The organism is Streptomyces lucensis JCM 4490 (genome assembly GCF_014650035.1).
Classification (GTDB): Bacteria; Actinomycetota; Actinomycetes; order Streptomycetales; family Streptomycetaceae; genus Streptomyces; species Streptomyces lucensis.
Genome location: NZ_BMUE01000007.1, coordinates 227077 through 338927 on the forward strand (window position 1 = coordinate 227077; position 111851 = coordinate 338927).

102 protein-coding genes and 27 pseudogenes (1 of these 129 running past the window's edge) are annotated in these 111851 nt (G+C 68.1%); 60 read left to right on the forward strand and 69 right to left on the reverse strand.

What is annotated here, in order from left to right; translation table 11 throughout:
- Window positions 1-171: 171 nt before the first annotated feature.
- The 3 genes and pseudogenes from IE177_RS18230 (at window position 172) to coaD (ending at window position 1875) form a co-directional block, all read left to right on the forward strand.
- Window positions 172-1005: a hypothetical protein gene (locus IE177_RS18230; protein ID WP_308431570.1), complete on the forward strand. Its 834-nt coding sequence runs from the start codon at window positions 172-174 to the stop codon at window positions 1003-1005.
- Window positions 1006-1192: 187 nt separating this feature from the next.
- Window positions 1193-1393, forward strand: a pseudogene (locus IE177_RS34910) (hypothetical protein); the annotation flags it as partial.
- Window positions 1394-1455: 62 nt separating this feature from the next.
- Window positions 1456-1875, forward strand: coding sequence for a pantetheine-phosphate adenylyltransferase (gene coaD / locus IE177_RS18235; RefSeq protein ID WP_190016414.1), 420 nt, complete (start codon window positions 1456-1458; stop codon window positions 1873-1875).
- A gap of 551 nt (window positions 1876-2426) precedes the next feature.
- On the opposite strand, the pseudogene IE177_RS18240 reads toward coaD, so the two are convergent.
- Both IE177_RS18240 and IE177_RS18245 read right to left on the reverse strand, forming a co-directional pair.
- Window positions 2427-2670: pseudogene (locus IE177_RS18240) on the reverse strand (hypothetical protein).
- Window positions 2671-2813: 143 nt separating this feature from the next.
- On the reverse strand, window positions 2814-3584 hold the full coding sequence (locus IE177_RS18245; RefSeq protein WP_190016415.1) for a transposase: 771 nt from the start codon (window positions 3582-3584) through the stop codon (window positions 2814-2816).
- A 134-nt stretch (window positions 3585-3718) separates the two neighbouring features.
- On the opposite strand from IE177_RS18245, the gene IE177_RS18250 reads away from it, so the two are divergent.
- Both IE177_RS18250 and IE177_RS34915 read left to right on the forward strand, forming a co-directional pair.
- Complete coding sequence (locus IE177_RS18250) at window positions 3719-4258, forward strand: hypothetical protein (protein WP_190016559.1); 540 nt, start codon at window positions 3719-3721, stop codon at window positions 4256-4258.
- A gap of 96 nt (window positions 4259-4354) precedes the next feature.
- Window positions 4355-4531 (forward strand): annotated as a pseudogene (locus IE177_RS34915) (XRE family transcriptional regulator); the annotation flags it as partial.
- A 556-nt stretch (window positions 4532-5087) separates the two neighbouring features.
- Here IE177_RS34915 and IE177_RS18255 read toward each other — a convergent pair.
- Window positions 5088-5660: a hypothetical protein gene (locus IE177_RS18255; RefSeq protein WP_190016416.1), complete on the reverse strand. Its 573-nt coding sequence runs from the start codon at window positions 5658-5660 to the stop codon at window positions 5088-5090.
- A 162-nt stretch (window positions 5661-5822) separates the two neighbouring features.
- On the opposite strand from IE177_RS18255, the pseudogene IE177_RS18260 reads away from it, so the two are divergent.
- Window positions 5823-6116, forward strand: a pseudogene (locus IE177_RS18260) (transposase); the annotation flags it as partial.
- Window positions 6117-6125: 9 nt separating this feature from the next.
- Here the strand turns inward: IE177_RS18260 and IE177_RS18265 are convergent.
- Entirely contained in the window at window positions 6126-6593 is a 468-nt protein-coding gene (locus tag IE177_RS18265) for a hypothetical protein (protein WP_190016417.1), read from the reverse strand.
- 493 nt (window positions 6594-7086) lie between these two features.
- Between IE177_RS18265 and IE177_RS18270 the strand changes: the two are divergent.
- The 3 genes and pseudogenes from IE177_RS18270 to IE177_RS18275 all read left to right on the forward strand — a co-directional run.
- Window positions 7087-7546 (forward strand): annotated as a pseudogene (locus tag IE177_RS18270) (amino acid permease); the annotation flags it as partial.
- A 65-nt stretch (window positions 7547-7611) separates the two neighbouring features.
- Window positions 7612-7749 carry a hypothetical protein gene (locus tag IE177_RS35730; protein WP_373305118.1) on the forward strand — a complete coding sequence of 46 codons (138 nt, stop codon included), beginning with the start codon at window positions 7612-7614 and terminating at the stop codon, window positions 7747-7749.
- Window positions 7750-7832: 83 nt separating this feature from the next.
- Window positions 7833-10745: an AfsR/SARP family transcriptional regulator gene (locus IE177_RS18275; protein ID WP_190016418.1), complete on the forward strand. Its 2913-nt coding sequence runs from the start codon at window positions 7833-7835 to the stop codon at window positions 10743-10745.
- Here the strand turns inward: IE177_RS18275 and IE177_RS18280 are convergent.
- From IE177_RS18280 to IE177_RS18295, 4 genes and pseudogenes are all read right to left on the reverse strand, one after another.
- On the reverse strand, window positions 10655-12094 hold the full coding sequence (locus tag IE177_RS18280) for a hypothetical protein (RefSeq protein ID WP_190016419.1): 1440 nt from the start codon (window positions 12092-12094) through the stop codon (window positions 10655-10657). The genes IE177_RS18275 and IE177_RS18280 overlap by 91 nt on opposite strands.
- Window positions 12076-12453 carry a hypothetical protein gene (locus IE177_RS18285; protein ID WP_229816106.1) on the reverse strand — a complete coding sequence of 126 codons (378 nt, stop codon included), beginning with the start codon at window positions 12451-12453 and terminating at the stop codon, window positions 12076-12078. Before IE177_RS18285 ends, IE177_RS18280 begins: the two co-directional genes overlap by 19 nt.
- 108 nt (window positions 12454-12561) lie before the next feature.
- Entirely contained in the window at window positions 12562-12831 is a 270-nt protein-coding gene (locus IE177_RS18290) for a hypothetical protein (RefSeq protein ID WP_190016421.1), read from the reverse strand.
- Window positions 12832-12947: 116 nt separating this feature from the next.
- A pseudogene (locus IE177_RS18295) lies at window positions 12948-13187 on the reverse strand (transposase); the annotation flags it as partial.
- A gap of 292 nt (window positions 13188-13479) precedes the next feature.
- On the opposite strand from IE177_RS18295, the gene IE177_RS18300 reads away from it, so the two are divergent.
- On the forward strand, window positions 13480-14601 hold the full coding sequence (locus IE177_RS18300; RefSeq protein WP_229816108.1) for a class I SAM-dependent methyltransferase: 1122 nt from the start codon (window positions 13480-13482) through the stop codon (window positions 14599-14601).
- Here the strand turns inward: IE177_RS18300 and IE177_RS18305 are convergent.
- Both IE177_RS18305 and IE177_RS18310 read right to left on the reverse strand, forming a co-directional pair.
- Window positions 14550-14804, reverse strand: a pseudogene (locus IE177_RS18305) (transposase); the annotation flags it as partial. The gene IE177_RS18300 and the pseudogene IE177_RS18305 sit on opposite strands and share 52 nt — an antisense overlap.
- Window positions 14805-14844: 40 nt before the next feature.
- Window positions 14845-17619 (reverse strand): helix-turn-helix transcriptional regulator, encoded by a 2775-nt coding sequence (locus IE177_RS18310; protein ID WP_190016422.1) that lies wholly within the window; start codon window positions 17617-17619, stop codon window positions 14845-14847.
- Window positions 17620-18009: 390 nt separating this feature from the next.
- On the opposite strand from IE177_RS18310, the pseudogene IE177_RS35915 reads away from it, so the two are divergent.
- A pseudogene (locus tag IE177_RS35915) lies at window positions 18010-18308 on the forward strand (tyrosine-type recombinase/integrase); the annotation flags it as partial.
- Between the two features lie 416 nt (window positions 18309-18724).
- Here the strand turns inward: IE177_RS35915 and IE177_RS18315 are convergent.
- The 3 genes from IE177_RS18315 to IE177_RS18325 form a co-directional block, all read right to left on the reverse strand.
- Window positions 18725-19825 carry an LCP family protein gene (locus IE177_RS18315; RefSeq protein WP_190016423.1) on the reverse strand — a complete coding sequence of 367 codons (1101 nt, stop codon included), beginning with the start codon at window positions 19823-19825 and terminating at the stop codon, window positions 18725-18727.
- A gap of 89 nt (window positions 19826-19914) precedes the next feature.
- A complete protein-coding gene (locus tag IE177_RS18320; protein WP_190016424.1) occupies window positions 19915-21600 on the reverse strand; it encodes a glycosyltransferase family 2 protein in 1686 nt (561 codons plus the stop codon).
- A complete protein-coding gene (locus IE177_RS18325; protein ID WP_190016425.1) occupies window positions 21597-22874 on the reverse strand; it encodes a nucleotide sugar dehydrogenase in 1278 nt (425 codons plus the stop codon). The genes IE177_RS18320 and IE177_RS18325 overlap by 4 nt, the downstream gene beginning before the upstream one ends.
- Before the next feature lie 1321 nt (window positions 22875-24195).
- Here IE177_RS18325 and IE177_RS18330 point away from each other — a divergent pair.
- The 3 genes from IE177_RS18330 (at window position 24196) to IE177_RS18340 (ending at window position 25639) form a co-directional block, all read left to right on the forward strand.
- A complete protein-coding gene (locus IE177_RS18330) occupies window positions 24196-24609 on the forward strand; it encodes a DUF6069 family protein (protein WP_190016426.1) in 414 nt (137 codons plus the stop codon).
- Between the two features lie 140 nt (window positions 24610-24749).
- Window positions 24750-25010 (forward strand): hypothetical protein, encoded by a 261-nt coding sequence (locus IE177_RS18335; protein WP_190016569.1) that lies wholly within the window; start codon window positions 24750-24752, stop codon window positions 25008-25010.
- A 176-nt stretch (window positions 25011-25186) separates the two neighbouring features.
- Window positions 25187-25639 carry a DUF6069 family protein gene (locus IE177_RS18340; RefSeq protein WP_190016570.1) on the forward strand — a complete coding sequence of 151 codons (453 nt, stop codon included), beginning with the start codon at window positions 25187-25189 and terminating at the stop codon, window positions 25637-25639.
- A 311-nt stretch (window positions 25640-25950) separates the two neighbouring features.
- On the opposite strand, the pseudogene IE177_RS18345 reads toward IE177_RS18340, so the two are convergent.
- The 10 genes and pseudogenes from IE177_RS18345 to IE177_RS18390 all read right to left on the reverse strand — a co-directional run.
- A pseudogene (locus IE177_RS18345) lies at window positions 25951-26450 on the reverse strand (transposase); the annotation flags it as partial.
- 128 nt (window positions 26451-26578) lie between these two features.
- Window positions 26579-27527: pseudogene (locus tag IE177_RS35735) on the reverse strand (phosphotransferase family protein).
- Between the two features lie 76 nt (window positions 27528-27603).
- Window positions 27604-28386 (reverse strand): SDR family oxidoreductase, encoded by a 783-nt coding sequence (locus IE177_RS18355; RefSeq protein ID WP_190016427.1) that lies wholly within the window; start codon window positions 28384-28386, stop codon window positions 27604-27606.
- A 1-nt stretch (window position 28387) separates the two neighbouring features.
- Entirely contained in the window at window positions 28388-29617 is a 1230-nt protein-coding gene (locus IE177_RS18360) for an acyl-CoA dehydrogenase family protein (protein ID WP_190016428.1), read from the reverse strand.
- Entirely contained in the window at window positions 29604-30368 is a 765-nt protein-coding gene (locus tag IE177_RS18365; protein WP_229816110.1) for an enoyl-CoA hydratase-related protein, read from the reverse strand. Before IE177_RS18365 ends, IE177_RS18360 begins: the two co-directional genes overlap by 14 nt.
- A gap of 44 nt (window positions 30369-30412) precedes the next feature.
- Window positions 30413-31231: an SDR family oxidoreductase gene (locus IE177_RS18370; RefSeq protein WP_190016430.1), complete on the reverse strand. Its 819-nt coding sequence runs from the start codon at window positions 31229-31231 to the stop codon at window positions 30413-30415.
- Between the two features lie 141 nt (window positions 31232-31372).
- Window positions 31373-32065, reverse strand: a complete 693-nt coding sequence (locus IE177_RS18375; protein WP_190016431.1) for a TetR/AcrR family transcriptional regulator — start codon at window positions 32063-32065, stop codon at window positions 31373-31375.
- Between the two features lie 83 nt (window positions 32066-32148).
- The gene (locus IE177_RS18380; protein ID WP_190016432.1) at window positions 32149-33672 is read right to left on the reverse strand and encodes an AMP-binding protein; all 1524 of its coding nucleotides are present in this window, start codon (window positions 33670-33672) and stop codon (window positions 32149-32151) included.
- Between the two features lie 143 nt (window positions 33673-33815).
- Window positions 33816-34445 (reverse strand): HAD family hydrolase, encoded by a 630-nt coding sequence (locus tag IE177_RS18385; RefSeq protein ID WP_229816111.1) that lies wholly within the window; start codon window positions 34443-34445, stop codon window positions 33816-33818.
- Between the two features lie 10 nt (window positions 34446-34455).
- Window positions 34456-35655 (reverse strand): acetyl-CoA C-acyltransferase, encoded by a 1200-nt coding sequence (locus tag IE177_RS18390; RefSeq protein ID WP_190016434.1) that lies wholly within the window; start codon window positions 35653-35655, stop codon window positions 34456-34458.
- Window positions 35656-35891: 236 nt separating this feature from the next.
- On the opposite strand from IE177_RS18390, the gene IE177_RS18395 reads away from it, so the two are divergent.
- Genes IE177_RS18395 through IE177_RS18400 form a run of 3 tightly spaced genes read left to right on the forward strand, consistent with a single transcriptional unit; the run spans window position 35892 to window position 37585 of the window.
- A complete protein-coding gene (locus IE177_RS18395; RefSeq protein ID WP_308431571.1) occupies window positions 35892-36500 on the forward strand; it encodes an alpha/beta fold hydrolase in 609 nt (202 codons plus the stop codon).
- A gap of 22 nt (window positions 36501-36522) precedes the next feature.
- Window positions 36523-36717 (forward strand): alpha/beta fold hydrolase, encoded by a 195-nt coding sequence (locus IE177_RS35590; protein WP_308431572.1) that lies wholly within the window; start codon window positions 36523-36525, stop codon window positions 36715-36717.
- 46 nt (window positions 36718-36763) lie between these two features.
- Window positions 36764-37585 (forward strand): SCO6745 family protein, encoded by an 822-nt coding sequence (locus IE177_RS18400; protein ID WP_190016435.1) that lies wholly within the window; start codon window positions 36764-36766, stop codon window positions 37583-37585.
- A 61-nt stretch (window positions 37586-37646) separates the two neighbouring features.
- On the opposite strand, the gene IE177_RS34935 is transcribed toward IE177_RS18400, so the two are convergent.
- The 5 genes from IE177_RS34935 to IE177_RS18425 all read right to left on the reverse strand — a co-directional run bounded on the left by IE177_RS34935 (window position 37647) and on the right by IE177_RS18425 (window position 41656).
- On the reverse strand, window positions 37647-37880 hold the full coding sequence (locus tag IE177_RS34935; RefSeq protein ID WP_229816135.1) for an SCP2 sterol-binding domain-containing protein: 234 nt from the start codon (window positions 37878-37880) through the stop codon (window positions 37647-37649).
- A 755-nt stretch (window positions 37881-38635) separates the two neighbouring features.
- Window positions 38636-39430: an SDR family oxidoreductase gene (locus IE177_RS18410; RefSeq protein WP_190016436.1), complete on the reverse strand. Its 795-nt coding sequence runs from the start codon at window positions 39428-39430 to the stop codon at window positions 38636-38638.
- The gene (locus IE177_RS18415; RefSeq protein WP_229816112.1) at window positions 39427-39744 is read right to left on the reverse strand and encodes an MDR/zinc-dependent alcohol dehydrogenase-like family protein; all 318 of its coding nucleotides are present in this window, start codon (window positions 39742-39744) and stop codon (window positions 39427-39429) included. Before IE177_RS18415 ends, IE177_RS18410 begins: the two co-directional genes overlap by 4 nt.
- Window positions 39745-39951: 207 nt before the next feature.
- Entirely contained in the window at window positions 39952-40500 is a 549-nt protein-coding gene (locus IE177_RS18420) for a histidine phosphatase family protein (protein WP_229816113.1), read from the reverse strand.
- A gap of 70 nt (window positions 40501-40570) precedes the next feature.
- A complete protein-coding gene (locus IE177_RS18425; RefSeq protein WP_190016437.1) occupies window positions 40571-41656 on the reverse strand; it encodes a DUF2855 family protein in 1086 nt (361 codons plus the stop codon).
- Between the two features lie 55 nt (window positions 41657-41711).
- On the opposite strand from IE177_RS18425, the gene IE177_RS18430 reads away from it, so the two are divergent.
- Entirely contained in the window at window positions 41712-42374 is a 663-nt protein-coding gene (locus tag IE177_RS18430) for a TetR/AcrR family transcriptional regulator (protein ID WP_190016438.1), read from the forward strand.
- Window positions 42375-42708: 334 nt separating this feature from the next.
- Here the strand turns inward: IE177_RS18430 and IE177_RS18435 are convergent, their stop codons facing one another.
- Together IE177_RS18435 and IE177_RS35595 are read right to left on the reverse strand one after the other, a co-directional pair.
- Window positions 42709-43146 carry a cytidine/deoxycytidylate deaminase family protein gene (locus IE177_RS18435; protein WP_190016439.1) on the reverse strand — a complete coding sequence of 146 codons (438 nt, stop codon included), beginning with the start codon at window positions 43144-43146 and terminating at the stop codon, window positions 42709-42711.
- Window positions 43147-43167: 21 nt separating this feature from the next.
- Window positions 43168-43269, reverse strand: a pseudogene (locus IE177_RS35595) (transposase); the annotation flags it as partial.
- A 389-nt stretch (window positions 43270-43658) separates the two neighbouring features.
- On the opposite strand from IE177_RS35595, the gene IE177_RS18440 reads away from it, so the two are divergent.
- Window positions 43659-43835 carry a hypothetical protein gene (locus IE177_RS18440; protein WP_190016440.1) on the forward strand — a complete coding sequence of 59 codons (177 nt, stop codon included), beginning with the start codon at window positions 43659-43661 and terminating at the stop codon, window positions 43833-43835.
- A gap of 333 nt (window positions 43836-44168) precedes the next feature.
- Here IE177_RS18440 and IE177_RS35430 read toward each other — a convergent pair whose 3' ends face one another.
- Window positions 44169-44291, reverse strand: a complete 123-nt coding sequence (locus IE177_RS35430; protein ID WP_268253168.1) for a hypothetical protein — start codon at window positions 44289-44291, stop codon at window positions 44169-44171.
- Between the two features lie 720 nt (window positions 44292-45011).
- Here IE177_RS35430 and IE177_RS18445 point away from each other — a divergent pair.
- The 3 genes from IE177_RS18445 (at window position 45012) to IE177_RS18455 (ending at window position 47087) form a co-directional block, all read left to right on the forward strand.
- Window positions 45012-45269, forward strand: a complete 258-nt coding sequence (locus IE177_RS18445) for a hypothetical protein (RefSeq protein ID WP_190016441.1) — start codon at window positions 45012-45014, stop codon at window positions 45267-45269.
- 392 nt (window positions 45270-45661) lie between these two features.
- Entirely contained in the window at window positions 45662-46057 is a 396-nt protein-coding gene (locus IE177_RS18450) for a MerR family transcriptional regulator (RefSeq protein ID WP_190016442.1), read from the forward strand.
- A 106-nt stretch (window positions 46058-46163) separates the two neighbouring features.
- Window positions 46164-47087, forward strand: a complete 924-nt coding sequence (locus IE177_RS18455; RefSeq protein WP_190016443.1) for an NADP-dependent oxidoreductase — start codon at window positions 46164-46166, stop codon at window positions 47085-47087.
- 846 nt (window positions 47088-47933) lie between these two features.
- On the opposite strand, the gene IE177_RS18460 is transcribed toward IE177_RS18455, so the two are convergent.
- Entirely contained in the window at window positions 47934-48635 is a 702-nt protein-coding gene (locus IE177_RS18460; protein ID WP_190016444.1) for an SDR family NAD(P)-dependent oxidoreductase, read from the reverse strand.
- 114 nt (window positions 48636-48749) lie between these two features.
- Here IE177_RS18460 and IE177_RS18465 point away from each other — a divergent pair, with 114 nt between their 5' ends.
- Both IE177_RS18465 and IE177_RS18470 read left to right on the forward strand, forming a co-directional pair.
- Complete coding sequence (locus tag IE177_RS18465; RefSeq protein WP_190016445.1) at window positions 48750-49616, forward strand: helix-turn-helix domain-containing protein; 867 nt, start codon at window positions 48750-48752, stop codon at window positions 49614-49616.
- 760 nt (window positions 49617-50376) lie between these two features.
- A pseudogene (locus tag IE177_RS18470) lies at window positions 50377-50838 on the forward strand (transposase); the annotation flags it as partial.
- Between the two features lie 273 nt (window positions 50839-51111).
- Here IE177_RS18470 and IE177_RS18475 read toward each other — a convergent pair.
- On the reverse strand, window positions 51112-51444 hold the full coding sequence (locus IE177_RS18475) for an STAS domain-containing protein (RefSeq protein ID WP_190016446.1): 333 nt from the start codon (window positions 51442-51444) through the stop codon (window positions 51112-51114).
- Between the two features lie 1144 nt (window positions 51445-52588).
- On the opposite strand from IE177_RS18475, the pseudogene IE177_RS34940 reads away from it, so the two are divergent.
- A pseudogene (locus IE177_RS34940) lies at window positions 52589-53036 on the forward strand (antitermination regulator); the annotation flags it as partial.
- A gap of 132 nt (window positions 53037-53168) precedes the next feature.
- Entirely contained in the window at window positions 53169-55223 is a 2055-nt protein-coding gene (locus IE177_RS18480; protein WP_229816114.1) for a SpoIIE family protein phosphatase, read from the forward strand.
- A 118-nt stretch (window positions 55224-55341) separates the two neighbouring features.
- Here IE177_RS18480 and IE177_RS35740 read toward each other — a convergent pair whose 3' ends face one another.
- Window positions 55342-56016: a SpoIIE family protein phosphatase gene (locus IE177_RS35740; protein WP_373305112.1), complete on the reverse strand. Its 675-nt coding sequence runs from the start codon at window positions 56014-56016 to the stop codon at window positions 55342-55344.
- The gene (locus IE177_RS18490; protein WP_190016448.1) at window positions 55926-56282 is read right to left on the reverse strand and encodes a PP2C family protein-serine/threonine phosphatase; all 357 of its coding nucleotides are present in this window, start codon (window positions 56280-56282) and stop codon (window positions 55926-55928) included. The genes IE177_RS35740 and IE177_RS18490 overlap by 91 nt, the downstream gene beginning before the upstream one ends.
- Before the next feature lie 567 nt (window positions 56283-56849).
- On the opposite strand from IE177_RS18490, the pseudogene IE177_RS18495 reads away from it, so the two are divergent.
- Window positions 56850-57212 (forward strand): annotated as a pseudogene (locus IE177_RS18495) (Ku protein); the annotation flags it as partial.
- Between the two features lie 465 nt (window positions 57213-57677).
- Entirely contained in the window at window positions 57678-57995 is a 318-nt protein-coding gene (locus IE177_RS18505; protein ID WP_190016449.1) for a hypothetical protein, read from the forward strand.
- A gap of 34 nt (window positions 57996-58029) precedes the next feature.
- On the opposite strand, the pseudogene IE177_RS18510 reads toward IE177_RS18505, so the two are convergent.
- Window positions 58030-58188 (reverse strand): annotated as a pseudogene (locus tag IE177_RS18510) (transposase); the annotation flags it as partial.
- A 202-nt stretch (window positions 58189-58390) separates the two neighbouring features.
- Window positions 58391-58813: pseudogene (locus tag IE177_RS18515) on the reverse strand (IS110 family transposase); the annotation flags it as partial.
- Window positions 58814-59513: 700 nt separating this feature from the next.
- Between IE177_RS18515 and IE177_RS18520 the strand changes: the two are divergent.
- Together IE177_RS18520 and IE177_RS18525 are read left to right on the forward strand one after the other, a co-directional pair.
- The gene (locus tag IE177_RS18520; protein WP_190016450.1) at window positions 59514-59669 is read left to right on the forward strand and encodes a hypothetical protein; all 156 of its coding nucleotides are present in this window, start codon (window positions 59514-59516) and stop codon (window positions 59667-59669) included.
- A gap of 552 nt (window positions 59670-60221) precedes the next feature.
- Window positions 60222-60691, forward strand: a pseudogene (locus tag IE177_RS18525) (transposase); the annotation flags it as partial.
- Here IE177_RS18525 and IE177_RS18530 read toward each other — a convergent pair.
- The gene (locus tag IE177_RS18530; protein ID WP_190016451.1) at window positions 60621-61586 is read right to left on the reverse strand and encodes an alpha/beta hydrolase family protein; all 966 of its coding nucleotides are present in this window, start codon (window positions 61584-61586) and stop codon (window positions 60621-60623) included. The pseudogene IE177_RS18525 and the gene IE177_RS18530 sit on opposite strands and share 71 nt — an antisense overlap.
- Before the next feature lie 167 nt (window positions 61587-61753).
- Between IE177_RS18530 and IE177_RS18535 the strand changes: the two genes are divergently transcribed.
- The 3 genes and pseudogenes from IE177_RS18535 to IE177_RS18545 all read left to right on the forward strand — a co-directional run bounded on the left by IE177_RS18535 (window position 61754) and on the right by IE177_RS18545 (window position 62829).
- Complete coding sequence (locus tag IE177_RS18535; protein ID WP_190016452.1) at window positions 61754-62350, forward strand: TetR/AcrR family transcriptional regulator; 597 nt, start codon at window positions 61754-61756, stop codon at window positions 62348-62350.
- 9 nt (window positions 62351-62359) lie between these two features.
- Window positions 62360-62557, forward strand: a pseudogene (locus tag IE177_RS18540) (SpoIIE family protein phosphatase); the annotation flags it as partial.
- A gap of 68 nt (window positions 62558-62625) precedes the next feature.
- On the forward strand, window positions 62626-62829 hold the full coding sequence (locus tag IE177_RS18545; RefSeq protein ID WP_190016571.1) for a hypothetical protein: 204 nt from the start codon (window positions 62626-62628) through the stop codon (window positions 62827-62829).
- A 24-nt stretch (window positions 62830-62853) separates the two neighbouring features.
- Here IE177_RS18545 and IE177_RS18550 read toward each other — a convergent pair.
- The 5 genes and pseudogenes from IE177_RS18550 to IE177_RS18570 form a co-directional block, all read right to left on the reverse strand.
- Window positions 62854-63696: pseudogene (locus IE177_RS18550) on the reverse strand (alpha/beta hydrolase); the annotation flags it as partial.
- Window positions 63697-63882: 186 nt separating this feature from the next.
- Window positions 63883-64479 (reverse strand): NADPH-dependent F420 reductase, encoded by a 597-nt coding sequence (locus IE177_RS18555; protein WP_190016453.1) that lies wholly within the window; start codon window positions 64477-64479, stop codon window positions 63883-63885.
- 185 nt (window positions 64480-64664) lie between these two features.
- Complete coding sequence (locus IE177_RS18560; RefSeq protein ID WP_229816115.1) at window positions 64665-65096, reverse strand: alpha/beta fold hydrolase; 432 nt, start codon at window positions 65094-65096, stop codon at window positions 64665-64667.
- 38 nt (window positions 65097-65134) lie between these two features.
- Window positions 65135-65404, reverse strand: coding sequence for an alpha/beta fold hydrolase (locus IE177_RS18565; RefSeq protein ID WP_190016455.1), 270 nt, complete (start codon window positions 65402-65404; stop codon window positions 65135-65137).
- Window positions 65405-65443: 39 nt separating this feature from the next.
- Entirely contained in the window at window positions 65444-66262 is an 819-nt protein-coding gene (locus IE177_RS18570; protein WP_190016456.1) for an inositol monophosphatase family protein, read from the reverse strand.
- Window positions 66263-66399: 137 nt separating this feature from the next.
- Here IE177_RS18570 and IE177_RS18575 point away from each other — a divergent pair, with 137 nt between their 5' ends.
- Window positions 66400-67308 (forward strand): LysR family transcriptional regulator, encoded by a 909-nt coding sequence (locus IE177_RS18575; RefSeq protein WP_190016457.1) that lies wholly within the window; start codon window positions 66400-66402, stop codon window positions 67306-67308.
- Window positions 67309-67564: 256 nt separating this feature from the next.
- Complete coding sequence (locus IE177_RS18580) at window positions 67565-67807, forward strand: hypothetical protein (RefSeq protein ID WP_190016458.1); 243 nt, start codon at window positions 67565-67567, stop codon at window positions 67805-67807.
- Between the two features lie 35 nt (window positions 67808-67842).
- Here IE177_RS18580 and IE177_RS35435 read toward each other — a convergent pair whose 3' ends face one another.
- The 7 genes and pseudogenes from IE177_RS35435 to IE177_RS18605 form a co-directional block, all read right to left on the reverse strand.
- On the reverse strand, window positions 67843-68139 hold the full coding sequence (locus IE177_RS35435; RefSeq protein WP_268253169.1) for a hypothetical protein: 297 nt from the start codon (window positions 68137-68139) through the stop codon (window positions 67843-67845).
- A complete protein-coding gene (locus tag IE177_RS34945) occupies window positions 68045-68521 on the reverse strand; it encodes a D-alanine--D-alanine ligase family protein (protein WP_308431573.1) in 477 nt (158 codons plus the stop codon). The genes IE177_RS35435 and IE177_RS34945 overlap by 95 nt, the downstream gene beginning before the upstream one ends.
- Window positions 68407-68925, reverse strand: a complete 519-nt coding sequence (locus IE177_RS34950) for a hypothetical protein (protein WP_229816116.1) — start codon at window positions 68923-68925, stop codon at window positions 68407-68409. The genes IE177_RS34945 and IE177_RS34950 overlap by 115 nt, the downstream gene beginning before the upstream one ends.
- A 44-nt stretch (window positions 68926-68969) precedes the next feature.
- On the reverse strand, window positions 68970-69401 hold the full coding sequence (locus IE177_RS18590) for a GNAT family N-acetyltransferase (RefSeq protein ID WP_190016459.1): 432 nt from the start codon (window positions 69399-69401) through the stop codon (window positions 68970-68972).
- Between the two features lie 552 nt (window positions 69402-69953).
- Window positions 69954-70079: pseudogene (locus tag IE177_RS18595) on the reverse strand (protein phosphatase); the annotation flags it as partial.
- A gap of 150 nt (window positions 70080-70229) precedes the next feature.
- Window positions 70230-70577 (reverse strand): hypothetical protein, encoded by a 348-nt coding sequence (locus IE177_RS18600; protein WP_190016460.1) that lies wholly within the window; start codon window positions 70575-70577, stop codon window positions 70230-70232.
- A 383-nt stretch (window positions 70578-70960) separates the two neighbouring features.
- Complete coding sequence (locus tag IE177_RS18605; protein ID WP_190016461.1) at window positions 70961-71290, reverse strand: hypothetical protein; 330 nt, start codon at window positions 71288-71290, stop codon at window positions 70961-70963.
- Between the two features lie 101 nt (window positions 71291-71391).
- Between IE177_RS18605 and IE177_RS18610 the strand changes: the two are divergent.
- Window positions 71392-72066: pseudogene (locus IE177_RS18610) on the forward strand (helix-turn-helix domain-containing protein); the annotation flags it as partial.
- A gap of 294 nt (window positions 72067-72360) precedes the next feature.
- On the opposite strand, the gene IE177_RS18615 reads toward IE177_RS18610, so the two are convergent.
- Complete coding sequence (locus IE177_RS18615) at window positions 72361-73230, reverse strand: LysR family transcriptional regulator (protein ID WP_229816136.1); 870 nt, start codon at window positions 73228-73230, stop codon at window positions 72361-72363.
- Window positions 73231-73310: 80 nt separating this feature from the next.
- Between IE177_RS18615 and IE177_RS18620 the strand changes: the two genes are divergently transcribed.
- Together IE177_RS18620 and IE177_RS18625 are read left to right on the forward strand one after the other, a co-directional pair.
- Window positions 73311-73535, forward strand: coding sequence for an SDR family NAD(P)-dependent oxidoreductase (locus IE177_RS18620; RefSeq protein WP_190016463.1), 225 nt, complete (start codon window positions 73311-73313; stop codon window positions 73533-73535).
- A gap of 123 nt (window positions 73536-73658) precedes the next feature.
- The gene (locus IE177_RS18625; protein ID WP_229816117.1) at window positions 73659-74045 is read left to right on the forward strand and encodes an RICIN domain-containing protein; all 387 of its coding nucleotides are present in this window, start codon (window positions 73659-73661) and stop codon (window positions 74043-74045) included.
- Between the two features lie 844 nt (window positions 74046-74889).
- Here IE177_RS18625 and IE177_RS18630 read toward each other — a convergent pair.
- Window positions 74890-75606 (reverse strand): hypothetical protein, encoded by a 717-nt coding sequence (locus tag IE177_RS18630; RefSeq protein ID WP_190016465.1) that lies wholly within the window; start codon window positions 75604-75606, stop codon window positions 74890-74892.
- A gap of 806 nt (window positions 75607-76412) precedes the next feature.
- Window positions 76413-76730 (reverse strand): hypothetical protein, encoded by a 318-nt coding sequence (locus IE177_RS18640; protein ID WP_308431574.1) that lies wholly within the window; start codon window positions 76728-76730, stop codon window positions 76413-76415.
- A 230-nt stretch (window positions 76731-76960) separates the two neighbouring features.
- Here IE177_RS18640 and IE177_RS18645 point away from each other — a divergent pair.
- Together IE177_RS18645 and IE177_RS18650 are read left to right on the forward strand one after the other, a co-directional pair.
- Window positions 76961-77309, forward strand: a pseudogene (locus IE177_RS18645) (helix-turn-helix domain-containing protein); the annotation flags it as partial.
- 979 nt (window positions 77310-78288) lie between these two features.
- Window positions 78289-78756 (forward strand): hypothetical protein, encoded by a 468-nt coding sequence (locus tag IE177_RS18650; protein WP_190016467.1) that lies wholly within the window; start codon window positions 78289-78291, stop codon window positions 78754-78756.
- 1673 nt (window positions 78757-80429) lie between these two features.
- Here the strand turns inward: IE177_RS18650 and IE177_RS18655 are convergent.
- Together IE177_RS18655 and IE177_RS18660 are read right to left on the reverse strand one after the other, a co-directional pair.
- On the reverse strand, window positions 80430-80798 hold the full coding sequence (locus IE177_RS18655; protein WP_190016468.1) for a nuclear transport factor 2 family protein: 369 nt from the start codon (window positions 80796-80798) through the stop codon (window positions 80430-80432).
- A gap of 777 nt (window positions 80799-81575) precedes the next feature.
- Window positions 81576-82211, reverse strand: a complete 636-nt coding sequence (locus tag IE177_RS18660) for a PASTA domain-containing protein (protein ID WP_190016469.1) — start codon at window positions 82209-82211, stop codon at window positions 81576-81578.
- Between the two features lie 1945 nt (window positions 82212-84156).
- Between IE177_RS18660 and IE177_RS18665 the strand changes: the two are divergent.
- A pseudogene (locus tag IE177_RS18665) lies at window positions 84157-84360 on the forward strand (IS5/IS1182 family transposase); the annotation flags it as partial.
- Window positions 84361-84377: 17 nt separating this feature from the next.
- Here the strand turns inward: IE177_RS18665 and IE177_RS18670 are convergent.
- Together IE177_RS18670 and IE177_RS18675 are read right to left on the reverse strand one after the other, a co-directional pair.
- Window positions 84378-85223: an LLM class flavin-dependent oxidoreductase gene (locus IE177_RS18670; protein ID WP_190016470.1), complete on the reverse strand. Its 846-nt coding sequence runs from the start codon at window positions 85221-85223 to the stop codon at window positions 84378-84380.
- 253 nt (window positions 85224-85476) lie between these two features.
- Complete coding sequence (locus tag IE177_RS18675) at window positions 85477-85917, reverse strand: MarR family winged helix-turn-helix transcriptional regulator (protein ID WP_190016471.1); 441 nt, start codon at window positions 85915-85917, stop codon at window positions 85477-85479.
- A gap of 152 nt (window positions 85918-86069) precedes the next feature.
- On the opposite strand from IE177_RS18675, the gene IE177_RS18680 reads away from it, so the two are divergent.
- From IE177_RS18680 to IE177_RS18690, 3 genes are all read left to right on the forward strand, one after another.
- Window positions 86070-86360: a hypothetical protein gene (locus tag IE177_RS18680; RefSeq protein WP_190016472.1), complete on the forward strand. Its 291-nt coding sequence runs from the start codon at window positions 86070-86072 to the stop codon at window positions 86358-86360.
- Window positions 86361-86468: 108 nt separating this feature from the next.
- Window positions 86469-86909, forward strand: coding sequence for an RICIN domain-containing protein (locus tag IE177_RS18685; protein WP_190016473.1), 441 nt, complete (start codon window positions 86469-86471; stop codon window positions 86907-86909).
- Between the two features lie 570 nt (window positions 86910-87479).
- Window positions 87480-88295, forward strand: a complete 816-nt coding sequence (locus IE177_RS18690) for an IS5 family transposase (RefSeq protein WP_190016474.1) — start codon at window positions 87480-87482, stop codon at window positions 88293-88295.
- Here the strand turns inward: IE177_RS18690 and IE177_RS18695 are convergent.
- The 3 genes and pseudogenes from IE177_RS18695 to IE177_RS34960 all read right to left on the reverse strand — a co-directional run.
- Window positions 88228-88641, reverse strand: a pseudogene (locus tag IE177_RS18695) (hypothetical protein); the annotation flags it as partial. The gene IE177_RS18690 and the pseudogene IE177_RS18695 sit on opposite strands and share 68 nt — an antisense overlap.
- Window positions 88642-89267: 626 nt before the next feature.
- Window positions 89268-90563 carry a hypothetical protein gene (locus IE177_RS18700; protein ID WP_190016476.1) on the reverse strand — a complete coding sequence of 432 codons (1296 nt, stop codon included), beginning with the start codon at window positions 90561-90563 and terminating at the stop codon, window positions 89268-89270.
- A gap of 363 nt (window positions 90564-90926) precedes the next feature.
- Complete coding sequence (locus IE177_RS34960) at window positions 90927-91103, reverse strand: helix-turn-helix domain-containing protein (RefSeq protein WP_229816118.1); 177 nt, start codon at window positions 91101-91103, stop codon at window positions 90927-90929.
- Between the two features lie 294 nt (window positions 91104-91397).
- Here IE177_RS34960 and IE177_RS18710 point away from each other — a divergent pair, with 294 nt between their 5' ends.
- Window positions 91398-91715 (forward strand): hypothetical protein, encoded by a 318-nt coding sequence (locus tag IE177_RS18710; protein WP_190016477.1) that lies wholly within the window; start codon window positions 91398-91400, stop codon window positions 91713-91715.
- 75 nt (window positions 91716-91790) lie between these two features.
- Here the strand turns inward: IE177_RS18710 and IE177_RS18715 are convergent, their stop codons facing one another.
- The gene (locus tag IE177_RS18715; protein ID WP_190016478.1) at window positions 91791-92108 is read right to left on the reverse strand and encodes a hypothetical protein; all 318 of its coding nucleotides are present in this window, start codon (window positions 92106-92108) and stop codon (window positions 91791-91793) included.
- A gap of 345 nt (window positions 92109-92453) precedes the next feature.
- Here IE177_RS18715 and IE177_RS35440 point away from each other — a divergent pair, with 345 nt between their 5' ends.
- Both IE177_RS35440 and IE177_RS18720 read left to right on the forward strand, forming a co-directional pair.
- Complete coding sequence (locus IE177_RS35440; protein ID WP_268253170.1) at window positions 92454-92588, forward strand: hypothetical protein; 135 nt, start codon at window positions 92454-92456, stop codon at window positions 92586-92588.
- A 76-nt stretch (window positions 92589-92664) separates the two neighbouring features.
- Window positions 92665-93291, forward strand: a complete 627-nt coding sequence (locus IE177_RS18720) for a hypothetical protein (protein WP_190016479.1) — start codon at window positions 92665-92667, stop codon at window positions 93289-93291.
- A gap of 117 nt (window positions 93292-93408) precedes the next feature.
- Here the strand turns inward: IE177_RS18720 and rpmE are convergent.
- Window positions 93409-93603: pseudogene (rpmE, locus tag IE177_RS18725) on the reverse strand (50S ribosomal protein L31); the annotation flags it as partial.
- A 246-nt stretch (window positions 93604-93849) separates the two neighbouring features.
- Window positions 93850-94200, reverse strand: a complete 351-nt coding sequence (locus IE177_RS18730) for a SpoIIE family protein phosphatase (RefSeq protein WP_308431575.1) — start codon at window positions 94198-94200, stop codon at window positions 93850-93852.
- Here IE177_RS18730 and IE177_RS18735 point away from each other — a divergent pair.
- From IE177_RS18735 to IE177_RS34970, 8 genes and pseudogenes are all read left to right on the forward strand, one after another.
- Window positions 94123-94296, forward strand: coding sequence for a hypothetical protein (locus tag IE177_RS18735; protein WP_190016572.1), 174 nt, complete (start codon window positions 94123-94125; stop codon window positions 94294-94296). The two genes, IE177_RS18730 and IE177_RS18735, sit on opposite strands and share 78 nt — an antisense overlap.
- 1675 nt (window positions 94297-95971) lie before the next feature.
- Entirely contained in the window at window positions 95972-97480 is a 1509-nt protein-coding gene (locus tag IE177_RS18740) for a sensor histidine kinase (RefSeq protein ID WP_229816119.1), read from the forward strand.
- Window positions 97481-97554: 74 nt separating this feature from the next.
- On the forward strand, window positions 97555-97947 hold the full coding sequence (locus tag IE177_RS18745; protein ID WP_106960650.1) for a roadblock/LC7 domain-containing protein: 393 nt from the start codon (window positions 97555-97557) through the stop codon (window positions 97945-97947).
- Between the two features lie 3 nt (window positions 97948-97950).
- The gene (locus tag IE177_RS18750) at window positions 97951-98337 is read left to right on the forward strand and encodes a DUF742 domain-containing protein (RefSeq protein WP_190016482.1); all 387 of its coding nucleotides are present in this window, start codon (window positions 97951-97953) and stop codon (window positions 98335-98337) included.
- Entirely contained in the window at window positions 98315-98938 is a 624-nt protein-coding gene (locus IE177_RS18755; RefSeq protein ID WP_190016483.1) for a GTP-binding protein, read from the forward strand. Before IE177_RS18750 ends, IE177_RS18755 begins: the two co-directional genes overlap by 23 nt.
- Complete coding sequence (locus tag IE177_RS18760; RefSeq protein WP_190016484.1) at window positions 98901-99515, forward strand: GAF domain-containing protein; 615 nt, start codon at window positions 98901-98903, stop codon at window positions 99513-99515. Before IE177_RS18755 ends, IE177_RS18760 begins: the two co-directional genes overlap by 38 nt.
- Before the next feature lie 289 nt (window positions 99516-99804).
- On the forward strand, window positions 99805-101313 hold the full coding sequence (locus IE177_RS18770; protein ID WP_373305113.1) for an FG-GAP-like repeat-containing protein: 1509 nt from the start codon (window positions 99805-99807) through the stop codon (window positions 101311-101313).
- A 125-nt stretch (window positions 101314-101438) separates the two neighbouring features.
- A pseudogene (locus IE177_RS34970) lies at window positions 101439-101573 on the forward strand (dTDP-4-dehydrorhamnose reductase); the annotation flags it as partial.
- 396 nt (window positions 101574-101969) lie between these two features.
- Here IE177_RS34970 and IE177_RS18775 read toward each other — a convergent pair.
- From IE177_RS18775 to IE177_RS35745, 3 genes and pseudogenes are all read right to left on the reverse strand, one after another.
- On the reverse strand, window positions 101970-102650 hold the full coding sequence (locus IE177_RS18775; RefSeq protein WP_190016485.1) for a hypothetical protein: 681 nt from the start codon (window positions 102648-102650) through the stop codon (window positions 101970-101972).
- A gap of 343 nt (window positions 102651-102993) precedes the next feature.
- Window positions 102994-103296 carry an SUKH-4 family immunity protein gene (locus IE177_RS18780; RefSeq protein ID WP_190016486.1) on the reverse strand — a complete coding sequence of 101 codons (303 nt, stop codon included), beginning with the start codon at window positions 103294-103296 and terminating at the stop codon, window positions 102994-102996.
- Between the two features lie 106 nt (window positions 103297-103402).
- Window positions 103403-104225: pseudogene (locus tag IE177_RS35745) on the reverse strand (IS5 family transposase).
- Between the two features lie 69 nt (window positions 104226-104294).
- On the opposite strand from IE177_RS35745, the gene IE177_RS18790 reads away from it, so the two are divergent.
- Window positions 104295-104873 (forward strand): hypothetical protein, encoded by a 579-nt coding sequence (locus tag IE177_RS18790; protein ID WP_190016487.1) that lies wholly within the window; start codon window positions 104295-104297, stop codon window positions 104871-104873.
- Here the strand turns inward: IE177_RS18790 and IE177_RS18795 are convergent.
- Both IE177_RS18795 and IE177_RS18800 read right to left on the reverse strand, forming a co-directional pair.
- Window positions 104870-105337 carry an MBL fold metallo-hydrolase gene (locus IE177_RS18795; RefSeq protein WP_190016488.1) on the reverse strand — a complete coding sequence of 156 codons (468 nt, stop codon included), beginning with the start codon at window positions 105335-105337 and terminating at the stop codon, window positions 104870-104872. The two genes, IE177_RS18790 and IE177_RS18795, sit on opposite strands and share 4 nt — an antisense overlap.
- A 376-nt stretch (window positions 105338-105713) precedes the next feature.
- Window positions 105714-106478, reverse strand: coding sequence for an AraC family transcriptional regulator (locus IE177_RS18800; RefSeq protein ID WP_190016489.1), 765 nt, complete (start codon window positions 106476-106478; stop codon window positions 105714-105716).
- 54 nt (window positions 106479-106532) lie between these two features.
- Between IE177_RS18800 and IE177_RS18805 the strand changes: the two genes are divergently transcribed.
- Window positions 106533-107720 carry an MFS transporter gene (locus IE177_RS18805; RefSeq protein WP_190016490.1) on the forward strand — a complete coding sequence of 396 codons (1188 nt, stop codon included), beginning with the start codon at window positions 106533-106535 and terminating at the stop codon, window positions 107718-107720.
- Window positions 107721-108943: 1223 nt separating this feature from the next.
- Entirely contained in the window at window positions 108944-109054 is a 111-nt protein-coding gene (locus IE177_RS35750) for a glycine cleavage system protein H (RefSeq protein ID WP_373305119.1), read from the forward strand.
- Here IE177_RS35750 and IE177_RS18815 read toward each other — a convergent pair.
- Window positions 109037-109180, reverse strand: a complete 144-nt coding sequence (locus IE177_RS18815; protein ID WP_190016492.1) for a hypothetical protein — start codon at window positions 109178-109180, stop codon at window positions 109037-109039. The genes IE177_RS35750 and IE177_RS18815 overlap by 18 nt on opposite strands.
- 1256 nt (window positions 109181-110436) lie before the next feature.
- Between IE177_RS18815 and IE177_RS18820 the strand changes: the two genes are divergently transcribed.
- Window positions 110437-111252, forward strand: coding sequence for an SAM-dependent methyltransferase (locus tag IE177_RS18820; protein WP_190016493.1), 816 nt, complete (start codon window positions 110437-110439; stop codon window positions 111250-111252).
- A 462-nt stretch (window positions 111253-111714) separates the two neighbouring features.
- Window positions 111715-111851, forward strand: partial view of a PIN domain-containing protein gene (locus IE177_RS18825; RefSeq protein ID WP_190016494.1) — the 5' end (the start) only. The gene runs 253 nt beyond the window's last position; only the first 137 of its 390 coding nucleotides appear in the window; the start codon lies at window positions 111715-111717; its stop codon lies beyond the right edge, outside the window.

Consider the following 111851-nt stretch of genomic DNA (forward strand, 5'->3'; position numbering starts at 1 on the left):
CCGCCACGTCCGATCGACGTTGCCGCGGTCTTTCCACAACTGGCTCCGTTGGCCCGTACGGCGACCCGCCTGCACCCCCGCCCTGGAGCGCCGACAAGGCATGACAGCTCGATCGGCGGGCCGCTGCTGTGGCCTGCCGAGGAGCCGTGGCCGCAGTGCGAGGAACCGCATGTGGTGGATGGCATCAACCCAGCTCAGTCCCCGGCAGATCTGCGGCTGGAACGACGGATCTTCGCCGCCTCGCACGGCCGGGACCTGACTCCGGAGGAACGCGAGACTCTCGAACGGATCCGTCCCCCTCGGACGTATCCGGTGAGGCTCGCGGTCCAGTCGTACGACGGCCCCATAGCGATGCTGCCCGTCGCGCAGCTGTACGTACGGGATGTGCCCGATCTGAGCCCGCCGGAGGGCAAGGACCTGCTGCAGGTTCTGTGGTGCCCCTTCGATCATCCGATCATGCCCAGGACCCTGCTCTTCTGGCGCTCGGCAGCCGCCGTCACCGACATCCTCGACACGCCCCCCGAGCCGCCCGCAGTGCAGTTCGACGGCTATCTGCCGGCACCGTGCGTGCTCGAACCGGAGCAGATCACCGAGTACCCCGACCATCTGGAGCTGAGCGAAGAACTGCGGGAGCAGCTCAGGCAGTGGAGTGTGCCGCAGGCAGCGCAAGAGGACATGAACACGGAGACGTACTACGACTGTGTGCTGTCCAACGCACCCGGCTGGAAGGTCGGCGGCTGGCCCGCTTGGGACGCCGCCGACCCCAGTCCACGGCACTGCTCCGAGTGCGGCACCGGCATGGAGGTCCTGATGACCATCGCCACGTTCGAGGAGGGGGACGATGGTGGGAACAGCTGGTCTCCACACCCCCACCCAGGTGCTGGGCCGTACCCCGGCCACCGCGGCTACAACGCGACCGGGGTCCAGATAGGCAGCGGCTACCGGCAGCACCTGTTCGTCTGCCCCGCGGATCCCGAGCATCCGCACATCGAGTTGATGACGTAGCCCGTCGCAGTGTGCAGCCAGGGCGTCACGGTGCGGGCATGCCGTGACGCCGGGTGGCCGCGAGGCTCAGGGTGCCCTACCTGCGGCCCGACATCTGAGAAGGAAGCAGGCCATCCCTGACACGACCACGACGCCTCGCCCCAGGTTGAGTGCGTCCCGGTGAGCTCGCCGGTCGGTGAAGCTATGCGGCCGTCCTTTCGCCTGGGTGGACGACGAGCAGAGCGAGCTGGACCAGACGTACGTGACCGCCCACCACGAAGGGACCGAACTCCTGCACCACGTCAACCTACGGATCGGCCTACGAGAGAACGACTTTGAACCGCTCCGCACCCAGAGCCAAGATCTTTGCGGGACAGCCCTTAGACGTTCTTCTTCCTGTCACGCTTGATCTTGGTGATTCGGCTGCCCTGGCACCTCACTACCGGGGGCGGCCGGTTACTCTTTCCGATCATGCGAGCCCTCTTCCCAGGATCCTTTGACCCGGTCACTCAAGGGCACCAGGACATACTCCGGCGGGCTGCCCTCCTGTTCGACGAGGTCGTCGTGTGCGCAATGTTCAATTCGAACAAAATCGGACGCTTCCCCGTCACGGAACGGCTGGCCCGACTCCGAGCGGCAGCAGCTGACCTGAGCAACGTCACGGTCGACTCCCACACCGGCGGCCTGCTGGTCGACTACTGCAGCCGAGTCGGAATCGATCTCGTCATCCGCGGAGTCCGCGGCGTTGCTGACCTGGACTACGAGATGACGATGGCCCGCATGAACCACGAACTGGCCGGAGTCGAAACGTTCTTCATGGCCGCAGACCCCGCCATGGCCCACATCTCCTCCACTCTCGTCGCTACGGTGCGTCAACAGGACCTTTTCTGAACTTCGGGGGGAAGCGGCCTGGGACTACCCACATCCGTGACGCCCTGAAGACCGCGAGCCTCCCTTGCTCTGACAGAACTTGCAGGGAGGCTCGCAAGCGCGTGGAGGCGAAGGAGCCGCTGTTGAAGGTGCTGCCGCCCGCGTGACGGCCGTCATAGCGGGAGGGGTGAGAGACAGGGCCCCTCCTTCTTGACCGTGTCGGGCCGGATACAGGAGGTACCGGCGGTGTACTTGCCGCCGCGATCGAAGACCTGGACAACGGACGGTGCGTCGATCTGCCACCAAGCAGCGAACGCCTCGGCGATGTACTGAGACTCCTCCGCTGTGCTCTGGCACTTACGCCCGCATCGGTCACCGAGGCATGGCCCAGGACAACCGAGTGGGGTGGAAGGCCAACCCCGAACGGGGAAGGGGGAGCCAAGGAAGGTGGCACCCCGTTCGGGGCCAGCCGGTCTACCGGCGGATACCAAGGGCCATGCCGATCACCAAGCCACACGAGCTGCTGATCACGATGATGAACAGAGGCCCCGCGTATCGGCCGATGGCGCGCGTCACAGCCTGCCCCGGCGGTTGCCGTCCTTGATGGCAAGGCGGCCGCTCAGTTCCTCCCGCGCTGTCGGCGCCACCACGTTGTCCGGCCAGGCGTCCCACTCGACGCCGCCACCGATGGGCCGTATCTGCACCCGGGCGCCGATCTCACCCATGACGACGCCGATTCGATCCGCTGGCAGTGTCCTTCGCCAGTTCACCGATGCCTGGCCTGGTCTGCTGGTTGCTCGAAATGTGCACGAGCATCCTGGCGCCCATGAGGACGTCGGAACCTCCGACAAACACCACTTCAGGACGTCCCGCGTCGGATAGAACGTCCCTAAAGGCTGTCCCGCAATGATCAATTGAGTCGAGACGGTCAGCATCGGGGACGGGCGCCTCGGGCCGGTCTATCCGGCGAGCGCGAGGTTGTGCAGGCGGGCTATGCCAAGCATGGCGTGATGAACGCCGTCTCCCTTCAAGCGGCAGTCGCGGAGGATCTTCCAGCTCTTCATGCGGGCGAAGGCGTGCTCGACGCGGGCACGGACCTTGCGGTGTGAGCGGTTGTGCTCCTCTTTCGAGGCCGGGAGTTCGGCCTGGCCGGGTTCGCGGCGGTGCGGGATCACCAGGCCAGTGCCGCGGTAACCCCCGTCGGCGATCACCGTGGCGTTGCCGACGGCGGCCTTCGCCCCGGACAACTCCCATGCCCTGCAGTCGTTGCGGTTGCCGGGCACGGGCTGGCCAATCGCGACGACCAGCCGTGTATCAGCGTCGATGACGACCTGGTGGTTGGTGGAGTACCGGTAGTTTTTCGACTGCTCGGCCACTGCATGGTCGCGCGTGGGCACCAAGGTGCCGTCCACGATGAGCACGGTGCCTTTGCGGAACCGGAGGCGCGGCCGCAGCGCGAGCAGCGGGGCAAGACGGTTGATGATGCGGTCGGCCGCAGACTTCGAGATTCCGAACAGCGGCGCGAGCTGGCGCAGCGTCAAGTTCGTGCGCCAGTACGCCGCGACCAGCAGGACACGGTCTTCCAGGGGAAGGCTCCACGGCCGGCCTCGACGGGCCGCGTCCGCTCCCTCACGGCGCAGAGCGGTCACCAGTTTGCCGAAGCAGCGCGGGCTCAGCCCGGTGAACGGGCCTATCCAGGACGGCTGTGACGCCGTGATCACTGTTGCCACGTCTAGATCGTCCCATTACCCCAGAGCCCAGCGTTACGAAGATCAGTACTCCTCGAATTCTGTTGGGCGGTCTCGTCACCGGCCGGTACGGTGCGGTGCGACGCAGGACCAAGGGGGATGAGCTCGTGCGCCCAGTGCTGTTGGTGGATGTGGACGGACCGCTGAACCCGTATGCCGCGAAGCCTCACCGTCGGCCCGAGGGCTATCAGACGCACCGCTTGGTGACGCCTCGGTGGGAGGCCGCCGAGCGGCGCCGGCTGACTGAGTGGGGGCTGCCTAACAAGCCCGTGAAGCCGCTGCGGGTGTGGCTCAACCCGGATCACGGCCCGGCGCTGGAGGCGCTTCCCTTCGACCTGGTGTGGGCGACAACGTGGGAGGAAGAAGCCAACGCCTTCGTCGCACCAGTCCTGGGGTTACCCGAACTGCCCTACATTCCCTGGCCCTCGCCGAGACCCGAGCCCGGGGGCGGTGTCTTCTGGAAGACGCCTGAGATCGTCGCATGGGCGAAGGGCCGTGCGTTCGCCTGGGTCGACGACGAGATCACAGAGGCGGATCGTACCTGGGTGAAGCAACACCACGACGGCCCCGCCCTCCTGCAACGGATCGACCCGCGACGCGGCCTTGCCATCGACGACTTCGCCACGCTGACGGCATGGGCAACCGGCCTCAATTGACTCCGCAGCCGGTCGACACCCGGCTGCGGCGCCGTGCTCCGTGATCATTTGCGGGACAAGTCTTAGTGCCGTCCCCGAGTGTTGGGAGAGATTGGGATGCCGAACGAGGGGCGACATGCTGCCATGGCGGCCGGCAGCTGGACGTACACCGCCCTCGCAGACCGGGTCGAAGTCGATCCCAAGTCCGTCGAACGATGGGTCAATTTGGGTCGTACGCCGCGCCGTGCCACGGCCGTGTTGGCAGCGGAAACGCTAGGAGAAGATGTGCACGCTCGAAGAACTGGCGTGCCCTGGCGCACCATTTGGGCCGCCGCGAGAACATGAGCGACATCGTCCAAGCGGTCGCCGGCCTGCTGTCCCACCAGCAGACCGCGGACCTGACGTCGGCACCGCAAAGGTGACCACCGAGCCCCGCCGCCATCCTCGACGCCTCACTGCCTATCGTGCACGAGCTCGTAAGCCGAGAGGTCGCATCATGGCCCGCCGACTCACCGGCGAGAACACCATCTCCTGGCGTGACCCGACATCACCAGACCAAGCTCTTACCACCGGAGCCTCAACCTCGACCCTGCCTCGGCGTGCGGTGCTCATGAGCGCTGATCGTACGGACAACCGGCGAGCGCGGGCGAGTTGAACAGAAACGGGCCCTCAGTCGAGGGCCCGTTTCTATAAGAGCGCCAGTAACGGCGCAGGTCAGCGCCGATTATCCGGCCAGCTACTCGGCGGCCTGGTCCAGCGCCGTGGCGTCGTCGAGCGTGGCGTTGTAGCGCACTTTCGCCACCTACACGATGGAGTCACTTTTCATGTGCCATGATTACTGGTGGGCTAACTATTTCACCCACTGATTGAAGCACACACCACTGGGCTTATACACGTCGATCGAACCGAACACTTTGTAGTGATGGAAGAGAGTATACGCCTCGACGGTCCCGAACTTGCGGCTGGGGACCTCGTAACGGGTCTCATTCGTCACTTTGTAGGTTTTTGTAACGTCAAATCCTACAGCCGAAGAGATCAAGCCCTTACTGAAGCCACCCTGCCCGCTTAGTTTGACTGATCGCTCCTTACTGACCGACAGCACCAGGGTGGTCTTTCCCTGGCCGCTCGTCTTCTGAATCACCTCGGTGCCGCACGACTCGCCCATGTCAACTCGGGCGGGCGGCGGTGGCCAAGAGGCAGAAGGCGACAGTTCAGAGTCGGCATTCCCCTTGATCGTCAACTCTGCGCCGGACTTGAAGAGGTTGTCAGTCTTCGCCCCAGGCTCGAAGAATTCACTGGCAGGACCTGAAGCAGAGGCCTCTGTCCCGCTCTGGGCCAAGGCCGGAGTTGCTGAAGTAATCCCTAATCCCACGCCCATGGCGACAGTGCCGATGAGCGTGCCGATCCTTGCTGTGCGAATCACAACTCCTCCTAGGATTCGTGGTCTGAGTTTCTTGCGCACCCCGGTCATGAGTGCGTATTTGCGTCAAGCCGAACTGAGGGTCCCGCACTTGCGAACAAAGAAGAACCTAGTGGCTAGTAGATCGCCTCTCAACTAGCCGAGCTGTCCCATCTCCACATGGGACACGAATCCCACGCGGGCGACTCCAAACCCGTGCCCCTTCATGCCGACAAGGCGTACGACATCCCTCGATGGCTATGGGGCAAACGCATCGGAGTGCGCATCGCCCGCAAGGGCATCGACTCTAGCGAGCGGCTCGGCCGACGCAGGTGCGTCATTGAACGCACCATGTCCTGGCTGACCGGCTACCGCCGCCTCAACCACCGTTACGAGCACAAACCAGGCAACTACCTGGCCTGTCTCGGAATGGCATCCGCTCTCTGCTGCTACAAGCGGTTCCTCAAACTGACCATGTAGGACACGGCCTTAAGGGAGTTTCAGGAAGGGGCTGCGGGGAGTACCCGGCCAATGGGCGGGCGCATCGTTCGTGGCCATGAGCGTCACGTAGGTGGCGTAGGAACCGCTGTTGGCGTGCACATCGGTGCCGACTAGGTGCAGCCCCTGCACATCGTGGCTCGGGCACGGAAACACCTTGGAGGAGATCTTCCTGCCGCCCTGGCCCGCCTGGAGGACGGAGACACCGATACGGCAGTTCTTCAGTCCGTCGAAATAGCCGAAGACCGAGGTGATGTAGGCGTCTGGACGAGCGACCCCACGGCCCGGCGAGCTGATGCAGGGTCGGACCTTCACAGTGCTGTTGGATTCCGGCGGGCTGACATAGGTGAGACAGCCTCCTCCGCTCGCTGCCTGGGCGCTGCCACCCAGCGGCGTGATGGCCGCCGCAGCGACAACCAGAGGTGCGGCGCCGCGCAATATCTTCGACAATATGTTCATGATGACTCCAATGTGTGTATGCCAGGCCCAGTCCATCTTGGGTTGCGGGCTGGCGGCTTCTTCGGGGACGCGTGGCGAGGTTGCCGCTGCGACCGTCACATGCGACAACACATGAGCAGTGAATGCCTTCCGGTTCTCCGGTTTGGTTCGATCACGACCCTCGCAGAACCTTCTGTAGGATCACTGCATCCCGCGAGGTGATCAGCGCAGTGCTTGTACAGGTGGGTTGAGGAACTGCTGTCGCATACTGGGAGCCCGCGCCTCGATCTGCGCGATCGGTGCAGGAGACCGGCAGAGGTGGAACAAGGGGGATAATGGTGGCCACTGGCCGACAGCATGCGACCCTCAATAACCGGGGAACGTGATTCGGTGGCGGCTTCTGGCACGGGACGTAGTGGCACGTTTCGAAACCACGCAGCATCGACGAATGTGCAGCAGTGACGAACGTGCTGATGGCCCTCGACCTACAGCAACCGACGGTCGGGACCTTCCCGGGGTTTTCGCCTCCCCGGCCCCGGCCGCCCGCGCGGCAGGCTCCGGTCTGCCGCTCGGTCTCGCCCTCGCCGCCGTCGTCGCCTGCTGCAATGCCGCCTCCTCCGCCCGGCTTGCCGCCCGCTACCCGGCCTCCGGCAGCGCCTACGTCTACGGGCAGGAGTGCCTCAGCGAGAGCCGGGGCTACCTGGCCGGCTGGGCGTTCGTCGTCGGTAAGACCGCTTCCTGCGCGGCCGTGGCTCTGACCGTCGGCCTCCTACATTTGGCCCGGCCAAGCCCACGTGGTCGCCGTCGCCGCCGTGGGGGCCCTGACCGCGGTGCACTACCCAGGCGTTCAGAAGTCCGCGCTGCTCACCCGCGCCATCGTGGCCCTCGTCCTCGGGGTGCTCACCGCCGTCGTGATCGCCTCCCCTCACGTGCAGCTCGTGGACACGACCCATCCGGACATCGGCACGGACGCGGCTGCACCCTTGCCCGAGTCGATGCAGACTTGACTGCCGGCCGGGTTCCCGCCGCGCGCCAGCGCTTGCGCGGTCTCATCTGGTCCTTCCCGCACAACCTGACGCTTCGCGGTCGTCTGGCCGAGGTACAAAGCGTCGCAGGTCTGTTCCACGGTGCCCACGTCCGCTTGCTTTACGGCCAAGGCGATGCCTTCGTGTCATGAGACGCTCGTCCGGCGGTCCGGCCCCGCACTTCAGTCGCCGGGACGGACGGGCCATGGGCTTGGCGGCTGGCAGAATTCGGCGCATGGATTTCGGAGTCCTCGGGCCGTTGGAGATACGGCTCGGAGAACGCACAGTGCGGCTGGGTGCCGCGAAAGACCGCGCCCTCCTTGCTGAACTACTCGTGCACGCAGGCGAGATGGTGAGTACGGATCACCTGGCTGACAGACTCTGGGGCACCAGCCAGCGGGCGGATCCGATCAATGCCGTTCAGGTGCGGGTGTCACGGCTGCGAAGACAGCTGCGATCCGTCGCCGGTCCGGCCGGTGCAGCTCTGGTGCAGACACGACCCGGCGGGTACGAGCTGACGGTGACGCATGCCCGCACGGACGCGGCTGCATACGAAGCCGCACTAGAATCGGCCGCCGAGGCCGGGACTTCGGAGGCTTACGACAGAGCCGAAGCGCTCTGGCGCGGCGAACCCTTCGCCGGCGTGCCGATGACCGTATGCCTGGCTGCCGAGTTCGCCCGCCTGGAAGAGCTCAGGGCAGGAGCTGCGGAGGCCCGCGCCTCAGCCGCCTTGGCGGCAGGTAGGCCCGCCGAGGTCGTTGCCACCATCACCGCCTTTTTGGAGAGACACCCGTTGCGTGAGCGCTCGCACGAGCTGCTCATCACCGCACTCCGTGATTTGGGACGTACGCCAGAGGCCCTGGCAGCGTACGGCCGCTTGCAGGCGATTCTCGCCGATGAACTGGGAACTGGCCCGTCCGGAGCCTTGCGAGCCCTGCACCTCGAACTACTGCGAGCGGAGGAGGAGGACGAGGCAACATCGGGGCTGCCGACCCCGTCACCACCATGTCCGGCTCAGCTGCCACCCGCTCCGACGCTTTTGCTGGGCCGCGCGCTGGAAGTGGCAGAGATAGGGGAAAAGCTCGAGGCGAACGCGTTTGCGAGCGCCTCACCAGTCGTGGTGATCAGTGGCATGGGCGGGGTTGGCAAGACCGCTCTGGCCGTGAGTGCCGCACACCGGTGGGCTCCCCGCTACCCGGACGGCCAGCTCTTCCTGCGGCTGCACGGATCTACATCCGGGTTGGATCCCCAGGACCCGATGGAGCTAGTGGATGCTGTCGTACGTTCGCTGGGTGTGACACCGCCGGTGCATCGGGATGCGGATGAAGCGGGCGCGTTCCTGAGGTCGCTACTGGCTCAAAGACGCGTCCTGCTCGTCCTGGACGATGCCCGCTCGGCGGCGCAAGTAAGGACATTGCTACCGAACAATTCGGGATGTGCTGTTATCGTCACCAGTCGTATGCGCCTCGCCGCGATCGACGATGCCTCACACGTCGCTCTCGGACCTTTGACACGTCATGCTTGCCTCGCGGTGCTCGACGCCGTGGCCGGCGCCGGCACGGTTGCTGCCGAGCCGGCTGCCTCCGCCCGCCTTGCCGAACTGTGCGGTGGCCTGCCACTGGCCCTACGCATCACCGCTGCCCGCCTCGCTGGTCGCCCTAGTTGGTCGGTGTCCTCCATCGCTGAGCGGCTCGCTTCCGCCAATCAACGCCTGGATGAGCTCGAGCTGGACGACCTGAGTGTGCGCGCCACGCTGGCGGTCACTTATCGGGGGCTGGCGCGGTCCGGCGGAAGCCTCCGCGAGCGGGCGGCTGCCCGGGCTTTCTGTTGCCTGGGGATGCTGGATCTGCCTCAATTCAGCGTGCCTGTGATGGCACGGCTGATGGATGCAACGGAGCGCGAAGCGCGTATGGCGTTGGACCTCCTGGTAGACGTCGCCCTGCTCCACGAAGTCAGCCTTGGCTATTACACCCCGCATGACCTCGTGCGTGACTACGCCCGAGAAATCGCGCGAGGACAGAACGCCCTTACACAGGCCGGCGGGGCGATCGAGCGAGCACTGGAGTGGTATGCCGCCATGGTCGGTCGGTCCGCGATGGCGCTTCTGGCCGAGGGACCGGAGCGTCGGCGCCGCGTTCCGTACTCCTGCGATGACGCGCCTACGGTAGCTGACGAGCGGGAGGCGCTGGCATGGTGTGACGAAGAGTTGATCAACCTCATGGCAATCGCCAACCATCATGCTCAGGCGCCACTCGACCACATACATTTCCTTCGCCTCGTCCCGGCCCTCTTCCCATACTTGCAACGCCGGGGACGTACCTTGGAATTGCAGCGCTTCAACGACATCGCTTTGGCGGTAGCCCGCTCCACCCATAACGGCACTGCCGAGGCCCAAGCGCTGAGCGACCTGGCAGCTTCCCACTTCATGTGCGGCCGTTTCGAGGGCGCGCTGTCCTGCAACGAGGAGGCAGCCCAGCTCATCCGTCGTCTGGGAGACACCGCTTGGGAGCGGAAGGCATTGGGTAACACAGGCATGCTCCTTCAATTACTCGGTCGCAACACCGAGGCCGTCGCCGTGCTCGAGCGCATACTCACCCTTGCCCGCGAAGAAGGTGATGCGCGCGACGAGGCGATATGCCTGAGCCACCTCGGAAACCTCCACGAGTCCGACAACACCCATCTGGCCATGGAGCTGCACCGCCGCAGCCTCGATATCGGCATATGGCACGACGATCCTGTGTTGCAGCAGGCAGCACACTGCAACGTCGGGTACGCGCACCTCTCGCTGAATCAGCCGGAAGCAGCTTTGCTCCACTTCGACGCTGGGATGCGGCTGCTCGGCAGTGCCGGAAACGGCGACTGGCACATGGAGTCACAGACACGCCTCGGTCTCGTGCGCGGCCTGCACCGACTGGACCGGAACGGCCCGGCGGAGCAGCGTTGCAAGGAACTTATGGACCTTGCCCGCAACCGCGGTGACACGTACACCGAAGGCTTGGCGCATTGGGAGTACGGAAACATCCTCGCTGCCTCACAACGACCGTCCGAGGCGTTCACTCACTGGAAGCAGGCATGGGACGCTCTTGGGCGCACCGAAGTGAAGGGTCTGGAAGACCTCGAGGCGCTCATCGCTGGGAACCAGCTGTAGGTTCGCTTGTGGCGTCGTGTCCGCCGGCTCCGGTAGAGCTGGTCGGCCCAGGTGTTGAGCTGGTCGCGGACCGCGGCGGGTTCTGCGTGGATGAGTGCCTCGACGTCGTCCGTGTCCCACACCGTCAGTTCGCCCCCATCCAAGGGTACTTCGTCGTGCAGGCCCCGTAGAGCGGGGTGTTCGGGTGCCCACCGGGTCACCTCGGCGAGTGCCTGGCGGGCGGCCGAGCGGGCTGCGGCGGTGGCGCGGTCATGGGCCTGGCTGGCTTCGTCGTAGGCGCTCTCGGCGCCGGCGGCCGCGCGGTGTGCGGTCGCGGCTGTCTCTTCGGCCGCCGCGACGGCGTCGTGGTCGCGCAGGACCAGTGCGGCCCGGTCGGCCGTGGAACGGTGTTCCTGTGCTCGGGCCCTCCATGTGGCCGCCAGCCGGTCGAGGCCGTCGCGGTCGTGGGTGAGGGTGATGCCCGGGCCCGGGTCGGCGATGCGGTCGGCGACTGGACGGGTGACGCGGGCCCGGGGGTGGTGGGCGAGCAGGGTCTCCAGTGCCACCGGCGGGGAGCCGGCCGCCTCGGCGTCGGCCAGGGTCTGTGCGAGGTCGCCGATGACGTCGTCGAGGGCTTCTTGACCGGTCTTGGTCTGGGTGCGGGCCTGCTGGGCGGCGGTGTGCAGGATGTCGTAGCTGCTGGATGCGGCATGCTGTTCGGCGCGGAGCCGTTTACGCAGGTCCATGACGTGGCCGTGGGAGCGGTAGGCGTCGCTGGTTTCGATGGCGCGGACGGCGGCCTGGGCCTTGTGGTGGGCGTTGTCGAGCCGTTGGACGTCGCCTGCAGCGCGGTCGGCTTCGGCCTTCGCACTCTCCAGCAGACCGGTGCACTGCTGGACGCGCCACTTGCGCGTGCTGGCGTCGTCGTGGGCGTGGCGTGCGGCGGTGCGGGTGACGTCGACGGCATGCCCGGTCCATAGGCGGGCGAACTCCTCAAGGAGGGTGGCGGCGTGCTCGTCGCGTTCGAACGCCTCGCGGGTAGTGTCGGATTCGGCGAGGGCCTCGGCGGTGGCGGTGAGAACGTCCTCGGCCACACCGGGCAGGAACTGGCGCAGTGCGTCGGCGGCTGCGGCCGGGGAGACGTCGCCCAGCAGGGTGGGATTGCGCACTTCCCGCAGCCGTGAGGTGAGAAGCCGCAGTTCGCCGAAGGTGGTGGACCAGATGCGGGCGGCCAGGTCTTCGATGTAGTCCTCGGGCTCGGCAAAGACCCGTCTGCCAGCGGCCTCGACGCGGTCGGAGAACTCCTCATGCTCCAGGACGCTGTTGTTGGGGCCGCGCAGCGCCAGGTCCTTCAGCGGCCGACCGGGCACGGTGAAGGAGACGACCCTGACGGCGGAGTGGAGCTGGGCGAGTACTGCAGCCGGACACCGAAGCTGACGGCGTCGTCGTCTGCCTCCGCCTCCGGCGTGTTCGGTGCCGGTTCGCCGGCCGGGGCGGCGAACGTCAGCCACAGATAGCCGTAACGGCGCCCCTTGGCCGGGGCGCCTTCGCTCATCAGGAGTTTCAGGGTGGTGGGGCGTGCCTTGCCGGCGGCCAGTTTGGATCCGTTCAGATCGAGTAGATAGGGCCATAGGGCTTCCAGCGCGGTGGTCTTGCCGGTGCCACTGGGTCCACGCAGCAGCAGCCGGCCCGATGCGGCGGGCAGTTCCAGGTCGCCGTAGCGCCACACGTTCGACGGTCCGGCACCGACCAGCGGCCCAGCGGCCGCCGAAACGGCCGGGGTTGCCTGATGGTGAGGGCGTCGGGGGCAGGGCGAAGTCAAGGTCGAGGATGTCACTCATGCAGGGTGTTCCTCCGGGTTCATGTCCGTCTCGCTCGTGCTGAACAGGCCCTGCTGCAGGGCTGGGGGGCGCTTCGGTGCGGGTGTGCCGCGGCGCGGGCCGGTGCGGGCGGTTTTGGGCTGAGCGGTGCTTTCCTCCGCCCAGCGGCCGGTGGTGGGGGCGAACCACCACAGGGGCATCGTCTTGCCGTCGGCCTGCGGGGTGGTGGGGGTCAGCCGGGCCAGGTGGGTGCCCGTCAGCAGGTCGCGTACTTTACCGACCAGCACGAGGGGGTCTTGGACGTACTCGGTGCTTCAGCCGCCGCGACCGGAGGTGTTGTTGGCGCCGAATGCCGTCAGTGCTGCCACCACCGCCTCCTCACTTATCTTGCTCACGGCCATCTTCAGATGTTGGCCGTGCGGTCGGAGACGAGGCCGGCGATGGCGCGGTAGGTGTCGGGCAGGCGGTCGCGGCGGTGGGTCCAGCGCGTCAGCTGCTTCCAGCGTTTGTGATCGGCGAGGGCGTGTTCGACGGTGATGCGGTCGGAGGAGTGTTCGTGGCGGTCGCGTTCCCACTGCTCAACTCTGCCGGGCAGTGCTCCCGGCCGGGGTTTTCTCGGTGGTGTGATCGCTTGGTGACGATGCTGGTCGACGACAGCCACGGCATCCCGAGGCTCACGGCCGTCGTCCGGATCACCGCGTGGACGGGAACGCTGACCAATGCGGAGGCAGACAAATTCGACCGCCCGCTGGGAGTTCTTCGACCTGCACGCTCTCGCCTGTGCCGGGGACGTCTTCGTCCCGGCCGCACTCGCGATCGACAGCGTGTAGCCCGGCGTCATCCCGGACCTGCCGCCTGTGGTCTCCTACCCGCTCGCCGCCGATCGGCCGCCCGTGCCGGGCGAGCCGGGTGAGGCAGTCAGGCTGCGCCAGGCGATGGCCCAGACAGTGATCGACGGCGGCTGCGCCCCGTCCGAGCCCGTCCGCGACGCGCTGCGCACGGTGCCCCGCCATCGTTTCGCCCCGGAAGTGAACCTGGCGGCCGCGTACGACGGCGGCGACCGGGCCCTCATCACCCGACGCGACGAGACCGGGACGGCCATCAGCTCGGTGTCCGCGGCCTGGCTCCAGGCCGACATGCTCGAGAGCCTGCGTCTTCGGCCGGGTGCGATCATGTTCGAGGCGGCGTCCGGTGGCTACAACGCCGCCGCCGGGCCCGACGGTCGCGTGGTGAGCGTCGACATCGACCCGTGGGTCGTACGCCGCACCCGCGCCTTCCTCACGGAGGCCCGCAGCGGACGCGTCACCGCCGTCGAAGCCGACGCTCCACTCGGCGCGCCCGCCCACCTCGTCCCCCGCGGCGGCTTCGACGGCAGCATGATCACCTACAACTGCTGGGACATCTCCCCGGCCTGGCGTGAGCAGCTGGCCGAAGGCGGGCTCCTGGTCATGTCGTTGGAGATGGGCGGCTACACCAGGGCGATCGCGTTCGAGCGGCGCGGCGAGGTGCTGCACGCCCGCCGCTTCACCTACTGCGGCTTCGTCCGCGACCAGGGGCATCAGGCCCGCCCCGCCCCAGTCGTCCCCTTGCTCGACGGAGCGCTGGCACTGCGCTTCGACGACGGTTCCGCCGCCGACACGGAGGGCCTGGAGGGGGCGCTGCGCGGGCGGCGGCACGAGGTCGTGACCGGCGTGACCATGGGGGCGAACTCCTACTTCGGCTCCCTGCAACTGTACGCCGCTACCACCCTGTCGGGCTTCTACCGGCTGGCCGCCCACCTGGAGCCCGCTGAGGAAGTGACCGGCATCGCGAATGACCGCGACGCCCCGGCGATCATCGGTGAGGCGTCGTTGGCCTACCTGATCCACGTCCCGACCAAGGACGGCGACAGCCCGCAGGGCAAGGAGTGGGTGCGCGCCTTCGGCGAGCAGGGGCCGGAGCTCGCCGAGCGGCTGGTGGCCACGGTCCGGGCCTGGGACCGTCACATCCGTGCCGACGACAGCCGTAGCGCGGGCCGGATGCCTCGTTCCCACAGCAGTCGCTGGTCGTGGTCGTAGCCGCGGTCCGCGAAGAGCAAGTCCGGCCGTCTGGGTGGCCGCCCAACCACGCCGGCCACGGGTGGGACCTTGTCCAGCAACGGGATCAGCTGGGTGACGTCGTTGCGGTTTCCGCCGGTCAGCGACACCGCAAGCGGTATGCCTTGCCCGTCGGTGAGGACGTGGTGCTTGCTGCCCGGCCGTGCGCGGTCGACCGGCTGGGGCCGCAGGCATCGAAGCATCACCCCACAGGCCCACCCGAGGTCAAGATCGGAACGCGCGCGGTGGATCGAAGATCAGATCACGCAGTTGCCGCCGATTAGTTATGTCAAGCTTTGTGAAGATGCGTCCCAGGTGGTACTCCACCGTTTTGGCGCTTACGAAGAGCTCTGCTCCGACTTCCCGGTTGGTCATTCCGCGGCCAACAAGGTGAGCTATATCCCGTTCTCGCGGCGTGAGGCCGGCCAGCAGATCTGATTCCTGCATCCGTGAGGCGCTCGCGATGTACGGCCTGGCCCCCAGCGTACTTAGCGCGCCCTCTCCGCGTTCGATCCACACGTCGCCCTCCGAAACACGGCCTATGGATTTGAGGCAGCCTCCTAGGGAACGTTGGATGAGAGACATGTAAACCAGTGGGTCATCGGGGTCCCTCGCTTGGGCGACATTCGACTGGTAGACCTTCATGGCCCCGTGTTTGTCGCCACAGGACTCCAAAAACCTACCGTGAAGCCACGCGGCAGGAAGCCTCAGGGAGGGGGCTGTTCGTGCAAGTTCTTGCAGATATTTTAGTTCTGTTTCTGCTTCTGGTGAGCGACCGTTCTCTATAAGAGCCTCCGCGTAGAGTGCGCGCCACCATACTTGGAAGTGTGAAGCAGGACCCGACAGAGGAGGACGGGTGAGCGGCTCAAGGATTGACAACAGTTGCCCGGTGTCCGATTGCGCGTGAGCGAGCACCGCATTCCCAAGGTGGGTGAAAGGGACTGCCCAGCTGGGTGCGAAATTGCTGAGTTCGGCCTGTGCGATGTCGAGGTGTTCCCGAGCCTGCACAAAATCACCGCGACCGCTAAAGGTTAGCGACAGCGCCGCATGTCCCATGGCTGCAGCCCACGGCTTTTCACGTTTGGAGGAAATGATCAACGCGTTTTTGGCACTTACTGAGGACTCATCCCACCTCCCGAGCAGAAACTGGGCGGAAGAAACGCAGACGAAGCCGAACTCGTCCATCGCCGGCCGTCCACTCAGACGCGACATGTCAAGCGCCTCGGAAACGTCACGGATGCCCGCGTTCAATTCTCCTGCAAAAGAATGCAAGAGTCCTCGGAACATCAGAGGGAAGGAGAGAAAATGATGGGCGTCGTCACCCGACTCAAGGAATTCGTTCAAGCTATTCAGCCCCGCCCGGGGTCCGTGAATGAACGCATGGGCAAAGGCCAAGTGGGATTTCGCTCGGTATGTGATCGTCGAGTTGGCATCGTTGATCGACGGAACGCGTTCAAATGCCTTCACGGCTGCCGGTCCGTCTCCGCGAAGCAATTCAAGAAGGCCAAGCCAACTGGCCGCCATGCCGACAACTCCGGCTCGGTCAGGGGCGGTTGATCGTGCTTCGGAATCCAATGCATTGGTCAGCAGAGGTGCAGCCTCGTTCAAACGTCCCCGGCTCTCCGCGTAGGCACCCAGTATGAGGTCACGCATGGGAGACGGGGCACAGGCTTGTATGTCGGCCAGTAGTGGTTTCACCCGTGAGAATTCGTCGATCCAAAGCAAGTGTGCCGCGGCCAACTGGAGCAAGCGTTCGTGCTCCGTACTGGAGCTTGCCACATCTGAAGCCCACAGCCACAGAGTCGCGGCGCGGTTGACGTTGCCGAGACGAAGCTGCTCGTTGGCCGCCTCTTCCAGTTCCTGACTGAGTACGCCGCTTACAGAATCCGCTGCAGCTACTCGGTGTTCCCAGGAGGCGTCGCGGGGAAGGACTTCTGCTGCCTTGACGTGCAGCTCCTTTCGCCGGACAGGTGACAGGCGTGCGTAAATTGCCGATTTTTGCAGTTCGTGTCGGATTGCGACGGGTGCTGCGGGGTCTGCCCGGAGCCACTCGGCGAGCCCTTCCGCCAGCAAGGGCCCGATGGCGATGGATGGTTCGGAAACTCCTGCGACTGCTGCCGCCTTCAGGAGAGGAATGCGACCGTTCAGAACAGCGAGAGCTTCGGCAAGGCGACGAGACGCCTGTGGGACATTCGCCAATTGATGGCTTATGACGGAAGCAAGGGATGGGGAGAATTTGGTGTTCTCTGGGCGTGGGGCTGCAGACGTGCGCTCAAGTTCTCGGATCAGCATCTGCACGTAGAGCGGGTTCCCACGCGTGAGATTTACAAGGTTCGCCACAGTATGCGGATCCACCTGGTCAAGCGACTGTTCGGCGAGATGCGAAACCTCTTCGAGAGAGAATCCGGAAAGTGACAGGCGGCATATCCTGTCAACCCCGTCCTCGATCAAGGGGTCCCGAGAATTCTCGATTCTTTCATCGTTGGTTCCTCGGAGCGAGAGGATCGTGATGACCGTGTCGGCCTCCAGTCGGCGCAGCACAAACCCGAGCGCCTCTTTGGAGTTGCGATCCGCCCACTGTATGTCATCTGCGACCATGGCAACTGGAGTTTGCGATTGAAGAAGCCCCAGCACTTCCAAAAGCTGCGCGCCGACACGGAAAGGGGCGGCATTCTCGGGGACGGTTCCATGCTCCAGGAAAGATCCCTGCAAAAGGGATGGTGGCACCTTTCGCAGCAACTGCTCGACAAGCCCATAGGGAGATTCTTGCTCGGATGAGGCGCATCGTGCCGTCAGAACTCTGAACACCTGCGCCTCGCCGTGGCGCAGCCAATGACGGAGAAGCGTTGTCTTCCCTGCGCCAGATTCACCACGGATCCAAACTAGCCAAGGTCTCCCTTGCTGCGCCTGTAGCGCACACCGATTGAGTTCATCGAGCTCGGATTGTCGCCCGACGAAGAAATCACCAGGCTTGCTTATCATGATCACCTTCCAGACCACGGAGCCGCTCAAGTATAACTGGGGTGATTAATTCACGCCACAGTCCTGGTGCTTATTCGGCTGCTGTGGGACAGCGAACCTGATCACAGAATGCTATCCGCAGCACGGTAAAAGCGATGACGTGCTGTGACAGCTGAGCCGTCCCCAATGTTCCAGCCTTCACAGACGGCACCCTCCGCACCTGACGCCAATTCAGTTCCCTACTGTCGGCGCCCGTTCCGGGGGAAGGACCGGAATGCAGGATGGTCCGTCGGGGTACTGAACACTTCTCATTTTGTCCCAGGCCCTCGTCGACACCACCCGCCACGACATGCTGCGCAGCCTGCTTCCGCAGATCCGCCTGGACCCGAGGCAGCGGCTGTGACTTCGCCGCTCCCCTCACGACCGCGAGGGCAGGTCTTTGTCGGTCCGCAGGGCGGGCAACTGCGGCAGAGCAACTTCCGGGACGACTGGGTGAAGGCTCGGAAGGCAGCGGGTGTCACGGCCGCGCTGCACTTCCACGGTCTTGGGCACACTCGTGACACGCTGGCCTCGACGGCGGCGCCAGTACACGGGAGCTGATGACTCGCATGGGGCACAGCAGCTCTCGTGCCGCGCTGATCTACCAGCACATGACCAGTGACCGATACCGGGCCAGCGCCAATCGGCTTGGGGCCATCAGCGACGGCGGGGGAGGGGCCTCCGGCTAGGCGATGTGGACTCCGCGTGGACTCTAGTGGCACGCGTGTGGCACGACCTTGGGCACGACGAAGGGCCAGCCTGGGAGGCCCCCTGAGCTGGCCCTTCTGGCTGTGCCCCCGGCAGGATTCGAACAGCGGTCAAGGCGGCTCGCTTTGGCGGTTTTTACCCAGATCACGTGACGCCCAGGGTGGACACGGGTCGAAGCCCTTGGCGACCTGACCGACCGAGCGGTAACCGCGTCGGCGCAGCTCGACGATCTCGACTTGAACTCCGGCGTGAACGAGCGGAGGACTCGGCTTCCTGCAGTCCCTGGACGGGGGCACCAGGGCCGGCGGGATGTCCACCGACGGTTGGGCAGTGTCACGGCGGCCGCGGACGCCGTGACGAGCCGCGCCCTGTCGCTTCCTGACAGGGCGCTCGTTGGTCAGCCGCCGGTTGTGGGGGAAATGGTCGCCGAGACGGGTACGGCGGAATCTGTGCGGACGGCCTGCCAGAGTGTGTGCGCCTGGGGTTGGGCGGCGATGACCCGATTGGGATCCTTCTTGTCGTACTCCACCGGGAGCGTGATCGTCCGCGTGCTGGAGGGATCGACTCCTTTCAGACTGCGGGCGAATTCGGCCAATTTGGTGAGAGAGGCGAGTTGGGAGTCGGTGGTGAGGGTCGCTGTCAGAGCATCAGCGATCGTGTAGGCCTCTGCCGGACTGCCCAGCAGATCCTGCTCCTTGATCTGACTCATGAGCGCGAAGAGGAACTGCTGCTGAAGGCCGATGCGGCCGAGGTCGCTGCCGTCTCCGATTCCGTGCCGGGTCCGCACGAACTGCAGTGACCGGGTGCCGTCCAGGCGATGGGTGCCGGCGGTCAGGTTAAGACCGCTGTACGGGTCGTGGATGTCCTGATCGACGGTGACCGTCACGCCGCCGATGGCGTCCACCAGCTTCTTGAATCCCGCAAAGTCGATCTCTATGTAGTGGTCCATCCGGACGCCGGACATCTCTTCCACCGTCTTGACGACACAGGCCGGGCCGGCCACCGCGTACACGGAGTTGAACATCACACGCCGGGCACCGGGGAGCGTCGATCCGCCGGCTGTGATGCACTCGGGACGGGTGACTAGGGTGTCGCGTGGAATGCTCACGGCGACGGCCCGGGTGCGGCCCTGGGGGATGTGGACGACCAGAGCGGTGTCCGAGCGGGCGCCGGAGGCAGTGCCTGCGTGGAGGGAGGCGTTGGCGCCGGCGCGGGAGTCGGAGCCTAGGACGAGGATGTTCTGTCCTGAAGCGGCGAGCCTCTCAGGTCGGTCGTCGCCAAGGGCTGTTTCGATGTCGACGCCCTTGATGTTGCCGTTGAGATTGCTGTAGAGCCAATACCCGGCGCCGGCCGTGGCCGCGACAAGAACGCTCAAGGTGATCAGGACCGCGCGGCCTCTGCCCCGGCGTGCGCGGCCGCGGCCGCGCGTGCTTGCCCGGCCGCGACGGCGCAGCGGGGCGTTACGGAGGCCGCGCTGCGGCCTGGAGATGTTGCTCATGCTGATCCGAGTCCTCGCTCGACGTGCTCCGAACGGTGTTGGCTGAGCAGGGCCGTAGGGCATCCGTACGGCCCTGCTTCCCGAGCCTGCTACCAGCCCTGGCCGTGGGGCCGGGGAGGATCCCGATGCTCGTCCTGGGAAGGATCTGGCTGCGGGGGTGCCTGCCAGGGCTGCTCGACGGGTACAGAAGATCCCCACGTCACCCGCTGCTGGGGAACGCTCCAGCCCTGCTGGTGGAGGTGAAGTGCGGGCAGTGGCTGCTCTTGCACAACTGCCTGGCGCGGAGCGGCGGCGGTGCGCGCAAGTGCGACACCTTCCAGGCGCATCAGCTGAAGTGTCTCGGTCACCTTCTTGTCGGAGTAGGGGTCCTCCTCTTCGAAGATCTCCGTGACCTCCGCCTCGGCTCCGCCTACGGACACCTCGACGCCTGCCTGCCGGGTGCCCCAGCTGCCCTTGCCCAGCGTGAGCAGGGCGTAGAAGCGCAGCGGGGTGAGCAAGAACAACTGGATCAACCCGTACAGCGGCGCAAGCAGGAACATGCCGAACCGCTTGGCAAAGCCCATACCGCGGCGAGGGAAGTCGAGGTAGCGCACGTTGCGCAGGTACCCCATGAGGACCATGAAGACGGCGTAGTCGCCGATGTGGTGGAAGAAGGAGGTGGGGTGGAGGACCGGCAGGATGAACAGCGAGTAGACCATCGCCGTGCCGAACACCAGCCACAAACCCAGTTCCATGCAGGTCAGCCAGAAGGCGGGCCGGTACTTCTTCTGGTGCCTGAACGCCCACAGGGACTCGCGGAAGAACGACTTGTTCCAGCGAACCTGCTGGCGCAGGAAGTGCGCAAGCTTCTCCGGCACCGCCGTGTAGCCGACGGCGGTCTCCTGGAAGACGACCTGGCCTTCCATGAGGCAGTAGTTCGTCATCCGACGGTCGTCGCCGAAGACGGCGGGCTTGCCCAGGAACTGCTGGTTGAGGAAGTCCGGGAGGTATTTGCGTACCAGCGTGCCCCGGTAGGCGGAGAGCGCGCCGCAGCAGCAGAGCACAGACCTCAGCTGCGAGTACGCGGCCCGCTCGAAGAGGAAGGAGTTGCCGTACCTGAGGTCCTGCAGGCGGGTGAAGATGTTGCTGTCGTGATTGAGGGCCAAGACCATGCCGGTGGACGCCATGACCCGCTCGTCGGCCAGCGGAAGCAGCAACTCGCGCACGGTGTCACGGGCCAGGATGGTGTCGGAGTCCACACACAGGAAGATGTCGGAGTACGGGGCCGCCTCGAAGCCCACGGCCAGCGCCTCGCGCTTTCCCTTGTTCTCCGGCTGGACGCTGACGGTGTACTTGACGCCTGTGGCTTCGAATTCGCGGCGTAGCTTCTTCGCGACCCGGATGCCACCGGGATCCGCGCTGCAGTCGTCGACGATGTGGACCTCGTTGGGCGGTCGACTCTGCGCGAGCAGACTGCGCAGGCCCTGCTCGAACATCACCGGATCCTCGTTGTAGATCGGGATGACCGCGGTGACCCATGACTGCTCCAGGTACTCCAGCCCCTGCCGGTCCGCCTTGGCCGGACGGTAGAACAGCGCCATGAACATCTTGACGGCCAGCAGCCCCATGGCGCCGATGGAATACAGGTGCAAGGAGCCGGCGTCGAGCCGGGTGAAGATCAGTGCGGCGAAACCCACGAAGAACAGGTACGACACCTTCAGGTGTCTGCGTCTGCGGTGCCCTTGACGGCTGTCGGTCTCGGCCGCCCCAGGTATGAGCGTGTCGTTGGTGGTCACAGCTTGACCACCTTGGGGTGATCGGCGGACTTGCCGCGAGTGTCGAACAGGAGCCGGGCGTGGTCGGCCAGCAGAACGAGGTCGATCTCCCGGTGCGGCTGCAACAGGACGGTCAGATCGGCCGACTCGGCCGCCGCGAGGTAGTCCTCCACCTGCTCGATCGGGCATCCACCCACGGTCCAGACAGGCACGCGAGGATCGTAGTAGGCCAGTTCGGCGCCCCGGGCGTTCAGCTGCTCGGCCACCGCGAGCGCGGGGCTTTCCCGCTGGTCGGAGATGTCAGGCTTGTAGGTCACACCCATCAGCAGGATGCGCGACCCGCGGACCGCCTTGCCCTGATCGTTGAGCAGGTCGGCCGCCCGGTTGACCACATGCACGGGCATCCGGTGGTTGATCTCCTGAGCCAGCTCCACGAAGCGGAACGGAATACCGAGGGAGCGTACCTTGTAGGACAGGTAGTTGGGGTCGATAGGGATGCAGTGGCCGCCGACTCCCGGGCCGGGGTAGAAGGGTGCGAACCCGAACGGCTTGCTCGCCGCGCACCGGATCGCATCCCACAGATCGACGCCGATCTCACGACAGAACATAGACATCTCGTTGACCAGCGCGATGTTGACGTGCCGGTAGGTGTTCTCCAGCAGCTTGGCCATCTCGGCCTCGCGCGTGCCCTTCGCCTCCACCACGCTGCCCACGAAACGCTCGTACAGGGCGCGTGCCGCCTTGGTGCAGTCCTCCGTGATGCCGCCGACCACCTTAGGGGTGTTCTCCAAACCGAAGCGGGGATTGCCCGGGTCTATGCGCTCGGGGGAAAAAGCCAGATGGAAGTCCCTGCCTGCCCGAAGGCCACCGGCTTCGAGCCGTGGCCGTACGACCTCGTCGGTGGTACCCGGATACGTCGTCGACTCAAGTACCACGAGGGTGCCAGGAGCGAGATGGGCGGCGATGTCGTCGACCGCGGCGTGCACCGCGCCCAGGTCGGGAGAGCCATGGTCGGTGAGAGGGGTGGGGACGCAGACGACGACCGCGGCGGCGCCGGCGATGGCCTCGGCACTGTTGACCGCCTCGAAACCTTGGTCCAGCATCGTGCGAACCTCGGCATCGGTGACGTCGTCGATGTGCGAGCGGCCGGAGTTGAGGCCGTCGACCACCCGACGGCTGCGATCAAGTCCAACGACGCTCAGCCCAGCCGCCGTAGCGGAGCGGGCCAACGGCAACCCCACGTATCCGAGTCCAACAACAACGAGATCCACCGCAGTGGGTCTGCTCACCTTCATCCCCAACCCTGTTCCGACGGGCGCTACCTCGGCTCAGCCGAACGCCTGACCACTTCCTTTTCTAGGCGTTCCGCGTACCGGGCACATCGGGGGTTCTCCCTAGTCGCACACCTGGGCGGACTAGGGACTTCCTCTGGATCACCGGGCGGACCAGAGGAAGATGCCAGCGATGTGGAGTCCGGCCAGGTGGATGGTTGCGGTCTTCTCGGCGGGTCGCGATACCGCGCCGTCGCTTCAGGCGGTTGATGTACCGCTCGACGGTGTTGCGCTGCTTGTAGGCCTCTCGATCGAAAGCCGGGGCGGTCTACCGCCCCGGCTGCCGCGTCGCAGCCGGGGCCCCGCTGGTCCGCCGGGATGGGGGATCACCACCGCGTTTGCGGAGGTGGTCACAGATCGGCGAGATGAGTAGGCCTGCGCGGTCCGAGCCCGCCGTGAGCGGGCCGGTGCGGCTCGGCATCCTCCGGATGGGCAACTCGCGACTGGCTCACGAACTGCTGCAGAGCCGCATGTTCCTGTCCGGCAGCCGCTCGCCATCGGCCGGATCGACTTGCGCCGGCCGTCCGGCATCAGACGCCGCAGACAGCACTCGCCTCACCGCCGCTGCACCGAAGCGAACACATCGGCAACGTTCCCCGACAACTCACCACGGAGCCGTCTCACCTCCCCCGACCTCATACCGGAGAGGATGCCCACCGCCAGCAGAGATCACCCAACGTAACAAAGCACTACTGGCACTCCAGGGTGCGCGACTAGGGAAAACCCCCGATGTGCCTGGTACGCGGAACGCCTAGAAAGGAAGACGAGGAACCGGGAACCGCTGCCCAACTCAAGGTTTTGATCACCATGTACGCCTGGAACGATCCTGACAGCCACCTTCTCTTCGCCCCGCCCACCCTGACTCCGGTCGCCTCCCGTCCGGCGTACGGCACAGCGGGCCGGCCCGGCCCGCTCGACCGCCTACTTCCGCACCAGGCCCAGGCCTGCGGTACCGCCCGCCGCGTTACGGCACGATCGCGTTGAACGTGCGCCGCGCGCGGCGCCCAGGTCGCCGTCACCGACGGCTCGAGCAGTCTTGTCTCAGCCCTGCCGTTTCGCTCGTCCCGATCATTCCGTGAGGCCCGGCGTCAGGAACGTGACCCGGCATTTCAATGACAGCGATCAACCCGCCGGTCCGGCGTGCTCATCACCCTCGGCCGCAGCGGTGAAGCCTTCGGAAAGCACGGCAGCCCATCTCCTCCCCGGCCTCTCGACGGCGCACCGCGCTGTCGTATCCCGCCGCACGGCGGCGGGACCGTACTCCCACGCATGACGGAGCATCCCGATGACCACCCCGCCCACCCCACCGGCCACCCCGGACCTGCGCCGCACCGCGTACGCGACCGGCGGCGCTGTCCTGGCCACCACCCTGCTGTGGACCGTTGCCCACATCCTGGGCGTCGAACTCCGCGTCGGACCCGGAGGCGCATGGGCCAGCCAGACCATCGGCCTGCCCCTCGTCGTCGGCAGCACGCTCGTCGCATCCCTGCTCGCCTCAGCGACGAGAAGGGGACTGGGCCGGTTGACCGACCCGACGCCGACCACGTGGACCCAACTGGCCGTGACCGTGTTGCTGGTGTCACTGGCCCCACTGACGTTCATTCAGGCGTCCGGCGGCGCCAGGGCCACCCTGGCGCTGATGCACCTGGCCGTCGCCGCCGTACTCATTCCGCTCCTGGCCCCCAGAAACGCCGACTGATCAGGACATGACGACAAGCCGAAGTCAATCAATCGGCCCACCGACTGGCCGCGCTCCAGGCCCGAAGTACCGGATGCGGAGCTCTAGGACATTCGCTCCGCGACAGGTCTACCGGCTGTCCGCCGAGGAGAGGTGCCGTCATGTCTGCTGCCCGTCTGGGTGGGGCTCTGGTCCCCGTGTCGCTGCTGGTGATCGCTGTGGTGGGCATCTGGTGGGTGCTACGCCAGGAGCGTCGTCGGCCGTCGTCGCACGCCCGCCGTGGGGTACCGGTGCATCTGGGTGGTGAGCCGTCGCCGGAGGAGTGGCGGCAGATGTCCACGGAGGCGCAAGGCGCGTACGACACGGCGGTGCTGAACGCCGCCGAGTCCGCGGAGACGACTGCGGCCCGGTCGGCGGATTGAGTTCACGCCTTACCTCGCATTCCCGCCGGAGACAAGGATCAACGCCCGGCTGCGGAAGGCCACCCGCAACCGGGAGGACCTCCCCTCCGAGCAGCCGGTTCCGAAGTTGCGCCGCGATTGGTTACACCTCGTCACCAGCTGGACATTTTTGCACCTGTACATGACGGAGCATTCCGATGACCACCCCGCCGAGCCGACCGGCCCCCCCGGGCCTGCGCCACATCGCATGCGCGACCGGCGGCGCTGTCCTGGCCACCACCCTGCTGTGGACCGTTGCCCACATACTGGGCATCGAACTCCGCGTCGGGCCCGGAGGCGGATGGCCGACCCGGGCCGTAAGCCTGCCCCACGTCCTCGGTATCACGCTCGTGGTCTCTCTGCTCGCCTCAGCGACGCGAAAGGGGTTGGATCTGTTGACCGATACCGACCGGGCCTCGACCATCTGGACCCGACTGGCCGTCGCCGTGTTGTTGGTGTCACTCACCCCGCTGACGTATCTCCAGGTATCTGGCGGCGCCACGGCCATCCTGGCCCTGATGCACCTGGCCGTCGCCGCCGTACTCATTCCGCTCCTGGCCCCGGAACCGCCGATTGATCGAGGACATGACAGCAAGCCGACCCCGGGATGATGCCGTTCAGCGGGAAGTCCTGCTTGAAGCTGTGTCTGATCCGTCGTTCGAGCGCGGCGAAGGTCGCCGGGTGCGGGAGTCCGAGGGCGAAGCAGACGCGGGTGGCGAGGATGGGCCAGTCTGGTCCGGGGAAGTTGTGCCGGGAGATTCAAGACTGACCACTGACCAACAACGCATAGCTCTGTGGCAAATCTTTGGCCAAAGGCGGGAGGTAGTGCTCGGCTCTCTCCTCGCCGGACGGGCAGGTGGGGGGCGCGCAGTGAGTGCCAGGGGCACCTCTGCTACCAGGTCGGCACTGCTTACTCTGTGAGCCGGGATCCGGCCCGCGCCCGGTTGACCGTCTGCTGTGTGGGGGACAACTGCCCGCCGGGCGGCCTTCTGCGCCCGGTGGTGGCCCAGAGGCCGGCGTGCTGGTAGGCGCGGTCCGGCTAGGACGGGGACACCCTGGCGTTCGCAGATCCGGATGATCCGGTGAGCGCGGGCCGCGGTCAGGTCGTGGCACCGGTAAGGCCGGGGAGATCCACAGCACCTGCCCGATCGGATCGGTCACGCCGTGGCGACGATGCTTGTGCGAGTAGTCGGCCCGGCCATCGCCCACACGGTCGCACTCGGCGAGCGTGCCGTCGAGCAGTACGTACTGCGGTTCGTGCTCGCGCGGGACCTTCAGCAGGCCGGGTGCCCGGGCGGCCAGGAGGTCGATCACCGCGGTGGCATAGGCGTGGGCGGTGCCAATCGAGATGCCGAAGCCGACGGCTATCTGGGCCAGGGCGTCGTGCTTGCGCAGGTACACGAGACCGAGGAGCGCGCGCCGATCAGCCCTGCCACGCCCGTGCACGCCTTCCCGATCGGCGTACGTGCCGTCGATGCGAGGACTGCTTGCCTCATCACCGCTCCTTTTCTGCTGTGCGTGAGTCTCGCAGTCCAGGGCAGGCGATCGCTTCAGATCCCTGCCGTGTCGGCGACTTCGTGGGCCGCCTTCGCCACTAGTGCGTCGATGCGCTCTGCGGTCGGGGTCCCGGACGCGGCCTTGTTCCGCGGTTCGTCCATCGCGAGGCGCATCAAGCCCTCCGCGATGATCGCGACCTTCCACAGTCCCATCGCGTGCCAGTAGCCCAGCGCCGTCAGCTCGCGTCCCGACGCCGCCGCGTGGGCCGCCACGAGTTCCTCGCGGGGCGGGAAGCCGTCAAGAGTGGTCGCGACGAAGTCGCCCGAGGTGTTCTCCCTCTTGGCCGGCCAGGAGGCCAGCAGGCTGCCCATGTCCGCCAGGGGATCCCCCAGCGTCGACAGCTCCCAGTCGAGCACGCCGGTCGCCTCCCCACTGTCGTAGGAGGTGATGACGTTGCGGAGATGGAAGTCGCCGCGCAAGAGTGTCAGTTCGTGCTGCTCCGGCACGGCCGCGACGAGGCGTCGGGTGAGGTCCTCCAGGGCGGGCAGCTCGCGCGTCCTGGACCTCTCCCACTGGGCCGACCACGAGCTGACGCTGCGCATACGGCTTGTGGCTGGCCAGACCAGTCAGCCCGGTCGCCTCGAGATCGACCGCGTGGATCTTCGCCAGCGTCCGCGGCAACGACCATCCGATCGCCCGGCGACGCTCGGGCGTCAACGACCGCGCGATCGACATCCTGTCGACGACCTCGCCATCCACGAACTCCATGAGCAGCAGCGGGACATCGGTCACGGCGGGATGATCGGTCAGCCCGAGCACCCGCGGCATCGGGACGGCGGTGCTCTCCAGGGCGGTCAGAATCCGCGCCTCGCGGGCCACGTCGTGCGCCGACGCCAGCAGGCGACCCAGCGGTGGGGGCCGCAGCACCCATCTGCGGCCGTCCTGATCCTGTACGAGATACGTCAGATTCGACTGGCCCAGCCCGATCCGCTCGAAGGCCAAGGTCCCGGCGAAGTCGACGCCGAGGGTGGAGAATCAGCGGCCCACCGCCCCGGCGTCGATTCCGACGATGTCCGCGCTAGACGCCGATGCCGAGTCCTTGCCTGAACGGGAGCGCGTCACCGAGCAGTTGCCCGCCGTCGATCACCATGGTCTCGCCAGTGATCCAGCTCGCGGCGTCGGAGACGAGGAACGCGACCGCCGAGGCGATGTCGGCAGGCTCGCCTATGCGCCCGAGCGCGGTGGACGCCGACACGGCCTGCTCGTGCTCCTTCCACAGAGCTGCGGCCAGCTTCGTGCGCACCACGCCCGGTGCCACGGAGTTGACGCGGACTTTCGGCGAGAGTTCCAGCGCCAGCTGCTTCGTGAGATGGATCAGTGCGGCCTTCGACGCGTTGTACAACCCGATGTTCGCTTCGAAGGCCATACCCCCGACCGACGCGGTGTTGACGACCGCCCCGCCGTGCTCCCCCATCCAGGCGCGCGTGGCCAGACCCGTCCACAGGACGGGCGCCCACAGGTTCACGTCGAAGGTCTTCGCGAACCGGCCGTGGTCCTGGTCGATGACCGGCCCGTAGGCCGGGTTGGTCCCCGCGTTGTTGACGAGGATGTCCAGGCTGCCGAAGCGTTCGAGCGTCAGATCCACACAGCGCTGGGCCGCCTCTTCGTCGACCGCGTGGGCACCGACGCCGACCGCGGTGCCCTTGACCTGGGCGGCGGCGGCGTCCGCCGCCTCCTGGGAGCGGGAGGTGAGGACGACGTTTCCGCCGGCCTCCGCGATGGCCTGGGCGATTGCCAGCCCGATGCCGCGCGAGGCCCCGGTGACGACGGCGGTGCGACCGGTGAGATCGAGTCCTGCCATCTCAGCTCACCGCCGCCGTCGCCGCGTCGCGGTACTGCCGCAGTTCCTGCTTGGCGATGGCCCGCTTGTGGACCTCGTCGGGACCGTCCGCCAGCCGCAATGTCCGCAGATGCGCGTACATCATCGCCAGGGGGAAGTCGTCGGTCACTCCCCCTCCCCCGTGCACTTGAATCGCGCGGTCGACGATCCTCAACGCGATGTCGGGGGCGGCCACCTTGATGGCCGCGATCTCGGTGCGCGCTTCCTTGTTCCCGACCGTGTCCATGAGATACGCGGCCTTGAGCGTGAGCAGGCGGATCATCTCGATGTCGATCCGCGCTTCCGCGATCCAGTCCTGGATGTTGGACCGCTCGGCGACCGGACTACCGAAGGTCACCCGTGACTGTGCGCGCCGGCACATCAGTTCCAGCGCCCGCTCGGCCGCGCCGATGGCCCGCATGCAGTGGTGGATACGACCGGGCCCGAGCCGGGCCTGGCTGATCGCGAAGCCCTCGCCCTCCCCCTTGAGCAGGTCCTTGGCCGGCACCCGGACATTCGCGAAGATGATCTCCGCATGGCCCTCGCGATCCGCGTACCCGAACACCGGGAGGTTGCGGACCACAGTGACGCCGGGGGCGTCGATCGGGACGACCATCATCGACTGCTGGCGATGCGGGGCCGCCGTGGGGTCGGTCTTGCCCATCACGATGAGCACCTTGCAGTTCTTGTGCATCGCGTTCGAGGCGAACCACTTGCGGCCGTTGAGCACGTACTCGTCGCCGTCGCGCTCCATGCGCAGCTCGATGTTGGTGGCGTCGGAGCTGGCCACGGCCGGCTCGGTCATCGCGAAGGCCGAGGCCATCGTCCCGTCGAGCAGCGGCTTGAGGTACTTCTCCTTGTGCTCGTCGCTACCGAACAGCGTGAGCACCTCCATGTTGCCGGTGTCGGGCGCGTTGCAGTTGCAGGCCTCGGGGGCGATGTGGCTGCGGCCCATGATCTCCGCCAGCGGCGCGTACTCGAGGTTCGTCAGGCCGGGGCCCCACTTCGGGTGCGGGTGGAACAGGTTCCACAGGCCGCGCCTGCGCGCCTCCGCCTTGAGCTCCTCAAGGATCGGCGGGTGGAAGTGCGGGTCGCCCGACGCACGCATCTGCTCGTGGTACACCGCCTCGGCGGGGTAGATGTACTCACCCATGAACTCGAGCAGATCCGCCCGGTACTTCTTGGCGCGGTCCGACATCTCAAACAGGGACATCCGAACTCCTTACGGGGAGGGAGGGAAAGTTGGGCGGGCGCTTGTCCAGGTGGCTGGCCACGCCCTCGATGACGTCGGATCCGCGGAAGGCCTGGAGCATGAGGCCTTCCGCACGGGTCACGGAATCGGCGTAGGTGCCGTCCGCGTCGTGGCTCAGTTGGCTCTTGATGGTGGCCATGGATGCCGGGGAGCAGCGCTTCACCAGATCGGCGGCGTACGCCACAGCGGCATCCACTACGCTGCCGGTGGGGACCAGGTGGTCGAGGAGTCCGACGCGGAAGGCCTCCTCGGCATCCACCATGCGACTCGACAGCAACAGGTCCGCTGCCCGGCTGTGCCCCACCAGCCGGGGCAGCAGCCAGGAGATCCCGTACTCGGCGATCAGCCCGCGCTGCGCGAATGCCGTGGTGAACCGGGCCGAGGGCGACCCGAAGCGAATGTCGCAGTAGAGCGCCTCCACCATGCCCAGGCCGGCGGCCACCCCGTTGATCGCTCCGATCAGCGGTTTGCGCAGGGTCCGCGGAATGTCCCGCGGACGGCGCCGTGCCCTGTCCGCCTCGCAGACCTCGCCGACCGCCTGCAACTGTTGCAGGTCGGCTCCGGCGCAGAACCCGCGTCCCGCGCCGGTGACCACGACGGCGCGTACGTCGGGGTCGTCTTCGGCGGCGTCGAGCACCGCGAAATAGCGGTCCTCGAGTGCGTCGGTCCAGGCGTTCAGCTTGGCGGGCCGGTTGAACGTGAGCACCAGCACCGGCCCTCGGTGTTCGGCGAGGACGAGCTCGTCCGGCGCGCCAGTCATACCTGCGCCAGCAGGGAACTCTGGTACCGGCGCATGCCGCGCAGCCACCGGTCGTAGTCCGAACCCTTGTGCCGGTACATCTCGAGGACGTCCTCATGCGGCAGGACGAGGAAGCGCTCGTCCTCGACGGCGGCCAGGACGGCGTCGGCGACTTCGGCCGGCTCCAGGACGTCACCGGCGGAGGTGACGGCCCGCGTCGCGGCTCTTCCCAGCGCGTCCCCGGAGTCCTCCCCGGCGGTCAGCATTCTGGTGTTCACGCCCATCGGGCACAGACAGCTGACCCGGACCCCGCGATCGCCGTAGGTGACACTCAGCCACTCGGCGAAGGCGACGGCCGCGTGCTTGGTGACGGCGTACGTGGCGGAGCCGACCTGGGTGAGCAGTCCGGCCGCCGAAGCCGTGCTGACGAAGTAGCCCTCACCGCGCTCGAGCCACTGCGGTACCAGCAGCCTTGCCGCACGGATGTGGGCTCGCAGGTTCACGTCGATCGAGCGGTCCCAGTCCTGCTCGCTCACGTCGAGGCCGAGCGCGCCGCCGATACCCGCGTTCGCGAAGTAGAAATCGACCGGACCGAAGGTGCTCTCCGCCAGGTCGACCAACTGCTGGATCTGCTCGGTGTCCGACACGTCCGCGCCGGCGCTGACGGTGCTTCCCGGATGATCGGCGTTGACCGTCTCCGACACCGCCCGCGCGGTCTCCGCGTCGAGGTCTGCGACGACGACCCGGGCAGCCTCGCGAGCGAGCCGCGCGACCAGCGCGCTGCCGATGCCGCCACCCCCACCGGTGACAATGGCGACTCTTTGTGCAACGTTCACGGCAACCCTCTCTGTTGACGGGGTGTGCGATACGTCCGACCTGTATAGTTGAATCCGACGTCAAGTTCAATAACTGACGACACGGAAACCCATGGAAAAGCCGCCCAACCCCAGGGGATGGGCGGCTACGAGGCAGGCGGCTCAGCGGTGGCCGGGGAACCGTAGGGCGTTCGCCCAGAGCCGGGTGACCGTGGCCACGAGCTCCTCGAAGTCCACCGGCGCACCTTCTTCCTGCTCTCCACTGCGCACGAAGGCGTGGTAGGCCATGGAGCTGACCATTCCCGACAGCGCGCGGGACGCCATCATCGGATCGACCTCACGGTCTGCGACGCCCCGCGCCTGCAGGTCGGCGATGCCGCGGGCGTTACGGCGGATGAACGCGTCCCCGCGCCGCCTTCGGAACTCACGGAACTCCGGTTCCACTTGGGCGACCTGCTCGAGCAGCGCCATCAGCTTCGCGTTCCGCTTGTATGCCGCGAGATAGGCGCGGTTGCTCGCCTCGAGTACCGCATAGGGATCGTCGGTACCCTGCACCCGGCCCATGCCGGGATGCATCATGTCCTCCTGCGCCTCCAGAAGGACGGCGGCGAGCACCTCTTCCTTGTTGGCGAAGTAGGTGTAGAAGGATCCCGCCGCGCACCCGGCCTCCTTGGTGATGTCGGTCAGGCGGGTGTCGAGGTAGCCGTCCCGTTCGAACACCTTGCGCGCGGCCTTCACCAAAGCGGCCCGGGTCCGCGCTCCGCGCTGCGTCGTGGGCGGCTCGCGAAGTTGTGAGAAGGGCGCCACGGGCGGCGCCTGCTCGCTGTCGGTCTCCTCGGGCGCAGTGGTGTCCATCTCCGGGACTTTACTTGAATTCGACGCCATAGTCATAAATCCCAAGGGGCAGACGGTGCAGGCTGATGCCCTGGTTTCCGGGTTCAGGGGCGGCGGGCGGCAACGTCACCCACGGCGGTGTCGCGACTCAGAGCGGTACGGTCGATGGACCGCTTGAGGATTTTCCCGGTAGGCCCCTTGGGCAGCGCGTCGGCGAACCGGACGATGCGCGGGATCTTGTAGGCGGACAACCGTTCTCGCGCCCAACGGGACACCTCGGCGGCCCCGAGTTCCGAACCGGGCCGCGCCGCGATGAGCGCGGCGACCTCCTCGCCGTAGTGGTCGTCGGGAACACCGATGACGGCCGCCTCGAGGATGTCGGGGTGCTCGTAAAGAACCTCCTCGACCTCGCCGGGGTAGACGTTGTAACCGCCGCGGATGATGAGGTCCTTGATGCGGTCGACGATGCGAAGGTCGCCGTCCGTGTCGGTCTCACCGAGGTCGCCGGTCCGGAACCAGCCGTCGGACGAGATGGCCGCGGCGGTGTCCGCGGGACGGTTCCAGTAGCCGCGCATCACCGTGGGTCCCTTGATGTGGACCTCGCCGACGGTGCCCGGCGGGCACTCCTTACCGTCGTCGTCGCGCACCTGGACCTGCATCCGGGGGACCGCCCTGCCGGTGTACCCGGTCTTGCCGCCGCGGTCGATGTCGTTGAAGGTGCCGAACGCGGTGGTCTCGGTGAGCCCGTACCCCTCGAGGATGGTGCAGCCGAAGCGGGCCTCGAAGGCCCGGGCGATCTCCCCCGGCAACGACGCGCCGCCGGAGACGGCGACGCGGAGCCCGGCGAAGTCCGCCGGGTTCGCGTCTCCCGCCGCGAGCAGCATCGCGTTCCACATCGTCGGAACGCCGGCCATGATGGTGAGCCGGTCGCGGCGCAGCATCTCCAGCATCGAGGCCGGGTCGAATCGGGCCAGCAACGACATCGAGCCGCCCACGGTCAAAGTCGCCATCATGACCGACGCCTGGCCGAACACGTGGAACAGCGGGAGTCCGGTGCCGGTACGGTCGGCGCTCGTGGCGCGGCTGCACTCGGCGCCGATCTCCCCGGCGGACAGCAGGTTCCCGACAGTGAGTTGGGCCCCCTTCGGCCGCCCCGTGGTGCCCGAGGTGTACAGGATGGCCGCGGTCTCGTCGCCGTCCCGGTCGACGACGTCGGCAGGGGCAGCGGTGACCGACGCGCCCGGGGACAGCGTCCACGAGGGCACCGAAAGCGCCTCGGCCGCCTCCATGACAGCGGGGCCGAGTCCGTACCATGCGACAGCCAGTGAGCATCCGGCGTCGCCGAGAACGTACTCGACCTCGGCCCGGGTGGACATCGTGTTGACCGGCACCACGACACAGCCCGCGGCCTGGATCCCGAGGTAGGCCACCACGAACTCGGGCACCGACGGCGCCGCGAGCAGCACCCGGTCCCCGGGGGACAGCCCGGCGGCGGCCAAAGCCCCCGCGTAGCGTGCGCTCGCGTCCCGCAGCTGAAGATAGTTCCACTGATCCGTGGCGCCGCGCAGTGCGATGTTGTCGGGGGTGGTGGCCGCGTGGCGGCACACAGGATCGAAAACGCTGGCCATGGGCGGTGCCTTCCGGAAGTTGAGCAGGTGATGGTGTGGGTCGCACCCTCGTCGATGAGTTGACTTGGCCTGGCTTCGGCGTCAAGTCCTCGGGTGGTGGTGTGGCCGGATGACCGGCCTCACTGCGCCCGGTCGGTGGATCGTCAGGCGGTGATCCCGAAGCGTTCGGCGAGTTGGCGGCGGGTGTCGGCGGCGCTGGTGTGCAGTACGCCCCCGATTCCGATCCGTGACGCTCCGTCCAGGTTCTGCTGCAGATCGTCGATCATGACCGACTCCTCGGGGTCGACGCCGAGACGTTCGCAGGCGATCTCGTAGATCCGCCGGGAGGGCTTGCGGATCCCGACCTCGGAGGAGATGACGACCACATCCGCCACAGTGGCGAGGTCGACGCCGTCGTAGGTTCCGGTACCGAACGAATTGGACACGAGCGCGACGGGACAGCCGGCGGCTCGGAGATCACCGAGCAGCGTGAGCATGTCCTGGTCGATCGACATTCCCGCCTGCATACGGGCCGTGAGCCCCTCGGCCGCCACGTCGGCGCCGTGGACACGGAGCCGTTCGGCGAATCCTCGCTCGAAGGCTGCGGCGTCGATACGGCCGCACTCGTGGTCGGCCAGCAGGGTTCGCGATGCCTCGTCCCGGCCGAGGAGGTCCAACGGCAGGCGCGGGTCGCCGCCGAGCGAGGCGCCGAAGTCGGTGAAAGCCCGCAGCACACTGGAGGTGATGACCCCGCCGAAGTCCACGAGGACCGCGGCTCGCGCCTTGTCCGTCACGCGCGACACCTCAGACGATCTCGAACAGTCCGGCCGCGCCCATTCCGCCGCCGATGCACATCGAGATCACCACATACCTGACGCCCCGGCGCTTGCCCTCGATAAGGGCATGCCCCACCAGCCGGGCACCGGTCATTCCGTACGGATGACCGACCGAGATGGCGCCGCCGTTGACGTTGAACCGCTCCGGGTCGATGTGCAGTTCGTCCCGGCAGTACAAGGCCTGGGAAGCGAACGCCTCGTTGAGTTCCCACAGGCCGATGTCGTCGATGGTGAGGTTGTGCTGCTTCAGCAGCTTCGGAATGGCGAACACCGGCCCGATGCCCATCTCGTCCGGCGCACAACCGGTAACGGTGATCCCCCGGTAGACGCCCAGCGGTTCCAGCCCTCGGCGCTCGGCCTCCTTCGACTCCATCAGTACCGACGCCGAGGCCCCGTCCGACAGCTGCGAGGAGTTGCCCGCCGTGACGCTGGAATGCGCGGTCACCTGACCGTCGGGCAGCACCGGCGCCAATCCGGCCAGGCCCTCGAGCGTCGTCGACGCGCGGTTGCCCTCGTCCCGGGTCAGGGTCACGGCCTCGTCCCGCACCTCCCCGGACTGCTTGTCCAGGACCCTCTTGACGCTGTCGAGCGCGACGATCTCCTGGTCGAACCGGCCGGCCTCCTGCGCCGCCGCGGTGCGCTGCTGCGACACCAGCGCGAACTCGTCCTGGCGTTCGCGGCTCACGCCGTAGCGTTCGGCGACGATCTCCGCCGTGTGCAGCATCGGCAGGTAGATGCTCGGCTTGTGCTCGATCAGCCAGGGATCCGCCGCACGGTGGGTGTTCATGTGGTCGTTCTGCACCAAGGAGATCGACTCGACACCGCCGCCGACAGCGATCTGCATACCGTCGCCGAGGATCTGCTTGGCGGCGGTCGCGATCGCCATGAGGCCGGACGAACACTGCCGGTCGATGGACATCCCCGACACGGTGTCCGGAAGTCCGGCACGCAGAACGGCCTGACGCGCGACATTGACACCTGAGGAACCCTGCTGCACGGCGCAGCCGAATATGACGTCCTCGACCTCGCCGCCCTCGAGCCCGGCGCGCTGCACCGCGTGCGAAAGGGCATGGGCGGCAAGTTCCTGCGCCTGGGTGTCGTTGAACGCGCCGCGGTACGCCTTTCCGATCGGCGTCCGTGCCGTCGAAACGATGACTGCTTCCCTCATGTCGCCTCACTGTTTGCTGTTGGTCCGGGTCGTCGGGCGGGGGGGCTGGGCCTGAACGCCGCGCTCCGCGAGCCGGGCTCTATTGCCGGTAGGCGGTGCCGACCGCCAACCGGGGTGCCAGGGTCGGCCTTCCGACCGGTTATATTTGAATCCGGCGTCAAGTTCAACCTCGACGGCCCTTGACAGTCCACTCTCTCGCCCGCAGGGTACCGACCAGTCGGTACGAAGGGATGGTCGTGAGTCAGCTGAGCGTCTCCACGTGTGCGGGCGTATTCGACGCGATCGGGGCGGGTCCGTCCGAGGGCCGCCCGGTACTGCTCCTGCACGGCTTGCCGCAGACCGGGCTGGTGTGGCGGCGGCAGATCGAGGCGTTGGCCGCACACGGATACCGGGTGGTGGCACCCGACCAGCGTGGGTACTCCCCCGGCGCCCGCCCACAGCGGCCCGAGGACTATCGCATCAGCCTTCTCGTCGACGACGTGGTCGCGATCACGGAGGAACTGGGCTGGGCGACGTTCGACCTGGTCGGCCACGACTGGGGAGGCGCGGTGGCCTGGTGGACCGCGGACGCTCACCCCGGCCGCGTACGCACCCTGACGGTTGTCTCGACCCCGCACCCCGGTGCTCTGGCCACCACCCTGCGCACCGACCAGGATCAGCGCAGACGCTCTCACTACATGATCGACTGGCGCGAGACTCCCGCTACCGAGGAGCGCCTGCTCGCCCACGACGCCCGGGAACTCCGCGCGCTCTACGCCGGGAAGGTCCCGCAGGACGGCGTCGAGGCCTACCCGGCCGGGCGCTCTCACCGCCGCGCTGAACTGGTACAGGGCCGGCCGCCCTGAACGCGCGATCGGGATCATCGACGTGCCCACTTTGTACGTCTGGAGCGCGGACGACAGCGCGTTCGGCCCGGCAGCCGCGCAGGAGACCGAGCGATGGGTGAACGGGCCGTACCGGCTCGAGACCCTCCAGGGCGTCAGCCACTGGATCCCCGAGGAGGCGACCGAAACGCTGAGCCGCCTTCTGCTCGGCCATCTCCGAACGCACGAAAAGCACTGAACCCGCAGCGAGAACCCTGTCGTCGACTCTCAGAAAAGGTAACCCCATGCAGAGTGCGCGTGCGGCCTGGCGCCGCCTCGAGCCCGTCCACGCCATGATCTACTTCGCCCCCGAGGCAAGGCGACGGTACACGGACCTCGGCCTGAGCGGTCGGGCCGGGTACTTCACCTCCCGGAGCGCCGCGTTCGGCCCGGCGTCCGCCGAGCTGGTCATCTCGACCTTCTACAACTTCAACCCCGAATTCGTACGGAAGGCGGTCGACGGGGCCTGGGACACCACGACCCCGCAGCAGGTGTTGGACGCGCGGTATGCCGCGGCGGGCGAAGCCCTGCGACGGGCGGGAATCCACGAGTTGCCCCACTTGGACGAGGTGCTGGCACTGACCCGCCGGGCCGCCGACGCGGCCCGCGAACACGCACAGGGCCGCCCACTGTTCGCCGCGCACGCCGCACTGCCCTGGCCCCAGGAGCCGGTACTGCAGCTGTGGCATGCCCAGACACTGCTCCGGGAGTTCCGCGGAGACGGCCATGTCGCGTGCTTGCTGAGCGAGGGCGTCGGGGGCCTGGAGGCCCTGATTCTGCACGCCGCCACCGGTGAGGGTCCCGTCGACTTCCTCAGGGCCAGCCGCGCATGGCCCGAGGAGGAGTGGGCCGCTGCCGAGGAGCGCCTGCGCAAGCAAGGGCTCCTCGACGGAGACTCCCTCAGCCCGAAAGGCGCGACCCTGCGCCGGCACATCGAGGACCGCACCGATCACCTGGCCCTTCCCGCCTACGGCGCCCTGGGTGACGCCGACTGCGAGCGTCTCGCCGAACTCGCGAGCCCCTTCGGCCGCGCCGTCGTCGAAGCCGGCCTCCTCAAGGTCGGCTGACCGGGCCCTCGTCCCCTCCGCCTCGTGCGTCATCCGATGGAACTGGCGGCCATGCACGGCCTCAGAAGGCGGAGCCGGCGAACCAGTGGGCCAGCAGGTGCTCGTCCCCCTGGTGAGCGAGGGCCTCAGCCCCGTAGGCCAGGCGGCCGTAAACGAGCAGGAGCAGGTCGGCCGCGGTTCCCCGGACCGTCGCGTCAGCGGTGTCCGCGGCCGGGTTGGACGTGTCCAGTCCGAAGCCGTCGGGCCGCAGGTGAACGAGCCAGGCATCGTCTCCGTCGGTCGTGCGGAAGCGGATGGTCTTGTCGGGCCGCGCAGGTTGGCCACCTCAAGGGCGAAGGAGGTGGTGAAGGGCAGGTTGACGAGGAACTCGTCGATCCCGTCGACGGCGGCCGGGCGGTGAACGACGGGCCGGAGGCCGAGTGCGAGCTCGGCGTCGGCGCGGTGCAGCAACATCTCGCAGAGCATGCGTCGGGCCCAGAAGCGGGCGCGCGGGTCTCAAGCCCCACGCCCACCTCGGCAGGTCCGGGTCGGTGGCGGCGAAGCCGTCTGCGGCCACGGTCGCGCTATCGGCCAGCCAGACGGCGTATCCGTCCTCCTGCTCCGGGAGCCGCAGGTCCACTTCACGCTTGCGCGGGGTTCCTGGATGCGCACCCGCAGCAGGATCGAGAACCAGCGCTGGACGAGCGTACGAGGCGCGTGTGCGGACTTGATTCGACGAGGGCAACGGCGATCACCAGGCCGAATACACTCCGGCGATGGCGAAGGTGAGCGTGAACTGGCTCCCCTGAGGCAGTAGGGGCATCCCGTCCGGATGCAGGATGGCCTTCGACGCCTGCAGCGCACCGCAGAGGGCGAGCGGGTCATCGACGTCATGCGCGGGACTTTGTGGTCGCCTGCCGAAGGTCGGCCTTCCCGTCCGTCCAGAGCAGCCGGGGCTCGGCCAGACGGCCCGGCTGCCCCGGCCTCGTGCGGCTCGGCCGCCACCGCCACCGCCACCGCCGAGCATGGACACCGGCAGCCCGTGGCGGATACGGGCTGCCGTGAGTCTCCTCAGACGCCGGCGGGCTTGCCCGGGCCGGGAACTGTGCGGAAGCGGAACGGTTCCGGTTCGCGGCCTGCCTGGACGAACCAGCACTCCCCCGTACTGTCGCCGGTGACGATCCGCAGCACCGTGTCCGCCACCACCTCGGCCGGGATGATCGGCATTTCCTGCTCGGACAGCATGCCGCGCAGCGGATCGATGATCCGCGACTCGGCGTACCCGGGGCAGACGGCGTTGAAGCGCACGTTGTCCGGCGCCAAAGCCGGCCCCAGCGAGCGCGCCAGCCCCACCACCGCATGCTTGTTGGCCCCATACAGCGGATCCAGCGGCACCGCCGCCAGACCCGCCAGGGACGCGGTCGCCACGATCGCCCCGCCACCGCGGGCACGCAGCGCCGGCAGCACCGCGTGTGTACCGAACACCACACCGTCGAGATTGGCGCCCATCGCCCGGCGGTAGCGCGCCAGGTCGAAGTCCTCACCCACCCCGCAACCGGTCATCACGCCCGCGTTGAGGAATGCGATGTCGACACCGCCGTACTCTTCCTGAGCGAAGTCCACCAGCGCACGGTTGGCGTCCAGGTCGGACACGTCACACGCACGGAAGGCGCCGCCGACCAGGTCAGCAACCTCGCGGCCAGCCCCGGCATCGACGTCCGCGACGACCACCCGCGCCCCGGCCTGCGCCAGCGCGAGTGCCGTGGCCCGGCCGAGTCCGCTGGCACCGCCGGTGACGATCGCCACCTTGCCCGCGAGGGCGGCGCCGTCCGTCTGCCCTCCCCGGAGGGCCTCGGTGGCGGTCATGCCAGCTCCAGCAGGAGCTTGCCGACGTTCTCGCCGCGGAAGAGCATCTGCAGAGTCTCGGGGAAGTCGTCCACGGTGACCTCGATCACCGACCCGGCCCGCATCACCTCACCGATCCCCACCGGCGGCAGATAGGAGGGACGGTCGTCCAGCCAGCCCCGCATTGCCGGATCCAGCGAGATGACCCGCGTCCGGCCCGCGAACTGGCCCGGACCCGGCTCCCGCACAGGCTCTGAATGGTGCTCCCAGTCCTCGGGCTTCACATCGCCCAGGGGACGAGCGGCCAGACGGATCTGGCGATTGGTCGCAGACATCACGGCTCCTGTCGTTCACGGTCCACGCGGAGGGTACCGACCGGTGGGTATGTAATGGGTAGTGACGTGTGCCACACGCCGAGAACGGGTCCTGCCCTTCAGCGGTAGGTCGGCAGGTTTCGGCGTTCCCCGGCAAAGTGGGAGTGGTCGTTGAAGGCCAGCAGGCTGATGCCGGATCCACCGGTTACGAGCGCGGTGCCGGCGCGCTCACCGCGACCCGGTTGAGGCCGACGGCTCCCGCGGCCGATGCGCCGAGGAGCCTGCCGCACAGGGCGCCCCGAACTCCTCCGGACCTGACCACCACGGCGCCACGGCCGGGGCCGAGGGAGGCGAGCAGGTCGCCCAGGGCCGCGAAGGCCCTTGAGAGAAGTCCGTCCAGCCGTCGTCGTCCGGGTCCGGCTCGTTCATCCACGCCCGAAGCGCCCGGTCCAGCAGGTGCTGCGCGGGGTCACGGGAATCCGCGAGGGCCCCAAGGGTCGTCGGTCCGTGGCGGTCGAGGAGGCGGAGGTGGTCGCATTCGTTCCAGCGCGGGTCTCGGGCTGGGGCGCCGCCGAGTCCGGCCGCCTTCATCAGCAGCTCGGCCGTGTCGTACTGGCGGTGCAGCGTGCCCGCAGACGACGAGCGGATCGCGCAGCCCGCGCCGCGCCAGCTGGCGCCGACGACGGCTGCTTGCTGCAGCCCGAGTTCCGAGAGGCCGTCGTACTCCGGTGAACCGAACGACGCCTGGCCGTGCCGTACGAGGTGGATGACCGGCATGCGGGGCCTTTCGAGGGGCGGCGGAGGGCGGCCGCGCGCGATGGGCGCACGTCGAGCGGGACCGCGCGGGCTACGGGGTGATGATGTGGCCGGTGCGCGGCGAGGTCCGCCCCGACTGGACCTCGTGCCAGACCCGCTTCAGGCTCTGCGGGCCGCTGCTGTGCCCAATGTCGACCCACCCCTCGGCCACCGGCAGGAATTCCCTCCACGCGTCGGCGAATCGGTGGTCCAGCCCTTCCCGTCCCCAGTCGCCGATGCGCTTGCGCATCTGGTCGGGGGCGAAGAACATGGCCGGCCCCGTCTCCGCGAGGGTGCCGGCGGGCGCGGGTTCCTGGTTGGTGATGCCGACGACCACCTGGTGCACCAGCAAGTCACCCAGGCGGGCGCCCAGCCGGGCGGACAGCTGCTCGTCGCCCGCGAAGTCGGCGTACAGCGTCGGAGTGCGCGGGAGCCGGGAGACGTCCTCGTAGGTCAGCACCCGGTCGTAGCAGCCGAGGCCCTCGGTGAAAGCCAGGTTGCGCGGGGAGGTCAGGCCGACCACCTCGCACCCCTGCCCCTTCAGCAGGTGGGCGGCGCCGTAGGCCGTCTTGCTCGACGCGGAGGACAGGACGACGGTCTTCGCGCCCAGGAACGTGTTGTCGACGAGCCAGTCGGCCAGCATGAACGAGGTCCAGAACAACGGGCGGAACAGAACGTGAAGATCTTCCCGGCCAGCTTCGTAGGCGATGTCGCCGGTGGTGAGGGCGTAGGCGTTGTACGGCCGGGGCAGCGACACGCGATGGGGACTGGCCTCGCGGAAGCCGCGCTCGTCGACTCGGTCGGGGCGGACCAGCAGGTGGCTCGCCGACGGGAAGTAGCCGTAGTAGCGGCTACCGGTCTCGATGCCCTCGACCCGGGAGGCGACGACATCGCCGAAGCCCCACAGGGGGACGATGCCCCACCCAGCGCGGGGGGAGGGGAAGAACTCCCAGTAGCGGAACGAGTCGCCGAGTGCGGCGTAGGTGACGTTGTTGGCGGTCAGGCCGACCCGGTCGACGCGCAGCCACGCCTCGCCGTCCCGCACCTGGGGCACGGGGGCGTCGGCCAGCTCCGCGGTGGACAGGTCGTCGCGGCGAACGAGCAGGTTCCAGGACGTGTCAGCGGTGGTGTTGTCCATGTCCGGAACGTACTTGAAACCGGATTCGGATTCAATACTGGGCTAGGATGCGCACATGGCCTCCCCCGACCTCGCAACCGGACAGCCCGCGCAGCCCCAGCCGGCCGGGACGCGTACCCCGCGCGGCATGCGCACCCACGACGCCCTGGTGACCGCGGCCCGGCGGATCTTCGAGCGGGACGGCTATCTGGACGCCCGCATCGTCGACATCGCAGCCGAGGCGAAAGTGGCCACCGGCAGCTTCTACACACACTTCTCATCCAAGGAGGACGTGTTCGCCGCCGTCCTCGCGCGGCTGCAGGACGAGATGCTGCACGCAGGAGTCAGCGACGGCGGTGACGAGGGCGACGGCGAGCGCAAGGACCTGTGGCGAGGAGTCGAGGACGCCAACCGTGCCTATCTGGAGTCCTATCGCCGCAACGCTGGCCTGATGGCCGCCATGGAACAGGCCGCCGCCATCGATCCGCAGTTCGTGCGCGTAAGGCTGGAACGCTCGCGCGTGTTCATCGACCGCAGCGCCGCCGCCATCGCCCGCCTCCAGCAGTCGGGCCTCGCCGACCCGGAGCTCGACCCGGAGATCACCGCCCGAGCCCTGAGCGCGATGGTCAGCCGGCTCGCGTACGCGACCTTCGCCCTGGCCGAATCCCTGCCCTTCGACACGCTGGTCGACACCGTCACCAGGCTCTGGACGAATGCGCTGCGCATGCCGCGGGACTGAGCCTGCCCGCGGGCCAGGGAACATCAGCCGGCGCGCGGTCTGCTGTGCAGCCGGGTTCCCGGGGTAGTTCCGAGGATTGCGCTCGTAGCGGGGACTGAGCCGACGGTAGTCGGACAGTCAGGAGATGGTCCGCTCGATGACCGGCTGCGCGCAGCCCTGGCCCGCCACGCCGCCGGTTCCCAACCCACCTGAGGCGGGTGGCGCGGCTGGAGGACCTGGTCGCGCAGCGGCGGCAGCACGCCGGGGGGCGGCCGGACGACCGGCCCCTGGCTCCAGACCGTCGAGTCGCTAGTGCCGCATCAGGCAACGTTTGCCATGTTGTCGGCTGGCGGTGTCAGCCCGCGCTGAGTGACGCGGATTTCTCGGTGTCGAGCTGGTGGTCGGCCCAGACGTAGCTTTCGGGCAGCAAGTCGGTGATGAGGACGGTTTGGATGCGGTCGCCCTCGCCGATGATGACCTTGAGGGCGGGGAAGTAGTCGAGAAGGACCTGACGGCACCGGCCGCACGGGGAAACAACCCCTCGGTCGCGGTCGCCCACGGCGACGATTGTGTCCAGCTCGTATGCGCCCTGGGTGGCTGCCACGCCGATGAGGACCAGCTCGGCGCAGGGTCCTCCGGTGAAGTGGTAGGCGTTCACCGCGGTGACGATCCGGCCGTCCCGGGCGCGGGCTGCGGCTGCCATGGTGTGATTGTCGCCCCGACAGCGTGTGCGAGCGACGTGCGCTGCGGCCTGGATGAGTTCGTGGTCGACGGGGTGGGTCTGCTTAGTCATCTTCTCTGCCTTCGTCGGATGTCAGGCGACGTTGGCCCGCGTGACGATGGCGTGCAAGCGAATATCGGCGGTGTGCTTGTTCCGCAAGATGATGTAGCGACGGATCAGGCTGCCCCGCTCCTTTCTACCGAAGGGCCGTGACGTACGCGGGCCCCGTCGACGTCGTCGGTGTAGTGGGGCGGCAGGATGACGGGCGCAGGGCGCAGCTCGGGGTTGACGCTGATGGCGCGGATCGCGCGGTCCGGGCCCCGCCGGAACGGCCCAAACGACATATCACCGTGGACACTCTAGGCCTGCCGGTGATGATCACGGTGACGCCCGCCGACGCCAGGACCGCGACGCAGCCCGCGGCGTGTTCTGGCGCCTGATATGGGCCGACCGTGGCTACGCCGGCGACCTCGTGGACTGGGCCCGCGAGTGCCTCTGGCTCACCGGTGCGGGCGGAGAACAGACCTCGGGGGTGGCAAGCACAGCGACGACTACTCAACCTCTCTCGGAGCGGGGTGAGTCAGGTGGTTCTGTTTCTCTTGCTCATCATCGTGGCGATCGTCCTTGGTCTCATCGGTGCGGTGGTAAACGGTCTGCTCTATCTGTTGATCATCGGAGTGATCGTGCTGGTGGCGGATCTCGTATGGTTCGGCGCACGCCTCGGCCGCAGACGGGGTCCTGGTAAACGCCGGCTGGGGTAGGCCGACGGCATGTAGCCCCGGCCGCCGCGGGATACAGATGCCTGTGACGAAGGGTGAGGCCGGGGCACAGGGCAGTTGGATGGCCCGGGCCCTGTGTCGACCACCAGGAGCAGGGTTAGATAGACCAGCACCGGCCGTCGAACACGGCGGAGACTGCGCTCGTTCATAGCGAGAGACAAGTTCCGCCGCTGGGTCGGCGAATACGGGAGCATGCCCGCTGCTCGCATCATCCTCACCGCGCCCTAGGCTACGACGACCGCGTCAGTCTGCTGCTGGAAGCGGTCGCCGTTCTTCACGTTCAGCTCCAGGTCGCAGGCGGAGCTGGATTCTGTTCTAGGACGGGTGGTACGCGCTCACCAGCAGCGTGTCGGCGGTGCGCGGCCCACCGAGGGTGGCAGGCAGCACGTCGGTGGTGACGTTGGTGAATCCGGCCACGTCGAGCAGCTTGGTACACACATGCTCCTGGAGGACCCCTCGGCGCATCGTGGTCGCTTCGCCGTCCGGTGTCTTTGCCGAAATGTCGGCAGCCACGGCATCGGGCTGGGCAGGTGCCCCGTTCAGGTAGTGGACGAGGGTTGCGAACACCAGTTGCCCGCCCGGCTTGAGGGAGGCTGCCGCCGCGGGCAGCAGCTCGCGCAGGTCGGTGCCGCGGGTGCAGCGCAGGTCATAGGGCTTGTCGAGCTTCTCAACGGTCCAGCCCTGTGCCTCGTAGTGATCGATCGCGAGGCATTCGGCGTGTTCGTCGATGGTCTTGCGCTTCTTGGGGTCGGAGGTGTAGCCGGCGCCGCGCCGACGGCGCTGGGGCTTCCTCTTCCCTTGAACCTGTTCGGCAGTGAAGCCGGGGGACTTGTCCAGGGGGACGTCCTCGGGGTCCTCGGGGTCGAAGGGGATGCCGACGAACGACGGTCCCCCACCGCCCAGGTCGGGCTGATCTTCCGCGTAGGGGTCCCTCAGGCGCCGAGTTCGCCACCGTCCGACCTGTCGGTATTCGAGGTCGAACTACCGGACCGCGGCATCGGCGTGCACCCCGGGGAGACATGCTGTCTGGTTCTCCCAGAGCGACGGTCGAATGCGGCCGTGCCACCTGAACTGCCCCCAGGATCAACCTCGAAGCGCGCGGTGGAGTCCTCACGGTGAGGGTCGCGACCAGACGGCCGAACGCTGAAAGGTGGCCGCATGAGAACTGAACCCCGTCTTCACCTGATGGTCCCCGACGACTTCAACGATTCCGACGCCGACTCCCAAGTGCACCCTATGGCGCGAAAGATGTTCTTCGGGTCGGCTATGGCGGAGCCCTTCGCGGAAGCCGCCGCATGGGTCGCGGCCCACGATGTCCGGATCATCGACACGGCCTGGGAGAACGCCCCCGCCGGGGAAACCTTCTCGTGCGTGCTGAGCGTGTACTTCACCTTCGAGGACGACGGCAGGGACTGAGTGGGTGTAGCGGGGCATCCCGGCCGAGCACGCCCGGCATCTACTACTGCCGGACCGGTCGGCCGGCGGGCGGTGGCCGACCGCGCCGTTCCTCGAGCAAGCGGATCGTAGCGGCCATGGTCCTGGCCACCGATCCCGTCAGGGACGAAACCAGCGATCAGCTCTGCTGACGCCGAGCGACCCACTGACGGGGGGACGCGGGCCGCTCAACATCCGCAATTCTGCCCACAACCCCTGCGCCTGGCATACCGAGACAGATGCTCAGGCGTGTACAGACGAAGGTGCTCAGTCGTGGGACCGGGAGGACAATCCTGCGGCCGTGGGTGTGCCCGCGAGCGTCCACGACTCGACGGCGGTCCGGACCTGGAGCACGCGGGCGTAGGCTTTCAGGGATGCGGATAGGCGAGTTGTCCAAGCGCACGGGCGTGAGTCCGCGCTCACTGCGGTACTACGAAGAGCAGGGCCTGCTGACCAGCTCACGCTCCGACGCGGGGCAGCGTCACTTTTCCGATGGTGCGGTCCAGCGCGTGTCACTCATCCGGCAGTTGTTCGACGCGGGTATGTCCAGCCGGGTGATCGCGACTGTGCTGCCGTGCGTGGATGTCCCGGGTGACCTGGGCGTCGCCGAGGAGACGTTCACGGCGATGATGCGCGAGCGCGACCGGATCGACGCCGACATCGCGCACCTGATCGAGACCCGGGACGCACTCGACGTGCTGATCAGGGCCAACAGCCGACACCGGGCGGAGCTGTCCGCGGCCCGGGAAGCGGTGGCACGGTCGGCTTGATGCTGTGATCCGCGTCTCATCCCGTTGCCCCTCACATCGATGTCAGAGGTGAGGATGGCGACAACGCCCGGAATCACCGGGTCGGTCGTACGAAAGGCGGCGGAAGATGGGGCAGGCGTGGGGTTTCGGCACGTACGGCGGGCCCGAAGTGCAGGAGTTCTTTGATCGTCCCGATCCCGTCCCCGGTCGCGACGAGGTGCTGATCCACGTCGACGTCGCCGGTGTGAATCCCCTCGACCACCTGCTGCGCTCGGGTCTGGTCGACGGGCTCGACGGCGGGCGTCCGTTTCCCCGTGTGCTGGGCATGGAGGCAGCCGGAACAGTTCTCGCCCGGGGCGAGGACGTCAGCGGGCTCGAGGTGGGTGACGCGGTCTTCGGCTTCGCACTCACCGGTGGCGGCACCTACGCCGAGACGACGGTGCTGTCCGCGCCGAACACCGCGCGCATCCCGGAGGATCTGTCCGCGACCGTGGCGGCAACGTTGCCAGTGGCCGGGACGACCGCGGTGGACGTGCTCGACCAGCTCGGCCTCCCGGCTGGTGCCACGGTCCTGGTCAACGGGGTCGGGGGCGGGGTCGGCCTCGCCGTCGCCCGGCTGGCTGTCGGGCGCGAGCTGCGGGTGATCGGCACCGGGAGTACCACCAAACGCGAGCACGCCGAGGCCATCGGGGTGCGGTTCATCGACTACACCGCCGAGGACGTCGCCGCCACGGCACGCGAGCTGGTTCCGGACGGCTTCGACGGGATCGTCGACCTGGCCGGCGGCACCTCGCTGCGGACGGTCGCTCCGCTGGCCCAGGATCCCCGCAACGTCATCTCTGTGGGTGATATGTCTGTGCCCGATCTCGGTGGGCGCTTCGTCGAGCGTCGCGTCGACCGCAAGAACCTGGAGCGGTCCGCCCGGCTGGCCCTCGACGGACTCCTCGCACCCGTCATCACTGCGGTCCATCCGCTCTCCGACGCCCCGGCCGCCCTCGCCACCGTCGAGAACGGTCACAGCTCGGGCAAGGTCGTCATCAAGGTGGCATGAAAAGTGCCCGGCCGCTGACGCTGTCGACCGTCCATCGCGGACTGACCCGGGTACGACCGATAGAGCAGCCTTTTCCCGCCTGTACGCGCCGGCCCGCTCGGAACCTGCAGGAGCGGGCCGGCGCCTGCGTGCTTGGCAGCCCCCAAGTGCTTAACACAGCGGACAAGCCGCCCCGGAGCACCGCGATGCACTAAGGCCGCACGAGTGCGGGTATCCCGTGTGCCCGTGGCTCGACCTCACGCTCGAACACTGCCCCTGAAGCGGTGTCCTGATCTGACCCTTCCGGGGAACCCGCGTACTCACACGGCGGGCCACTGCGCAGTCCGCCGTCTCGCCGCGGTCCCGCTCGACAGTGTTCTCACTGACGGCGGTGACGATCTCCTCCACGAAGCAGAAGGGGCAGCCCCGCTCCAGCCGCGCAGCCATGACGGCAGTCTTTTGCCTCGCGTCGGGACAGTGACGAATCCGGTGCTCGAGACCCCCGCCGTGGTCGACTCGGGGCCGTCCGGTCCGCACACCCCGAGCACACGCTGCCGCGTCTGCTGCTCCTCGGCCACCGGGATGGAGGGGACCACGGTCGGTACTACGGTGGCCACGACCGCACCCACTACGCAGAAGCCGGCGATCACCCAAGCGACGACCGCCATCCAGCCGGGGTCCAGCGCTCGCGGCGAAGGTGCCGACCCCAGCCCGCATCCCCAGGCTCAACCGGTCCCGTCACAGGGGCGGGTCGTGTCGCAAGATGCGCAGCAAGTCCCACAGTGCCAACGCGGGAGACACCAGCACGGCGCCGTAAGCGGGGTTCACTGCCACCTCACCCGGCTTTGCCCGTGGGCCCCGGCGCCGTCATGAGGACCAAGGGATCTCGCCGTGGCGGGAGACGAAGCGTCCGGTGCCGGCACTGGACCCCTCGGTGGCGAGGGCGACGATCGCGTCCGTGCCCTCGGTGACGGTTTGGGGACCGCTGTGACCGTTGAGGTCAGTCGCGGTGTAGCCGGGGTCGGCGGCGTTGACGCGAATGCCTTTGAGTGCCTTGGCGTACTGCGTGGTCAACATCGTCAGTGCCGCCTTCGAGGAGGTGTATAGGGGCGCAACTACGTGTGACTCGGGTCGGCTTGGATCGTGGGTGAGGGCGAGGGAACCCATACCGCTGCTGACGTTGACGATCAGGGGGTCATCCGAGCGGCGCAGCAACGGCAAGAACGCTGTCGTGGTGCGGACGACCCCGATGACGTTGACGTCGAAAATGGCGCGGGCGTCGGCGGCGGTGAGGTCGCTGGGGTCGCCGACGGGTCCGTGGACACCGGCGTTGTTGATCAGGACGTCGATGCTCCCCTCTTGTTCGGCGACGTTCGCGGCCGCGGCGGCCACAGACGCGTCGTCGGTCACGTCGATGGGGACATAGCGTGCGCAGAGCGCGGCGGCAGCCTCCTCGCCCTGCTCGCGGTTGCGGGCTCCGACGAGCACGGTGTGGCCGCACTCGATCAGGCGGCGGGCAGTCTCACGGCCGAGACCCTTGTTGGCTCCGGTGATGAAGGTGATGGTCATGCGACCGATATTGATCCCGGCGAGGGAGGCAGGCCAGGGACGCTTCGACGGTAGGAAGACAAGTACCACCCTCGCGTACCCCTGCACCTTCGGGAATGCAGGAGGATAGAGACCATGTCGACGACACCCGGTATCGGACTCGGCGTGATGATCCGCACATGGCGGGACCGGCTGCCTCCGTCGGCCGCCGGGCTGCCGGCGGCCCGCGGGCGCCGGGCGGCCGGGCTGCGGCGCGAGGAATTGGCTGACCTGGCTGGAGTATCGGTCGACTACATCGTGCGCCTGGAACAGGGCCGGGCCACGACACCCTCAGCGTCGGTGGTGGCGTCCCTGGCGCGCGCCCTGCAACTGTCCACCGCCGAGCGGGACCATCTGTACCTGCTGGCCCTACTCGCACCGCCGGTGGTCGGCGCGATCTCTGACCATGTCCCGCCCGGTGTCCAGCGGGTGCTCGCCCGCCTCGGGGATGTGGCAGTCGCCGTGTTCGCGGCGGACTGGCAACTGGTGTGGTGGAATCGTGGGTGGGCTGCGCTGCTGGGTGACCCCTCCGCCTCGCCACCGCGGCTGCGCAACTTCGCCCGCGACAGGTTCCCAGTGAACGCCGGCTCCGCCCACCTCGCGCTGTGGCCGGTGACTGAGGCGGACCGCGATGCCACCGACGCCGCCGTCGTCTCCGATCTTCGACGCGCCACCGGCCGCTTCCCCCTGGACAGCCGCTTGGCCGCGCTGATCCGCGATCTGAACGCGGGCAGCAGGAGGTTCGCCGAGCTATGGGCGACCGGCGAGGTGGCCGCGCACCGCGAAGACCACAAGATCATCGACCACCCGTCAGTGGGCACGGTCATGGTGGACTGCGACGTGCTGACCGACGGCGATTCCGAGCTCAAGATCGTCATCATGACCGCCGTGCCTGGCAGTGAGGACGAGACCAAGCTCCGGCTTACCGCCCTCGCCGGCTCATCGGCCACCACGCACAACTGATCCGACGCAAGCGTCGATCGACCGCCTGCATATGCGCGGCGAGCGCCGAACCACGATGCTGACCTCTACCAGGAGACGGGTGCACCCCACCCGCCGCACCTGCGCACCGCACCAGGTGTGCGGCGGGCCCCATTGCACATCCTTTGGCCCAGAACCTGATCGGCGTGAGGGACCTGCTGTGTCAAGGAGGAATTACCAGGTGGCGGGCCCGGCCGCTGGTGGAGGCCCGCACTCTTGCTCCCGCTGGGCGCGGGGTGACGTCAGTCGGTCTTGTCAGCGAGCCGGTGGGGTGAGGGTGGTGCGGTCGAACGGGCCGCCATGTGCGGCGGCAGCTCCTCGCCTCAGGCGCCCTGGACCGCACCCCCGAACGGGTCCAGTCCTTCCGCCTCGACGACGTCAACGACGCCATCGCACATACGAGATACACAACAGGGATAAAGCGTCATCAAACGGGTATAGCGGAGGGAGCCTGACGAGTGAGGCGACCGTTAGTTTCCGGATGGTGCATCCCGTGCCGAAAATGCGGGCTTGGTCGTCTGCATCGGCCCGGCAGAGCATGACGGGCACTCTGTGCCGGCCTACGCCCGCGAGCCCTGCTGTCAGTACGTAGGGGAGTGCGTAGCGTTCCACCTCCGGGCGTGGGATCAACGCCCGGCCGGTTGACCTGTCCGTCCGTCGTTCCCCCGTGATGGACGGGCGGGGTCAGGGAGCCCCTGGCCATCCCCCCCCCCGGCCGGGGGCTTCCGTCTACACGGATGGCGTGCACGTGGTCTCCGACACCGCGTCCTGTCCGCTGCAGTGGCGCCTGTTCGTGCCCGAGGAGTAGGCGCACGATCCGGTTCGGCGGCGCAAGACGGGGATCCCTGAGGAGGTCGGTCACCGGGACAAGTGGCGCCTGGCGTTGGACAGCATCGATGAGCTGGCCGGATGGGTCCTGGTGCCGCCGGTGCTGGTGCCCGATGCCGGCTACGGACAGAACGCCGACTTCCGCGACGGCCTGAGCGAGAGGGGCATCGGATATGTCGTTGCGGTCCGTTCGGACGTGACCGTCCACGCGCACGACGCGCGGCCCACCGTCCCGGCGTAGTCCGGAAACGGCCGCAAGCCGCAGACCTGCTACCGCGACAAACCGTCTCCTGTGGCCGTGCTGGCGGCAGGCCAGGGGCGGCAGGCGTTCACCGAGGTGACCTGGCGGGAAGGCTCCCGCGGACCGATGCGCTCGCTTGGCACGCCTGGCCGGGGACAGCAGGTACCCCTGCGACCTAACCCGTAGCTTGTGAATCATGGGCCGCCCGGCTCTGACAGGCGCACAGGCACCCACCCCGGTAACCGCCCTGAGGACCGTGAGTACCGGTAGCCGGTGGCGCCGTGCTCACCGCTCGCCCAGCCGCGGCGGCCGTTGCGGGCCCCGGACTCCATCCCGCCGGAGGATCCCCCAGTGTCCCCGGGTGTCGCACCCCAGCTCCTGCTGTACGGCCGTGGCGTGGGGGCGTCCTCACCGGACGGGAGGCGCGTCGGGGAGCAGGCGGGTGAGATCGAAGGTAGCCGGGTTCGTGTCGGCGGCCAGGAGCAGCAGTCGTAGCGGTTGCGGGCGCAGGCCCGTCACGGTCGTGCGGCGGTTGGAACGGTTGGGCGGGGCGGGGGCGAACAGGAGGTGGAGGCCGGCGACGTCCATGAAGGGTGTGTGGCTAAGGTCCCACAGCAGGTCGGTCACGTATGCCGGGAGCGCGTCGGCCGTGGAACGCAGCGGAGGCAGGGTGGTGAAATCGATGTCGCCGCGCAGGGCGATGCGCGCAGTGGTGCCGTCGATGGTGGTGGTGATGTTCATGCTGGGCGCGCCCCCTTTCGGGGGTTGAGGAGCCCACAGACGAAGCACCCCCGAAGGGGTCTACGACGATGGCGGGGGTCGGGTGCCCGGGAGGGGGGCAACGCCCGGTTCCCCAAAAGGCCGGCACCCCCGAGGGGGGCGTCGGCCGGTCTCGTTGTCCCTCCACCGTCGCACACTCGCGCGCATACCCGCTATGCCCCGCGGGGAGGACGCTCCGTGAAGCCGCGCAGCTTGCGGAGTGGATCGTCTGCCAGAGCGATCGGCTTCCCGGATCCCGCTCGCCGGGGCCACGGTTTGGCCCACCGCGCGCCACCACGGAGCCACGTCCTCATCCCGCGGCGAGGGGGTTGCCGCTGCACGGGAGGGAACTCGTCAGGTGCCGCATGAGGGGGCGTCGGGAAATCCAGGCCGCACGGGTATGGCTACGACCGTGCCGCCGTTCGATGCCTGCCCACCACCTGGTCCCGGGTGGCCGCCAAGGCCACTGCCTGAGCGGCGCTGCGCTGCGCGGGGCCGGGCGCGTGCCCAGCCCGGGGTGTCGCCCGTGGGGCCTCGGCCGGAACGCCTCTCGGCCCGGCGTGTACGGCGGCGTCGTAGCGGGCCTATCAATCACTCCGGCCGAACCACCTTGGGGACCGACGCCCTATGAGGCACCGCGGCTTCTTCATCGTCCACCGCCCTCGCCCCTCTGCGTATGGCCCTTCGCGTTGTGTGTCTGCATCGCTGGGCGCAGTTAAATCGATCTTGAAGAAACAGAGGGGAAGCTCAAGGGCGAGGACGGCCTACTCACGGCTACCCGGCCCGCCTTGGCCATTGATCGGCCGAGGCGGCTCGTCTGTGGTGGCGGTGAGGGCGCGGTGCAGCGATGCGCAGCCGACGGCGGCCGTCAGCGGAAGGGCGAAGTGGCCGCTGAGCGGTCCGGACAGGGCTGTGCCGCCGGCCAGGCCGAGACGGAGCGCGCTGGACATCCAGCCGCCCGGCTCGGTCGACGTGCCCGGCGGGGTGAACGCGGTGACGGTCAGGCTGGCGACTCGACACGTCGCTGCGCCCGGCGGCTTCCGCCTTGGGCCGTCGGGGGGTCGCAGGGGCGCGCAGTTCCATAGCAGCGACACGGCGGCGAAGGTGCAACGAGGGAGGGACGGCGATTGACTGGCGGGCTTTCGCACAGAATGGCGACCATGGCACGCGATCTGCTGGCGCAGGACTCGGTCCCGGCCACGTTGGAGAGGATCACCGCCTCCGGAGAATGGGCGTAGCAGCCCTCGACGAGCTCGGTCAGGCCGAATCCCTCACCCCGACTGATCAGGTCGTTATTGACAGCGACCAGCTCCAAGAACACCCGCAGGAAGGCCCCTGCTTAGACGCCGCCCACAACCACCTCGGCGAGCGGGTGTTCCGCATCACCGACTTTACCGCCCAGGCCCAGCGCTGGCCCGCCTACCCACCCACCGCCCGGAAGCTCGGGCTGGGCAGCAAGATGGGCTCCTGCTCTACACCGACGACGAAGACCTCGGCGCCTCAACCTCTACTCCCGCAAGACCACCATCGCCACCCGCCACACCATCGGCGAAGCCATGGGCATCCTCATGGGCGCGTGCGGGCTCGCAAATGCTGGCATATACCATTGATCTCACACGCCGGATGCAGTTTCTGTCTACCTCTGTCGGACGGACGGGTCGATGCAGAGCACTGGCCCGGGAGGCGTCGGCTAGTCAGAGTTGAGCATGGTCATGCAGGACACGAGTTCGGGCGGCGGCGCCCCTGCTCCCGGCCGGCCGGCCGTTGGCCGCGCCGGGGTGTTCCAGGAGCTGTTGCCCATGGCGGTATGGGCGGCCGATCACCAGGGGCGTGTGTGGCTGTGGGAGCTGGCGGCACAGGACCTGCTGGGCTGGAGGCCGGAGCAGATCATCGGCCAGGACGGGCTGCCGCTGCTGGTCCCGGAATGCAACCTGGAACTAGCCGGTGAATTGACGGCCCGGTCCCGGGCCGGAGAGGCGGTGGTAGGGGCATACCCAGTGCGGCACCGGGATGGGCACACGGTCGAGATGGAGATGTGGATATCCCCGATCGCCGATCCCACCGGGCAGCCCGGCACGCTGGTCATTGCCGCCGAGACCTCGTCCGTGGGGCGCATGAGGGATTCGCTGGCTGCCTTGGAGGGGCTGTTCACTCAGTCACCGATCGGCCTGGCCCTGCTCGACCGGGAGCTGCGCTATGTGCGGGTCAACGATGCCCTTGCCGCCATGAACGGCCAGCCCGCCGCCGCGCATGTGGGTAAGCGAATCGGCGAGGTGGTCCCGGGGATAGACCCCTCATTGGTGGAGTCGCTGATGCGGCAGGTGCTCCAGACGAGGCATGCCGTGCTTGACCGCCGCACCGGCCGCACCCCGGCCACCCCCGAGCAGGACCGGGTCTGGTCGTCCTCCTACGCCCCGCTGACCAGCGGCAACGGCGAAGCACTCGGGGTGATCGCCTCAGTCATCGATATCACCGAGGGGCAGGCCGATCACCTGCGGGTCGAGCGGGCACGTCAACGGTTCGCGCTTCTGGCCGAGGCCGGAGCGCGCATCGGCACCACCCTGGACCTGCGGCAGGCTGCCAGCGGCCTGGTACAGATGCTCGTGCCTCAACTCGCCGACACCGCTCAGGTGATGCTGCTGGAGGAAGTGCTCGCCCCGGACGATGTGGGCGCTTCCACCCACGACCTGCTGCACTGCCTGGCCACCACGAAACCCGCCCTCGCCCCGTCGGGGCGCCCTCCTGCGGAGGTGACGTATCGCATCACACCCGGATCGGTGCATGCCACGGTCCTGGCCGAACGGCACTCCCGGACCGTGCCCCTGCCGCTGCCAGTCCTGAACGCTGTCACCCCCGATTCACCGGCTGCGGGGCTTTTCGGCCACAGCGCTCCGGGCATCGCGCGGGTCATCCCGCTGACCGCCCGGGGCAAGGTGCTCGGCCTGGTGATCGCCACCCGCACTCGCAATGAGCAGTTCGACGAACAGGACACCGTGCTCGTCGACGAGTTGGTCGCCCGGGCGGCACTGAACATCGACAACGCCCGCCTCTACGCCGGCCGCCACCAAGCGGCTCTCACCCTGCAACGCAGCCTGATCAAACCGCTTCCCACGGTGCCGGGGCTGGAACTGGCCACCGGCTACCTGCCCGCCAGCAGCGAGAACGAAGTGGGCGGGGACTGGATCGACGTCCTCACCCTTCCCGACGGCAGGACCGGCCTGATCATCGGCGACGTCATGGGACATGGTATCCGGGCCGCAGCCGTCATGGGCCAGCTGCGCACCGTGGCCCGCACCCTGGCCTACCAGAACCTCCCACCAGACCGTTTGCTGCACTACCTGGACATCGCAGTGGCCGACCTGGGCGAGAGTGAACTGGCCACCTGCGCCTACGCCGTCTACGACCGGACCACCTCCAGCTGCCTGATCACCCGTGCCGGGCACCCCCCGCCCCTCCTGGCCGACCCGAACGGCACCATCCAGTTCCTCGAGAAAACCTGCGGCGTACCACTGGGCGTACCGCGCGATGCTTCCTTTGAGACCGAACACGTCGTGCTCCCACCCGGCAGCATCCTCGTCCTCTACACCGACGGCCTCATCGAGAGCCACGACCACGACGTGGACCACGGCATGCATCAACTAGCCCACTTCCTAAGCGAGCCCAGCCAGACCCTGCAGGAGACCCGCGACCGCCTCCTGAAGCACCTATTGCCCACGTCACCCCAGGACGACGTCGCGGTGCTCCTGGCCCGGCCACGGTGATATTTACCGACCGGCTCCCGCCTGCCCGCGAAGCCCTCGAAGACGCCACGACGATGTCCAACTGCGCAGACGCAACGCAGCGGGCCCGGAAGATCGGTTCCTGCGGGCCCGGCTGCGCTCAGTCCAGGCGCGGTCCCTGAACCATTCGCCACAGCAGCACAGCCCTCTTTCCAAGGCGCCATGGGCTGCGCCCATCCACCGGGGCTCGGCGCAGCACGCCCGGGAGACTTCGGCGATCCCGCTGTCCTGCGTCCAAGAGGGCTCCCGGACGTGGGCGCGGCGGTACGGTCCGTCGGTTGCCTACCGCCGCATCTTCACAGCCGCAGGGATCGGGGCGGTTCACCGGGCGTGGCCCCTGGCGCCAATGCAGGGCTCGGAGATTTCGACGGCGCTTCTGGACGCGCTGGCTATGCCGCGGGACGGCGTGCGCCGAAGCTTGGGACCCGCAGCCGTCCGGTGCCGGCGCCGCCTGCTGGGTGGAGGGCGGGTCAGGCTGGCGGGGGAAAGCGGACGGCGAGCAGCGCTCGTTCGTCGGGAACGCCGCCTCGGGCTGGTGATGAAGGAACCGGTCGCACAGCTCGGCCGTGCCCAGACCTCTGATGGTGCGCGCGCACGTGGTCAGCCGTTGCATTCCTACGGCGAAGTCTTCGCGACGGCGCTCGATCAGCCCGTCGGTGTACAGCAGCAGGGCGTCGTTCGCGGTCACGGTGAGGTCGGCCTGTCGGTAGCAGACGTTGCGGAACGGGGCCTGACGGTGGTGAGGTGGCGTCGTCGTGGTAGGCGCTGGTGCCATCTGAGTAGCGGTGGCGGATGGCCGGCTCTGGCGTAGGTCAGAGCGCCGGTGCGGCGGTCGAAGACCAGGTAGCAGGCGGTGGCCATGCGGTTCAGATGGTAGCGGCCCAGGAAGGTGTTGAGCTCGTCCAGGGCGGCGGCGGGGTCGGTGCCGCAGCGCGGCACGATGTTGCGCAGGGCGGCGGTGAGCTGGGCCAGGACGGTCGCTTCGGGCAGTCCGTGGCTGGCGACGTCGCCGATGCCCAGGCCGATGTGATCGGCGTCCACGTCGTAGACGGAGCCAGATGCGTACGCGGCTGGCCCTGCTGTGCGTGCAGGTGTACTGCCCGGATGACCCTCTGCCGTTGCCCACCTGGTCAAAGGATCCGCCTCGCCGCACCGTCTCCAGCGCAGCGCAACCCACGAACCGCGCACCACCGCCAGGTCCACAAGGTGCATTTGGTTCCACTTGAAGTCCCACGTCAAACCATCGGCTTCGGGGTGTTCACCGTGGCTTTCGGGGGTGGATGGCCTACCGGGGAAGCGTGCAGGACCGGCGGCTACGAGCGATGTGGGCCGCCCTGGCCGACGAAGGCCCCGCAGGGCGGGCCGGGTAAACACCCGGCCCGGGTACGGCCCGGGGGCGAATAGACGGCGGACATGACCTTCGCTCCCGTCAGGGCACCGGTCAGGGAGCAGTACGCCATCGCCGATGCCACCGCTCAGGCGGCCGCGGATACGCCCGGCCCGGGACATGGCGCTGACCACGGTCGCCAGCCTGACCGCCGGTGTCGTGCGGGGTGCCGGTGGCTTTCATAGGCTGGTGGTGCTCGGGGTGAGTGCGAGAGGTGTGTCATGCCCCGAACGATCTGGTCCGGCGCCATCAGCTTTGGCCTGGTCACGGTGCCGATCAACGTGGTCAGCGCCACCGAGGACCACAGCATCCGGTTCCACCAGTACCACCTGCCCGACCAGGGCAGGGTCCGCTACCGCAGAGTGTGTGAGCTGGAGGACCGCGAGGTCTCGCAGGACGAGATCGGCAAGGGCTACGAGGTGACCAAGACGCAAGTCATCCCGATCACCGACGAGGACCTGAGCAACCTGCCCCTGCCCACCGCGAAGGCGATCGAGATCGACGCCTTCGTACCGCTGGAATCGGTCGACCCGATCCGGATCGCCGAGGGCTACTACCTCCAGCCCGCCGGCCAGGTCGCCGCGCTCTGCTTGGATCGGCCCATGACTTCTATCGGCACACCGGACGAGACGCAAGAGAAAGCAGAGCTTGCGGTTTGGTTCGGCGGAGCTTCCTTGGTGTGCTGGTTCTGCTGTCCGTTCTGGATACTGGTCAGCTTCGTCGCGCTGCCTCTGGCGATCGTCGGCTTGGTACGGGCCTTCGTCGAGTACCGAGCATCAAAGTCGGGGCGAGCGAACAGGACGCGAGCTGCAGTGGGCGGCGCGTTGTCCCTCTTGGGGGCGGCAGCGGCGATCGCCTACATGATCTTTCTGGCCACCCATCCTGATCTTCCGGTCCAGGGGTAGCCCGCCTCGTCGGTGGCCCGCGTGGTGCGGGTCAGGCGAACGAACAGCCCCACGCTTTAAGACGTCATCTCATTTGGCGCGTGAACATAGGGCTCAGACTGCTGTGGTTCGTATCTGACGTGCAGGCTGGGCCATACTCCATGAGTGACTACACCAATAGGCCCCGTGGTCCTCTTCGATGACGACTACCACATGTACGTCCTCCAGGACCGAGCGTCCGCCGAGGCATGGTGGGAGATGCCTGAGGAGTACGCCTGTGGGTTCGACGCCCTGGCCAGACCGTTGCGCATGACGGGTGAGCCGCATCAGGTCACCCTTGAGCTCAGTGGTGATGAACCGGCCGAGGCAGACCTGCGTCGTCTCGTCACCGACCACTACCAGCGGTTCCTGCACGGGCAGGCGCCACCCCGAGCATCCGATCTTTCAGAGTTCGTTGCGGGACTGCCTGTCGAGGGCTCGTAGAGCGAATCCGTTCGTCCGATAGCTCGCCAGCGAATCAGGAAGTGAGTCTGCGGTAGCAGATGAGGGTGCAGGCGATGCTGGTGAAGGCGAGGAAGTGGTCGGCTTTGCGTTCGTAGCGGCGGTGGAGGCGGCGACAGCCAGCGAGCCAGGCCATGGTGCGTTCAATGGTCCAGCGGTGACGGCCCAGCCGCTGCTCTGGCATGCGAACTGAGCACGTGGGCAGGCCGAGGGGCGGTCACCCGTCGGCTACTGCCGTTCCCCGTGGCTCCCCGCTGGATCTGGCCCGGGTGCGGCACGGCCGGTGCGGGCCTCATCCCTATCAGGTCGATCACGGAGTTCTGTCAACGTCCACCAACGGCCCCTGCGCCTCGGTCGATCGTCCACTGAGGTCCGAAGTCGACCGCTGCTGTTCGCGCCAGCTCGGCGACGGTCTCGTCGTCCAGCTCGATGGAGCGGAGTGTGTGCGCCATCGACCGGGCGGCGTCGGCGATGGCAAAGGCGTCACGGGCATCGGTCTTGGCCTCGCCGGGATAGAGGTCGGCGATCCGCCGCATCAGACCTGTCGGATAGGCGACCTGGCAACCCATGTCGCGGGACACCGCGATGGGCAGGGCGCCGATGGAGGCCGGTTGGTCGACGACCACGAGCACGGTGCCGTGCTTGGCCTGCAACTTCGCGAAGACCTCGCGGAGTTTGGGCTCGCTGTCGGGCAGCCGCTTGTCGAAGGCTTTCTTCCCGGTCGGGGTGACGGCGGTGGCGTGGTGTTCGCCCTTGCCGACGTCCAGGCCGAGGAAGACGCCGATGTCGCTGGTGTCGATCACGTGCAGTCTCCGGTCGTGCTCGCCCGCCCGTCCAGCGGCACCGATCGCCACATCCACATTACGAAGAGCCTCCCTGCCTCCGGAGAAGCCGGTGGTCATGCCCCTAATCAGCGGTCTGTCGATGCCTCCGGAGCTGGTGACACCACCCCCCGGGCCATGCGTTCGACAGGGGGGGCCAGTCATGCCAGCTCCAGAGGCCGGGAGCCCCATTGCGGGGCCACGAAGAAGGTAATGGGGAACGCTGGTTGGCGCCGGAGTGTCCTTGTGGGCCATGTTGATCACTCAGCGGCACCAGACGAGGACCATGCGAGAGCAGAGGAGCGAGACCCGGGGCAGAGCTGCCGGGGAGAAACTACTCGCCGAGCTGTACGCCTTACGGAGGATCCTCCTTGCGGCTGACGAGCACCGGACTCTCCTGACCAAGCCCCGTGGTGGAAAGTCGCAAGCCAGCACATGGATGCGGCCGAGGTGGCATTGGGGTTGATCCCCCGAGGCGAGCCCCCCGTAGCAAGTTCCCGGCCCGGTCGGCGGTCCGCCGCTCGGATGGCCATCGGGGCTCGCACCAATGAGTTCAGCGGCCCGCGCATCTTTCGGCAGGGCTGGTCCGACCGCTAACAATGGCCGGACGCGATCTTCCGAGGAGCAGCAGCCGTGCCTAGCGTAACCGTTGACCTTGCAGCTTCCAGGGGGTGGCGGTGTGGCGGGGCGTCGTGAGGTGCCGGTGGATCCGGGGGCGGGTCCGGTCCAGAGGTTCGCGTTCCACCTGCGCAAGCTGCGCACGGAGGCGGGCGGGATCACCTACCGGGCGCTGGCCCAGCGGGCGGACTACTCGGTCACCACACTGCCCCTATAACGAGGGTTGCGATGTGATCAGGAGACCCCGGTCAGACATCTCAGTAGTCAGACGCCGCCGCAGGACAGCACCCACCTACCGTTCTCCGTCTATCCGGCTTGCAGCCACGTCAGCTCGCTCGTTCGGACGAATCGAGTCGAAACACCGGTCACCTACCAACGGAACTGGCACCATGCCGCCGTCGTACGTCACTGCCAGTCGAAGGCGGACCATTGGAACGGCAGGTCAATGAGCGGCAGCTCTCGATGTTGCAGTGGGTGGGAGCCGGGTGCCCTGCCGGCGTATGGGAGACCAACTCCTACGAGACCACCTGAGCACCATACGCACGCGAGTCGAGGACATGCCTCCGGGCCAGGCCAGAACCGACGCCGAGGAATGGATCAGCTGGGCAGCGGCCACCGTTGAGCGCCTCGACCCATTGAACACACCGCCCCGGCTGCCCGACATTCCCAAACCACAAGCCGGACGACCTAAAACCCTTCCTCGGGCACTGGAGCCCTTACGGCCCCACCTACTGAACGCTTGCTCCCTAAAGGCGTCCGGCTGGCCTACATAGGCGGGGACCTTGCTGATGTCAGGTTGTGGGCGCGTGGACTGGACGCGGTGCACGAGCGGTTCGTGCACCGTTTCAGCAGGTCGGAGCCGCGTGAGTCGGCGCTGGCCTCTATGCGGGGACTGATTGCTCCGCTGCAGCGCAAGAACGGTGGGACTGTGGGGGAACAGGCCGGTCATGACGGCCGGACCGTATTCAGCGAATGCTGCACCGCACCGAGTGGGACGCCAGGAGGTCCTCGACGACGTCCGTGACTACGTGGTCGAAAATCTCGGTGACCTCAAGCGGTGCTCATCATCGACGACGCCGGATTCCTGAAGAAGGGAACTCGGTCGGGCGGCGTTCAGCGGCAATACTCCGGTACGCCGGACGTAGGGTGAACTGCCCGGTTGCGGGGGTTACTTGGATTGCACTCGTCCTATCGGGTCGGGGCCGGTCGTCAGTGCCTCGCACTCGGCCTGCCAGGTGGGGGCGCCGGGGTACAGCTGGGCGTGGAGGTAGGCCGCGGTGAGCCGGGCGAGGGCGGCGACTCGCTCGGGGTTCTCGTCAGTGGTCTCTGCGGCGTCGTATCCGGCGATCCCGCCCAGTCCGTGCTCCGCGTCGAACATCGTGAACAGGGTCTTGGGCCCGGGGGCGAGGGTGTAGGGGTCGGCGTGCCAGTCCGGTCCCATGTCCGTGAAGTGCCGGGGGTCGTCCTTGTCACCGGCGACGACCAGCGCCGGTGCGGTCATGGTGGAGAAGTCGACGGCGCCGATGATCGGCCACTGCTCGGCCATGGGCCCGTTGAGGGCGTCGCCACCCCTGCCGGGCGCGGCGAGCAGTACGCCGGCCTTGATCCGGGGCTCGACGAGGTGCACCACGTTCCCGGTGTCAGGGTCGTTGATCCCGGCGCCCAGCAGGAGGGCGGCGGTGAAGCCACCGAGTGAGTGTCCGACGAGGGCGACCTTGGTGCGGTCGATCCGTCCCGCGAGGCGCGGCACGGTGCGCTCGATGATGTCGAGCCGGTCGAGGATGTGGGTCATGTCTTCGGCGCGGGATCGCCAGAAGTCGGGTGCGCCGGGTGCGTCGGCGACCAGGTGGCTCAGTGTCCGTGAGGTGAGGTGGGTGGGCTGGACGACGGCGTATCCGTGAGCAGCCCAGAAGTTGACGAGCGGCGCATAGCCATTGAGCGAGGAGAGGTTGTTCGAGGGACCGTGACCGTGGGAGAGGAGGATGACGGGGAGGCCGGCTCCGGTCGCGGGGGCAGAGACGCGTACCTGGAGGCCTACAGGACGTCCGGGCACGGGGAGGACTACGGGGCTGAAGGACAGGACCGGGGCTGGCGTGACCAAGGCGTCGGGGTGGGTGGTGGAGGATGTGCTCACGATGTGGGTTCCCTTTCGGTGGCTCCGGCCGCTCGCTGATCTCCTGCGACCGGCTACGGACAAGTCGGTCAGGGGCGTCCCGCTTCGGCTAAACTGAAGCGGAGCGCTGTTCCGTTTAGTATCCGGAGCGCTGCTCCGCTTTGTCAATCGGCGTGGAGGAGTACGCAATGACCACCGACAGCCCCGCAGGGCAGTCGCCGTCACGAAGCAAACGGGCCGACGCTCAGCGCAACCGGCAGACGGTGCTCGCTGCCGCCGCCGAGGTGTTCGTCACCTCCGGCGTCGACGCGCCGATCCGTCAGATAGCGGCCCGGGCGGGCGTCGGGATGGCCACGATCTACCGCCACTTCCCGACCCGGGCGGATCTCGTCACAGCCGTCTACCGCCACCAGATCGAGGCATGCGCCGAAGCCGGCCCGAACCTACTGGCCAGTGCCGACTCCCCGCTCGATGCATTGCGTCAGTGGATCGACCTCTTCGTCGACTTCCTCGTCACCAAGCACGGACTCGCCGACGCCCTGCAGTCCGACCACGACCGCTTCGCCGCGCTGCACGCCTACTTCCTAGACCGCCTGCTGCCCGTCTGCGCCCAACTGCTCGACGCTGCGGTCGAGGTCGGTGACATCAGGCCCGGTACGCAGCCGTACGAGCTGATGCGCGGCATCGGCAACCTCTGCATCGGACGCGACAACGACCCCCGCTACGAGCCCCGACGCCTGATCGCTCTCCTCCTCCAGGGACTGCACCGACCTCACTCGGCCTGATGCCGACGAGACACCCTCGTGCTCTACACCGACGGGCTTATCGAACGCCGCAGCGAGGACATCGACGCCGGCCTGACCCGCCTGGCAGACGCCCTCGCGCAGCACGGCGCTCTCCTGCCCGGCGACCTGGCCGACGCGCTGCTGACCCGCCTCGGCGTCAGCAGCGGCGGTCGCGACGACATCGCGCTGGTCGTCATCCGCCTGTGAACAAGCCGACTCGTCGGACGAGCGAGCCCCCCCGGAAGCTCCCTGTCGACACCGCGCACAAATCGTCGATGGGCGAGCAGCTCGTAGGTGTCGAGGGACAGCACCGCCCGGCCGCCGATGGAGTGCGCTTCGAGGGACCTTGGGACCGGCGGCACGTGGCGGCCGTCGATCGTGATCGGATCGGCGCCCGCGGTCACGGCGACATCGGCCAGAACGTCCAGCAATGCGCTCTTGCCGACGCGCAGGTCGGTGCCTTCGTCGGGCGTGTTTAGGTAGAGGCCCCAGAACCATTCGAGCCAGCTGCGGCTCAGTAACGGTCCGGCCATGTTCTCGTACATGGAGGGGCTGTCGTCGAACCGGTCGACCGCCGGGTACCCCAGGACCTGCAGTGCGATCCGAGGTCCGCCGCGCCGCTGCGCTTCCTGCACGAGAGCCGCGGCCAGGTTGCCGCCGGCGCTCTCGCCGAACACCGCGATGTTCTGCCCGTCGCCGCCGAAACTTCCGGCGTTGGCCGCGACTCATGTCAGGGCTGCGTAGGCGTCTTCGATCCCCGCGGGGAAGCGGTGTTCGGGCGCGAGCCGGTAGTCGACGGAAACCACGATCGTGCCGGAGCGGTTGGCCATGATGCGGGCGATGTGGTCCTGGCTGTCCAGGTCTCCGAGGGCCCATCCGCCACCGTGGAAGAAGACCGTCACGGGTCGCGGCCCGGAGCGCGGCAGGGTGGTGGGGGCGTAGATGCGGACGGGGACCTCGAGTCCTTCGGCGGCGGCCACTGCGTCGTGCACGCTGCCGACGGGCTCGACGTCGCCCGCGAGGGTGGAGAAGCTGCTCGTGGGATCGCGGTTCTCCTCGACCGTTCGGCTCTCCGGTGCCGGTTCGCCTCCTTCGGCCAACTTCTCGAGCAGCGCATCGACCTGGGGATCGAGGGACATGATGAGGACCTTCCTGGAGCCGGCGAAACGACACGGATGGGAATGAGTGCTCCAAGCACCGCAAGTCGCAGGATTGGTGCAGCGGCAGCGTGCTGCCGTCGGGCGCTGTGCGACCCATGTCGCGATCGGGCCCGCGCTCCACACGCACGCAACAGGCGCACTTGGATCGGCGCGTGTGAGGCCCTTGACAGCGGTCACCGCGGGCATCGGCGGGCAGATTCGCGACCGGCTCCGCAAGCGGGTCCGCCGTGGGATGAACCGATTCCTCGGTGCGAGGCCGACGTCCCGGGGAAGGGAGGCCGCGGGTCGCCGTCGGACGCTGAATCGCTGGCCCTGGCTGTGCTGTCGTCCGTTCTGGATGGGGGCCTGCCGGGGGGGTGCGCTGGGTGTGGGTCAGCGGGCGATCGAGATCGCGAAGGGTGCGAATCCGGTGGACCGGATGACGTGTGGGACGAAGAGGATCGCGGCCTCCGTGGCGCGGGCGGTCTGGATCCCGCCGAGGTCGGTGATCCACGCCTTTTGCCAGCCGAGGTCGGTGAGCAGTTCGCGGACGGTCTGCTTGGCCTGCGGGTCGTCGCCGGAGAGGTACGCGGTTGGCGCCTGGGTGAGCGTGGCGGGCGCGGTCATCACCGGGAAGAGCATGGTGTTGAGGGTCTTGACGACGCGGGTTTCGGGGAGCGCGTCCTGGAGTTGCTCTGCGAGGCTTGAGCCGGGGTGGATCAGGTCGGCGGGCAGTCCGTCGGGTCCGTCGGTGGTGGCGTTGGAGACGTCGACGAGGATCTTGCCGGACAGTTCGTCGCGCAGGGCGGTGAGCCGGTCCAGCGAGCCGGCGCCCGGGGTGGCGTTGATGACGATCCGGGCGGTCCGAGCGGCGTCGGGGGCGGCGCCCGGCGTGCGGTCCGCGACGGTCACCTCGTGCCCGGCCCGGGTGAGGGCTGTGGCCAGGTTGCCGCCGACGCGGCCGTTTCCGAGAACGGCGATCGTGGTCATGATGATGTGGTCCTTTTCGTGGGTGCGGGTTGTGGTGTGCGGTCAGCGTGAGAGCGTGGCGAGGGCCTGGGCGTGGACGCCGGGCGCGGTGGCCAGGAAGCTTTCCTCTGCGAGGTCCAGGGTCGGCCCTGGGCGTCGGCCCGCAGGTACGGCGGACCGTTCGCCTGCCGAGGTTGCGGAGCGAGCTAGCTGAAGAACTGATGGACGCGGGAGGCGAACCATTCGGGTTGTGCCAGGTGCGGGTAGTGCGTGCGGGTCGGTGTCTGCTCGGCCACGGCCCCGGGGATACGGTCGGTGAGCCAGTCGGCGTAGTCCCCACCGGGATCGGTTCCGTGCAGGGACAGGTACGGAACGTCGGGCGGGAGACTCGTGGTACGTCGGGACCACGCTGCCAGCGTGTCTGCGTCCCAATCAAGCAGCGGGGTCCAAAACCCGCTGAACACTTCCTGGTCGAGGGCGCGGCGGCGCTCAATGTCGGCCACCAGCGCAGGGTCCAGCTCGCCGTACAGCTGAGCGAAAACCGTACGAACGAAGCTGGCGAAGCCCTCTCCCCGCGCGGCGGCGACTATCTCCGCAGGAAGTGGACCGACCCGCAGCGACTGGTCGACATTGACCACATCACGAGTGGGGTAACGGGCCGCGTAGGCGGTCGCAATCACCCGCCGAGGGAGTGACCGACGATGAACGGGGATTGGTCCTCGCCCAGGGACTCGATCAGCTGGTGGATGTCCTCCACCGACTCGTCGATCCCGTACGGCCGGGCCCGAGGCGAGTCACCGTGGCCACGCAGGTCGACGCTCAGCACGCGGAAGTGCTGCTGCAGGTGAACGGGGTCCCAGAAGCGCCGGATTTCGGTGATGCCGTGGACGGCCACGAGCATCGGTCCCGTACCGTTGAGGTCGTGGGCCAGCTGGTCGTCGGCCATGGTGTGGTCCTTTTCGTGGGTGCGGGTTGTGGTGCGCGGTCAGTGTGAAAGCGTGGCGACGGCCTGGGCGTGGATGCCGGGGGCGGCGGCCAGGAGGCTTTCGCTGTGTGGGGTCCAGGGGCGGCCCTGGGCGTCGGAGATCTGTCCGCCGGCCTCGGTGACGAGCAGTGCGCCGGGGAGCAGGTCCGCGCGGGCGCCGGCGAACTGCCAGAAGGCGTCGATGCGGCCGGCGGCCACGTTCAGCAGGTGCAGGGTCGCGGGCACGGCGGTGCGGACGACGAGCGCGTCGAAGAGCATCGAGGTGATCGAGGAGCCGACGCGGCGCACGACTTGCTCGTCCTCATCGGGCCGGGCCTGGCTGGTGGCCACGATGCTCAGGCCGAGGTCCGCGGTCCGGGAGACGTGCAGCGGCCGGCCATCGAGATAGGCGCCCGCGCCGGTGAGCGCGGTGTAGGTATCCCCGGTCAACGGCAGGTGGACCGCGGTGAGCACCGGCTGGTTCTCGCGTACAAGGGTGGCGGTCACCGCCCACTCCGGCAGGGCGTGCAGGTGGTTGATGTTGCCTTCGGCCGGGTCCACGACCCACCATTCGCCGGGCGGCAGCGCCCCGCCGTCCAGCTCGTCCTCCACCCATCCCGCGTCCGGGCGCAGGTGAGTGAGGCGCGGGCGCAGGATGTCCAGGGCCATGTCGTCGTTGGCGGCGAGCGCGCGCATCAGCTCTTCGCGGGTCTGGTAGCGGACCACCTCGCCGTAGCGCTCGCGCAGCGCGGAGCCGGCCGCGCGCACGGCGTTCGCGGTCTGGTCGAGCAGGTCGGCGTCGGAGGCTGCGGCGGCAGTGGTCTGAAGCATTTTGGACATGGTGAACTCCCTTTTGAGTAGGAGGCGATGAGGCCGTTCGAGCCGGACTGTGTGCTCGGTTCAGCGCTCTGATCTCGAAGGTAGTCAGCCCCTTGATTAACATCAAATGCATGTAAAGCACGGCTAGGATTACTCGCATGCAACTGGACTTGAACCTGCTGGCCGCGCTCGACGCACTGCTGGAGGAGGGCAGTGTGGCCGGGGCGGCCGCGCGCCTGCATGTCACCGCCCCCGCGATGAGCAGGAGTCTGGGCCGCATCCGTCGCACCACCGGGGATCAGATCCTGGTGCGCACCGGCCGCACGATGACCCCGACGCCGTATGCGATCGCCGTCCGGGAACAGGTGCACGAGCTGCTGCAGCAGGTCCAGGGGGTGCTGGCACCGAGCCGTGAACTCGATCTGGCAACGTTGGAGCGCACTTTCGCACTCCGCTGGCACGATTCCCTGGTCGCCTTGGGCGGCCCCGCGCTGCTCGCGGCCGTGCGCGGACAGGCGCCGGGCGTGAGGTTGCGCTTCGTTGCGGAATCGAGCATTGACACACCCGAGTTGCGGCGTGGAGAGATCGACCTGGAGGCGAACGCCAACCGGCCGAGCGCACCGGACATTCGTGCCGAGAAGGTGGGCGAGACCCGCCTCGTCATCGTGGTGAGGCAGGGGCACCCGCTCACTCGTGTCAGGACCGTCACCGCGAAGCGGTACGCCGCCGCTGAGCACGTCACCGTCTCGCGACGTGGAAACCTCAGCAATGCCCTCGATGACGCCCTCGCGCGGCTCGGCCTCATCCGCCGCGTGGTGGCGACCGCGCCCACAGAAGCTGCCGCGCTGGAGTTCGCGCGCGGCTCCGATCTCCTGATCAGCGTCCCTGAAGCCACCGCGCGGTCCGCGGTCGCCGACCTCGGCCTGGTCGTGCTCCCCCTTCCACTCGAACTGCCGTCGGCGCCGATATACCTGTCGTGGCATCAGCGCTACGACACCGACCACGCCCACGCCTGGCTGCGCGGGCTGGCGCGAACCGCGCTGGCCATGGGCGGAGCGTCGTCGTAGCCGGCGCCGTCCAACCGCTTCACCCATACGTCCAGTCGACCACCTCGATGCCGCACGGCCGGCCGCTGTGCGGCCCGCACCAGATCACCATGGGTGGGCCCCGCTCACTCGGCCGGCTCCAGGCTGGTGAGCGGGTTGAGCAAGCCGGTGGGGGCGTTGTCGCCGAAGATGAGCTGGTGGTTGTGGTCGGATTCGGCGGCGAAATGGGCACTGCGGGGGAAGAGAGCCTGCTGGGGGTCTTCTGTAGGCAGTTCCCATGCTCCGCAGCGCGTTCCAGCAGGAACTGGCGGCTCTGTTCGGGATCGCTGCCCGCCAACCGGAAGCCGGACAGGATGACCTGCGGACCGGTGACCGCATCCAGCGCCACGCAGGCGAGCTTGCCCGCGCCGGAGAACGCTTTCATCCCATAGGGAAAGTCCTCCTGTGCATACCGCCCGCCCACGCGTTCCTGCGGTCCAGATGGGAGGCGCACACCACCTGCCGTCAAAAGATCGTCTGACGACACCCAGCCCCCCGCCGGTCCCCAAGGCCGATTTACTGCCGGACAAGAAGCCGGAGGTGCTCGTCTGGAGCGGCGAGGTCGATGATGCGCTGAACCAGGCGGGGGTAGGACCAGCCAGCGCCGGCCGCCGCGCGTGGCAGCAAGCTCGTCGTTGTCATGCCCGGAAGGGCGTTGACCTCGAGGCACACAGGCGCACCGCTGGTGTCACAGCGGAAGTCGGTGCGGGAGTACGTGTCACTGCGCGAACCCGAGGGCCTTGTGCGCGCGCAGGGCCAGGTTCTGCAAGCGGGACGTGAGGTCGTCGGAGATGCGCGCCGGGCAGACTTCACCGACCGCGCCCGGCTGGTATTTCGCGGTGTCGTCGAACACCGGCGTCGCCAGCTCGATCTCCACCACGGGAAGCACCTGGTCGCCGACGACGGCCACGGTGAACTCCCGCCCCGGCAGTAAGGGCTTCACCAGCAGTTCGCTCTGACCGGAGTGCACCTCGGTCGCTACCCGTGCCAGTTGCGAAAACGAGTCGACCCGTTGGACCGACATACTCGAACCGTCCGCGGCCGGCTTGGCCACCACGGGCCCGGCCGCCACCAGCCGCTTCACGTTCCGCGGAGCGTCGCACGTTCCGGGCCGCCACAGCACCTGCTCGGGCACCGGCACACCTGCCGCGCCCAGCAGGGCTGGGGCCGCCCCTTGTGCCAGGCCGCCGAACACGCCGCGCTGCCCGCACCGGTGAACCGCACGCCGGCCATCTCCAGCAGCTCCTGCACGTGCCCGTCCTCGCCCCAGCCGCCGTGCAGCGCCACGAACACCATCCCCGCATCCCGAAGCAGATCCAGGACGAAGCCGCCGGTCAGGGCGGCGTGCATCCGTTCTCGCAGCCGGCGCCGGTTCGAGCGCAGCGGCGGCTCCTCCCCCACCACGGATCCCTCGACCGCGTCACCGGGTGTCAGCGGACCGGCCAGGAGCGGCACCGCGGCAGCCGGGTCGACCAGCACCACCTCGTGCCCACGTTCGAGCAGGGCCCGGGCCACCGACCAGCCCGAGGCCAAGGAGACATCACGTTCCGGGCTCTCTCCGCCGCACAGGACCACTACGCGCATGCCGGGTTCCGTCACCCTTCTCCTCCTCCGGGTCAGCCGATTTCTCCGGGGAGTTCGGCTCACTGCGCCGGGCTCGAGATCATCAGGCATTCAGGGTTCGGGAAGGGTGTGAAGCCTGCCTTGGCGTAGACCTCGTGGGCGTCGCGTGTGGAGAGCAGGATGCGCTTGAGGCGGTAGGGAGCGAGGTGGTCGCGGGCGGCGCGGGCCAGCCAGGTACCCAGTCCCTTACCACGGTGCCCGGAGACGACGTAGACGTCGCACAGCCAGGCGAAGGTTGCCCAGTCGGTGACGACACGGGCGTAGGCGACCTGGCAACCCGCGACGTCGTAGGCGGCGAAGTTGAGGGAGTGGCGCACGGATCGCTCGACAGCGTCCCGGCTGCGGCCCAGCGCCCAGAACGCGTCGGTCGAGAGCCAGTGGTGCACCAGGCCGACATCAAGGCGGTCCGGATCCGTGGAGAGTTCATAGCCGTCCTGCCTGCTTGTGATCATGTTGAGGCAGCATAGAGACACTGCTTTGAGTTTCCAAGTAGCTGCTTGGCTGTTCCAAGTTCGCTGTTCCAAGTTCGCACCCGCCCGGCTGGCAGCTGGTCGTCGGCGTCCGCCGACGCCCGGACGAGGATCGCGCAGTCGGCGGTGCGGAACTCGGCGAGGATGCGGGCGCGTTGCCCGGGGGTGTGCTCGCCGTGGACGAAGGACAGCTTCCGGGTCGATCCCGGGCACAAGGCCGGGGCAGGCCTCGGCCAGCAGGCGCAGGGTGCGGGAATCCGCGGGCGAAGCGACGGGCGTCGGAGACCAGTTGGAAGTAGACCAGAACCTTCTTCAGACCGTGCTCGGTCACAGCGCGCAGGACCGCGAGGTGCAGGGCGGTGGTGCACAGCGCACCGTCCTGCACCTCGCCGCTGCCGTCCCCGGGGGCAGCGGGGGCGGCGAGGTTCAGGCGGCGGCACAGGTCGGTGCCGGTGAGGGTGGGCACCACGATGCGGTAATCCGCCGCGCGGCCATCCGCCACTGCCTGCGCGAGGAGGTATCCGATGACCTTCTTTGCTCCCGGGTCCGGCCGGCCTGCCGCAGAAACGCGATGTTGGCGTCAGCGAACACCAGGTCGGGGGTCAGCAGCGCGACCGCGCCGGGCATCGCCTGGAAGACCGCCGCGTAGTCGATACCCATTGGTGCAGCATAGGGATGAATAGGGCACAGATACGGCTTTTTATGCTCTGGTCCCGTCCCTCTCTCCGCTGGCGCCGCCGGCGGAGCGCAGTGGACCGTGCCGCCATCGGGTGCAGGCGGGTGCGGGCCGCTTCTCGCTCCACGGCGGGGCTACTCACCGGAGGAGCAGTGACCGCTGTCGATGTACGCCGCCCCTGCGATCCGCAGTGCCGTATGCGCGCTCCGGGACCGTTCCCGGGCCGGCGTTTGACGCTGCGGCAGTACGGCGTCGGCGGCCGTCGACCGGTGTCGGCGCGGTAGCTTGCCGACGGGCCGGCCGTTCTGGGGGGGGGAGGCGATCCAGTCCCTTTGGATCTCGACGGCCAGGTCACGTACGCCGAGCCCGTCACGGACCCGGGAGGCGAGGGCGACGGCCTCCTTGGCCTCGACGGTGACCGTCAGGCCCGATGCGGTCAGGTACGCCGCGGCGACGGCCGCGCCGAACAGCTCGTTGCGCACCTCCAGCGCCGGGTCTTGGGTCCACGGCCACGGCAGGCCGAGGCGCGACCAGGAAGGGTACGACGATCACCAGGGGCACGGGCAGCGCGATTTTGACTCGACGCGCAGGGTGGGGTGTCGGCCCATCGAATGCCGGGTGCGGGGAGTTGATGAGTGCGGCGGCTCCGTGGCGCACCTTCGCTGCGGTAAGGCCAGCGCGGGCCCGTCCGTTCTGTGTCCGCGCACAGCCCGGCGCGTAGCCAGCACGCGTTAAGGCGGCCTTTAAGCCCAAGTCCTCCGCAAGCCGCTTGCCTGAGCGGCAGGCTGAGGGGATCTTCCTGGCTGCGGCGGGCCGCTGGCGCTGCGAGGCCGGGGGCCCGGGGCCCATGGGGGGTCGGGGACCGTTAGTCACCGATGAACCAGAGACGGCTCCCGGGCGTGGCCACGCAGTCCTCCAGCATCTCGGCGAGATCCAGAAGCGCGGCCTTGCGGGAGGAGCTGTCGCACTCCCGTACGAGGGCGGCCACCTCCGGCAGGGCGGCCTGCGCGTCCTGGTCGGTGAAGCGGGTGTCCCGATAGGGGTCGATCTGGGCGAGCCTCCCGCGGGTCACCCCCTCCAGGGCCAGCGCGAGCATCTCCCCGTGCTCGTGGGAGGCCCTGACCACGGTCTCTCGCCGCCGCCCTCTGCCCCGCGCCCCCGCCTGATCGACGCGCAACTCCAGCTCTATGCCCACGGCACCTCCCCAGGTGAGTACGGGTACTCATCGCAGGCGCCCCCGGATGACGCCGAGACTCACGGCAACACGTCGACACGGAAGGCCAGGGCACCCATGGTGCAGCACCGCGCGGTGCTCGCCTGATCGGCTTCTGCAGCGGCGCGTTCACCCTGGCCGAGGCCGGCGTCCTCGACGGGCGCCGGGCCACGGCCCACTGGCAGTGGGCGCATGCCTCCGCTTGCGGTTCCCCGCCGTCCACCTCGAATCGGACGTGCTGTTCGTGGACGACGGTGACATCCTCACCGCTGCGGGCAGCGCGGCCGCGCTCGATCTCGGGTTGCACGTCGTCCGCCTCGACCACGGTGCCGAGGTCGCCAACTCCGTCAGCCGGAGACTGGTTTTCGCGGCGCACCGCGACGGCGGGCAGCGGCAGTTCTTCGAGCGTCCCATGCCCAATCTCCCGGGTGAGTCCCTGGCACCGGTTCTGGCCTGGGTGCAAGAACGGCTCGAGGCGCCACTGGCGATCGCGGACCTCGCGGCGCGGGCGGCGGTCAGTCCGGCGACACCGCACCGCCGCTTCAGGACACATCGGGTAACGACCCCGCTGATGTGACTCACGGGGGAACGGCTTGCCCTGGCCTGTCTGCTAATCGAGCGAGGGGAGTCACCCTTCGAGCGTGGTCGCACGACTCAGCGGGCTGGGCACCGCGGCCAATCTGCGGGCGCTGATGTGTCGCGAGACGGGCATCACTCCATCGGTGTACAAGCGGCGATTCGGTCCCGAGGCTAGCTGACGGCATCCCTGCCAACCGGCCGAGACATCACGCGAGTCTGTCCGTCGCGTCGAACCCGCACTCCACATGATCGGTACGGCAACGGCTTCTTACGCCAGCTCTTACATGCCGTTGCCGACGACAGTTGCTGTGCAGGCGAGGCCGGCGCCTGCTGCAGGCATCCAGTGCCGCTACGTTGGATCCCACACCAACCTGCAGTAAGCCGGAAGGGAATCGAACGCAAAGCTCGTCGGCCGGGAGCACCCTGAAGGGTCGGGCAGCGTCGCAACGTGTATTGATGCCGAGCCTGTGTAGCTATCGGCGCACCAGGGTCGATGGGACCCCAGGCTGGGGAACCGGCTGGTTGGCCACCTTCACCGCCGTACGGACGAAGGCCGCGAGCGGTCGTGACGAACTGTGTTCCGGCCAGGCGAGCGCCAGTGTCGTGGGCGCGGCGTCCAGCACCGGTACGCACACCAGGTCGTCGCGCAGGAGGCGGCGGGCGGAGTCCGGTACTACGGCCACCAGCCGCCCGAGAGCGATGAGCTGCATCACCTCGGCGATGTCGCGCACCTCAGGGCCGGTGGCGTCATCGTCCGTCTTTCCCGGCCAGCGCGGCCTCGTTTCGCCGTCCAGGTCGCTGAGGCGTATGCAGGTCCGCCCTGCCAGCCGGTGTCCCGCCGGCAGCACGGCCACCTTGTCCTCGACGAGCAGTTCTTCGACGTCCAGGCCGCTCCGGTCGTGCACGGTATGGAGCAATGCCACGTCGGCCCGTCCGTCGCGGACCAGGGTGGCCCGCTCCCCCATGCCGGAGGTTATCTCCACGGGAATCGCATCCGGCTCACTCTCGTAGGCCGCCAGGATGTCGCGCAGCAGGCCGCCGTCACCGCCTGGCTTCATGGCCAGGACCCGCCGTGCTCCGGGGTGGCTGGCGCGCTGGGCCCGGCGGACGGCTGCCTCCATGGCGTCCAGCGCTTTGCGGCCGTCGGCGAGCAGGACCTCTCCTGCCGGGGTCAGCGTCACACCACGGCTGGTGCGCTCCAGGAGCCTGACGCCCATGCGGCGTTCAAGCCGTCTTATCGCCCTGGACAACGGCGGCTGGGCGATGCCCAGGCGCTCGGCCGCGCGGGTGATGTTGAGCTCTTCGGCCGCCGTGACGAAGTACATCAGCTCGCGCGTCTCGATCGATGCCATACCGGGAGGGTATCGCTTGCCACCTGATCGGTCTTGGCCTCCGCAGCCGCCCAGGTGATGGGCTTGGGGCCATGGCGAACGACACCTCGCACACTGGGTCCATCGCCCTCATAACCGGTTCGACCAAGGGAATAGGGCGACGGGTCGCCGGGCAACTGGCCGCACTCGGCATGACCGTGCTGGTCGGTGTGCGGGACCGCAGGCGCGGCGAACAGGCCACCGCGGCGCTGCGATCAGGCGGCGGCGATGCGCACCTGGTCGAGCTCGGCGTCACCGGTCCCGCTGTGGCGGGGTGACGAATTGCCTTTTCGCTGCCTGATTGGCAATCAGCCACCAACGGAAGGGAAAATATGCTCGCGCGAAAGAATCTGGCCTCTGCCTTAGCGTCCGTGGCCGTGGCCGGCGCCGGACTTCTCGCCGTGACGGCGCCGGCACAAGCCGCTGTTCCGGGCACCGAGCAGTTCAAGAACGTCGCTACGGGCTACTGCCTGGACAGCAACGCCGCCCAGAGCGTCTACACGCACGCCTGCAACACCGGCGCGTACCAGAAGTGGACGGTTTCGTCCGTCAGTGGTGGCTACACCGTGAAGAACCAGTCCACCGGCTTCTGCCTGGACAGCAACGCCGCCCAGACCGTCTACACCCGCTCCTGCAACGGGGGCAGCTACCAGAAGTGGAGCATCAGCTACAGCGGTAATGGCTACGTGCTGAAGAACTACGCCACTGGGTACGTGCTGGACAGCAACTCCAACGGGTCGGTCTACACGCGCTCCTACAACGGGGGCAACTACCAGAAATGGAACTGACCTCCACGCGGTGAGTAAGGCCGAGGCCCGCCCTGTCGCAGAGGGCGGGCCTCGGCCCGTTCCCTGGTAGCGACACCTGCGGGGTGCGGTTGTGGGCGGGGATTCGCTGTGCCGGACTACCCCGCGCACCGCAGCCCCCAGCCGCCGCCCGTGCGCGCCACCGGCTCGCCCCCCGGCGCCGGGCGCTGGACCCACACTTTACCCGCCCGTCTGACTGTTGCGTCGGCTGCTGGCCCGCGCCCCCGTGCCCCGGCCGCCGCGCTGCGACTGCTGCCCCGCCCCGCCCGGCTGTGACCCGCCCCGGTTCGGCCCATGCCGGGCCTGCCCTGCGGCTTTGTCGCCGCGGGCACAGTGGCAGCAGGCAGGCGATGCGGGTGCCGGGCCGTCTGCCGCCTCAGTGGGAGCCGCCCCCGCTGCCCCGCGGGACGTCCCCGCTGACCTGCTCGTAGCGTGGCGCGCGGCTGCTGAGCTGTATGCCGTGCTTCACGTGCTCCAGGCCCGTCTCCCGTGGTCCGGCTGGCCGGAGGTGACCGAACGGAGCAGGGAGCGCCCCGGCTGCGAGGCGTCCCCCGGCTGGTCGCAGGACGACGCCGCCGAGTTCGACCGGTTCCAATCGTCTGGGCCTCGAGGCGGCCCGCACAAGCCGGCCGTGCTACCGGAGATGGTTGGTGATCAGCTCGGTTACTCCCGGGGCCAGGCCAAGGCCCAGGGCGTGCTGTCGGGAGCGGCGGACACTCTTGCCGGCGCCGTCCGCCAGGGACATGGCCGAGGCCGGCGGGCCGAGGCCGCCGAGGCCGTACGCCCCACCTCCGTCGTGAGGAGGAGGCCTGAGCCACGCGGCCGGTCAGTGCAGAATGCTGACGGCCCGGGCGATCACGAGGAGCGAGGTGAACAGGGCGGAGACGCTCTGGATACTCATCAGCACCTTTGCGCAGGTCGACAGCGGCATCGTGTCGGTCGGGCTGAACGCCGTGGAGTTCGTGACGGACACGTAGAGGTAGTCCACGAGGGTGGGGACCCAGTCCGACGTGCCGCTGGCGCCGTCGGCCACTTCCTGGATGGCGTCATCGTTCTCGTCCTGCGAGAAACGGAAATCCGCCAGGGGCAAGGCCGAACGGGGCGCCTGGGTGCGGCTGACCGGACCACCGCGGTCCAGCTCCCAATAGGCCAGGCCGAAGACAATGATGTTGGTGAGCCACACCTGCAGCGCCGCCACCAGCAAGGACCGGCCGTCCTTCACCCCGGCGTACACCAGCTCGTGGATCAGGATGACCAACGCCACCAGATTGCTGACGGCGATGACCGCCACGAGCGTGAGCGAAAGCACCCGGAACGCCTTCGTCTGCCGAGTCAGACGCTTCGGGTTGATCGCGATCAGCGGAACGAGCAGCAGGCACTCCAGGGCGGGCAGCACGTAGCGCGGAGCGACCAGCAGCCGTTGCGGCAGGAACAGGTACAGGGCGATCGCGGCGAGCGTCGCGGCGACCGCAGGCAGCCGTACTTCGCCCCTGCGTTCGTGCCGGGGATGCCTGGTACTCGCCTCCGCACGCGTACGTGCCATACCGACTGGTCCTTCCGGTCGCCGCCACTGACAGCGCCACGACGCCTGCGTCCTTCAGCGGGGTAGGCCACCGGGCACCCCTAGCGTCTACCCCGAGTACAGCTGCCTTCTGCTCGGGCACCAACTGGGCCTGTTCCTGGCTGGCAGCACTTCGCCACCACCGACCCGCCCGCCCCAGCCCGGCGACCCGCCCCGCAGCCGCGAGGAACGCCTCGCCACCACTCCGCGTTCAACTGCCCCGCGACCGGCCTGTCGCGTAGGGCGATCATCAGGGCGGGGCCGGCACCCTCGCCTTGACCGGTCCGGCCGAAGGCGACCCACCGGTTACTGAACGGCCAGGCGTACCTCCAGTCGACCTTCCCCGACAAGGGCAGCGGCGGCAGTCGGTCGAAGCCGGCGAACGGCTCGCCGTACCGGCCGCACAGCGTCTCGACGAGGTTGCCCAGGTCAGCACGACCGGAGACGGAAAGACAGACATGACCTGGCGCATGCCCGTGCTCACGGCAGGCCAGGTCACGGAGATCCGGCCACAGGATCTCGGATACGGCGGTCAGAAGCTGTTCGTCGTCCATGCCGCGAGTCAACCACTCGCCGCCGACAGTAGAGTTTAACGAGGCAGCGACGTACTCTCCGGCCAGCCGTCCCGCCACGTGACCTGCCGCCGTGCTTCGGCGTATCGAAGTCGACCGCCCACCGGCGGTTCTTGATCTGGTCCGGAGCCAGTGTCTAGGGCCGTCTCCACGAGGCCGTGCTGCACGGGCTCGACGACGCCGACCTGGATGTTCGGCCGCGCCGGCTTCGAACTCCTACGCAAGCGCGTCCTGCCCTACTCCTGAATGGGCTGCGCAGGACTCATCGTCGATCAGCCCGAAGTCTTCCGGGAACTCCTCCAGGAACTCGCGACGAGCCGGGTCGTTCTCGGCGGCTGCCATCTCCCCGACCAGCTCAATCAGTTCCTGTCGCTGATCATTAGGCAGCGTACTGACCACGTGGGCGACGCCCTCCATCACCTTGACCGCATCGTCCTGATCCATCTGCTCGTCTTCGCTGCCGTCGATGAACCAAAGGACATCGACCAAAGCCTCGGCCAAAGCACGAGTCAGGGACGGGTACGAAGACGTCACGATGGTCTCCCAGCAGATCAACGGCAGAGTCCGGCCATCCCACCACACACCACTGACATCACATTCCGTAAGCCTCCACGGAAAGTGGACCAGAGCCCGTCTCTCGTGACCATAGCCACTGAGCTCTTCCCAACCTGCCATGGCAGCGGGACAGTTGTGCTGACAGATGGGTGAAGCCCCTGGTAGATGGGTTTTCGACCAAGAAGACCCGTGCCCACCAGAGGCTTCGCATGCCTGTCCACCCGTCCGCGCTGAACGTGTCCAATTCTGCCCTGCGCTTCCTCGCCGCTCGCCTGCGGAAACATGGTCGTCACCTCGGCACCCGGTGGCGGCGCCTGAACGCGGGGCGGCAGGCTCTACTTGCCCTCGCCCACCTCCGTAACATTCACCCGTACGCCCAGCTCGCGGCCGGGTTCGGGATCGCCACAGCCACCGCCTACCGCTATGTCACCGAGGCCGTCGGCCTCCTGGCCCGACCTCGCCCCGACACTCGCCGCGGCGGTCCGGACGGCGTCAACGAAGGCGTTCGCCCTGCTGGACGGAACGCTGCTGCCCATCGACCGCATCGCCACCGAAAGGCTCACTCACCCCACTGTCCCGAAGTCGAGAGATCTCGCTCAGAACGCCTGGCCCAGGACTACCGGGCCACCATCAACTACCAGCGGGTGAAACTCTGCCTTCAGGAAGCCCGCCCCCACATCGCGGAGGAACTGGGCATCAGCCCGGACGAGCTAGCGCGTCTGCACCGGCGGTTCGAGGTCGTTCCCGCTGCTCAGGCCCAGGTGGACTGGGGTGATGAGGACAGGATTCTCACCCATGTCGCATCCCGAAGGTCTTCTCCTTCCACATGGCCTTGTCGTATTCAAGAGACCCGTTCTGCTGCTTCACCACTGGTCAGGACCTGGCGACGTTCTTCGACTGCCACCGGCAGGCATTCGCGCACTTCGGCGGGTGCCGATGAGCATCGTCTACGACCGCACCAAGACGGTCGTGCGCCGGCACGTCGCACCGGGCGAGGCGGTTCCGCTGCACCCGGAACTGCGCCGTGCCACGCCGCGAGAACGTTGCCGTCGACTTCGCCCGGGTGGCAGTCACACTCCAAGCCGAGGTCGCCGACCCAAGCCCGCAACGGTGGCCGATCATCCAGCCACCAGCCGCTGGGGGCTCCGTTGCTGTAGAGGAGCACCGTGCCCTGCCTCAAGACCTTGGACGGACGTCTGGGCTACTTCACGGTGACGAGCATCCTGGGCCCTGCAGAACTGAACCACGAAGCGACGTGTGGGACCGCCAGTGATCCTTAAGCGGTCGAGAAGGGTCGCGCACCGTGCCCGAACGCTGCCACAGCGCACCGAAAGTCCCTACAGGTCGCTGCACGACACGCGGCTGATCCGGCTCTTCCTCTTCCGCTACGGGCATATGCGGTAACCCTGAAAGGTGTTCCACGGACGGCTCTTGGAGCAGCTCACCCCGGTAAAATCCCACAGGATCATGAGTTGCACGTGGGGAGCCATGCGTCCCCGCCGCCACAGCTCACAAGAAAGCGACATCAGGAGGAAACATGCTCAAGCTGGACGCCCCCATGGACGGCCCCTCCGGGTTCAGAACAGTGATTTCAAACGACGACTACCCGGAATCTCAGTATGGATATACCGGGCCGGGGTGGAGCTGGATGTGGGTAAATTCCCCCTTCGCCTTATCTTTCGTGGAGGGGCAGTTCACTCGCAGGGTTTTCAAGCAATACCAGACGTCACATCGCGACCTGCGGTCCTTCGCCAGCGAAAGCCTCGCACCCAACGATCCGCACTGGTCCAAAGCATGCGCCGCCGCTCTTCGCGACACGACCGCACAGGAATTCATTCTGGTCTGCTCGATCTGGGCATTCGCCTCGTTCGAAGTCCGCTCGGGCAGGAGCGCGGAAGCAGGTACGGCCTTCTACAACGGATGGGTCGCAGCCATGAACGCCGATCCGCAGGCCACATACGCACTGCAGAGGTCCGAGAAACCCACCGTCATAGTGATGAGCTAACCGCGGGTCCCCACTCACCTCGAGGCGTTCCCGATTTCATGGCGCAACTGCCATGCAGGCCTTGTACGAGGAGATACGGGCGGTACGTCATCGAAATGACGCACCGCCCGCACCGGCGAGCCCGTCTGCGACGTCAGGCCGGGGTCCAGTTCGCGGACTTCGAGGTGGGTTAGGGCAGCGCCCGGCTCGAGGCGGCCGGTGTCGACCATCCAGTCGCGTACCGCCTGGGCGACGTCGCCGCCTGCCGCGCCGACCCGGGTCTTCCACTCGGCCGCGTCGAAGCCGGCCTCTCCAGGCCGGGCCCGGCGCTGTTGCCGTAGGAGCGTTCCTCGGTGCCGTGTCTCTTGCACCGACCAGTTCGGCGACGTCGGCCACTGCGGTATCGAAGGGCGCAGCCATGACGCCGGTCATGCCGTGCCTGTGGCACGGGCGGGTCCAGTGAGCCGCACAAGGAGTCGCGGGGAGACCCGGCCCGCTGCCCCCAGTACCGGCTCCGCGCGCCGTGAGACGACCGGTGAGCGTTCGCGCCGAATACAGCCGAGGGTCCACCGCAGCTGCTACACCCACATCCCGACGCCGCCCCCACCGCTGTGGTTCATCTTCGCGGTCATCATGATCGTGCTCCTCGCCGCCTGCCTATAGGCCGAGGGAACGGGGCGCGGTTTCGGGTGATGCTGGGGCATGCCTTCGGGTATCTCCGAGTAAGCGCCGCCACGATCCAGCCCATGGGCCGGGAAGCGGAACAGCTTGGTGTCGCCCCCAGGAACGTCACCCCTGGGGGCGTTCTCGCGTCTCCAGATCATCTCGAGCAGTTGGCAACGCCTTGTGGCCCTCCGACCAGTGGTTCGACCACCCACAGATCCCGCAGCTGTACCGGCCATTGATCCCGTGAGTCTCCGTGCCGCACTGCCCACACGAGGTCCGCGTGATCTCCTGACCCTCCAGGAACGCGGCCGCCGCAGCAGCCGTCTCCGCATCCGCAACCGGCCCGGCCGGCTTCCGCGCTCTGCTCACGATGCCGACCCTATCCGCGGCCGCGGCGCCTGACCCGAAATCGGCCCACACTGCGGACATGACCACGACCCATCCGGGCCCTGCTGCGCCGGCCCGCCACACCGTGTGCAGTTCACCGCCCCAACTCCCCTGTCACGTCTGTCGCCTACTCGCTCAGCATGGGCCCGCAGCCATCCGGGTCGGTAGAGGACGGCAAGCCACCCACAGACCGTCCGTAGAGCCGAACGCGGTTCGCTCCACCCACTCCACCGCCAACGGCTCCCCGGCGGCCCGTACAGCGTCGCTGAACGCCCTCTCCACACCCTCCGGGTCATCCGGCAGGGTGGGCCTCCAGGGCGCGGCGGACCGCGGCGGCATCACGCACGGCCTGCTCCTCTCGGGCTGGGTCATCGCTCATGCCGGTTCAACGACCACCGCGCCAGCACGGAAGGGTGAACCGGAGCGAGCCGGGCCCAAAAATGGCATGGGCCCGGCGCGGCCTGCGGGTACACGCAGCGCAACCAGTCAACAAGTGGACGGCTGAAAGCCAAGGAAAAACAGTGCGATCGGACGTCAGCCAGTCGGCGAACCCCGCCCTGGTGCGCGCGGCACTCGAAGCCGGCGAGGACGTGCCGGGCTTGCCCAGGCTTCCTGAGCCAGGGCGTGGGCCTGCGGGGGTGTCAGGATTCCGGGAGTCGGTCGAGGAAGCCGAGGACGGAGGTGATCCGGCCGTCCTCGGCCAGGGTGACCACGTCCGAGCCGGCGACCGGCGCCGAGCCGTCGGCGGTGGACACCAGCTCCCATCCGAAGCGGGCGATGTGATGGTTGCCGTCCACGTCACCGGCCAGCTTGAACTCGAAGCCGGGGAACTGCTCGTGTGCCGCCTGGATGACCGCAGTGATCTGCTCGTAGCCGCGCACATCGGCCAGCGGGTCGGTGTAGGTGCCGTCCTCGGACCACGCGGCGGCAACCGCCTTGGCGAGCGTGTCGGCGTCGGTGGCGTTCCACGCCTCGAAGTAACGGGCAACAGCGGCAGCGTAGATCGACATGGAGTGACTCCCGTTCCAGTCAAGTGGTCTGTCATGCGCATCGGTTGGCCGGGTTTCGAGCCGCAGTGCGCCGGGCCGGAACCCGATGGCTTCACCTTGCCGCGTCCCGCCTGAACCCGCGATTACCGCACAGGTAAAGAGGCCCTGACCACACGGCAGCGGTGCTCGCGAGCGCCGGCGTGTCAGTGGCCTGGCTGACGTCCCCCGCAACCGGACGCCCGTCTGCCACGGGAGCGCGAAATCAACCACGGAACACCCCCGCGTCGGCGGAGAGGACGTGGCGGTGGTGGTATCGGGCATCGGGGTGACCAGCGAGCAGGCCGCCCACACTGGTCAGCAGGTGCACGCCGATCACGTCAGCAACCACCCCGCCCGCGCTGGGCTGGCCAGTCGGCCGTCGTCAGCGTCGGGGCGAGGTCCACCTCTCCGGCTTCGACCAGGGCTCGGCGCAGTTGTTCCGCCTGGGCGGGGCGCTCTGTCTCGGGCAGGGCGACGGTGGCCTCGAGCAGAGCCGGGGCATGCTGACGGACATCGGGGTGGGATGGTGAGCAGGTGTGTGGCCAGGAGCAGGGCATCGGGGCTGTGCGGGTGGCGGGCGGCATGAACGCCATCGGGACCGAGTGGTTCGACGCGAATCCCGACGAGGTGCTCGCGCTCGCCGTTGACACGATCTGGGTCTCCGCCCCGATGTAGACGATGCCGCTTAGGTCAGCAAGCCTCGCATGACGAAGCGCCCCACCCCTGCTTCGATGCAGGCGACGGGGCGCTTCGTCGTTCCTACGGGCAGTGCTCCTCGAACTTGACCGCGTCCAGCGTGACCGGCTGGCCGTGCAGCTTCGCCCCGGCCGCAGGCTTCTGCGTGCACACCTGCCAGTTGGACTCCATCAAGACCCACCGGCTGGCGCCCGTCGCGTCGTTCACGGTGATCGACGTGCTGCTGTCGAGGGTCTGGCGGGCTGCCTTCACGCTCTTGCCGCGGAAGTCGGGCATCGTCCCACCGGCCGCTGATGGCGCCTTCTGGTCGTGGGCTGGGCAGGTCTCGTCGAGCTTGACGGCGCCGAAGTCCAGCTCGGTGTCCGTCGGCACGACCTGCCCGGCCTTGAGGTTCTGGCTGCAGACTTGCCAGTTGCGGTCGAACGCCTGGAAGCGGGCTCGGCCAGACGCGTCGTGGGACTTCAGAACGTAGAAGCCCTGCTTCTGCGCGGCGTCCTGCGCGGACTGCAACCCCATGCCGACGAAGTTCGGCACGGATTTCTTCCCCCCGGCCGGCTTGCTGTCCTTCGTTGGCGCGGCGCTCGCGCTCGTTGCCGACGGCGCGCTGCCACTCGGCTTGGCCGCGTCCGTTGGCTGGCAGGCGACGACACCTGCGCCGGCTGCACAGAGCAGGACGGCGCTGATGATGTGGCTACGCATGGATCCCCCCGTGGTGATGCTGCTACAGGCGGAACACGGTAAGTCAGATGTGATTGTGGGGTGAACCTTGTTGCCGGGCTGTGACCTGAGGGTCGCCAAGCGTTGTTCGTGAACCGGTCCCTCGTCCTGTGCGGAACGCCTGTCGGTCCGTCAGTCGCAAGCGGCGCAGGGTGGGTGTTTGGAGCCAGCTCCGGCGCCACGAGGGTGACGTGCGGAGTCTCGCGCGAGCCCCACGCGGCGGAGAACGTCCGGCCTGGGTGAGGAGTGTGGCGACCGCCCGGCCCGGACTGTGGGAGCGTCGTCCCCGCGTGCCCTGGCAGCTGCCCCGGCTGCCGAGCTGTGACCCACGGAATGATGGAGACTCATGATCCCCGCCAACGGTTGTCCGGGCGCCTCCGGCACACCGCAGCCCCGCTGCCCACCCACCCAAAGCAAACTCATCAGTGCAGGCCAGCCGCCATCCACTGATCACAAAAACTGCCCCTGGACACAACTCTCCGCCATCGGCATGCGATGGACCTGACAGCCATCACGGACCGGCCGTCCACACCGTCGACTCGGGTTGGCTGCACCGTACCCGAACTTCAGCCAACGCCCGTTACATCAACAAGCGCCCTCCATGCGTCAGCGGAACACCCCCGCGTCCGCGGGGAGGACCGGAGCGGGCATGGCTAACGTCCCGGGCACATCGGAACACCCCCGCGTCCGCGGGAGTGTTCCGATGGCCTGCACCACCGCCGGATCCTGGTCCGGGTCCTCCCCGCTGATGCGGGGGTGTTCCGCGACGATGCTGGAGCCCTGCCCGGTCTCGGCCGTCCTCCCCGCTGACGCGGGGGTCCCATGCCGCTGGCTACGCCCCGGGGCTTTGATACACGAGCGAATCCCGATGCCGCCTCGCTCGCCGCGGGTCCCTCCAGGCAAGCAGGGTGGGCGTTTCGCTGAGGTGGGCGTGTCCAAAGACAGCACGGGCAGGATCGTCGACAGCTGCGGACGGTGCACTTTGAGGCAGGTCAGCCGGCTTATGCGGGCGGATCGTTGTGCACTTGAAGTTCCTGCCAGCAGCGGTGGACGTACCGCTCAGCCTCGCGTACCGGGGAGGGCACGGCCTTCCCGGACAACGCGGCGGCCGGTCGACGCATCCCGACACCGGACTCCCCAACACGGTGAGCAGGACGGACCGAGCGGATGCCACGGCTGGGGCCACGGTGATGCAGGATTGCCGCCCTGGCGATGAGGATCGCGGCCACCACTGCTGCGGCCGTCAGCGTGGTCGCCGCGTGCTGATCTGACATTTGTGCAAACCTTCGCGCGCGCTGGGGAATGGGATGCCGGGCGTCGCAAGGCAGCCGTCCGGCTCCCCGCGGGTACCCCGGACGAACCAGTTCAGTTCAGCAAACCCAGCCGTCCCCTCCGGGGAATGATCCTCGCCTCCCCAGCCTGCGCCTGCAGGCGCTGGCGGACGGGCCGCAGGTCACGGTCGGGCTGTCTCCGTTGGGGCGGGCGACCTCGGCTTGGGACGGGCGAACTCGTTGGCATCGCGTACGGGGCAGGCAGACGACGGGGGACGTACCTGCCTGCCCCTTGCACGCGACTGCTCGCTCACAACTTGGGGGACGGGCGAGCGTCACGGGACCCACGGGTCCTAGGTCCGCCCCGTGCAGCGCCGATCGGTCCGGCAATGTCACAGCCCCACCTGGAAGACAGCCGTGGCCGGGTGCCCGCGCCGCATCCCGCTACCGGCCCGCTCGCGTGAATGTCCCGTATAGGTTGTCCGCCCGGCGGGGGCGCTAAGGCGTGTCCGACGGGTCGCGTGACGGAGCTCTGCTGGTGTCGTTCCAGTCGGCGTGGGACGAGGTGATCTGTCGGATCGGGAGTGGCTCGTCTTGAGTCGCACTTACCGAAGAACACGGGGCGGGCGGTGGGCGTGTCACCGCAAGGTGATCAACGGCGGGCCAACCGCCAACGACGTGGAAGCCGCGGCGGCCGGCCCACCGGCTTCGACCGGCCCCGCTATGCCCGCAGGAACGAAGTCGAGCGAACCATCAACGCACTCAAGGGCTTCCGGGCCATAGCAACCAGGTACGACAAGAGGGCGTACGTCTTCCAGGGCACGGTCACCCTCGCCGCGATCCGGCTCTGGCTGCGGTGACGAGGGACGGTCAGTCCCTAGAAGAGGGTGTCGGCAATGCGGTCAATCTGGTCGATGTCTGGGGACCAGCAATAGAGCATGACTTCGTCGGCGCCGATGCCGATGAAGTCATCGACCGCCCTACGAATCGTCTCCGGCGTGGTGAGAAGACCATCGGCCACGTGCTCGGCGCGGCCGCTGAACTCGTAGTAGTCACGGATATTGCGTCGGGCTTGCTCGACGGTGCTCTCCGGGCCGAGTGCGACGTTGGCCTGAGCCACCAGGCGCGGCCGGCCAGAGCGGTCGTGCTTATCCCAGACCGCCTCCACGTTGCGGAACAGTCCGGCCATGAACTGCGGTGGCAGCGCCGCGCCGAGGAAGCCGTCGCCGAACCGGCCGACACGTTCGATCGCTGCTGGGGCGAAGCCGCCGAACAGCACCTCCGGGCCACTGGGCGTCATGGGCGCGGGACCGATCGGTCCGACGCCTTCGCCATACGGCTCGCCGCGCCAGGCCCGGCGCAGTAGGGGCATCTGCTCATCGAGGCGGCGCCCCCGGCGTCGGATGTCGATGCCCGCGGCCAGGCAGTCATCTTCGCGACCGCCGATGCCGAGCGTGAACCGACCACCGGACAGTCGGTCGAGGGTCGCGGTCTGCTTGGCGAGCATCGCTGTGTTGTGGACGGGCGCGATCAGAACTTCGGTTTGAAGGCGGATGCGCGAAGTGACGCCGGCGAGCGCGGCAAGGGTGATGAGGGGCTCAGGATTGTCGAAGACAAGCCGGTCGAGCAGGCCGAGCGTACTGAAGGGGCCGACGTCAGCGCGCTGGGCCCAGGTCAGCAGCAGGGCAGGATCATCGATAGGGAGACCGAGACCGATCTTCATGAGGAAACCTCCGGAGGGCACACAGAATCAGGTGCCGCCCCTCCGTGGCTCCGCGCTGCTGTGCGCGGGCGTGCTCCCGTTCTGCGGCTACGTTTCCAGAGAGCGTGATCTTTAGAGTGCAGCGACCATATCGCGCTCGGCCGAGCCTGAGCAACAACCGCTCCGCACACGCAGATACAGACCGACGGCAACATGACAAGGCTTTGCGCCCAACCGACCGACCGGACACGCCTTAAATCGATTGCCTGGTGCGTCACTTCGCGATGAGGCCCGTCGCGGCGGCGATCCGGCCAAGGGTGTGGCGCAGGGCCGCTGCTTCGGCGGGGCTGATCGCCGCCAGCAGCTCCTCGTCGTTCTGCCGCGCCAGTGAGAGCGTCTGATGTCGCAGCTCGCGGCCGGTCGGCGTCAGTTCGATGAGCTGACGTCGACGGTCCGCGGCATCGCGTACCCGTCGTATGGCATCGAGTTGCTCAAGCTCGTCGAGCATGTCGACGACCACGCTGGCGGTCACGCCGATGGCCTTGGCCAGTTCCAGCTGCGCCAGGGGCCCGCCGGACAGGAGTTCCAGGACGGCGCAGTGCCGGGGGCGCAACCCGAGGGGGGCCAGCCGACCTGCGAACCGCACGTTCACCTGTTGGCCCAGCTTGCCCAGCAAGAAACCGACCGTGTCGGTCAAAGACTCTTCCGCTGCCACATCGCCAATGTTAGCCTAGGCATATGATTCGGTCGCCGAATGATATGGCTCCCTCGGTAAGTGTCCGTCGGTTCGGCGGGCTCGTTGCGCTCCTCACTGTGGTCTCGTCCGGCTACTTCACCGTAGCCAGCCTGGTTGACCCTGGCGGCCTGGTGGCTGGAGGCGACGAGGCTGCGCCCAGGACGTACGCGGCCTACATGGCGGCCCGCAGCATCGTCTTGCTCGGTGGACTGGTCTGGCTGCTGGCCGTACGCGCCTGGCGTTCCCTCGGCCTGCTGCTCGCGCTGAACGGCGCGGTCCAGATCGTCGACGCAGTGATCGGCGCTGTCCATCAGCAGGCCCCCCAGACCATCGGTCCCCTGCTGTTCGCCGCAGCCCTGCTGACAGCGGCCCGACTGCTCGGGGTCCGCGCCCGGCCTCTGGGACGGATCCGACCAACCTGAGGGGAAGTCAGCCATAACACCACGTCATCCCGAAGGTCCACACGGCGAAAAGGAGAAAACCTGCGCAACAAGAGATGGCTGACCGTCCTCTTGGTGACGCTTGCCGCCGTGACACAGCAGGTGGCCATAGCAGGGGACGCCACGGCGGCTTCCTCATACGTCCTGCGTGGCTGGAAGAACGTGGCCACCGGCTACTGCCTGGACAGCAACGCCGCTGGAGACGTCTACACACGGCCCTGTAGCAGTGGGGTGAACAACTTCCAGAGGTGGAAGGTCTCCCTCACGGGCGCAGTTGAGGACTACAGGTTCTTCGAGCTGCAGAACTACGCTACAGGACTGTGCCTGGAGAGCAACGCGTGGAACGCGGTCTACACCCACGCTTGCACGAGGGGGAATAACCAAACCTGGGTCTCTCGGAAACTGGACCACGGCTATATCTTCACCAACAACGCGACCAGCAAGGTCCTGGACAGCAACGCGGACCAAAAGGTGTACACCCACGGTTACAACGCGGGCAACTTCCAGCAGTGGATCTCTCTCAACTACTGAGCCGCATTCGGGCAGGGCGTGACTGGATTACGCACACCGCCTCGCCCGAACCGCCCACCACGCATCTGACGCGTGCACTGATACCAGCTCCAGCCCAGCTTGCCGGATGCAGGTTGTAGTCGGAAGCTGAGTGGACTGGCAGGGCTGCGCCACGGTCCACTCAGCCACGGACACCATCCGCAGCGGACTCCCAAGGCCCCGACAGTGGTCGGGCTCAGGCATCTGCGGGCCGCCCGGGCGGTGGCCTCGCGGAAGGTCGGCGACAGCGCCGCCCGCCGCCGGACGATCCGGCCCGTGTGTAACTGGCCGTTCCCTAACCGGCCGTGTGGTCGGTGAAGTTCGAACAAGGGACTGGTCCGGGTGAGTCTGCCGGTGCGGATGCATGGAAGAAGGGCCTCTTGGTAGCTCGCGGATGTCGAGTCCAGCGAGGAGCAAGAGGCCCTGTTGTCGAAGTGTTGCGTGGTCACGGTTACCGGGTCCAGTCCGTCCACTCCTGGGTGTGACTGTCTCGCCCATAGGTTCGGGAACGCGGCCGACCGGCCGGGGCGTCGGCCCCGGTACGGCTCGGACATGAGCGATGCCGAGTGGGCAGCTGTACGGGACCTGCTGCCGGTGCCGGGATGGCTGGCCGGCCGGAGCGGACGCCCGGAGGGCTACTGCCACCGGCAGATGATCGACGCGATCCGCTACCTCGTCGACAACGGCATCAAGTGGCGGGCGATGCCGTCCGACTTCCCACCCTGGCCGCGGGTGTATGCCTTCTTCACCCGCTGGGGGGATGCGGGACTCGTGGCCGAGCTGCACGACCGGCTACGCGAGGCCGTCCGCCGCGCCGAGGACCGTGACCAGGAGCCGAGCGCGGCTGTCATCGACTCGCAGTCGGTGAAGGCGGACGCCACCGTCGCGCTCACTTCACGGGGCTTTGACGCTGGGAAGAAGATCAACGGACGCAAGCGGCACCTGCTCACTGACACGCTCGGGCTGCTGCTGGCCGTGCTGGTCACGCCGGCGTCGACCACCGACCGCGACGCCGCCCGGATCCTGCTGTCGGCGGCCAAGGGCCGCTTCGGGCAGCTGTCACGAGTGTGGGCCGACGGCGGATACACCGGCCATCTCGGCGACTGGAGTGCGGCACAGCTCCAAGTCGTCCTGGACATCGTCCGCCGCAGCGACGACACCGGCGGCTTCCAGGTCCTGCCCCGCCGCTGGGTCGTGGAGAGATCTTTCGCCTGGTGCCTGCGCAGCCGGCGTCTGGTCCGGGACTACGAACGCCGCACCGACACCAGCGAAGCCGTCATCCTGTGGTCGATGACCATGCTCATGAGCCGCCGCCTGGCCGTCCGCCGCCAGCAGTGTCCTGCTCCGCCAGCGACAGAGGCAGCGTGAACCTGCCCGGCTTCGCCTCGACCAGCCAGCCCCGTTCCACCAGCCGCTTCAGCCGGGCCCTGGCGCCTTCGACGCGGGAGGCGGACGCACTGTCCCAGCCCAGCACCACCGCCGGCCGCCGGGCACCCAGCCCGTCGCCACCCGCATCGGCCGCCGCGGCCATCAACGCCTGGTAGTCCGGCGACAGCTCCTGCACCTCGGTTGCGTTCTGCCGGTGCGGCACCGCCCGGCGCGGTCCGGCCCGCTTCCTCCGCGGCAACTCGTCGGCCACGTCGGTGGGTGCGTTCTCTTCGGCCAGAGCCTCCAGATACTGCTCCAGGCCGATCACCCGGCGCCGGTGCACCTCTTACTGAAGCGCCCGTACAGGCCACTACTGCACCCCGCGCTCGCGGTCGCCGTGCAATGACCCTCGCGGTGAACGTGCCGTCGGCGTACGCCGAGGCGACTGTCAGCCTCACCTACGGGGCCCCGGATCTTTCCGACGCGGGGACACAACCCGGACGTGGTCGCTGACCAACGGCGAGGAGCCGTCCGATCAGGTCATTCTGACCCACGATCTGCAGCCCGGGCACTCCGGACGGTCAAGGTCTCAGCACCCTGCACCTCGGCAGGTGACACCGTTAAGTGCGCCTACGGCACTCTGCAGCCCGGCGAGAGCCGCACCGGCTCGATCGTGGCCGAGGCCCCCGTAGACGCGACCGGACCGGTGCCTGTCGTCGGCTGGGCGGGGCCGGGTAGCGGTGGGTGTGGGCGAGGCGGCAGGTGAGTCCGACGTGAAGAAACAGGGGCCGCCCTCGCCCTCGGCGCCGTCGAAGATCCAAAGCCCCCGCCGGTACGGGACCCGAGCGGACGCCGGCAGCTCACCAAGGTAGACAGACCGCTGATCCTCATCGGGCGGACCAGCGGCCGGTTCGCTCGGCAACGGCAGGTGCTGGCGGGGGTCATCCGGTGCGCAGTGTTGCGCGAGGGCCGTCAGCGCTGCGGCGTGGTGCCTGGCCGGAACGTCACATACGAGCTGTAAGAGAATCCGCCCCCGCTGACCGTGTTACCCGTGACCGCGACATCGCTCACCGGCGACACGAATCCGACGGTGTCCGCGGCCACACGGACCGCGTTGCGCTGAGCCCCTGAGCTGCCTGCCGCCACCGTCACCTGGTTGTCCACGATGTCGACTCCCGAGATTGGGTTCGGACCCACCGGGACCGGCGACTCGCCGACCGTCTTCCCTGTGAGAGAGCTGACGTAGATGCCACCACAACTCTTGTTGATCGTGTTGCCGCGGACGGTGATGCTCGTGGTGTTCATCGCGCCGATGGCGTCCCACTTGGCGTTGTCCACGACATTGCCCTCGATCAGGACGCGGGCGTGTACCTGACCGACCTTCTCGCCGCCGGTGTGGGAGCCGACCAGCTTCGCCCAGGCGGGCTGGGAACCGGACGCACCCGCGTAGTTGCGCAATACCTGCACGTCCACGGTCGGTGTGCCGTCGCTTGCGCCGGCCCAGGTGTTACCGGAAAGGGGCAAGTCGAGCTGGACCGCCTCGCCGTGCCACAGACCCTGCGTCGGATCCTCGACCCAGCCCTTGAAGAAGCAATCCCGGACCACGCCCCGACGCACGGCGTTGAGCTCGACCGCGTGCCACCACTTGACGTTCCAGACCGTCACACCTTCGACTTCGACGTCTTGAGTATGGACGAACGTCAGCACGTTCATGGGCGGGGCCTTGTCGGCACGGGCCCGAGTTGCGCCGGAGTCCTCCCACACCCATGCGGAGATGGGATCCCACTCTCCGCCCTTGACCATGATGTTGCCAGGCGCCGAGTAGCCCGTCGTGGCGGAGCTGGGAACGTGGTTGATCAGCATGGTGGCGGCCTTGGCGCCACTGACAGCGGGCGCGGCGAACTTGCCCTGTTCATCAGTTTCGTACACAGGACTGGGCGAGTGCTGGTTCTTGCAGTCCAGCGTGTAGTCCTTGATGGTGGTACTGAACTTGGCGACGAATCGGGCACCGGTCGCATCCAAAACCGTGTTGCCACCGATGACCAGGGTGTCGAGCAGCGTGTAGGTGGGGACGCCCTCGTAGCCGGCCTTCACGATGATCCGGCCCTTGCTGTCGACGCCGTCCGGCCCGGCAACGCCCGCCGCCGCATTGTCCAGCGCCTTGCGCAGAGCAGTGACGTGGGCCGCCTCACCCGAAACGGACGGGTTGATGCCCGCGGAGGCCGGCGCCGCCGATGCCAGACCCCCCCCCCACGACAGCGGCGGCACCGACCACCACTCCGCCGCGCAGCAACCCTCGGCGACTGATCCCTGCCATATCCGCCCCCAGCTCTCGATACCGGCTACCCCAACTGAACAGCCGTGTGATGACCCTACGGCACCGGTCCAAACCTTCACGAAATTTCGCCATCACCGCATGATCCTCGTCCTTTTCCCTCGAACTCTGGGTCTTTCGAACGGGTCCAGGACCGGTACGGCGCCAGCGCACCCCCTCGGCCAGCAGGACCCGGCGGACCTGCCTGCGACCAATCCGGATGCCCAGCCGCATCGCCTCAGCGGCCAGCGCGTCGAGAATCCACTCCGGTGGCCCGGCCTCGTCCGCCGCGGCAAGGTCGCCGCCCGCCTGCACCGTCAGGCGCCCCAGTGCAGGCTCTCTGACAGGCCGATGATCTGAGAGCGTTCCGCCTCGGAGATCCGTCGCTTGCGGCCCTGACCGCCCAGGTCTTCCAGCCCGCCCAGGCCCATGAGGTTGAAGCGGTGCAGCCAGCGGCGGACCGTCTTGGGACCGCACCTCAACTCGTCTGACATGACAGGCACGCGCTGTCCAGACCAGCTCAGCTCAGCTCAACCGTCCGTGCTCATGACCAGATCGCGAGGCGCCTTGCGCGCTCGTGCCAGTCGATGCACGAGTTGTTCCTCGTTCTCGTCACGGCTCGGCCGTGCCCGTAACACCACCGTCCAGCACCCGCCCCCGAGCAGCCGAACTGCCCCGCCACCAGGACATATACCCAGTGAAAGAGGAATCCAGCACTAGATGATCGACTCCAGGGGTTGCTGATCTCTGGTCGTGACATTTGAACTGAGTAGGCGCAGAATCGGCTCGTGAAGTGGATGGACAACGCACGCAAGAGGCGGCAGGAGGCCGGAGAGCTTCGTGAAAGGGCACTGGCAGCCGTTACAGCTAGCACACTCTGCCATGACTCACGCCCGTTCACACAGGTCAAAGTCATCTGGGGCACCGCGCGCTCCTCGATGGACGCCGCCTACGAGGCCCTCCTGATCGAGGCGTACAACCTGGGCTACGACGCGGTACTGGGCGTTGGCTTTACCTCCCCCGCTCATCCACCGGGCGGTGGTGGTGGGTACAGCAGCGTGAACTTCATCGCCTACGGGACTGGTGTCACATGGACGAACAAGTAGTTCGGCTTGATTGAAGCGACGTCAGGGACCTCGTCGCCGCCCAGCCGGCCAGACTCTGATCTACGGCAAGAACTACTACGGCTGCGACTTGGAAAGCCGAACTCGCCCAGCAAGACATACCCGTTGCGCGCTTTGCCGGAGCAGACGGCGGTGTGCAGCTTCGTTGTGAGCGGGGTCGACCGGCTCCACCCAGAGGGTGCGGTAGCCGTTCGAGTCGCCTCCGAGCTGAAGCGAAATGCGGTGGTCGTACTCGGCATCCTTGAGGCTGCCCTTATAGCCGTAGGAGGCGGCGTTCGCCGCCTCCTCCTTGCGGGTGATCGCCGCCGGCGGCCGAATGTTCTTGGTGTAGCCGCCCTTGCGGCACATCGCCGACGCCAGGTTCGCCTGCGTCACCGCCGACGAGATCGCACCCTGCCGGGTTCCACTGAGGAAGCCGGGTCCAGCACGGCAGTCGGCCCCTGCACAAGGGCGGCAGGGGGCAGGGAGGAGCGGCGGTGCCGAGTCCGTGACGCCGCTTCTGTCGGCGGTCAGGGGTTGAGTGGTGTGGGTGCGGGATCGGGATGAGCGGCCAGCCATTGCTGGAGTTCGCGGTGGCGGAAACGGTAGGCGGTGCCTGCGTAGCGCAGCAGTCCCGCTTCGCAAGCCCAGTCCAGGAACACAACCAGCCGGAACGGCAGTCGACCCCGCGAGCATGCCAGGAAAGTCCAGCGGGTGGTTGCGGCACTCGAGTCTTGTGAGGTGGTCCTCGCCCCATCCTGGCGGGCGGACACCGAGGAGGGAGCCAGGGGCGCCCGGCGCGACGCGCTGACCACCTGCGGCTGCGTGGTGCTGATGCTCGCGGTGGTCATCGCCCTCGCCCTGCTGTCGAACTGAGCCCGGACGCGGGGCGCACTCCATGGGTCTACGCCGCGACGGTGCCCATGGGCCTTCACCGGTCACACTTGCGGTCATGACCAATCCCAACGGGGTGGGTGAGCCGCCCGTCCCATATCCGCTGACCGCGTCGACCCTGTCCGTCCGGCTGACCTTCGACGGACACACCCTGAGCATCACGCGCCGGCTCTGGCCACTGCCCTGGGGGCGCACCAGACGCATCCCGCTGCACGATGTGATGGCCATTGAGGCGTGGGTGCGCGAGAGGAACCCTGGTCTGGATGGGGGGAAGACGATGAGCTCCTACCGGGTACGCCGCTACCTGCAGGCTCAGCAGCACTCACGGGACATCCGGATCAGGCGGTCCAGGAGTGCCACGGCCGATGACTTCCGTCGGTTCCAGGACGCGGTGAATGAGGCGGTGGTCGATCACGCGCGCGGCATCATCGACGCCAGGGGGCCCGGGGCGCCTACCGGTCCGGCGCACTGGGACGCCGGGTTCCAGGCAACGATCGCCCACGGGCTGCGCACGCCCTACCCACTGGCCGAGGACCCCCGCTTGAAGAACCTCACCCTGCTTCCCGGCTGGGCCGTGCAGAAATCCGGCGCTTACGTACTCCACCAGCTACGCCTCCGCGACGGCGCCCTCCTCGAGTGGCACAACTTCCTGCACGAACCACCCGCTCCCTCGGCTCCGCAGTGACGCCTCTTCCTCCTCGCCGCCCGGCCGTTACACAGGGGGCGAGGCCGTGGTCAGCGAGCGCAAGGACGTGCGCACCTTCATTAGGGGCTCCTCTCGGGGGATCGAACGGGCCCGCAGTCAGTGGCGGGCCGAAGGGGTGCGGCCGTAGCACCGCTCAAAGCGCTTCACGCGGCCCGTAGTGTCCACGACACGTGCGTTGCCGGTGTAGAACGGGTGGCTCGCCGATGAGGTCTCGACGTCGACGACCGGGTAGGTGATGCCGTCCTCCCGCTGGAGCGTCTGCCGGGTGTCGATGGTCGAGCGCGTGAGCAGGTGCCGGGGCGCGGGCGCGCCGCAGTCGCTGCCACGGCCGTGATTCTTGCCGAGGCGGTCGCGGCCTGGGCAGCGTCGTAGCCGGTGACGAGCCAGGCTTGGAAGCCACTGGGGAAGGGGCCCCGGTGGACGGGGCCGGCCTCGCGCATCCGCTCGTCCAGGGGGTGCGGGTTGCTCCTGTACGGGCAGCCCATCAGCGGTCATTGCGGTGGGTACGGCGATGAGCGCGGCCCGCTGGCCGGTTCTTCATCGTGGCCGGGCAAGAAGAATGGCGACGTCGTCCTGGGGTGATGCGGGCAGCAGGTGGGCGAGGAGGCGGTCCCGGGTTTCCCGGAGCGTCTGGCTGGGCCCGCGCAAGGCGTGGGCCAGCAGGTGCATGCCGTGGTCCACGTCGTGCTCGTGGCTTTCGATCAATCCGTCGGTGTAGAGGACGAGGGTGTTGCCGAGCGGGAGCGTAACCTGTTCGGACTCGAAGGGTGCTTCACGAGCCGTTTGCCTACACGGGGAGAGGACACGGCAGTGAACCAGCAGGACCGCATCCTGCATGCCTGGGGCGATGCACCGATCTACGACAAGCTCATCGTGGAACGCGGCCATATCCCCGCCCAGGTGAACACCGAAGCCGCCCGCATCCTGAAGGATGCGGAGCGCAGCATCGACTTCGGTCCGCGGCTGCCGTACATCCCGCTCTGAACCGCGCGCCGTGTAAGAGCTCCGGGCGCGATGAGGTCAGGCGCCCGGGGGTCGCGGGACCGGAGCGCTGGTGGAAGCAGGCGCGTCCTGTAAACCGCACCTGATGCACGTCACGTTCATGGGATGCGGTCCTTCGGATGCTGCTCAGCTATCGCGGTGCGCAGCGGGCTGCCTTGTCAGCGGGGGCGCGTAGCGTTGGCCGGCACACCGAACTCGCATCAGGAAACGCCATGCCACGTTGGAGAGCAGTCCGTTTCCGTCGCCGTGCCGGCCGTGCGCACGCGTCGGCCGTGTCGGTCGTCGGTCCGGCACGGCCAGGCGTCGTGCGCCGACTACGGCTGCGCCCGCGCCGAGTGCAGCCAGGCAGCGCTGCGTGCCCGCCGCCCACCATATGCGGCCGCACGGTGGGCTGCCCGGCTGCGCGAGCATCCCGCACCTCCGCCGACGCCATCCTCGGCATCCCGCTCCCCGCCCGCCGCAACCCCGGCGCCCCCGGCCTGACCTACACATGAGGTGTTTGCCGTCGAGGTCGGTGGCGAGCCGCTGGGGACCGCTCATCGTGCCGGGCACCGTATAGGTGGCCTGGGTCGTGCCAGTGCGAAGCTTCACTTGGCGGGCTCCCGATCGGTGGTCGGCGGCACGCGCCGCTCGTCGGGTTCTGCGGTAGCCGCACAGGCCTTCATCGCGCAATCGGCACTCGGTGACGGTCACGTAGACGTGGGCGTCGAGGTCGGGCCAGTTGCCGGCGCCCGTGCGCAGTGTGTTGCCGCGGCCGTATGACGGGCAGGGTCTGTGCTCGGTGCGGCTGCGTTTCGCGGCGCGCTGGGGTCCGCTGTCGCGGCGGGTCTGACCCATCACGACTGCTCAGCGCGGCTCCGGGTGCCGCGTCTGGTGTGCGGCTGGTCCATGGGGTGGGTTCTCCGTTCGGGGCGTGGCCAGGCAGCCCGGGAGAGCGGGTTGTGTAGTCACCGCTCCCCGGACCGGTGCCCCGACCGTGGCGTGGCGGCGAGCAAGGCACGCAACCCCACTCGCCGGACGCGGCGTGAGGGCCAACCGTGCCGGGCGCGACGGACGGCATGACGCAGCCGGCCCCGCCTCCTCTGGTCGCAGAAGGCGGGGCCGTGGGATGAGGGTGGCCTGTCGGCAGCCGGTGTTCCGGGCCTGGCCCTCCGCTCCCGCCGGTCGGGAGGTCGATGACAGATGCGCGCCGACCAGGTGGTCGACCGCAGTCAGCAGGTCGGTTGTCGGCATCGTTCCGTCGAGTACGAGATCGGCCCGATGCCGGGAGGGGGCGACGTGCGATCGGCGGCGCTCCGAAGTGATCACGCAGGCGTCGTCGGCGGCGGACCAGGAGACACCGGTCCCCACCGCGGACTGACCGGGCGAACGGGATGCGGCGTCCCCGGCGGGCGTCGCGTCGAGCCCCGTCGCCGCATTGCCGGCAGTCGAGGAGGATCTCGTCCCGTAACGAGGGCCGGCGCAGGTCTGAGACGGGCGCTTTGCGAAACGTTCAAAGTACAACGGTTCGATTTCTGTACGCGCCAGGGGCTGACACCGGGGTCCTGGTGCGCGATAACGTGCGCGCTCGGCCTGATCATCGTACTGTCCGGGGACTGTTATGCCTGATCCTTCCATGCCGCCGGACGACCAGCCGGCGTCGCCCGTGAGGCCCCGTGTGACGGCCGAGTCGCCGGCCGGGTCCTTGAGACGGCGTCTGGTGCTGTCGTCCGTGCTGCCGCCGAGCGTGGTCGCCGTGACGGGTGCGGTGGCCACCGCGCTGGTCGGCGATGGCCGCCTGGACCAGGCGTACCAGGGCGCTGTGTTCGGCGGCGTTGTGCTCATCGGGACCGTGGCGGCCGCGATCGCGGGCATGCGGGCTTCGGCGGAAGCACGAGCAGTCACCGAGCACTGGGAGGAGCTGTCCCGCGCAGCAGACCGAAACCGTGCCGAGCTGACCGAGTTGACCCGTGCCACAGCCGAGGGCAGAGCCGAACTGGAGTCGCTGTGCCGTCGGCTGCGGGCCGGGGAACGCCCTGTGCGGGGCCGGCCGGAACTCCCGCCGCAGACCGGCCCGGACGAACTCTCCCGCCTCGGATTCGAGATCGCCGTGGCCCGGCACGAGGCGAAGGCAGCCCTGCTGGAGACCGCCGCCTCCGCGATCGGCACGGAACACCACTCCCGGCTGGAGCAGTTCGAGGTGTTCGCCAACCTGGCGCGCCGTCTGGAGTCCCTGGTGCACCGCGAGATCGGCCTGCTGGACGACCTGGAGAACGAGGTCGAGGACCCCGACCTGCTCAAGGGGCTGTTCCGGGTGGACCACCTGTCCACCCGGATCCGCCGCTACGCCGAGAACCTGGCCGTGCTCGGCGGCGCGAACACCCACCGCCAGTGGACCCGCCCCGTCAGCCTGACCGACGTACTGCGTTCCGCCGTCGCCGAGATCGACCAGTACGCCCGGGTCAAGCTGGTCCCGCCCGTCGAGGGGTCGGTCAGCGGCCACGCCGTGGTCGACGTCGTCCATCTGCTGGCCGAGCTGCTGGAGAACGCGACGGTCTTCTCACCGCCCCAGACCACCGTGCACGTACGGGTGGAGCCCGTCGCCGCGGGGGTGGCGATCGAGGTCGAGGACCGGGGCCTGGGCATGTCCGCGGCCGTGCGCGGTCAGATGAACACCGTCTTGAGTACACCCGACAAGGTTGCGCTGGGCGAACTGCTGCAAGACGGCCGGATCGGCCTGTACGTGGTCTCCGTCCTGGCTCAGCGACACGACATCGCCGTGCAGTTGCAGAGCAACGTCTACGGCGGAACACAGGCCGTCATGGTGCTGCCCGAGGCACTGCTCGGTCCGCAGCCGGCAGCTTCCGCGCCGGCGCCCCACACCATCCCGGTCCCCGAGGCGGAGCCGCACGACCGGACGGAGACCGAGGCGGTGGACCTCCCGGCGACGGAGACGACCGTCGCGGATCCGAGCGTGTCAGATTCCGCATCCGGGCCCGCCCCGGCCCCGTCCGACGGCGAGGACGACCGCCCGCGGCTGCCTCAGCGCCGCCGTCAAGACCACGCCGCCGAAGTGCCGCAACCGGTCGGCGGCACCGGTGCTGCAGAGGACATCGAACACGACCCCGGCCTCATGGCCGCATTCCAGACCGGACTACGCAGGGCCGAGGAAGCGGAGACGCCCTGATGGCCGCAGCCGCCCTGAAGGCCCAGGGTCCGTACAGCGAAACGTTTCTTTCTGCCGAATAGGAGTACACGATCGTGGCGAGCGAAGACCTTTCCTGGCTGTTGACGGGTCTGGTGAACCGGGTGCCGCACACCCGAAGCGCGTTGTTGCTGTCCTCGGACGGGCTGGTGAAGGCAGCGGAGGGGCTCGACAAGGACGCCGCGGACCAGTTGGCCGCGCTCGCCAGTGGGCTGTACTCGTTGGCGCGCAGCGCGGGCCGGCACTTCGACGACGGCGGTGACGTGCGACAGATCGTGACGGAGCTCAGCACCTCGCTGCTGTTCGTCTCGTCCGCCGGGCACGGCGCGGTGCTGGCGGTGCTGGCCGGACGCGATGCGGACGCGGCGGTACTGGGCTACGAGATGGGCATGATGGTGAAGAGCGTGCGTCCGCACCTGGCCACACCGCCCCGGCACCCGGTGGGGTGACCGATGACGCCGGTCCTCCCAGACGGACCGCAGCTCGACGAAGCGGCCGGGCGGCTGGTCCGTCCCTACACGGTGAGCGACGGCCGGACCAGGGCCACGTCCCACTTCACACTGGTGACCACGGTGCGGGCCACCGGCGCCCGGACGCAGGGCGTTTTCGGCCTGGAGCACGCGCAGGTGCTGGCGTTGTGCGAACAGCCCGTGAGCGTTGCCGAGGTCGCGGCCCGGATGCAGGTGCCCGCCGCCGTGGTCAAGGTACTGCTGTCCGATCTGGCCGAGGGAGGTGCGGTGGTCGCAGGTGATACCCGCCCGGCGCCCACGGACCACTCCGCACGACCTGATCGAGACCTCCTGGAAGCGATACGCGATGGCCTCCTCAAACGACTGTGACCCGCTGCCCGCCGACGTCCTGCCGGTGGGCGTCAAGGTGCTGATCGCCGGCGGGTTCGGCGTGGGAAAGACCACCTTCGTCAACGCGCTCAGCGAGATCGAGCCGCTGAGCACCGAGGAGATGCTGACCGCTGTCAGCGCGGCCACGGACCGACTGGACGGAGTGGAGAACAAGGCCACCACCACGGTGGCCTTGGACTTCGGCCGGATCACGCTCAGTCCGTCCCACGTCCTTTACCTGTTCGGCACGCCCGGGCAGGAGCGCTTCTGGTTCATGTGGGACGAACTCTCCGAGGGAGCGCTCGGGGCGGTGGTTCTCGCCGACACCCGCAGGCTGGAGCACTCCTTCGCGGCGGTGGACTTCTTCGAGCGGCGCGGCATCCCCTTCGTCGTCGCCGTGAACGAGTTCGACGGGGCTCACCGCTACCGCGGGGAGGAGGTGCGGACCGCGCTCGACCTCAGGCAGGAGGTGCCGGTGGTGCTGTGCGACGCCCGCGTCCAAGTGTCGGGCATCCGCGTGCTGCTCGATCTCGTTCAGCATCTGATCACGACAAGGAGTTCCCATGGCAGCGACACAGACCAACCCACCGTCCGGGCCTGAGTCCGGGATCGCCCTGCGCCATCTGCTCCTCCCCCCGGAGGACCCACAGGTGCGCGCCCGTTCCGAGCGGCTGCGCGAGCTGGGCATCGATGCTCGTCCGGACGCCGAACTCGACGCCTTCGCACGGGAGCTGGCACAACGCACCGGCGGCTGCTACGCCGGGGTCAACTTCTTCCTCGACGCAGACCGCCAGTACTTCGCGGGGTTGTACAGCGCCGCGCAGGACACCACGGCTCATGTGGGGCCGCCGTTGCTGGAGGAACCGGTGCCCGGCCGCGTCATGCCCCGCGACATCGACATGGGCATCTGCCCGCACGTGGTCAAGCGCCGCCGGGCGCTGGTGCTGGAGGACATCCGGGACTTTCCCCGGTTCGCCGGCAACCCTGTGGTCGACGCGATCGGCGTCCACTCCTACTTGGGCGCACCGCTGATAGACAGCACCGGCATGGTGCTGGGCACCATCTGCGTAGTCGACCAGGACCCACAGCCGTGGGGGCGCGAAGGGCTGGAAACCATCAAGGCCATGGCTGCCGAACTGGTCGAGCGACTGGAGGAGTCGGCGAGCCGCCGCGGCTGACCGGCACTGCCGGACGCGCAACGGATCGATCTCCATGGGGTGGTGTACGAACGTGTCGCCGACGCGCTGGTCGCGTCCCGGTCCCCGCTGCCGCCGCCGGCGGAGCGCAGGCGGTTGTGCCAGGCTCACGCGCTCACCCTGGACGAGGTGGCCGCAGCGCTGCAGGTGCGGCGGGCGACCGTCGGCGCCTGGGAGTCGGGCAAGACCGAGCCGAGGCCCCCGGAGCGGGAGGCGTACGCACGCTTGCTGGAGCAGCTCGCCAAGCTCTACCCCGCTCCTGAGAGCACCCGTGCCGGGCAGGAGGACACCGCGGTGCCGCAGACGTGCCACGGGCTCGGGCGCGGTACGGACCACCACCTTCGACAACGCCAGTGGCACCTGGTCGGCGCCGAGGACGCTGTCCTCCGGCGACGCCCAGTACACGTCCGACGCAGTCATCACCCCCGACGGCTCGGTCCATGTGCTGTGGCCCGAGCTCGACGCCGACCAGCAGCACGAGTCCGTGTGGGAGTCCACCCTGGCCAGCGGAAAGTGGACGTCCGCGCGCCGAGTGGGTGGCGGACGGTCGGTGCACGTCGAGATCGCAGCGGACGCCGTCGGCTCCGCCACAGCCGTCTGGGGAGCGTCGTCCACCGTCTCCTCCGACACGGAGGTGATGGCCTCAACCATGACCTGGCCCACCCTCCAGGTGACGGAGAGCACGGTGCCGGCGAAGGTGTTCCTGAACGGCACCAGCTCCCACAGCGCCGCCTGGAAGCCTTCCTGGACCACCAACTCCCCCGTCGCCTCCTGGACAGTCACGCTCAAGGACACCGCAGGGCGGACCGTCCGCACCCTCACCGGCAACCCCGGCTCCGCCACGACGATCGCCCCGGTCTGGAACGGCCGCACCAGCACCGCCGCGATCGCCGACAACGGCAGACTCACCTGGACGCTGAAGGCCGTCCAGTACGGCTCCGGAACTGCGTCGACGCTGCAGACCGGCACCATCGCGGTGGCCGGCGGCAGGCCGGCCTTCCGTGACTTCAGCGGCGGCGCCGACATCGTCTCCGACGGCTTCGGCGACCTGCTCCGACTCGACACCTCGGGCAGGCTCCAGTGGCTCCTTGGCACGGGCCGCGGCGACTTGACGGGCGGCGAGATCGGCGGCGGCTGGTCGACGAGCATCAAGGCCGTGCCGTTCGGCGACCTCAACGGTGACCGCTGCAACGACCTCCTCGTCCGCCTCGGCGACGCCCTGCGCGCCTATCAGCCGGGCTGCGGCAACGCGCCGTCGGCCGCGAGCACGCCCTACAACACGGTCTCCAGCACCGGCTGGAAGCAGTACGACATCCTGACCCACCCCGGTGACGTCACCAAGGACGGCCGCCCGGACCTGATCGCCCGCAACTCCTCCACCGGCGCGGTCTACCTCTACAAGGGCACCAGCACCGGCACCCTCTCCGCGCGCGTGAAGCTGTACGCAAACTGGAAGACGTACAGGAAAGTCGTCGGCGCCGGTGACCTCAACGGCGACGGCATCGGCGACCTGATCGCGCAGGACACCTCCAACAACCTGTACCGCTACTACGGCAAGGGCAACGGCACCTTCGCCGGCCGCGTCAAGATCGCCAGTAATTGGGGCGGCTCCTACAACGTGGTGGCCGGCGTCGGCGACATCACCGGCGACGGCACAAGCGACCTGATCGCCCGCGACACCGCCGGCAACCTCTACCGCCAGTCCGGCGACGGCAAGGGTTCGTACGGCACCCGCGTCAAGATCGGTAGTGGCTTCAACCGTGCCAAGGGGCTGTTCTGACAGTCCTCCGGTAGCGCGGGCGTGGGGGCTCGCGAGCCCAGTGGGGGCCACGTCACCCTGGTGCGGGGTCAGGACCGGAAGAACACGATGACTGTGAGCCGGCCCCGGCTCGGTCCCCGGCTGCTGAGCGCGTCATGCATGAACTGGCCGCCGGTACCCGCGACGGTGTCCTGTTCACCGACGACATCCGCTGCCCGGAGCACGTCGCCGACCTGGCCGCCGCCCTCCTGGAACTGGCGTGCGGCGACGCCGCCGGCGTCCGGACGGGCAGAAGTTCGCGGAAGGGCTGCGACCAAGGCACGCGATCTCCTGGCCCAGGACTCGGTCAACGCCACACTCAAGGGAGTCACCGCATCCGGCACCGCGCTCGTCGAAGGCTGTGACGCCGCCGGGATCCTCATCCTGCACGGCCGACAGGTCGAAACCCTCACCCCGACCGATCAGATCGTCATCGACAGCGACGAGCTCCAGGACGTGCGCCTGGTCGACGAACCACCCACCGACGGGGAGCTCTTCCTACTCGCGAGGCACCCGGCACGTCTCCACGCGGCTGACGGCCGGCTGCACCACGGCAGGGGTCCACGACCTGCGGCTCGCGCCCCTCGCCTCCGCCGTGTGCCGCCCCCGGTTGCCGCCCCCGGGCGAAGCCGGGCGACTCAGAGCCGCACGAGGGCGTTCAGGTTCTCGTGGCCGATGCCCGGCCGACTGAGCGCGAGCCAGCCGTGTCCGCGCATTCGGGTGGACGCACCGATGTCGCCGGGGTTGACAGACAGTCGTGCGCACGCCTGAGCCACCGTGGTCGTGCCCCCGTGTTCCTCCCAGGGGAACGGGTCGCCGGAGCAGTCCACGTCGTTCTGCGCCGCGCAACGCCGACGGATGCGGCCGTCTCGGGCGACCACCCAGAGACCGGTGCCGCCAGCTCCGTCCTCGAAGAACATCTGGGCCTCGCCGCACAGGGCACTCAGCCGCTCCACCGCGGCCATCCACGCGTCCCAGTCGAGGCCGACCAGGTCGGGCAGATTACCGAAGAGCAGTCGCCAGCCGTCGAGTTCGGGAGTGACGAATACGGGGACCGCGTCCTCGCGGAACGGCAGGTCCTCGACATCGGCACCCTCGTCCAGCGTGACCGGGAACCCGTCGTGCAGACCGAGCGCCTCGAAGGCCCCGTCGTACGTCTCACCAGGAACGGCGTACCACCAACCTCGCGGATCCAGCGGAAAAGGACTGTCCCCGGCGGACTTGATACCCGCACGACGCTTAAGGAGCATACGGTCACGCCGGTCGAGGCGGTCGGTAAGACCGGTGGTGATGAGCTCGCCCAGCCTGCTGTGGATCACGACCGTCGATCATACGCAGCCGCGAAGGTTATCTAAGGGGTGTCCCACAAATCATCTACGGCACGCTGGTTGACCAGCGTTGCTTCCCGGTCATCCAGCGAGTAGGGCATCCTCACGGATTATGGTCACACCGGCCCTCTGACCGGAAGCTCACTGTGCTTCACACGATGGGGGCGCGAAGCGTTTGAGCGTTCGCTGTCACCTGCTGAGTGAGCCTGTCCCGGCATCGCCCGTGCCCTGCGTCCCTGCGCGGGCAGCGGGAGACGTCGGAGCAGGAGGGCGACCAAGAAGAACCAGGCCCGCAGCGGCGGGTTCTCGCTGTACTGTGCACTCGCCGTAGGGGTCAGCTCCGCTGCCGGCGGTACAGGTCGATGGCCGCCTGCGTCGGGTAGTTGGGCACGGTGACGGCCTCGCCGCTCTCCTTGGAGACCACGATCTTGCTGCCGCCGGGGGGAGCCGGCTGAGGCCGTCCGGCGACGTCCGTGACCGGCGGGAACACCGCGTGCACCAGGTAGCCGATGTCGAACTCCTGGACGCGGAGTTCGACGGGCGAGCCATCGGGCAGTCTGAGCTCGGCGAAGCGGCTGCGGACGATGTCGAGGGCCTGTTCGGCGGTGGTCGGCGGGGCTGGGTGGTCCGAGGTCACTGAATGCTCTCCCTGATTCCGAATCGCTGAGTGCTGGATTTCTATGCCCGTCAGAACAACCCGTACTACACCTGCTCGGCGATCAGCGACTACAAGGCCGTTCCCTTCAGATCACCTCGCCGACCAGATGAAGATGGCGGGCGATGTGGAGTCCGCCGACGTAGACGGTCGCGGTCTTGTCATATCGAGTGGCCACGCCGCGCCACTGCTGGAGCTTGTTGATGCGCCGCTCGACGGTGCTGCGCCGCTTGTACGCCTTCCGATCGAAGGCGCACGGCCGCCTGATCGCCCTCGCTTCTTGCGCTTGGCGACCTGGTCGGAAGGCTGGGGGATCACGGCCCGGATCCCGCGCTGACGGAAGTGGGTCCGAAATCGCGCGGGACGAGTAGTCTTTACCGGCCAGGACCATCTCCGGTGTGGTCCTGAGTCGGCCGATCCGCCGCGGCACCCGCAGGTCGGCCATGACTCGGGGAAGGCGGGTGCATCACTAGCCTGGCCGGGCGTGAGGGCGAAGGCGAGCGGCCGGCAGCGGCTGTCTGCGGCGAGATGGATGTTGGTGGTCAGTCGGCCGCGGGACCGTCCGCGGGCATGGTCGTCCGGCTCGCCTACCGGGGCGCCTTTTGACGGGCCCCGGCAGTGTGCTGGTGAGCGCAGACGACCGTGGAGTCGACCGCGACGAATTAGTCGAGGTCACCTTCGGCATCGGCTCTCCCAGGTGCCGTCGGCGGCCCACTTCCGCAGCCGGTTGTGGGCTGCCTTCCACAAGCCGAAGTGCTCGGGCAGATCCACCCACGGCGTATCCGTGCGGTACTTGAACGCGATCGCGTCAATCAACTGCCGGTGATCACGCATCGCCCACCCCGCCGAGAGGTTCGGTCCGGCAGTAACGGCTGGAATCGACGACCTGCTCGCCCGCGTCTACGACTCAACCGGGACGACCTCGTCTCCGTTCGGTTCGCGTGCTCACCCCTGCAGGAGACCGCTCTCAGCCTGTGGGCATGACACAACCCGATCCGCACGCCAAGCACCCGCCCTTCCCGCGCCAGTGTGCCCCGCTGCTACGGCAACTCGACTGGCCGCTGCTGCAATCGCTGGTCGGCCCTCGTCGGCGAATCCCCGACTTCCTGACCCCTCACCCCACCGGCCCGTCCCCCGACGTCGAGTTCGCCGCCTTGCGGGCAACGCCGGCCGAACGTGTGACAACCGAGTTACTCCAAGCCGCCAGCGGTGCAGAGCTGCACCCCGGCCTGCAACAGGCCTACCAAAACCCGCTGGCCCTGCTCGAGCGCGTCGCCGAAGCCCTGCACGCCTACTGGGCCTTGGCAATCGCACCCCGCTGGGCGCGCATGCACGCCGTCCTGCGCGCCGACGTCCGTTACCAGGCCCGGCGGCTGGCCGACGGTGGGGCCGCCACGCTGTTCCCCGACATCGACCCGGGCTTGCGCCGGCGGGCCGGCACCCTCACGGTGGACGTCTTGCGCGACGAACGACGTGACCTCGCGGTGGACGACCGGGGAGTGACGTTCGCCCCCACAGGAAACCACCGGCCGGCACATCGCTGCCGCAATCCTGCCTAGTTGATCCTCGTGATGCCGCACAGGTACCCGAGCGTCAGCTCGCGAAGCCGGCGGGGGCCAAAGCTGCGGCCGTGTCCAGGGTGGACGATGGACACGTCAAGGCCTGTGGGGTGTTGCATGCTGTGCCGGTAAGAGGACCGATCCAATTCGGGGAGGTCGTCGATGAGATGGCCGTTGTAGATCACGTCGCCGGAGTACAGCGCGCCCGTGCGTTCCTCGTGGAGGGCGATGCATCCGGGTGTGTGGCCAGGCAGATGGAGAACGGTCAGCGTGCGACCGCCCACTTCGATGGTGTCCCCTCCCTGGAGCCGGTGAGTGACCTTCAGCGGGCCCGGATGGTAGCCCCTCGGGTCGTAGGCGGGGTGTGGCAGCTTGTTGATCAAGAGGTGCGGTACGTGCTCTCCTTCCGCGTCGATGCCGAGCTTCTCGTAGAGCTCAGTCCCGTACAGTTCACTGTCGTACATCGGATACCGCTCACCGGGCTTGCCTCACTTCCCGCTTCACATTGCATCAAAACCACGACAACGAGACAACGTTCCCGCGATCGGCGTTGCGGCGACCTTCTCCTGTGCAGGCCAACTCGGCCGTTCCGGCTGCTCGCGGGAAGACGCCGTCGATGACGGACCGTGTGGCCCGGCATCGGCCGTCACCGCACTGTCCAGCCGTGCGCGGCCCGGGAGCGCCGGCGGCAAAGGGCGGTGATACCGCTCCCGGTCCTGAGAGCCGCAAGAAGGCTGATCACCTACCTCAATGCGTTCGGACTCCAGGTGGCTGCCTGATGTCTGTCGGCGTAGACGCGGACAGGGCGGGATTTCAGTTGATAGCAGGCAAGCGCCGACTTCATGACTGACCGAGTCTTGCGTCAGGTGATGGGCGGGCGCCCGGAGTGTGGCCGAACGTACGGCGGAAGACGTCAATGAAGGTGCTGGCAGATGACCAGCCGCATTGGTGGGCAACCGTGGTGATGGGGGTGCCGTCGGCCAGAAGAATCAGGGCGTGGTGGAGTCTGACCTGGGTGCGCCACTGGGGATAGGTGAGGCCGAGGTTGTCACGGAGGCGGCGGGATAGGGTTCGGGCGCTGGCGCCGATCTGGCGTCCGAGGGCATCGAGTGAGCGATTGTCTGCCGGGTCAGTGCGCAGGATGCCGTGCAGTTCCCGAAGCAGAGGGTCAGTCGGTGTCGGCAGGTGCAGGGGTTGCGTGGGAGAGGTGGTGAGCTGGTCGAGCATGACGGCGCGGAGTCGATGGTGGGGTGGGCTGTCGCTGTCGGGGTCGCGGGTGTAGGCGACGATGAGTTCGCGCAGGAGGGGGCTGACGGCGAGGACGGCCGGTTTGTCCAGGCCGAGGGGGTTCTCGGTGGCAGGCAGGCCGACGAGGTGGAGGGCGAGTTCGCCGTGGGCCTGATGCTGGTGGACGGTGCCGGCGGGGATCCAGAGCGCGCGGGTGGCGGGGGCGACCCAGGAGCCGGTGTCGGTGGTCACCGCGATAGTGCCCTGGCTGGCGTAGACGATCTGGTGCTCGTCGTGACGGTGCGCGTCGATCTCCCCGCCGGACCGGAGACGTTGGGTGCGGGTCGGAGCGACAGATGTGTGGCGGACTTTCTGCATCAACTGTCAATTTAGCGAAAGCGCGACGCCGGATGCTTCGCCCAGCATGAGGGGATGCGAAGGAACACATCGATCTCCCTGCTGGCCATGGGGCACGGCTGCGTCGACATCTACCAGGGCGCCGTCGCGGCGCTGGTCCCGTTCTTCGTGTCCGAACGGAATTACACCTACGCGGTGGTCTCCGGCATCGTGCTGGCGGCGTCCCTCTTGTCGTCGGTGGCTCAGCCGGTGTTCGGCGTGCTCACCGACCGGTGGGCCATGCCGTGGCTGCTGCCTGTCAGCACCCTGCTGAGCGGCGTGGGCATCGCGATGAGCGGCCTGAGCGGCTCCTACGGACTCACCCTGTTCTGCATCGCCGTCTCCGGGATCGGGGTGGCTGCCTACCACCCGGAGTCCGCCCGCGTGGCCCGGTTGGCCAGCCGGGGCAGCCACAGTGCGATGGGCTGTTTCTCCCTCGGCGGCAACATCGGCTTCGCCCTGGCCCCGCTCATGGTGTCGGCCGTGATGGGACGCGGTTCCCTGCGCTGTACGCCCGTCCTGGTCCTGCCCGCGCTCGTCGGCGCCGCCCTGTACATGCCCGTGCTCCGGATGCTCGGCCGGTCTCAAGCCGGCATGTTCAGAACGGAGGCGCCGCGGGGCGCCGACGACATGGCATCGTTCCTGAAGCTGTCCCTGGCGGTCGTCTTCCGTTCCATCGTCTTCACCGGTCTGAGCACCTTCATCTCCCTTTACGCCCAGCAGCGCATGCACGACAGCGCCACCGCGGGAACCGTCGCTCTGTTCCTGCTGTTCCTGGGCGGCGCGGTCGGCTCGGTTCTGGGCGGGGCCCTAGCCAATCGCTACCACCGCGTCCACGTCTCGCGCTGGTCCTACTTGTTCACGGTCGCCGCCCTCATCGGAGTGATCTACATTCCCGGCCCGGCCATGTTCCTCTTCGTGGCACTCACCTCCACCGGCCTGTACGTCCCTTTCTCCCTCCAGGTCACCCTCGGCCAGGACTACCTGCCCACCCGCATCGGCACCGCCAGCGGCGTCACCCTCGGCCTCACCGTCAGCGCCGGCGGCCTCATCAGCCCCCTGCTGGGACACCTCGCCGACTCCACCTCCCTGAAGACAGCCCTCACCCCTCTGATCGCCATGCCCGCGCTGAGCTGGCTCCTCTTCCGCGCCCTGCCCGAACCGGTCACTCCCAAGCCCCTATACGTCGCGTCGGCGACCGCATCCGCACGACAGGGTGCGTAGAGGTGCAGGGCCAATGTGCAGGCGTGCCCATCGACCGAGTCGCGGCCGGGCTCTGGCCAAGGGAAGGCCCGGCCCACAGGTCTGAGTTGGGTTCTGTGTCCTCGATAAACCTCCAGAGGGGCGGCTCCTCATCGAAGAACGGCTGCTCGAAGGGCCGCTGAAATGCCCTCAGTACGGTGCGCTTTCGGGGTTCGATTCGATCGCGTCGGCGGTCGCCCACTCGGCACTGACAGCGGGCCATCGAGCGCACCATGTCGTGGCTGTCCGGCTACCGGAGGCTCAGCCCACGCTAGGAACCCATGCCCGCGCCTACCTGGCTCGTCTCGGTCTCCCCGTCTGCGCGGCCGACTACTGTGCTGTTGGTAGAGCGTCGTGACCAACGAAGGGGGAGGCTTGAGTTGTGCTGATCACTACGCACCCGCCGTAGGTGCCTCTGGAAAGCCCAGAGGGCCCCTACGGAGGCTTTCGATGTCCCGGACTCTCCGCACGACTTGCAGGCGACTCCGCGTCCAAGAGGGCGCATCGGAGTCCATGTCGCTGTACGACCTGCGCTATGCCAATGCTGAACTGGCCCGAGCCGCCCGCGAAGGCCGTCGCCCCGTCCCGGCGAAGACGCTGTGTCGGCTCACCTCTTGGCAGTGGATGGTGCTTCACTGCAGGAAGGGTTCGTTTTCCGTCGAGATCGCTACGGCTGAGGGCCGCGCTCGGCTCCAGGGTCGACTCGAAGCCCAGCGGATGCGCGGACTGCACCGCGCCGGCCACGAACTTGACGACACAGACATGCCACCGGTCCGCCACCGTCATGGTGTGCTTTGGAATGCCTGGTAAAGGCGAAGCATCCAGACTGACCAGCACTCGCAATCGTAGGGGTGCGTACCGGTAACGGCCCCTGCGGGCGGGCCTGCGAGTTCCCGCCCGTTCTGGCAAGAGAGCGGCACAGCTCGGGAACCGCGCCTTGGCCTTTCGATGCGAACGCGCCACCAGGCGGCCCCGTGGTGCGTGGCCACGGGGCGCGCCTTGTGGGGTTTAGGGCCTGTCTGATGGGTCGTGCGGTAGTTCCCTGGCAGATGCCGCCAGTCTGGAGCCGCGTCCTCTCGCTCAAGCCGCTCGTTCCACTGAAGCGGACAGACCCTGTCACTTGGGACAGGTGACGATCTGGATCACCGCAGTGAGCGAATGGAGAGGTGATGGTTCCCGAGGGACTCAGGTACAACCAAGAATACATGTGGGTGAGCAGAGCTGGTGATCACACTGTCAGGGTGGGCATCACGGATTACCGCCAGGACCAGTTGAGCGGTGTAACTGGGGTGGTTGGGTTACTGGCGGGCCGCTAAGAGGCGGCCGTCGAAGGTGATGTCGAAGGCGTTCAGCGCGGTCTTCCAGCGCGTGGTCCAGCGGGCCTGGCCCTTGCCGGTACGCGGGCCGCCGCCCGGCGAGCGGTGGTGGACGAGCAACGGCATGCAGAGGGGCTGCCCGCGGCATCTGCGGTGGGGGTGCTGTCGCAGGAGCGAAGCGAGCAGCTCGAGGACATCGACCCCGCCTGGTGCCCCGCCTGGCCCGTCGACTGGCAACGCTGCTTGCACCTCACGCGACAGCACCTCGGCACCGGCGGAACACTGCCTATGAGGCCGGGCGACGTCGTGCACCAGGGCGAGGATCTGGAATAGCGGGCGGTGGCCGGTGCCGCCAGGCGATCGGGGGCGGCGTGCACGGGTCGGCAGGGTCGGGGGCTGTCGTAGGAGGCGAGGCGGTCCAGTGCGGGCAGGGTGAGCCATCGGCTGGCCGGTCCGACGGGCTCGGCTGGGGGCGGGTATTCGGTGATAGGCGCGCCGTAGTAGTGGCGGCGGGCGGCCTCGAAGTCGGCGGTGAGGCAGTAGTAGGCCGTCCGCAGGGCCTGGTGCAGAGCGGCGGGAAGGTGGGGGCGGTGGCAGACCAGGGTCAGGTGGAGACCGGTGAGGGCCTGTAGCTGGAGGAGGCGCACCGCGCGACGGGCGGTGAGCCGGTGGGCGCGCAGGACGGTCAGCCAGGTCACGGGCAGGGCCGTCATCCACGTGGCAGCGGCTTCCCAGACGGGCTGACGGCCGCCGGGGAAGCGTCCCGGGAGCAGGAGCGGTTTGCCCAGGGCGGCGAGAAGGTCGTGGGCGAGGCCGGCTTCGCTGGTGGTGCCCGGGCCGGGGTGCAGGGTGATCCGGTCGGACGGCGGGTGGTGGGCGGTCAGGGCAGTGTGCGTGTGGATTGTGTCGTCGCCTGGGTCGAGGACCACGGTGACGGACCGCGGTGGCACGGTGAGCGGCATGGTGGTGTGGTGGTCAGCCAAGTCGGCCGAAGGCCCAGCGCAGCAGTTCCTGGTCCACGCGGGAACGGCCGGGGCGGGCCACGCCCGCCACCGCAAAGCCCGCCACGACAACAGCCCCGTCATGCTGCCCCGGCTCGTTCTACCTCCCGAGGAGCTTCTCCCCGAACTGCCCTCAGCACCGTCTCAAGACACAGGCCATGGAGCCGCGCTGCCACCTGCGTGCGGGCTTCCGGAACTGGGACACCTACTGGTGCCCTCCGCCGGGGGCATCCGGCACTTCGATCATCTCACCCTCCCGGATCCCGAGCAGGGGGTTGCGGCTCAGCTCGGTCAGGTGCTCGCCGAGCCTGACAGCTGTGTTCCGCCAATGCCCCAATGGATCGCCACAGATATGTCGACAGCGCTGTACGGTGGGGCGTCATGACGAAGTGGCAGCTGCTGAGCGCCGTGTCGAAAACGGCGCTGGCCGTGGCCCAGGTCCGCGCTGACGAGAGCGCAGCCGGCAACGCCTTGTTCAATGACCCGTATGCTGCAGCCTTTCTGGCCGCGTCGGGAGAGCCGATGCGACCGCACAGCCCCGGTCCGCTGGCGCAGGTCCTGAGGGCCCAGGCGGTGATCCGGACCCGCTTCTACGACGAGCAGCTTCTGCATTCCGGCTGCAACCAGGTGGTCCTGCTCGCAGCCGGGCTGGACACCCGCGCCTACCGGCTCCCCTGGCCGCATGGGATCCGCTTGTACGAGCTCGACCTGCCGCCGGTCTTCGAGTTCAAGCACCATGTGCTGGCGGCGGAGTCCGCCGTAGCGCGCTGCGACAGAACGGCCCTTCCCGTGGACCTGCTGCATACCGCCTGGGCCGATCGGCTGATCGACGCGGGGTTCAACCCGGCGCAGCCAACCGCCTGGGGTGTCGAAGGCCTGCTGGTCTATCTCACCGCAGAGGAGGCGGCCGGGCTGCTCACCACGGTCGGTGAACTGTCCGCCCCGATCAGCCGGCTCGTCTTGGAGCGGGGACGCAGCGGGCAGACCGTTCTCGACGATCCGTCGGTCGCGCACATCACCTCGCTGTGGAAGGGCGGCCTGGGTTCGAGGACCGCCGACTGGCTCGGCGACCACGGCTGGCACACCCGGGTCCACCCGCTGGACGCCGTCGCTGACCACTACGGCCGGCCAACAGCCAATCCGTCCGGCACTGGCTTCATCACGGCCGTACGCGGCACGAGCCAAGCGTTGTCCTAGCTCACCGAGAGCCTGTTCCGGCCGGCCTGTTCCAGCCGGTTCACCGTGGTTTTTGGTCCGCCGGTCAGCGGCGAGCCCTCCCTGCTGTGTGCGGGCCCCGCCCCCGGCCTGCGCACAGCGGAGCCGGCCGGGCCGCGGCCGCGGCCGCCGCCGAACGTGTGCTCATCCCGGCGAGCCTCGCCTCCGCGATGGCGCCCATCCTGCCGCACGCTGTCCGGGTAGCGAGTGCCGCCGGCAGCGACCCCTGTCCTACGGGAGCCAGGAAGAGGGACGAAAGCCCAATTGACGATTGCTGCGCGGTGCGGCGCGCTCCGGCCGCCGTCGGGGCCGATCAGGCGCAGCCGCGCCGCCAGTTCCAGCCGATGAAGGGGTGACGCAGGTTCACCTCGAACTGGCAGAAGGCGGTGCCGTCGGCCTGGAGCGCCTGGGTGGCGCCACGCGCGGTCCGCGGGCGGCCGCGTAGTGGCGGGCATCGCGGTCGTCCTGGACCACACGACCGCCACGGCGTTGTACGACCCGAAGGACCCGTTCAACGAGGCGGTCGCCGCGTTCTACGTCCAGGCCTCCGTCGGACTTGGTGACCTTTATGCGCCGGTGCT

What these genes read in the sequence shown, in the direction of transcription:
- coaD (WP_190016414.1), top strand. Translation starts at nt 1,456, where the DNA reads ATGCGAGCCCTCTTCCCAGGATCCTTTGACCCGGTCACTCAAGGGCAC.
- IE177_RS18265 (WP_190016417.1), bottom strand. Translation starts at nt 6,593, where the DNA reads ATGAACATATTGTCGAAGATATTGCGCGGCGCCGCACCTCTGGTTGTC.
- IE177_RS18275 (WP_190016418.1), top strand. Translation starts at nt 7,833, where the DNA reads ATGGATTTCGGAGTCCTCGGGCCGTTGGAGATACGGCTCGGAGAACGC.
- IE177_RS18300 (WP_229816108.1), top strand. Translation starts at nt 13,480, where the DNA reads ATGGCCCAGACAGTGATCGACGGCGGCTGCGCCCCGTCCGAGCCCGTC.
- IE177_RS18315 (WP_190016423.1), bottom strand. Translation starts at nt 19,825, where the DNA reads ATGAGCAACATCTCCAGGCCGCAGCGCGGCCTCCGTAACGCCCCGCTG.
- IE177_RS18325 (WP_190016425.1), bottom strand. Translation starts at nt 22,874, where the DNA reads ATGAAGGTGAGCAGACCCACTGCGGTGGATCTCGTTGTTGTTGGACTC.
- IE177_RS18330 (WP_190016426.1), top strand. Translation starts at nt 24,196, where the DNA reads ATGACCACCCCGCCCACCCCACCGGCCACCCCGGACCTGCGCCGCACC.
- IE177_RS18335 (WP_190016569.1), top strand. Translation starts at nt 24,750, where the DNA reads ATGTCTGCTGCCCGTCTGGGTGGGGCTCTGGTCCCCGTGTCGCTGCTG.
- IE177_RS18340 (WP_190016570.1), top strand. Translation starts at nt 25,187, where the DNA reads ATGACCACCCCGCCGAGCCGACCGGCCCCCCCGGGCCTGCGCCACATC.
- IE177_RS18355 (WP_190016427.1), bottom strand. Translation starts at nt 28,386, where the DNA reads ATGGCAGGACTCGATCTCACCGGTCGCACCGCCGTCGTCACCGGGGCC.
- IE177_RS18360 (WP_190016428.1), bottom strand. Translation starts at nt 29,617, where the DNA reads ATGTCCCTGTTTGAGATGTCGGACCGCGCCAAGAAGTACCGGGCGGAT.
- IE177_RS18375 (WP_190016431.1), bottom strand. Translation starts at nt 32,065, where the DNA reads ATGGACACCACTGCGCCCGAGGAGACCGACAGCGAGCAGGCGCCGCCC.
- IE177_RS18380 (WP_190016432.1), bottom strand. Translation starts at nt 33,672, where the DNA reads ATGGCCAGCGTTTTCGATCCTGTGTGCCGCCACGCGGCCACCACCCCC.
- IE177_RS18390 (WP_190016434.1), bottom strand. Translation starts at nt 35,655, where the DNA reads ATGAGGGAAGCAGTCATCGTTTCGACGGCACGGACGCCGATCGGAAAG.
- IE177_RS18400 (WP_190016435.1), top strand. Translation starts at nt 36,764, where the DNA reads ATGCAGAGTGCGCGTGCGGCCTGGCGCCGCCTCGAGCCCGTCCACGCC.
- IE177_RS18410 (WP_190016436.1), bottom strand. Translation starts at nt 39,430, where the DNA reads ATGACCGCCACCGAGGCCCTCCGGGGAGGGCAGACGGACGGCGCCGCC.
- IE177_RS18415 (WP_229816112.1), bottom strand. Translation starts at nt 39,744, where the DNA reads ATGTCTGCGACCAATCGCCAGATCCGTCTGGCCGCTCGTCCCCTGGGC.
- IE177_RS18420 (WP_229816113.1), bottom strand. Translation starts at nt 40,500, where the DNA reads ATGCCGGTCATCCACCTCGTACGGCACGGCCAGGCGTCGTTCGGTTCA.
- IE177_RS18425 (WP_190016437.1), bottom strand. Translation starts at nt 41,656, where the DNA reads ATGGACAACACCACCGCTGACACGTCCTGGAACCTGCTCGTTCGCCGC.
- IE177_RS18430 (WP_190016438.1), top strand. Translation starts at nt 41,712, where the DNA reads ATGGCCTCCCCCGACCTCGCAACCGGACAGCCCGCGCAGCCCCAGCCG.
- IE177_RS18435 (WP_190016439.1), bottom strand. Translation starts at nt 43,146, where the DNA reads ATGACTAAGCAGACCCACCCCGTCGACCACGAACTCATCCAGGCCGCA.
- IE177_RS18445 (WP_190016441.1), top strand. Translation starts at nt 45,012, where the DNA reads ATGAGAACTGAACCCCGTCTTCACCTGATGGTCCCCGACGACTTCAAC.
- IE177_RS18450 (WP_190016442.1), top strand. Translation starts at nt 45,662, where the DNA reads ATGCGGATAGGCGAGTTGTCCAAGCGCACGGGCGTGAGTCCGCGCTCA.
- IE177_RS18455 (WP_190016443.1), top strand. Translation starts at nt 46,164, where the DNA reads ATGGGGCAGGCGTGGGGTTTCGGCACGTACGGCGGGCCCGAAGTGCAG.
- IE177_RS18460 (WP_190016444.1), bottom strand. Translation starts at nt 48,635, where the DNA reads ATGACCATCACCTTCATCACCGGAGCCAACAAGGGTCTCGGCCGTGAG.
- IE177_RS18465 (WP_190016445.1), top strand. Translation starts at nt 48,750, where the DNA reads ATGTCGACGACACCCGGTATCGGACTCGGCGTGATGATCCGCACATGG.
- IE177_RS18475 (WP_190016446.1), bottom strand. Translation starts at nt 51,444, where the DNA reads ATGAACATCACCACCACCATCGACGGCACCACTGCGCGCATCGCCCTG.
- IE177_RS18480 (WP_229816114.1), top strand. Translation starts at nt 53,169, where the DNA reads ATGGTCATGCAGGACACGAGTTCGGGCGGCGGCGCCCCTGCTCCCGGC.
- IE177_RS35740 (WP_373305112.1), bottom strand. Translation starts at nt 56,016, where the DNA reads ATGGCACCAGCGCCTACCACGACGACGCCACCTCACCACCGTCAGGCC.
- IE177_RS18535 (WP_190016452.1), top strand. Translation starts at nt 61,754, where the DNA reads ATGACCACCGACAGCCCCGCAGGGCAGTCGCCGTCACGAAGCAAACGG.
- IE177_RS18545 (WP_190016571.1), top strand. Translation starts at nt 62,626, where the DNA reads ATGGGCGAGCAGCTCGTAGGTGTCGAGGGACAGCACCGCCCGGCCGCC.
- IE177_RS18555 (WP_190016453.1), bottom strand. Translation starts at nt 64,479, where the DNA reads ATGACCACGATCGCCGTTCTCGGAAACGGCCGCGTCGGCGGCAACCTG.
- IE177_RS18565 (WP_190016455.1), bottom strand. Translation starts at nt 65,404, where the DNA reads ATGGCCGACGACCAGCTGGCCCACGACCTCAACGGTACGGGACCGATG.
- IE177_RS18570 (WP_190016456.1), bottom strand. Translation starts at nt 66,262, where the DNA reads ATGTCCAAAATGCTTCAGACCACTGCCGCCGCAGCCTCCGACGCCGAC.
- IE177_RS18575 (WP_190016457.1), top strand. Translation starts at nt 66,400, where the DNA reads ATGCAACTGGACTTGAACCTGCTGGCCGCGCTCGACGCACTGCTGGAG.
- IE177_RS18580 (WP_190016458.1), top strand. Translation starts at nt 67,565, where the DNA reads ATGCTCCGCAGCGCGTTCCAGCAGGAACTGGCGGCTCTGTTCGGGATC.
- IE177_RS18590 (WP_190016459.1), bottom strand. Translation starts at nt 69,401, where the DNA reads ATGATCACAAGCAGGCAGGACGGCTATGAACTCTCCACGGATCCGGAC.
- IE177_RS18620 (WP_190016463.1), top strand. Translation starts at nt 73,311, where the DNA reads ATGGCGAACGACACCTCGCACACTGGGTCCATCGCCCTCATAACCGGT.
- IE177_RS18630 (WP_190016465.1), bottom strand. Translation starts at nt 75,606, where the DNA reads ATGGCACGTACGCGTGCGGAGGCGAGTACCAGGCATCCCCGGCACGAA.
- IE177_RS18650 (WP_190016467.1), top strand. Translation starts at nt 78,289, where the DNA reads ATGCTCAAGCTGGACGCCCCCATGGACGGCCCCTCCGGGTTCAGAACA.
- IE177_RS18655 (WP_190016468.1), bottom strand. Translation starts at nt 80,798, where the DNA reads ATGTCGATCTACGCTGCCGCTGTTGCCCGTTACTTCGAGGCGTGGAAC.
- IE177_RS18660 (WP_190016469.1), bottom strand. Translation starts at nt 82,211, where the DNA reads ATGCGTAGCCACATCATCAGCGCCGTCCTGCTCTGTGCAGCCGGCGCA.
- IE177_RS18670 (WP_190016470.1), bottom strand. Translation starts at nt 85,223, where the DNA reads ATGAAGATCGGTCTCGGTCTCCCTATCGATGATCCTGCCCTGCTGCTG.
- IE177_RS18690 (WP_190016474.1), top strand. Translation starts at nt 87,480, where the DNA reads ATGAGCGATGCCGAGTGGGCAGCTGTACGGGACCTGCTGCCGGTGCCG.
- IE177_RS34960 (WP_229816118.1), bottom strand. Translation starts at nt 91,103, where the DNA reads ATGTCAGACGAGTTGAGGTGCGGTCCCAAGACGGTCCGCCGCTGGCTG.
- IE177_RS18720 (WP_190016479.1), top strand. Translation starts at nt 92,665, where the DNA reads ATGACCAATCCCAACGGGGTGGGTGAGCCGCCCGTCCCATATCCGCTG.
- IE177_RS18730 (WP_308431575.1), bottom strand. Translation starts at nt 94,200, where the DNA reads ATGGCCGCGTTCCACGATGAGCTTGTCGTAGATCGGTGCATCGCCCCA.
- IE177_RS18750 (WP_190016482.1), top strand. Translation starts at nt 97,951, where the DNA reads ATGACGCCGGTCCTCCCAGACGGACCGCAGCTCGACGAAGCGGCCGGG.
- IE177_RS18755 (WP_190016483.1), top strand. Translation starts at nt 98,315, where the DNA reads ATGGCCTCCTCAAACGACTGTGACCCGCTGCCCGCCGACGTCCTGCCG.
- IE177_RS18760 (WP_190016484.1), top strand. Translation starts at nt 98,901, where the DNA reads ATGGCAGCGACACAGACCAACCCACCGTCCGGGCCTGAGTCCGGGATC.
- IE177_RS18790 (WP_190016487.1), top strand. Translation starts at nt 104,295, where the DNA reads ATGACACAACCCGATCCGCACGCCAAGCACCCGCCCTTCCCGCGCCAG.
- IE177_RS18795 (WP_190016488.1), bottom strand. Translation starts at nt 105,337, where the DNA reads ATGTACGACAGTGAACTGTACGGGACTGAGCTCTACGAGAAGCTCGGC.
- IE177_RS18800 (WP_190016489.1), bottom strand. Translation starts at nt 106,478, where the DNA reads ATGCAGAAAGTCCGCCACACATCTGTCGCTCCGACCCGCACCCAACGT.
- IE177_RS18805 (WP_190016490.1), top strand. Translation starts at nt 106,533, where the DNA reads ATGCGAAGGAACACATCGATCTCCCTGCTGGCCATGGGGCACGGCTGC.
- IE177_RS35750 (WP_373305119.1), top strand. Translation starts at nt 108,944, where the DNA reads ATGTGGGTGAGCAGAGCTGGTGATCACACTGTCAGGGTGGGCATCACG.
- IE177_RS18815 (WP_190016492.1), bottom strand. Translation starts at nt 109,180, where the DNA reads ATGCCGTTGCTCGTCCACCACCGCTCGCCGGGCGGCGGCCCGCGTACC.
- IE177_RS18820 (WP_190016493.1), top strand. Translation starts at nt 110,437, where the DNA reads ATGACGAAGTGGCAGCTGCTGAGCGCCGTGTCGAAAACGGCGCTGGCC.